We start from the raw sequence: 115,343 nt of genomic DNA on the forward strand, positions 1-115,343 counted from the left end.
GTTGGTTCAAACAGACCAAAATTGGAAAGAAGCGATGCAGTTGAAGCAGCTTGCGTTTATCTTTTCTCGATTAATCACCGAAAGTTTATTTACTTTTTTATTCTAACCATTTAGTTTACAAGCCTGGTATTTAGAAATGGACTTTTAAAATGACTAAACAAGTAACGAATATTGCGATAATTGGCGGTGGAACAGGATTAACTACTGCCTGGGCTTTGGAAAACCAACAAAAATTTCATGTTACTGTATTTGAGGAAAATGATCGCTTGGGCGGGCATATCCACAGCATCAAAATTAATAATGTAATTCTGGAAGGAGGGGCAGAATTCATAGGACCACCCACATTGTATCCCAATGTGCATCGCTTGTTTCAATATCTGGGGGTGGCTTTAGATCAGTTTGAATTAAATATGGATTTTGACGATCTGAAACAAAAGGATCATATTGTTTTACCCCCTTTGTATCATACATCAAGTGGCAGATCCGAGGACACTTCATCAATTCTATATACCTTATCCTGTGGTTTATTTGGCAAGAGAAGGAAACAGAATGAAACCCGTGTTTCAGTGGATACTCTACTCACTGAAATGTACAATTTGCTTGAAATGAACCACTTAATTATGGATGCCAGGAACAAATTACTGCATCCAGATAATTTAATAACATTAGAGCAATTTATAAAAGAGTTTAAAGAGAAATGTGTGCACACACTTTCACCTATAGACAAGTTTGCTGAGGAGTTCTTGTATCCTTTGATTGCATCAGGATGGGGAGTATCAATTGAAACAATAAAAACATTTGGTGCCCATTATGCCATGAACTATCTTGCTGCAGGAATGAATTGGTTTGATGCGCCAGAAGGTTTGAGCAGCTATGTTGATAAAATGGTGGCGCAATGCACCAATACTCAATTTAACGCTAATACAGCTATAAAAAAATTAATACCAATAACAATTGATGGAAAAATAAAATATCAATTATTGAAAAGGGATGGCACATTCATTTGTGATGCCACTGGAAGCCCAATGATTTATGATGATGTAGTCATCTCCACACCGGCTTATGTAACTAGTGAACTGCTGTCTGGTATTGAAAGTAACACGATAAAAGTGTTGCGTGAAAAACTTGCCAATGTCACTTATTATGACACGACAGTAGTATTTCATCAGGACCCTGAATACCTGTCTCCTTATAGGACAGTTGTGCACAGCCGATTTGATGGGATTCAATCAGCAAATACCATGTGCAAACCCTGGAAATTTAATAAAGATGAAATACCCATAATGAAAACCTGGGTTTTGCCCGGGCAAGCAATGCCTAAGAATGTGCTGAGAGAAGTGCATTATAAACACCCGGTGATGGATAAAAATTACTATGAAGCGCAGCAGGCCTTACATGCCGCTCAAGGTGAGGCTGGTTTATGGCCTGGTGGTATTCTTGCTGGATTTAATGATTCGCATGAGAGTGGTATTACGGCAGCACTCCAAGTCGCTGCGCGTTTGAATCACCGTGAACATTGTTTACATAAAAATGAACGTCTTGCGTTATTCCCTAATATACTTGACTCGGTTCTATCTCCTGAATTGTCTGCGGGTAGAGTAGTGGGGGTTGAAGGAGTAGTTTCTTCCTCCATGTCATATACTTAAAGAGTTCACCATATCTATTAAATTAATATCGTTCTCAACGATAAATTGAGGGCGATATTGATGCCAAATGAGTTTGCATCCTTGAACCAATCGCTTATATGTCATTCCAATATAGAATGGTTTGTACTTAATTTTCCTTGTGATTTTGATTGCAAGTGGTTTCCTGGAAGCGTTCAAAATTACCCCTGGCACTATCAAAAAGCAACAAGTCATTGGCTGGAATATAACACATATACTGTAATTATATTTACATTGCAGTATTGATATTTACTGGATTCAATTGATATCGGTTCATTAATACCAGTTGAGTGATACTTAAATAACCCATCAGAAATGGTTGTTGATCCATTACATAATTGACCAGTTTTTTATGAATTAAAGAAACAGTATTGGGTGTTTTATCAAAGGAATAGATTTGAGGTTGATAATTAAAATCATACCTGTCGGGGTGTAATAACATTTGTCCAAGTGGATCTAGCGCTTGTGAGGTTAGGCAAAAAATAATATTCGTTTCTGGATGTATCTTAAAGTAAGATTTGACTCTGGATTGTACTTGATTCGGATCAGTACCTACATCAAGTTCCTCAAAAAAGATTCCTTTATCCTGAAGAATGGTCTTAATTCCATAGGCACGCTTTTCGAGCCCTATATGGCCGGGTTGTGGGTTAAGAACTAGTGCTCTTTTAGGGCTTGGAGTTAATTCCAGAGCTTTTTCACCAAGTTTCTTGCCTGCGAGTAGGTTATCAGAACCTAAAAAGACCAGGTAAGGATTTTTTGTTTTGTCTTTTGGTTTGGTATCAACGGCAATAACAGGAATATTAAGCTTATTTGCTCTTTGGAGGCTTTTGCTAAAAGCGGTGTCTGAAGGAATGGTAGTAGCAATTCCGGAAGGATGGGTAGCCAGCGCACTCTCTATGAATTGAACTTGTTTGGGTACATCATTGGCCCCTGGAGGAGCTAAAATTTGTAAATCGACTTTCAGTTCTTCAGCAGCTTTTTTTGCTCCCTGGAATAAAGATGTCCAATAAGGATCTTGTGAACCATGGGTGATCAAATAATATTTATCTCTCGCGAAGACAGAGGCGCTTATCAGTAGCGAGAAACACAAAAGAGTTGATGCCAATTTTTTCATAGTTTAACCCTTAATGAGCGTGTTAGTTAATTCCATTATTTCTATTGTTCCGCAACTGAGCTTGATCACTTTGTGTGCGGTATTTTGTACATGAGCTAGATTATGAGTTATAAAAACAATTGCAACTCCTGCTTGAGCTATATTTTTTATGATCTGAACCACTTTATCTGCTTGCGCAGGTGAGAGAGCACTGGTTGGTTCGTCAAGAATAAGTAGCTTTGCATTAAAATATTTTGCGCGACAAATGACTAGTATTTGGCGTTCACCACCAGATAATTTTTTGACTGGCAGATCAATATTGGGAGGGCGTATAAGCCCAAAGCTTTGCAGGGACTGACTTGCTATATGTTGCATAAGCCCTATGTTTAAGCATTTGAAAGGACCTATTTTTTTATTTATTTCATTACCTAAAAAGAAATTACGCCATATAGATAATTCATCAATAAGAGCTAATTGTTGATGGACAACTTGTATACCCATGCGTCTCATTTCAAATGGAGCATTATATTGATTGCTATAACATAAGGGTTGCTCCTGCCAATAAATATTTCCTTTATCTGCTTGAATATAACCTGAAATTATTTGTACCAGGGTTGACTTACCTGCTCCATTATCACCGATTAAAGCAGTAATTTCCCCGGGATATAAACAAAAGGATACTTTATTGAGAATACGATGGGAGCCGTAACTTTTTTCAATATTTTCTAACCTGAGTAAAGATTGAGTTTGATGGCTATTTATCATGAGTCAGATTTCCTCAGATAAACATTAATAGTCATCGCAAAGATTAAAATAAGTCCAATAAAAGATCGATACCAATAAGTTGAAACACCAATTTGTACTATGCCGGTATCTACGGTGCTTAATAATAAAGTAGCCAATAGTGTACTTATTATGGATCCTTGACCCCCTTTTAGTGAGGTACCACCGATTACGGTAGCTGCTATGGCATATAATTCATATTGTTCACCCGCAATGGGGGATATACTATTAAGGTGGCTAAATTGAGTTACTCCGGAAAATGCGGCTATTATCCCACAGCACACAAAACAAAAGAATTTAACTCGAATTGTATTTATGCCAGATAGATAAGCGGAATCACAATTGTTACCAGTGGCAATTATATGATTTCCCAGTTTTGTCCAATTAAGAAGATAGATTAGATAAAAACCAATAGCAAACCACCAAATAAAAGAAGACAATAAATTTTGTGATAATTCACCTGCCAATACTTGCATAACACCATTTGCGTCCTCAACAGATACAGGCAAACCTTGGGTGTATAAAAGGATAAGACTACGTAAAATTAACATGCTTCCCAAAGTTACAATAAATGAGGGGATTTTAAAAAAGACGGTGCATGCGGCATTTATTAATCCTATACAGGCTCCTATTGCCAAAGCAATTATTAAAGCTAAAAAACTATTGATTCCTAATAACGTAAGTGAACCGAATAGCAAGCCAGATAAAGCAAAATTCGCTCCAACAGAGAGGTCAAACTCTCCTCCTATAAGCAGAAGAGTAACTCCAAGGACAATGATGCCAATATCAGAGGCGGACGCTAAAATACTTGCCCAAGTAGTAAGGGTTAAAAAGTCAGAAGAGAAAATAGCGAATAGACTAACAAGGCTAATAAATGGAACGAGAACACCAAATAAAAAATAATGGTGTATTTTATACATGAGACTATCCCTGGAAATTTATTGTGGAAAGTGTACACAAAATATTATCGATCTTTAAGCACAATTTTCAGAGAACATTGAGGGCAAGTTCAACCCGGGTACCATTGATTTTTACTCAGATTACTTTATAGTGGATTTCTCTTTAAACGCGTCATGCTTTGAATGGATTTCATTTTATGATTTCGAAAAAAATAACTCAAATTTCATTTTCCCTTGCTCTGGCTCTGATTGTTGGGTTGACAGAAGCGAAGACTACTCGCCCTGCGGATGAACAACAACGTGCTCGCTCTATTTATAAACAATTTATCGAAATACAATCAGGGTTTACTACAGGCTCAACAACGCCGCTAGTTGAGGTGGCAGTAAAGTACTTGAAAAACGCTGGTTTTTCCAATGAGGACATTTTCGTTGGTGGAGCCAGTCCGCAAAAAGCCAATCTGGTTGTGCGTTATCGCGGTACCGGGGACAAGAAACCCTTGTTATTACTTGCGCATACGGACGTTGTTGAAGCCAAGGCTTCCGATTGGAGCATGAATCCCTTCCAACTGACTGAAAAAGAGGGCTATTTTTATGGCAGAGGCACTTTGGATGATAAGGCGCAAGCGGCTATTTGGATAGCCAACTTAATCCAATTTAAACAGGAAGGATTTAAACCCAAACGCGATATTATTGTTGCCTTGACCGCTGATGAAGAAGGCAGTAGTCCATACAACGGAATTAGTTGGCTGATTAAGAATCACAAGAATTTAATCGAAGCAGATTTCGCACTTAATGAAGGTGGGTGGGGTGATTTGGCTAATGGGAAAAAAATATCACAAAATATCCAGGTGAGCGAAAAATACATTGTCAATTACAATCTAGAGGTTCGTAATAAAGGCGGTCATAGTTCACTGCCTACCAATGATAATGCCATTTATCGTCTTGCCGGGGCATTAGAAAGACTGTCGAAATTTAGTTTTCCTTTAAAAACCAATGAGGTCACTGCTGCTTATTTTAAACAGATGGCTGCTATTGAGACAGGACCGCTGAAAACAGAAATGATTGAAGCAAGCAAGGGCTCAAAGCAAGCTATGCAACGTTTAGCTGATAGTTCACCTCAATGGAACGCCATTTTACGAACAACCTGCACCCCTACCTTACTTGAAGGTGGGCATGCGATGAATGCTTTACCCCAATTGGCAGCGGTCACCATAAACTGTCGTGTGCTTCCAGAGGATTCACCTGAAATGGTTGAGCAATCTTTAAAGACAGTTATCAACGACCCAGAGGTTACACTAAAGCGCATTGGCAAATTGTCCAGAGGTCCGAGCTCTCCACTTAGCCCTGAAATATTAAAAACAATTACTCAGCTCACTCAAAGGTATTGGCCTGAAGTTCCTACCATTCCAATTATGGTTACTGGTGCAACGGATGGGCGCTATCTGCGATCAGTTGGAATTCCTACCTATGGGGTGATGGGGCTATTTTTAGATCGCGATGATTTCCGAGCCCATGGTCGTGATGAACGGATTAGTGTCGAATCCTTTTATGAAGCTCATGCATTCCTTTATGATTTGGTGAAACAACTGTCAAGCAATGTAACTTAAGAATGGTTTTTCCAGTCGGGGCTTTGCTAAAGGTAGGATATTGATTTGAGGCCCTTGGGTCAGTTTTGCGCAATTTCCCAATGTGAAAGCTTGTAAAAACAACGAATGTTTATTGAGATATGGAAAACAGGTATATTTTAAAGGGCTTAAAGGTCATTGATCTGAGTTCGGTTCTTGCAGGCCCCTCTGTAGGTACTTTTTTTGCTGAGTTAGGTGCATCAGTTGTTAAAATCGAACATCCCGTACATAAGGATGTGACAAGAACATGGAAACTCCCTGGAGAAGATCCTGATTCTGAGATTTCAGCTTATTTTGCTAGTGTTAATTTTGGAAAGGAATATTTGTTTTTAGATCTCATGAAGCAAGAGGATTATCTCTGTTTCCTTAATCTCATCGCAGAATCTGATATTTTAATCATGAATTTTAAGAAGGGAGATGATGTAAAGCTGCGTATACAAGATGATCATCTACACAGTATTAATTCGCGCCTTATCATTGGAAAAATCAATGGCTACGGTGACGAAAGCGATCGCGTTGCCTATGATCTTGTGCTTCAGGGTGAAAGCGGTTTTATGTCAATCAATGGGACACAGGAGAGCGGCCCGGTAAAAATGCCCGTCGCCTTAATCGATGTCCTTGCAGCCCATCATCTGAAAGAAGCCATCCTTCTGGCTCTCTATCAGCGGGAAAAAAGCGGGAAAGGCAGGGTTGTCTCTGTTTCCCTTTATGATGCTGCTGTTAGCAGTCTTATCAATCAGGCATCGAATTACTTGATGACTGGGCAGGTGCCGCAGCGCATCGGATCACTGCATCCCAATATTGCCCCCTATGGCGAATTGTTCCAAACATCTGATGGGGCGCTTATCATACTGGCAATAGGCTCAGATAGGCATTTTGTAAAACTATGCAATATCCTTGGGCTAAAAGATTTACCAGGAAAAGACGAATTCAGGCACAATCAAAACAGGGTGAGGAATCGGGAGCAACTCGCTGTACTAATTGCTGAACAAACAGAGAAACTCCAGAGCAGTGAGCTTCTCGAAATGTTGCACAGGGAAAATATTCCTGCAGGCAAAATTATGGATCTCAAGGACGTTTTCGATAATGAGCGTGCGAAATCCCTCATTCGCAAGGAAGTTATTGATGATGTTCCCACAGCGCGCGTTACATCCGTTGTTTTTAAACAGACTTTATAACTAAAGGGGAGCCATTGAATTATGCAGATGAATAATATTAGTCCTCATGCATAAGCTGTCTCTTCATTGCTGCGCTGCAAACGTCTCTGCAGCGCACATTAGAAAGCATACGCGCTAAACGGTTTTTGCTGATTTCATTAGTTACAAACAATGTTTATTAGGATTTCTCTTCATACAAAGATTGGCAAAGTAATACCGTAAATCGGATACGAAGATATCCCCTTCATTTTCCATTACGAAAATTCTTTCAGGTTGCAATTCAAGGTAATTGGATGCCATAAGGATGGAGTAATAAACTGATCCGGCATAGGAGAAAATCCATTTGTCGAAAAAGGGTAGAATCATATCAGGATCGTTAGAATAAAATCGTTGATAAATATCGCTAATTAATTCCTTTCTCACGTCAAAATTGCTTTTAAAATAAAAATTGTTCCTATCCTGACGATAAAGCGTGAATGGTGTTTTATCGGGGTTACTTTTTAAACCGGCATTAAGATTCATCGATACAATGATGCCTTTGGCATTTTCAATTTGTAATGTTGTCGTATTGAATAAATTGTATCCATTATATTCTTTCAGATAGGATTTTAAATAATCAACAGCGTTATCTGTCAATGGATCGAAATAACTTTGAATAGAGAAGTTTATCGCGTGCTGTTCCGGATCATTTACATCATAGCCACAGCTGACGTAAGTGTTGTAAGTAAACAGATTAGGGGAGATTTTTTTTGAAAAAACTTGATCTATTTCATTTTCTACATCATCACAGCTCAGTTCCAATCCTGTAAGATTACCGCTGACTCGAACAATTTGAGTTGGAAAATCAATAGTTCTTTGAGCCATTTGACTAAGATTAGGCATTTCCTGTTCATTGCTATAGTGCCTGACTACGGTATTTTTATTCTGCGGCAATGGCGAAAAAATAAGGCCATCTGTGTTGTTATCAGAATTGGCAAAAGCAAGAATGGGAGATAAAAGCAAAGCGCCTAATAAATAACCTGGTTTCATAACAAACTCCTTTTTAAATTGATTCATAACTCCTTCCCAATAATCATCAGATTAGAAAATTGTTAATTAATTGCACTAATCCGATGTGACAGACAGTATATCTTATCTGGTTTGCAGAGCAGATCCTATAACCTCATATGAGCGACAGAAAATAGCAACATTCTTTACTTTAAAAAACTACCGATAACTATTGAGAAGTAGATAGCTTATAAGAAGAAAAGCAATGGTTGGAGCAAAATTAATTTAATATTTATTTAATAATTTACTGTTAGAATTTCGAGCCATGCGAAAACCTGAGGAGAAAATATGATATCCCAAAAAGAAGCGCTTGCTTTACTTAAGAAATATGAAAAACACTTAAATGAGCTGCAAAATATTATTACAACAAGTTATCAAAATCTTTTACGTTGTGATGCGCAAATTATACCCAATGCTCTAGCTGCTTTAAAAGCTATAGCAAACAACAGTCAATTTGTACCAGTTGTAGCTACTTCAGGTATGAGCAGTATAAAAGCATTGAATTCTGATCCACAAATAGCTCTTAAGGAATTGTTAGTGAATGATTTTTTTAAAGATCATTTCCAAAAAATGTGTACTCACTATGCCAAGGATAACCCGGAATTATTAACAAATTTACAAAATTTTCATGCATGCATAAGCCAAGAAAAAATTATTATTTATAAAGCAAAAAATGGGGAACTTGCGCTAAAGTTTCCTACCCAAGAATGGAGAGACAGATTTATTCAAAAAATGGGGGGCGTATCTCATTTTGCATCTTCTGATAAATTCAATGCCAATAAAGCATGTCCGCAAACTTATCCTGAAAATCCCACTACGCTGTATCTCAGTACCTATACAGCAAAAAATGGGGAGTTAGCGGTAGTCTTTCCTAATAAGGAAGTACGTCAACATTTTTTAACCTTACTGAGACACGCCCCTTCAGCAACATGGTCAATTTATGAGGGGCAGGATGCGGTCTATTTTAATGATAAAAAGTTGCATACCCCGGGATATAACTTTGGTATTAATGCACCAGCGTGTATTTCACAATCGTCTAATGCTGCCCATGCGGATGTTCGTTATGCTGCAAGGATTTTGGGCCAAGCCCTTAGAAATCCAAATAACACTTGTTTCTTCAACAAGCTTCCAGGTGAATTAATTAATAAAATCATAAGCTTAAGTACAGATAATGAAGTGCTTGCAGAAGAAGAGGCGATAAATACGGTGGAGTCTTACTTAGGTAAGCCGCAGTTAAAATAATCAGCTATTTTTATTACTTGAACCAATGGAGTCGGGGCTTGAATTTTATGTGCAAAGACAAGGAGTCATTGCAATAAAAAATTCAAGTACTGACTCTTGATTTCCTTGCTCTAACGAATGCGTCAGGAAATCAAGGTTCACAGCTGGTATTAAACCAGGTAATCAATCCTGTCCCATAATTTTTTTAGCCGTTTATTTAATTAAGTTGATCATGCGGTTAAGTATGTTTTTTAAAGGTAACAATTAAATTGGAGTCTTTCATTTTTGTGACCATGGACTTTGGATCATAACCATGGGGCAATTGGAATGATTGCATGTAATTGCTTTGAGAATAGCTGACACTTTTATTGTTAGCTTCTTCACGAGTGATTTTCTGTGTTACATTTGCGCTAATAACTAACTGTCCATTTTTAACAGAAACATCCACTTTGCTATCAGCACCTTGCGGTAGTTTTATCTTATAAATAAGTTCGTCTTTATTCTCTGTAATTTGAATGTTTTTTGCACTGCCAAAGAGATTGTCATTAGGTCCGTTTGCAAGGCTATTTTGCATTTGTGAAAATTGGCTTTTGATAAATTGATCCATAGCTTGTTGCATTTTGTGCATTTGCTGCAGAACATCATCATGTGATTGAAAAAAAGGATCGGTATCAAATGGATCCTGGATTAATTGTTCGTTAGTATTTTGTATTTTATCATTTTGTTTCGCCTGAACGGTCATGGAGTTCGCAGATATCGTAGCGGCAAGAGCGATGATGATTAAATTAGGAAGTAGTTTATTTTTCATGAAAAATCCCCTCACAAGATTTGTTTATAAAAAATTCTATCTCCATTAATATGGATATTCTTACTTCAATCCACTCATTAGATCTCTTGCATAACCTGCCTCTTTGATTGTATTGCTGTGTTGCCAACGTTTCTGCGGTGCTCATTTACTGCATGTAAACTTCGCTCATCAAAACGTTAGCGCCTTGCCCTAAAACAAAAAAATCAGGTTATGCAATAGATCTATTTTAAAGTGGTTGTCTCCCATTGGTGAATATGAAAGCCACATGCAAGATATTGGGTTAAGCCAGATTTTTTCAAGTACAAATTGACGAATATTTGGAGTGTAACAAAGCCATATAACGTATAGTTCAAGAGAGGGCATAGGCAAGGCTTTGTTAAGCCATTCATAAGTCAGGGCTTATCTTATGATTCGGGACTTAAGGTAACAAACGATGATTTAGCCACAGTTTGTCACCCTAAATCTGAAGGAATGAGGATTAACTGTTAATGTTGGTTTTTGCCGCTTTGATGTCGAAGCGATCGGCTGTCATTACCTTAACCCAGGCATTAACAAAATCTTGTATAAATTTCTCTTTTGCATCATCGGTGGCATAGGCTTCTGCGACTGCTCTTAACTCAGAATTTGCGCCGAAGATGAGATCAACCGAAGTCGCTTTCCATTTCAGTTTTCCAGTTTTGCGATCATAACCTTCATAAACCCCCTCTGTCTCACTTGATTTCCTCCATTCTGTTGACATGTTTAGCAGATTGATAAAAAAGTCATTATTTAAAGTTCCAGGTTTGTCAGTGAATACACCATATTGATTTTGTCCGGTGTTCGCGTTAAGTACACGCATACCACCAACTAAAACCGTCATTTCTGGGACACTTAATTTCAACAGACTGGCTTTTTCCACCAACATTTCTGGTGGTGACATGTTGTTGCTTTTATCAAAATAATTTCTAAATCCGTCTGCCGTAGGTTCAAGAACCTCAAAAGACTTCACATCAGTCATCGCTTGCGTAGCATCCGTGCGTCCTGGTGTGAAAGGAACAATGATGTCGTAGCCAGCTTGCTTGGCCGCTTGTTCAATTGCGGCATTACCACCTAAAACTATCAAATCCGCAAGAGATATTTTTTTCCCATCGGCTTGAGCATTATTGAAGTTATTCTGAATGCTCTCCAATGTTTTTAATACTTTTGCTAACTCCTGAGGATCATTAGCCGGCCAGTCTTTCTGGGGAGCCAGGCGAATTCGCGCACCATTTGCCCCGCCACGCATGTCAGTACTACGAAAAGTGGATGCGGAAGCCCAAGCAGTTTTTACCAGCTCGGGTGTGGACAATCCCGAATTGAGGATTTTACCCTTGAGATTAGCAATATCATTGGCATCAACTAATTTGTAGTCGACCGGCGGAACAGGATCTTGCCAAATCATGATTTCTTTAGGCACTAAAGAGCCAAGGTAACGCGAGCGTGGCCCCATGTCTCGGTGAATCAGCTTAAACCAGGCACGAGCAAATGCTTCATCAAACTCTTTAGGGTTATCAAGAAAACGCTTGGCAATTTTACTGTAAACGGGATCAAATTTTAGTGCCAGGTCTGTGGTCAGCATGACCGGTGCATGCCTTTTACTGGGGTCAAAGGCGTCGGGGACCATTGATGAGGCATTCGAATTCTCAGGTACCCACTGGGTTGCTCCCCCCGGGCTTTTGGTTTTAACCCAATTGAAATTGAACAGGTTTTGCAAGTAGTTATGGCTCCATTGGGTAGGGGTTATGGTCCAGGCACCTTCTAAACCACTGGTAATTGTATCTTTCCCTTTGCCGCTGCCGTAACTGTTTTTCCAACCAAAGCCTTGTTGTTCTATGCTCGCCGCTTCTGGTGCTGGCCCCAGATATTTGGTGGGTGCAGCTCCATGTGTTTTCCCGAATGCATGCCCGCCCGCAATTAGGGCAACCGTTTCTTCGTCATTCATGGCCATACGCCCAAAAGTCTCTCGAATTTTTTCAGCCGCAGCAAGAGGATCTGGAACGCCGTTTGGTCCTTCCGGATTCACATAGATTAAGCCCATCACGGTCGCAGCAAGCGGTTTTTCAAGTTTACCGTCTTTACCCTGGCGGTTACTTTCCAGCCATTTTCCTTCAGGACCCCAATTGATATTGATGGCCTCCCATGCGTCTTCACGCCCTCCAGCAAATCCAATGGTCTTGAAGCCCATAGATTCCATCGCAACATTTCCAGCAAGTACCAACAAATCAGCCCAAGAAATCTTGCGCCCATATTTCTGCTTGATTGGCCACAGTAAACGTCTGGCCTTGTCCAGATTGGCATTGTCAGGCCAGCTGTTTTGCGGAGCGAAACGCTGGAAGCCGCCATTTGCTCCACCACGGCCATCATAGATGCGGTAAGTTCCTGCCGCATGCCATGACATGCGTATGAATAATGGACCATAGTTACCATAATCAGCAGGCCACCAGTCTTGTGAGGTAGTCATTAATTTTTTGAGATCCTCTATCACGGCATTCAAGTCTAAGCTATTGAATTCTTCAGCATAGTTGAATTTTTCGCCCATAGGATTCGAAGTGGCATTGGGTTGGCGAAGTGGGCTAAGATCGAGCATTTTAGGCCACCAATATTGATTGGTTTTCGGCTTGTCTTCCTGGGCATGGGCATAATTTGGAAAAACAGAAGGCGAGATGGCCAGAGCGAATGCAGCAAACAGAGGTATTGTTTGTTTGAACATAGAAATGACTCCCTTTTCTATACAGAAAAAACAAAGTATACCCCATGAGACTTTTAAGCAGCAACAACACTTTAAGCAGTTTATTTAATTAAGATAATCTGAAAATATATTTTAATTTCAAAATATTAGGCTTACATTTTTTTTGATAGCTTAGTGATCTGTTCTGCTACCTCTGGTTCATTAATGCCACGGATAATTACTTGATCCTTTGTCTTGATTTTGGCTACTTCAAAGTGAATGTCACCTAAGGTTTTGCTTAAACTTCTCAAGAAATCTGAAGATTTAATTTGGTGTGTTTTTTCAACTGTTTCAAGAGAAATTAGTGCGTCCACACGATGTTGCCCATCTGTGCGCAGGTGCGCTGTCACTTCGGGACCCACTAAAGATTTCAAAATGGAAGCAGTCGAGGTTTCAAGAGCTTTTGGATCATAATTATAGCAATTGGTGCTTATCCTATTCCAAAAATCGGTATCCAATTCTTTATCTGAGTTTTTAAAAATATTAACCCCGAGAGGAAAATAATTGGAAATTCCTTTACTTGTATAGGCTTTGACCAGTTCCTTGTAGCTCTGCGTTTCATTATCCGGGTTATGGACATGGTACCAAAGGTATTGGCTGGCATTTTCATCCTGTTCTTTAATCATTTGTTGGAATATACAATGGCCAAATCCCAAGACTACGACTACTCCTCCATCGTTTGCTTTCACATGCTCTATAGTATTCTTGGTAAGCGTTTGTTCTCTTCTTATGGAATTGAGGCTCGGCTCTTTAAGCTGTTCTGAAACTGGTAAATCAATTCCACCAAGTTTGAATCCTTGTTCCTTCATTGCCTCAAAAAGTTCCAATTTAGCAACAACGCTTCTCAGTTTTTCAACCCCTTGCTCATATTCAGGATGTTCAAGAGGTAGCTCAGATAATTTCTTGACTTGTATCTGGATGAGTATTTTCATCATAGAAATATTTTCCTCCAGTGATGCACCTGGTTCCATTCCATCAACACAAATGGCTGTATATCCGGCTTTCTTCAAATCAGGAAGTTGTTTGATAAGAAAATCGCTCGTTGCCCTATCCGCATGACTCTCGTATAGCACGACTGGAGGAAGGGCATATTTGGTTTTAGGCATACAACTCTCCATTTGAGGTATATTTTTAAGTATAGTTGATGAAATTGAAATGCCCATTTAATGGGCAAAATATTGAGATGAGGCTGTCTGAGTAATGATTTTTCTGATTGAATTGAGATTTGGAGAATAAGGTAGTAAGGACATGAGTTTCTTATTCGTTTTTAATTTAATAAATTTCTTATGTATTGCAGTTATCGGTTGAGTCTATCCTGTTCATTATTGTTATGCTGGAACTCAACCGATTCATGATATTGGAAGGATGAAAATATTAGCGTGTGGCTAAACCCATCCTGTTTTCTTCCGAATCATCAGGCTCTCTAACTACTTCTTCTGATTTTCCTTTTATGGCATCTTGAAATTTTTGTTTGAAGCTCTGAGTGGTTGTGGTTGGTGCCTCAAAAGTATTCGCTGTTTTTGCCCTTTCTTGTTTCACAAGAGCTTGATTCGTATTAAGAAGTAGCAATTCCGTTTGAACTTGTTGGCTGAAATGACTGAATGATGTGGGGGTGGCAATGGTGGTTTGAGATGCCTTTTCTACATTAAATCCATCAGTCCTCATGATATTTTTTAGCTCGTCACTTATGCCTGCTTTGACCACTTGCGTCGCTGAAGTGGAGCAATTAAATTTATAGAAACTATAGGCGGTTGTGCTTTGCGCCAAACTGGCCATTTTGTCAAGAATTCCTTCTGTATCAAGAGCAAAAGTTGGAGCATTGTGGTCAAGTGTTGTAGGCATTCTAATCACTGATGAAGGAGGCTCTCCAACACTGAGATACCGCTCTTCAAAATCCGTTTGACATAACTTGATTTGCTCCGCCACCCTTTTTAGTTCTTTGTTAATCTCATAACCACGAGCGATTTCTGCATCAGTTAAACAGAGATCTTTATTAGGTTGTCTCTGTTCAAGGCCAGCCCTGGCCAATTCCTGTTCATAAATTTTGCGTTTATCAATTAACTGCTGTAATTCGACTTGCAATGCTGCTTCTTCAGTTTTTAATTCCTGATAAGCTGGGTCATTTTCAATTTGAACAGCTGCTTTAATTTCTTGGTGGGAAAGCTCTCTAACTTTCGTAATCGTTTTTTCACTGATTAATATTCCCGTGACATTGGTTTTATTAGCAGCAGGGGTATTCTCACCATATAAATGCTGCTGTATTTCCGGTTTAATTTTGGGAGCTGGTTCATGCCGCCATTCTGATTCCAAATCTTCTCTGTGACTGTTAATGTGATGACCATTGGTATGGCCTGGCCACCAGCTAAAATACACAAAGTAAACAACTTGTTCTTTTGGTTTATAACTGCCGTCTTTCTGTTTTTCCGGAACGATTTCTGTTCGTTTGCTAATTGAAAGACCAGATACATCTTGATATTTTTTTGCTAGTTCATCTCCTTTTGCATCAGCAGGAAAAGTTAATTCAACGGCAGCATGGCCAACATTGCCACCAAATAACATGGACTTAACTGGTTTGGTAAATCCCAACCCTTTGGAGCCACTTTTCCAGGTATAGATTTCAAGACTCATAATAAAATCTCCAGTCAATAGTATGATTTTATTATGCTCTAATTGATTAAAATTTAAATTAAAAGAGACTTATGTGTGCAGGGAATTTCAGCATAGACCATTCCTGACCGGAATGACGGTTAATTTCTAAGGGTTGATAAAGACTTATGCAGTGGGTCAAGAGATAGCAGAAATTGATCTGATACGGCGGAATATTTCTCAGGAAAAAATAAAATGGATTAATTATTCTCAACAATAGTTGTTTGTAATCCAGCAAATGAATTTTATTTATAAACAAGGAGGTCTTTGCTTAGTGGTGCAGTTGTAATAATTTTTTTCAATGAACTTCAATTTTCAGGATTTTAAACTAATATGAAAAGATGAAAGGGATATTTAGCGAGCAGATCATGACCATGATGATTACAACAGGAAACTCGTTTGAAGGGAAAGTGATTAAACAATATTTGGGTATAGTGCGAGGGATAGTGGTACGTTCCCCCACTATCAGCCAGGGGTTAATGGGAGGTTTGAAGTCGATTGTCGGTGGAAAAATTGGTGCTTACTCGCAAATGTGTGAACATGCCAGAGAAGAAGCATTTCAACTGATGATAGAACATGCTCAGGCGCTTAATGCCAATGCCATTATAGCCATGCGTTACGATACGGGTGAGATTGGGCAGGCTGGCACAGAGGTTTTATGTTATGGAACGGCAGTGATTATCTGATGCGTTATTTTTCAAGTGCAAATCATAGAGTATTTCCCGGCTAAGTTAGGAGGGTATAGAGGAAATATGATATTATTCTTAGCTTTATAAGATGAACAACAAGCCCAATGAACATTGTAAGAATATTACTTTCATTTCTTTTTTTATTTTTTAATTGCTTTAGTTTCGCACAAGCCCGGTTACCACAATTATTTCTATTTTTGGGGGGAGACAAGGCAAGCTCCTTTCAGCAAACTCTGCAAAATCCTTGCATCCAGGGAGTACAAATCATTTATTCCTGGAGGCAATTGGAGCCGCAAAAAGGAGTTTACGATTTTTCGAAAATCGAGGAAGATTGGACTTTCCTAAGTAGAATCGATAAAAAACTGTTTATTCAAATCCAAGATCGTTCATTTAGCCCAGATGTATTTCATGTACCTGACTACATTCGCCTGGAAAAAGCATATCACGGTGGTGTGGTACAGCAGTATGACTTCCCGGGAGAAGGAAAACCAATAACTACAGGATGGGTGGCTCGGACCTGGGACCCTGCTGTAAGAAAACGCTTTCAGTTATTATTAAAAAAACTGGCATCAAAATTTGATGGAAAAATTTATGGCATTAATCTTCCAGAAACTTCAATAGATCTTGATCCTGATAATCTCCCCGAAGATTTTAGCTCAGACAAGTATTTCTATTCAGTCCTTGATAATATTGGTTATTTAAAAAAGGCTTTTCAAAAAAGCAGAGTCATTCAATATGTTAATTTTTTCCCGGATGAGTGGAACGATGACCATCACTACATGAGTAGACTGTTTGCATTTGCCAGAAAGCACCATATCGGTTTAGGTGGCCCGGATGTGGTGCCTTATAAAAAATCGCAAATGAAAAACAGTTATCCTTTTTTCCACAAATTCAAAGGCAAGATAGAAACAGCCATAGCGATTCAAGAACCAGATTATACTTATACCAACCCTAAGACAGGCACTTTCTATCGCTTTGATGACTTTTATTCTTTTTCAAAAGATTATTTAGGCGCTTTCATTTTATTTTGGAATACCGAAGAGCCCTTTTTTTCAGAGCAGCTTTTACCTAGATTGAACAGTACTTATTTCAATTGCAATAAAGGCAATAATGAATCGCAGGTTGCTGACACGGCTTAAAAGGGTAGAAAACGTATTATTTTTATTTGAAGCGAATTCCTGATTTACCAAGGTATGTATAGGCTTATATGCTAAAATAAAAAAATAAATCTACCGAACCCATCTAGTTGAGGTGACCAATGCTTGTAGAGTTACTATCACGGATTCAATTTGGTTTTAGCATCGGCTTTCATATCTTATTTCCCACTTTAAATCTTGGACTGGCGGTTTTCCTTGTCATCATGGAAGCCATGTGGTTAAAAACAAAAAATCCCGCATATCTCGAAATATGCAAGTTTTGGACTAAGATTTTTGCTTTGACTTTTGGCATGGGGGTTGTCTCTGGCATTGTTTTGGCTTATCAAATTGGTACCAATTTTGGACCATTCATCACTCAGTTTGGAAACGTCCTGGGAGCCTTGTTTGCTTATGAGACCTTGACCGCTTTTTTCCTGGAAGCTGGTTTTTTAGGAGTAATGCTTTTTGGTTGGAAAAGAGTTCCCCCGGCACTTCATTTTATCGCAACCCTGTTGGTTACCATAGGAACAACCATATCCGCTTTTTGGATCATGTCAGCCAATTCATGGATGCAGGCTCCCAGTGGATATCAATTCATTGATGGGAAGTATGTTGTCGACAGCTGGTGGGCTGTTGTTTTTAATCCTACCTTCATTCCCAGATTTACTCACATGATGTTAGCTTCTTATGTAACCACCTGTTTTGTCATTATGGGGGTATCCGGATTTTATTTGTTACGGAAGAAAGCCCCTGCAATTGCTAAAAAAAGTCTATCTTTTAGTTTATGGGCCTCTTTGATTTTAGTGCCTTTGCAAATAGGAGTGGGTGATGTTGTAGGAATTAATGTGCATCATTACCAACCATTAAAAACAGCTGCTATGGAAGGCATATGGCAGACTCAAAAAGGGGCTCCACTTCTTTTATTCGCTATCCCATCGCAGGATCAACAAAAAAATTTCTATGAAATTGGCATACCAAAACTGGCAAGCTTGATCAATACGCATGAGTGGAATGGCGAAATGATAGGGTTAAGCAGCGTTGGAAATGAAGAGCAGCCTCGTATGGCGCCTGTATTTTTTTCTTTTCGCATTATGGTGGGTATAGGACTCATCATGTTATTTACCGCTATCATTGGCGTTTTCTTGCGTTTAAAAGGAACTCTTTTTGACAGTACCTGGTTTCATCGGTGGAGTATTGTCATGGCGCCACTCGGGTTTATTGCCAGTATCGCTGGATGGCTTACTGCCGAACTTGGGCGGCAACCATGGGTGGTTAATGGTCTTTTAAAGACAAGAGATTCTGTTTCCTCAATTGGAGTTGAAGAAGTTCTCATTTCTTTTATTTTGCTGATTGTGGCCTATGGTGTCGTTTTTGGTTTTTATCTTTATTATCTATTCAAACTAATATCCCATGGGCCTGGTTCACTGGAAGAAGACGAAGTCGAACATCATGCTTTCCAATACATGACCGACTTCCCCAAGGAGGAAAAATAATGTTACCGTTTGTTTTCGCCACACTTCTTGGGTTTATCATTTTGATGTATGTCATTTTAGATGGTTTTGATTTAGGAATTGGCATTTTATTTCCTTTCACGTCAAATGAGAACGAACGCGATAAAATGATGAATTCTATTGCACCAGTTTGGGATGGCAATGAAACCTGGCTGGTTTTTGGAGGAGCCATGCTTTATGGTGCATTTCCGCAGGTTTACGGTTTACTTTTGCCCATCCTGTACATGCCCATCATGCTCATGCTGATTGCTTTGATATTTCGTGGCGTGAGTTTTGAGTTTCGCTTTAAGGCCAAAAAATCAAAAACCTTGTGGAATTGGTCATTTTCAATCAGCTCGGTTGCAGCCACTTTTTTTCAAGGGGTTATTCTTGGCGCTTTTGTGCAGGGGTTTTCTATTAATGAATCCTCTATGACCATCAATGATCCGGATTGGCTTACCCCCTTTAGCCTTTGCACTGGCATTGCTTTGATATGTGGTTATGCACTTTTGGGGGCTACCTGGATGATTATCAAAAGTACGGGAAGGCTTCAACGTAAAATGGTTCATTATGCCAGAGGATTGTTAGTATTGGTCAGCTTTTTCCTGCTTTTCGTTAGTATTTGGACGCCTTTGCATAGTGAGGAGGTTTTTCATCGTTGGTATAGTTTTCCAAATGTGCTACTACTGAGCCCCTTGCCCTTGATAGCCTTAATGGCTATTTACCTCGTATGGCAGAACTTAAATTCCGGAAGTGAATACAAACCGTTTATTTATAGTATCGTTATATTTTTATGCTCGTATATAGGAATTGCAATCAGTGTATACCCCTATTTGATTCCCCATCAATTGACTCTCTGGGAGGCGGCAGCACCTGATTCGACACTTGTTTTTATCTTGATAGGTGTGGCTATCATGCTGCCAATACTTCTTGCCTATACGCTTTACGCCTATCATCTTTTTCGGGGCAAATCAGCAGAAAACTATCACTAGTTCATTTTCTGATATGGAGTTATTTTTAGCCATTTAGGGAAAAACATGGGAGTCACTTTTTGATACTCGAGATAAAGTTTGCCTCTGGATTCAATCGAACCTTGTTCAGTCATGGGGGCTGTAATTCTTGTCATGATTAAATAAAGAGTTAATGGCGAAATGATGGCTACCCATCCATAAGGAGCAGAAAGAGCAAATAAGGTAAAGGAGCACCATACCAGCCATTCATAAAAATAATTTGGATGCCTGCAATAACGCCAAAGTTTTTGATTACAGACTTTTCCTGGATTATTTTTTTTAAAATGTTGTAATTGAGAGTCAGCAGCTGTTTCTAAAATTATTGCCGCCAGAAATATAATCAATGCAAGAATATCCAATAGACTGAGTGTTGGTTGAGTTCCAGAAGAAGAAAAATACCAGGGGATGGAAATAAGGCAAATCAACGCGCCTTGTAACTGAAAATTTAAAAAAAATCCCAAAGGCTTAGCAAGCCTCCAATCATTACTCAATGCAAGATAACGTTTGTCAACTTTTTGAAGACGTATTCGTGTCCACCATAAATATCCCCCAAGTCTAATTCCCCACATAAGCAGTGCCAGGCAAAGAACTATAGAGCGTAATGAAAACTCGTGGCTGTTTAAATAAACAAGGCCAGCCAGTGTTAAACCAGAAGCCCAGCCTACATCAACGACTGAAGGATTATTGGTGTAACGGTACCATAGCCAAATCAAGCACATGTGTAAAAAGATGATGGCGACCACAAGTAAGATTATCATCTTATTCCTTTCCTGTATGTGTAATTAAATAGATATAAACTCAGCGGCAAGAATAGAGACCAGGTTAACCCCAGAGAAAGGTAAAATACCATTCCACTGCTGATAAGGGTTGCTGCTCCAAATTGAACTCCTAGCCAATACGCAAAGATAATGGATGGAAACATGATTAGCCCCCAAAGAAAGTAGTGAGTTAACCAGGAACTGTATAAAAGAACAAGATTAAATCCAAAACTTAGCCACAGAGCGATCATCCAAAGCGGGGGAAAATAGGAGCCAAAAAAATTGGCTTTAAAATAGATCATACCGCTATAAAGCCAGATGGCATCAGTGATTGCACCTAATATGGCCAATCCAATAGAATAATGGAATGCATCACGCCAGTGTAGTTGATTAATTATCTGCAAAATAATCTGTGCTGCCATGATTAATACAGTAATGATTAATCCCAATAAAGGGTAGCCATAAGCGGCAAAGTAGATACAACACATCCAGCATAAATAGTACGAGATAAAGTGGATAATACTCAAAAAGTTAATGTTCATCACTATGACTCATACGACCTGCAAGAGCAATACATCCTTGACCAGCATGTAAACCAATGGCAAGGGATACAGATTCTATGTAAGTGGGTGGTTTATCGAATGCTTGGGTTGTCATTTCAGCGAGATGCAAAGCCTGGTTTTTCTCATCCGCATGAACAATGCAGTAATCCTCTAATATGAGTTGAGACTCGTCTCTCTTTTGCTGCAGGAAGGAAATTAATTTATTGTATGCTCTTGAGGCCGAAAAACACTTGTCTACTATAATACCTTGGCCTTTTGCATCAATTGAGACAATAGGTTTTATATTGACCCACTGGGCAATGCGCCCAGAGATTTTGTTCACTCGACCAGAACGAATCATCGATTCAAATTGATTGACCATGACAAAAATATAGGTGTTATTTATTGCTTCTCTAAGCAAGTTGATAACGGTTTTCAGGTCATTCCCTGAAGCGATTAGCTGCCCTGCATAATGCAATAGTAATCCATGTGCCCCAGAATTGGTTTTGGTATCCAATACGGTGATATTCGTATATTTTTTTGTTGCAGTAAGGAATGAATCATAAATACCACTCATTTGACTGGATAGAGCTAATACAAGGACATTCTCATATTGTGATGCAATTTTTGCCAGTTTTTCCTCTATAAGAGTTGGGTTCAAACAGGAGGTTTTCGGATGAGTTTTGAACGAGTTGAGTTGCTTGTAAAAATAATTAGCATCAAAACAATATTTATCCAGTAAATGATGTTCATCAACATGAATATTTAAAGGAATTTGATAAATTTGATACTCATCAATGAAATTCTGGGGTAAATCGGCACTTGAATCAGTGACCAATGCTATCTTATATTTTTTCCCAAACTGTAGTTCGTGCTGTCTTAGCATGTCATCTACTTTAGGATATTGAATGGTGTAATGCTGATATAAACCCGTGAAGACTTCACGAGGATTATTGGTATGAACATGAAATCTGGTGATGCGCTCATTACCTGTAACAGAGGCACAATCTCCTTGTTCTTTTAAAAAATGTAATAATTTATTTTTATCAATTGATAGAGATTTGAGAACCGCTTCAGCGCAGTAGCGATATTCTGTTGTGGCACATGACAGAGGAAAGTGGTCTGTGGTTGATAAAGGCGAGTCGATATGCACTGTATCTGTGGTATGTGATTGCTGCAAAAATTGAGTAAATCCTTCAACGAAATAATAAAATCCTAATGCGCCAGCATCAACAACATTGGCTTTTTGCAAAATATTTAACAATTGTTTGGTTTGTTCCACTTCACGGGAGAGTAAAGGCAGTAACTCCAACATGGTCTGAGCTAACAGAGAGCTGGATTGGTTTATCTCACAAAGCGAGGCCCATTTTTGAATGAGGGTTATCATGGTGCCAGGTACTGGATTGGTTACGACCGTTGCAATTTTTTTACCAATTTGAACCATAATTTCTGCAAAGTCATTAAAATGGAGTTCTTCTTTTTGTGGTAAATATTTGGATAGTAAGTTAAAAAATTGAGAAAAAATAATTCCGGAGTTTCCGCGTGCACCAATAATACTTGCATCAGCAATTGATTCAAGAGTGACTCTTAATTCAATTTTTGCTGAGGAAAACTCAATGATTGCCATGCATGTGGAAGATAAATTATCCCCTGTGTCTCCATCAGCTACTGGAAAAACATTGATTTCGTTGAGTACTTGTTTATAGCGAATGAGCTTATGGCAGCCTGCTATTATTGCGGCATGAAAGGTTACGCCAGTTAACTTATCCAAAGGCATGGTATGTCCGTATAATGAATATTGAAGTTTCCGAACTAATCCATCATAGTAGGTATTTTTACACTAATGCAAGAAGAATTATATGGCTCGTTACTTGGTCGTTGCTGCAAGCAGTGCTATTGGACAATCCTTGACAACCCTACTTAAAAAGCAAGGTGACACCGTTCTTACCACAGCGCGAAACAATCATAAGATAAGCCCTGATTTTCAACTGGATGCTACTGATTTTGATGCTGTTTTAGAAGTTTTTCTCCAAGCGGGTTCTCTTGATGGCGTCGTGAATTGTGCGGGCTCACTATTTCTGAAAAATGCCCACAGTACCAGTGCGGGTGAATTTCAAGCCGTGATCAATGCGTCACTGACTACTTCTTTTGCTACCATCCGTGCCGCTGGTTTAACTATGAAGCAAGGAGGTTCTGTTGTATTGATATCATCGGCTGCAGCATTAGTGGGTCTTGCCAATCATGAAGCCATTGCGGCGGCCAAAGCCGGTATCATTGGTTTGGCTCAATCTGCCGCAGCCACTTATGCCGCAAATAATTTAAGAGTGAATGTCGTAGCACCTGGAATGGTCGAGAGTCCGCTTACCTCATCATTATTAAACAATCAGTTGGTTTTCAATGCATCAAAGGCGATGCATGCTTTAGGGCGCATTGGTACCCCAGAAGATATTGCCCACGCAATTTTGTTTTTACTTAATCCAGACAACGGCTGGATCACTGGGCAAGTGCTTGCTGTTGATGGAGGGTTGAGCCGAATTCGACCCAAGATGAAAATGTAATCAAGCGATACTATCTAACTTTTATGACTACACTTTGTTTTATATTAGGTGATCAACTCAATGAAACAATCGCCTCACTTGTGGCAATCAATAAAAAGGAGGACATTGTATTTTTATGTGAGGTGGCGGAAGAAACGGGTTATGTTCCGCATCATCCCAAAAAAATCGCTTTCTTATTTTCGGCAATGCGCCATTTCGCGCAACAATTGAAAAACAAAGGTTATCGAGTCCGCTATACAACATTCGATGATCCTCACAATCAAGGCAGTTTTGCCAAGGAGTTGCTTCGTGCCATTGAAGAAGAACAGGCATCAGCAATTTGTCTTATTGAACCTGGAGAGTGGCGTGTTCTGAAAATGTTCCATGACTTAAAAAGCCAATTGGCTATCCCTCTCACTATATATGAAGACAATCGGTTTTTATGCAAAATGAATGAATTCAGAAATTGGGCTAAGGGAAAAAAACAATTACGTATGGAATTTTTTTACCGGATGATGCGCCAAAAATATCGCCTTCTGGTTGATAGTAATGGGAAACCGATTGGTGGCTCATGGAATTATGATATGCAAAATCGCAAGAATGCCAATCACATCAGTTCATTCCCCAAGCGTTTAGAGCATGCAACGGATGGCATCACTGATGAGGTTTTGGGGTTGGTTTCAAGGCATTTTGCTAAGCATTTTGGTCAGTGCTATCCTTTTAATTTGGCGGTGACTCGTGAGCAAGCATTAGGTGAAGCCAATTATTTTATGGAGCATTGTCTTTATAATTTTGGTGAATATCAGGATGCCATGCTTAAAAATGAAATTAGCTTATACCATTCAAAACTGTCCTTTTATCTTAATGCCGGACTCTTACTACCCTTGGAATTGTGTCAAATGGCAGAGCAAGCCTATCACTCAAAGCACATCCCTCTTAATTCTGTAGAAGGATTCATACGCCAAATTTTAGGGTGGCGAGAATACGTAAGAGGTATCTATTGGCTTTATATGCCGGATTACAGCGAGATGAACTATTTCAATGCCGCCAGGCCTTTGCCTTCCTTTTTTTGGGGAAAAGAAACGGGAATGTTTTGTATCAAAGAAGTGGTATGCCATACCTCCATTGAAGCCTATTCTCACCATATTCAGCGATTAATGATAACAGGCAATTTTGCTTTGCTGGTAGGTTTGGATCCCAAACAAGTCTGTGAGTGGTATCTTGCTGTCTATGCGGATGCCTACGAATGGGTCGAATTGCCCAATACCTTGGGTATGGCTCTTTATGCAGATGGGGGACTGATGGCCAGCAAACCTTATGCTGCGAGTGGAAAATACATCCAGCGTATGAGTAATTTCTGCCAATCCTGCTATTATAATCCCAATGATCTTTTGAGTGAAAAAGCCTGTCCATTCAATGCGCTCTATTGGAATTTTCTTCACCAAAATCAAGAAAAATTAAAAGATAACCCTCGCCTTCGTTATGCCTATATGAATTGGCAAAAAATGGGTTTTGATAAACAAAAGAAGATTATCCATAAAGCACAGCGAATATTGGCAGACTTGGATTCTGCCAATCTCTGATGTCTTATTTGATATAACCCGCCACATAGATTGTCGCTACCGAACTCCAGGAGCACAGCACTATACCCCATAGCCAATCAAGGAATGCCATACCGACAGGAAAATTCTTAAAAATAGCGAGGCAGGTAAAATCATAAATTCCATAAATAATACCACCAAGAAGCGCGCCATATAATGCGGCATAAGGTAAAGATGTTTTAGCCAGAGGTATAACAAAGACAACAACACTCAAGGCAAAAAGCAGATAGACTAATAGGGCGGACCACCATATCGGCTTTAATTGCCCCTCTGAAAGACGCAACCACTGTTGATATTGGTCAAAATAGAGATTTCTGGCGATGAACCCAAGCCATATCATATCTGTCGCAATAAAGATAAAAAAGGCAATCGCAAAAACCTTAAGCGTCCATCCATTCATTTTATTCCCTTAATGATGATTTTTATCCTTCTGGTTTTGTATTTTACATTCAATTCGATTCAGGTAATAGAGCTTCATTTCCAAAACCTATCATTTAACAAATAACAAAAAGTTAATTTTATGGCTAGTTGAGATAAATGCTTCTTACTATAAAAGGGTATCGGTAATTACGATACTTGAATATGGTGTTTGATATTTGTGCAACCATTCTTTTAATTAGCTCCATCTTGGGAGCAGCTATTTGGCATGCGAGAGCATGTTTTGGGGCTATTACTTCGCTTTGTGCGTTGCTCTCAATATTTACTTAATTTTCTCTTAATGATGATTTTTTATAATATCAAGTCATTTTTATTCAAATTTGTAAATATGTGAGGTTCTTTATGAAATTGCTTCGGTTTCATGAATTAAAGTCATTGCCAAGCATGGACGAGAAAGCATTGGAATTGTTGATAAAGGTTTTAGGCAACAAAGGCATTAGAAAACTAATAAAATCAGCCGATGGCAAGCCAATCTCACGTGAAATAATGATTCATGAGTTTGGAATAGATTGCCAAATTCTATTTATTACCACCGAGGCATCTCTTAAGCCAATCATCGTTCCCACCGAAAACAAGATTTCAGGAGGTGGTAAATCTTATTGTGAGCAATTTAAAGTTTATGCTTTGGATGATGGAAAAACTTATTTCCTAAAATCCGTTAAGATCGATGCTGAAAGCTTGACAGAGTTTACCAATGAGAAAGATACCTTAAGCAAATTGGGTCGCTTGGTAGGCACTTTTTTTAATGAACAAACTCAGGTGCATTATATTCTTACAACTTTTATAAAAGGGATTGATTTATCCCGGTATAAAAACGCGCTTCCTCTTAATATTAATCTAAAACATTTTTGGGAAGTTCTCGGCATTATGATTTCTGTATGCCATCAGGTGAAACAATTCCATGAATTAGGCTTAATTCACCGCGATCTTAAACCTGGAAATATTATGCTGGATGCGGATATGCAGTGTCATTTAGTTGATTTTGGCAGCAGTTCTTCTGATAAAGAACCTAAACCGGCATCATGGGGAACCGCATGCTATTTAGCCCCAGAACTTAAAGCAAATGAGGATTTCATTGCGTTCTCTCAGGCTAGCGATCTTTTTGCTTTGGCCTATTCCCTCAATGAACTTTTTAATCCATTCAGACAGGTTAAATTTGCGAAGGTGGATATAGGAATTAAAAACAAGCATCTTGCGCTTTTGCACGCTGAAATCGAGGCATGTATTACTGGGCTCATGTCAAATGAAACATTAGTACGAACACTTTATTTTTCTCGTATTCTGCAATTACAAAGAGTCCCGGAGAGTTTCAAATCGAAACCAGAAGCATATACCTACATGATTATGCTGCTCACTCAATGGAAAAGCTGTTATGAAATACCGGAAATGAACAAGGAGTTAGATGAAATCATTGCAGAAATAAAAGTGGCTTATGAAAACCATGAACAGGATGCCGTAAAGATTATAACATTGCTTGAGCAGTTATCTAAAGCGGACGGGCTGCTTAATTCTCATAAAGCCTTGCTCTCTGTTTTGATTAAATCGCTTGCTAATGTCCAGCAACAAGAACTCGGGCACGACGACATCTTGCCGCGTCGCTTTGAATCAGACGTTGTGAGCCACCTGATAAAAACTCCAACAGCTAAAATGATGGCAGCGATTAAACAAGTTTCAGATGCTATCGTAAAAATCCTGGAACAATATGAACATTCCCCTACCGAATCTTTTGAGCATGAGGTTTTACAAGATTTTCTCGAACAAATGGTTCAATCGGACATTCTTTTTGGTGCCCCCAAAGAGAAAATTGAGATTTCCGATGTTATAGCAATACTTAAGGCAAACAGGCCGGAAGATTTCGTACAAATTCAGCATATTTCTTTTAAATTTGCCCAAGTTGCTTTACGCGATCTTGCCTTGCATGACCTGCCAAAACATGAGCCAAAAGGCGCGTTTTTAGAAGTATTGAAAAAATATCAAGCAAAATATGCGCCTGAAGAGACATCACTTTTTGAGCTCTATCATCACATGGCAGGTGTTAGAGATCACAACCCATCGAAAGTAAAAAAAGGGGAGGGATACCGCTTTAGAGCATTCATTTGTGATGAGCTTTTTTATGGAGATGAAATTTTTACTACCGGGGATAATCGTGGCCGCGAAGGCAAGCCTAACCAAAGATTACAAACTAATCAAGTTGGTTTAATGAAGTTCGAACATTCAGCCCACACCAAAGGACTACTGACATTAAATGGTCAATCCTGGTATGCTGATTGTAAGACCCAGCTACCAAACTACGATTCAATTCATTATCTCTCAGCCCTGAAAACTGACTGCCCTTATATTACGGGGCCTTCCGGGATGACTTCATTATTTATGAATATGATGTTTCTTCTGCTTAACCCTAAGGATCAAGAGGTGATTCTCTCTTACAGCCTTGGGGTAATGGCTTATGTAGTTGGTGCTGGCTACCATAGCATTAAGGAAATACTTATTCCAATGGTCAAGTGCGTCGGTATTATGCCTGATTATCCGCAACACAACGGAATAGAGTATCTTACTGCCCCACCTTTATATAACCACTACTTTAAGGCAATAGAGGAATTTGATAAAGAGTTTGCTGGGATTCATGAAAAAATTTGGCAAGAGCACCTTGCATATTTCCGTATGACTTATATGCCCGTTTGTATGCGTAGTCATTGCCTGCCACATCAAGTCCCCTCAATGGAGGATATAAGCTCAGAAGTAAAAGAAATGCTTGAAATTGTGTCTAAGTCTGTGAAAAATTGCTTAGAAGAACATAAAGTTAAGCGTACTGGCGATATGGGTTTGTTTCTTTCAACGCCATGTGGGCAAACAAAGGCGCTTGAGATCTTAAGTCATGTCTGTCAACAACAGGTAGGGCTAACCGCAATTTTCAGGCAGATCCAGGCGTATTTTAAAGGAACTTTTGAGACAGAAGAAGGAATAATAATAAATAGAGAAATGCAACTTAAATTTATTGCTCATTTCTTTGATGTATTGAAGGAAAACCCAACACTGCTTTCAAAATTCAATTTGACCTTAAGGATAGAAAACACGATTGGTGTGCATCAGTGTGAACTAGAAAGTTCTAAGCGAAAAGAGCTCTTCTTGGAGATTAAGAAGACGTCCATCGCAGCAAATGAAGAGCCGATGGTTGCAAATCATGAACCCAGGAAAGAGAACCGCAACGTCATCATTTTGACATATTAACCTCAAGGAAGGCGCTCTATGTTAAGTAAAGAAAAAATTAACCCTTCTCTTAAAAATACAAAACGCCAAGGCAGCGATAACCTTGCTGCCATGTCTGATCCGACATCATTAAAAAACACGGGTGACTACCGATGTTTTAATTCAAAACCAGAGGCTTACACTTATTTTATTCTTTTATTAAATCAATGGCAGACCAATTACATGGGCGACAAAAGAGAAGCGATTGCTAAAGCCATTGATTCAATAAAAATGGCTTATGAAAATCATGAGCAAGATACTTTGGTCGTTCACAAAACGTTACATGGCTTGAGTCACTTGCTTGAGCAGGAGCATGCCGATGAGCTAAATGCAATATGCTTAGTACCCATCAAAGACTGTCAATCTAATGCAAACAATATTCTGCCCCGGAGATTTGAATCAGAGCTGGCTTGTCGCTTGATAGAATCACCGACGAAAAGCATGATGGAAGCAATTTATTTGGTATCTCAAGCTATAAGCAGTGTAATTGAGGAATATAGTAAATTCGACTCGAAATCTCCTGAACGAGCTGCACTCGACTTTTTTTTGCAGGAGTTAGAAGGGGCCGATATAGAGTTTGGGGCTTTTAGAAAAAAGCCAACTCCGGAAGAAGTGATTGCTATTTTAAAGGAAAATAATCCGAAGAATTTTATTCAAATTCAATTTATATCTTTTATGTTTGCTCGCAGTCTAATCGGCCCATTTCCATTACGAAATTTACCACTGTGTAAGCCGACCGGCCTTTTTGCCCAAGTACTCGATAAATATTTGCAGGTTCACCCTGGCTTGAAAGAAGAAGAGGAGGGCTTTTCCTATCAGCTTATGGCAGCTAAAAATGAGGCAGAAGAATTTAGAACTTTCATCACTAAAAAATTATTTTACCAAGATGAACTTTATACCCAAGGAGAAAACAGAGGGCGTCAAGGGCCTCGTAAAACCCATTTAAAAACCAACCAGTTAGGATTGATGAAGCTGGATCATTCAGCGCATAGCGTGGGGTTAACAGTTATTCCTGAACAAATTTGGTGTGCGGATGCTCAAGCACAAGAAGCCAATCAGAATTCGATATATTACAATACAGCACTTACAAATGATTGTCCCTATGTCACTGGCCCTTCTGGCATGACTTCTATCTATATGAACATGATGCTGCTGCTTTTAAATCCTCAAAATATCGAATTAATACAAGCCTACAGCCTCGGAATTATAGCATATATCGTTGGTGCCGGTTTTCACAGTGTCAACGAAATTCTTATTCCCCTGGTGAAATGCATTAATCTTCTGCCTAATTATCCAAGCTACGAGGGACTTGAATATTTAACTCATCCTCCTCTTTATCATGAATACTTTAAGCAAATTGCACAATTTGATTCTGATTTTATTCAGTTAAGAGATCAAGTATGGGCATACTATCTAAATTATTTTAAATCGTGCTATATGCCCTTATGTATGAGAGATTTCTGCGAGGTTGAACAGCTTGCAAATTGTCCTGACGCCGCTCCTGAAGTAAAAATATTATGCGACATTGTGCTTAAATCAATTGAGGATTGCATTAATTTTCATAATCTTAATAGGCATCTGGACAGCAGGTTTTTAGGTACAACTACCGCAGACATCGATGCTCTTAATCAATTGAAGGAAGCTTGCGCGAGTCAATCTTCAATTAGTGGTATTATGCGATTATTGCAAAAATATTTTTCAGGGGAAAATATTACTCGGCCAACAGTGATGCATAAATTTGAAACTCGTTCTTATATCCGTTTTTTTCTTGATGTTTTAAAAGATAACCCGCAAGTCATATCTCATATCAATGAGAAAATGAAATTCGATCCTCCATTAATAATCAGTACAAAGGCTAAAATATTTTCAGATGATTTTCGAATAGAATGCTTTAATTTGCATCGAATTCTAAAAAGAGAGTACGAGGTGAGAGAAGATTGTAAGAATACTAGCCAACTAAAGTTGTAAAGGAAAGTAGTTTAAATATCCCTTAAACTTCATTATAATGAAAAATATATATCCAGGTAGGGTAATTTGTGATATGAAAAATATAGCAACTATCAAGAATCGAATTTTCTTAAACCTAGATAAACCTGTTAAGCGCTTTCTGGCGAGTGATAAAGCAGATACTCCCATGACAGCGGAATTTTATGCCGAAAAGGATTACGAACAACTCTTTTTAGATTTTTTATTAGAAGCGGCAAGTAACTATAATGGGCAAATTAGCGTGCTAACTGCCGAATTAGATGCGGGTGCAGTCCGTGTTGCGCAAAAGCTAATGTTAGCCCTTTACTCGCCATGGCAAAACAATCTATTGCCGAAGGCAATTAAGACCATTGCCAACAACTCTGAAGACTATCCTTTGATGAGCGATTTGCTAATCAAATTTTGTCAGAAACATGTTGGTTCTGTAGATACTGTTGATGATTTTGGTGAGACAGCTCTGATTAAAATCATAAAGAAAGACCAGAAAAGGACTTCCCCTCTTTTATTTTTAGTCAAGCACGGCGCAAAACATTGTCAACTAACTTCTGAGTTACAAGATTCTCTTATTGTTAATAATCCAGATATTTACAGTGTTGCGGAAGATAACACTATGGGTTGGATTTCCAGCTGTCCTCAGCCCTAGTTTTCAGAGGGCAAGACAATGTTGGCTCAAAGATGATTGCTTATGTGGCGGGTTTCCATCCCTAAGCGCATTTTAAATTCCTCAATCCTTACAGCGGTTTCTGAAATGGTTAAAGCCAATTTGTCTTTGGCTTTGGAGGTAATTTGGGTGTGGTTAATTGAGAAGCCATATCATGCCATTGAGATAGGCTGCAAAAAGCAACCAAATGAGATAGGGGAGCAACAATACAGCAAGGCTTTTTTTCTTATTTATTAGGCTAAAAATCAGAAGCCCAGTGAGCCCCGCCATCACAAGAATCCATAAAAAACTAAGACCGGTCCAATGCAGTACAAAAAAAAGCGGTGTCCATGCCCAATTCATCAGCATCTGTACTGAATATAAATAAAATATAGATCTCATCTCAGACTCATTTCGAGAGCGCCATAAAACCCAACCAGTTATCGCAAGAAGAGCATATAAAATCGACCAAACTATTGAAAATACTGGTCCAGGGGGAGTTAAATTGGATTTATTGAGCCCTAAATACCAAGAAGGAATATTCGCTTGAGTCAACATTCCTAAAAAAAATCCAATTGCTTCAAAGGTAATTATCCAGATGAGCAGTCCCATCCAACTTTTTTTGTTCAATATGATCTCCCCAAATTTTAGTTAATCTCTTGTCAATCCATTTCTTTTTTTATTTGTTGATAGTAACTCAATGCCTTCATTCTTGCTTCCTGGTGATCAATGATGGGTTTGGGATACTTTTTTCTTAAAAAAATGGAGATGGTTTCAGCATCTGTCCAGGGTTGATGAATTGATTGATTACTTAATTTGGCAAGTTCGGGGACCCATTGGCGTATGTAAACGCCATCCGGGTCAAATTTTTGGCTTTGTAAAATGGGATTGAAAATTCGAAAATATGGTGCTGCATCGGCACCACATCCTGCTACCCATTGCCAGCTCGCGCTGTTGTTTGCCAAGTCCGCATCGACTAAGGCATCTAAAAACCACTGTGCGCCCAGACGCCAATCAATCAATAAATCTTTGGTAAGAAAGGATGCGACAATCATGCGAACCCGGTTGTGCATGTATCCTGTGGCCCATAGTTCTCTCATTCCCGCGTCAATGATAGGATAGCCGGTCATTCCTTTTTGCCAACGAGCTAATAATTGCTCGTCATTTTGCCAGGGAAATACATCAAATTCATTCCTGAAATTCTCGCAATCCAGCTTGGGGAAGTGGTAGAGCAGATGGACAGAAAATTCTCTCCACCCGAGCTCTGATAAAAAGTGCTCCACGGATGCCAGATCACAGGTAGGTTCCAGTTTAGCCAACTCCAGCGCCCTTAAAATGGCCCAAGGACTGATTTCTCCAAAGTGCAAATGAGGTGAAAGACGTGAGGTCGCATTTTTTGCTGGAAAATCGCGGTTCTTTTTATATCCGCTGAGGTGATGAGCAATAAACTCATTCAGTTTTTTTTGCGCGCCCACTTCTCCCGGGGTCCAAAATTCTGAAAATCGCGCTGCCCAATTAATGCTTGGCAATAACTTCCATTTGCCAATGTCATCACTTGTCATTTCGATTCCCATAGGGCGTTTAGTAAGCATAATAGGCGAGGGAATGTTGAGAATTTGTCGGCACTGTTTCCAGTAAGGGGTAAAAACCTTAAAAAAATCCCCATTTTTATTTTTAATTGTCCATGGCTCATGCAGTAAATTTCCATTGAAACTTTGAACCTTAACTCTTTTTTCTACAAGGTCAGTTTTAATTTTTTTATCACGTTCAATGAATTGTGGTTCATAGCAGCGATTCCAGTAGATTGATTCCACACCATATTGGATAACTAATTCTAAAATGATGTTTAGTGGATTTCCTTTGCGGAGAATGAGGCTTAACCCCTGTTGATTTAACGATTTGTCTAAAGCGATTAAGCTATGGTGAAGCCACCAGGCTTGGGCTTGCCCTAAAACACTGCATTTCTCATCATAAATATAAAGTGGAATTACCATCTCATGATGAGAACATGCCTCGATAAATGCAGGATTATCAGTCAACCTCAAATCCTGACGAAACCACACAAGCGCAATAGTCATACTATTCTTCTATTGATGAAAAAAACATAAAATAACATGCTTATTATTTTTTCTTAACTAGAGGAGTTCCTTTTAATTTCTACTAAACGCACTTTTATTTCAAAAGATGGCTGATAAGGGGGAGAAGAAGTATATTGAAGAGTCCTACTAAAATCATAGCCAAACTGGCAATGGCGCCTTCAGTATTCCCTATTTTATGGGCCTGAGCGGTTCCTGCCGCATGGGCTCCTACCCCTAAAAGGGCACCTCTGGCAAGAGCTGAGTTAAAAGGCAAGCGTGACAGGATGAACTCACCGAGTATAGCTCCCAATATCCCTGTGACAATAACAAAAATCGCAGTCAAATCAGGCGCTGCACCAATTCCCCGCGAGATTTCTATAGCGAACGGTGTGCTGATAGAGCGAGGGAGCAGACTTAGACGTAAATTATCATCAAGGCCAAGAAGGATTGCTAATCCCCAACTGGATACTATGGCAGTGAAACTTCCCACAATCACGCCAATTAAAAGTACTGGCCAATGCTGGCGGATGAGGGCACGTTTATCATAAATAGGAATGGCAAAGGCTACAGTTGCAGGACCGATTAACAAGACTAGCCATTTTGTTCCACGGAAATAGTCCTGGTAGTTGACATGCAGTAAAAGCACTATGCTGGCAACCAGTATTGGTGTTAAAGCAAGCGGCATTAACCACCAAAAGGGCCATCTTCTATATAGTTTTTTGGTAATAAAATACATGCCTATTGTGATGAGTGACCAGAAAAGTGTCTGTGTCATGGATTCAGAGAGAATGCTGCTTGGCATGATGCGTTCTCCAACGGTAGCAATAATCAACAACAAGAGCAGTGACTAGCATCACCGTGATGGTACTGAGCAGAATAATGAAGAGAATTTTAAGACCTAAAAGGCCGATAAATTCCTGATGCTCTAGTATTGCAAGTACGCCTGGAATAAAAAAAAGTAACATATTGGCCAGGAGTAACTCAGCACCTCGTCGTATACGATTTAATTTTAAACGATTTGTCGCCAAAAGCAGTAAAACAATTCCCAAGCCAAGAATTCCTCCGGACAAGGGAAGTTTGACTAGCTTGAGCAATAGCTCGCTAGCTAACCAAAATAAGCCAACCAATACTATTTGAAAAAATGAATTTTGCTGAATTTTTTTTGCCATATATGTAATCATGATGAGTATTATTTCTTCAGTTAAGTTTACACTTTTAATTAAGATGAATAAAATGAATTTATAGACTAATAACCTTTCCAATATGGAATAATTATGGAATTTAAACTGCTTCAGACTTTCATAGAGGTTGTGCGCGAGGGTAGTTTTTCCAAAGCGGCTAAAAATCTTTTTGCTACCCAGTCTACCGTGAGTAAAGCCATAAAACAGCTTGAAGAAGAGTTAGGGTTCACGCTCATTGAACGATTTAAAAAGCGTAACATCCCAACTGCAGCAGGTGAAATTGTTTATCAGCGAGGGACCAAACTGCTTGCTGATCGTGATGATCTGCTTAAAGAATTGGATGAAATCCGAGGTTTGAAACAAGGACGATTACGTTTGGGTATTTCTCCAGTGGGGAGCAGTACCTTATTTGCGCCTCTTTTTGTTCTCTATAGACAACGTTATCCAGGCATTGAAGTAGAACTTGTGGAACATGGGAGCGACAAACTGGCAGAGTGTTTACGAGCGGGAGATATCGATTTCGCCGGAGCCTTGTTACCAATCTCTGAAGAATTTGATTACCAATTAGTACGCTCTGAACCGTTGGTTGCACTTCTGGCATCCAAACATCCATTAGCCACTCAACATTCCATTTCTTTACCGGAACTGAAAGAAATACCATTTATCCTTTTTGGCAGTGGTTTCGCTTTACATCGAATCGTATTGGATGCATGCCGCCAGGCCGGTTTTGAGCCAAAGGTGGTCGCTCAAAGCAGTCAGATTGATTTTATGCTGGAACTTGTTGCAGCAGGTCTTGGAGTTGCTTTTTTGCCACAGATGATTGCCACTCAAAAACCTGAGACACAAATTCGCTCTCTTTTACTTAAGGGAAGTGAGTTTCAGTGGAATATGGCCATGACTTGGCGTAGAGACTCCTATCTCTCGGAGGCGGCAAAGGCGTGGTTATCTCTGGTGCGTGAAGTGCACGTTGATGAATAGTTTTAGATTGGGGAATGCATGAGGTCTATTTACTTATTAATCTAATGAGGTGAATATATTGAAAAGCATAGCTTGTGTAGCGCATACTTTACGTCTAATAAAATAAATTAGCATAACCGTGATGAACAACCAGCAAAAAATCAAATGCCCCATTTGTGGCAAACAAAATACCTGGCGTCCTGATAACCAGTTTAGGCCTTTTTGCTGTGAACGATGCAAGCTAATCGATTTAGGTGAATGGGCAAGCGAGAGTCGGAAAATTCCTGGGAGTCCTATTGATCCTGAGTCTATAGTGATAAACAATGATAAGCAGGATAATTTGGATGAGTAGAAGTTGCCAGACTGAAAAGCTCAAATTTGCAAACTTCGAGCAATCTCAATCATTCACGGACTGCCATCGCCTGTTTTCCCATCCTTTGCTGCTGATGCAATTGCAAGGAGCAGGTCTTTACTTTTTGCATAACGTTCCATCTGCGTATCAACAAGGGTAACATGACCGACCTTGCGATCTGGTCGGGGGGCTTTTCCATAAGCGTGATAATGAACTCCAGGAATGGATAAACAGGGTTCCAGAGGCAGCAGATTGCCAATGCAATTTAGTAAAAAACAACAACCAGGTGCTTCAGTACTTCCCAAGGGTAAATCAAAAAGAGCACGCAGATGATTTTCAAATTGGCTGGTATGTGCTCCCTCGATAGTCCAGTGGCCAGAATTATGAACGCGTGGTGCTATCTCATTCGCAATCAATTGGTTGCCTTGATAAAAAAACTCAATGGTAAGTACACCAACATAATTCAGGGCTTCTAAAATTTTGAATGCATGAGTTTGCGCTTCTTGTTGTAAGGTGTCCTGATGAACAGGGGCTTCCGAGAAATGTAAAATGCCCTTTCTGTGATGATTTTTAATCAATGGATAGAAACTTGTTTCACCACTCGTATTGCGAACAGCAATTAACGAAAATTCGCTTTCAAAGGAGATTAATTGTTCAAGAATGAGAGCTTGGCTGCCTAACAGGCCCCAACTTTTTGAAATATCAGCTTGGGTTCGCAAAACATATTGGCCCTTGCCATCATAGCCAAACCTTCTTGTTTTTAGCACAGCAGGCATTCCTATGACTGAAATAGCCTGCATCAATTCATCTTCTGATTCAACCGGTAAAAATTCTGGTACAGGAATATTCAGAGTTCTGAAAAAATTTTTTTCATACAATCTGTCTTGCGTAATTTTCAAAGCTTGGGTTGATGGATAGAAAGGCCTTATTTGGGCAGCCAATTCGGCGCAAGAAAATGGTATATTTTCGGTTTCTATTGTGACGCAATCCACTTCTGACAAAAATTGTTTTAAAGCCAATTCATCATTAAAATCAGAGACTATCATCCTGGTGAGTTGGCCAGCACAGGCGTCAGGGCTGGGATCCAGGCAGACAGTGTTAATCCCTAAGGGATAGGCTGCTAATGCCAACATTCTTGCAAGTTGGCCACCACCTAGAATACCAAGTTTCATGACTTTTCCTCTTTAGGGTTTGGATTGTCGAGTACTTTTTGTGTTTGTTGTTCTCGATAACGTTTTAAGGCAGCTCGAATGTCAGGATATTTATTAGCAAGAATTGCAGCTGCAAACAGTGCGGAGTTGATGGCACCTGCTTTACCTATCGATAAAGTGCCTACAGGTATCCCCGCGGGCATTTGCACAATGGATAGCAAGGAATCGACGCCATTTAAAGTTTGTGACATGACTGGGACACCTAAAACAGGCAAAGATGTTTTGGCTGCTACCATGCCAGGGAGATGAGCCGCTCCTCCTGCACCAGCAATAATCACTTCCAAACCTCTTGTCTCAGCCTGTTCCGCATACTGGAAAAGTTTGTCGGGTGTCCTATGAGCAGAGACAATTTCTGCCTCATAGCTAATGTTTAGCGCATCCAGTGTTTGGGCGGCATGGATTAATGTTTGCCAATCACTTTGAGAGCCCATAATTAGACCTATTAAAATGGGTTTCATAGTGTGCCTCTCTTGTTTGAATGTTTATAACATACCATGGACTTGATTCTCGCAAACGGTTAAGGATTACAATAAGGACAATACCTTTGGTCAGCAAATTCTAGTCCATCGTCTCGCGCTTGATAAGTCTTAAATTCACATTTTAGACAATTTAAAACTTTTCGCAGGTAAAGTTCTGTTGGTGTTCCACAAGAAATGCAGGCTAAATGACCTTCAGACGAGATTTTTCCAAACCCCGGAGTGTGGCATTGAGGGCAATATTGCTGAATGCGGTGAACCAGTTTCACCGCAAGTTTATTAATTACATTCATCCGCAGCGGATTCATCATCGCTCTCATATCGGTTTCAAGGCGGATAGTTGTACTGTATGTGAACGCTTTTTGAATTGCTGTTTTAAGTTGCTCACGCTCACAGATTCCTTTTTGGATATAATTTCCTTCGCTATTTAAGGCTCGAACAATAATGCCATGACTTGGAAATTTTGCTTTGTTGAGAAAAGCTTCATAGTCATCTGTGGCACTGATATCAATATGACTATAATTTGTCTCTGTAGATAATTCGTGCTCTGCAATAATTAAATCATTGTCCAAATCAACAAAGGCCATCAACTCAGTATCAGCCGGACAAAAATAAAGCTGCGGATGGGGACCGAAGCTTCCCTCACTGGATATAACATAGCGGTACCCAAATTGTTGCGCCGCTGCCTTGGCTTTCTGAATTAATGTTTCATAGGCGGAAGCTTTTCTTGGTATTTCTCCAGTGAAGGTGCCGAACTGATCAGTATCATAATCAACAGGAATATGGATAGTGCAGCCTAATTTCTCCTCAAAAGGAGGCTGAATCGCTTTTTCCTTTTGATGTTTTGAGGCCAGTAAAACACGCTGATTTTGATAGTGCATAGGGGTCACCTCCAAAGTTAAATACTAAGAGAAATAATCGACTCTAGCAACAGAAACATCGGACACAAACATCACACCGGAGTTCTTTTGAAACAGAGTTTTCATCCCAAGGGCAATCTTCGCGATAGCTTCCTCTGGCGCTACGGCAATAAACATGACAAAGGAAGCTTTATCATTAAACAAAATTTTCCCTTCATGAAACCCATGGTGACCTTTTCCGGAGACATTTCTTAATAGCGTAAAACCTGATATGTTTGCTTTTTCCATCATGGCTGCGACCATATTTTCATTGTCGCCGGAAACGATTACTTCAATCTTTTTCATCGGATGCAAAGTGATATTCATCTCCTTTTTTTCTGATACTTTGATTATATTCATCAGAAAACTCCTTTCACTGAATTAAAGTCCATGTATTGGTTTTCTCCAGCCTGTAAAACAAGTGATTTCTGGGATCAATCACCACTAAATGAACCCATTCATTAAAAAACAAGGTTTTTAAGACGTCTTGTTTTTCAATTAATGCACTGACGATTTCGCGAGGCGCATAGGCTATAGTCAACAGGCGTTGTGGCTCATGAAAGGGGGTGTCGTCATTGCTCATTACGGATTGCAGTGGTAATCCATGCATCAAATCACTGCCATTTCCTTGCATGACTCCTATTTTCCCTGTGACATTATGGGTAATTTTGCTGCCACTGCCATAAGCGACGTTATCGATGGTTGAAAATAAATATTGCGTATTAATCCATTGGGCAACTACCATGGGGGCGGTTAAGATGGTTTCAAGCAAGGCACCCTCTTTATCCTGGCTCCAGTCATAAGAATGCAAGAAGCAACGACCTTCCAGATTAATGTTCTTTGTCAATTGACGAGGAGCTATGATGAATGCGGCATTGCGAGCAAGGCCCCATTCCGGCCGAGTTTCTGACCAATCCGCGCTTCGGCGTGCAATATCTTTCTGGGCAGGGGCTGTAGCCTTTAATTGGTTGATCCGTTCCAAATTATTATTGTGCTGAGCTGCCTTTAAGTCCATTCTGAGCTGCTTCAGGATGTCTTGATGTATGAGTTGACTAACATTGGAATAATAAATTTCAACTTCATCAGTTGTTGTGTCATGTTGAGCACCATAAAACACTGTATCTTGAGGGATATTGATTCCGTTTTCGGCTAATGCTCTTCTTACTGCTGTTTTATTAAGAATGGAAGCCAGTAATTGCGCATTTTTCCCGCCTTGATTTCCACCGCAGGCACCGCAATCGAGAGCTGAAGCATAGGGATTATTTTGAGTAGAGCTGCCATGACCACAGAATATAATCAGTTTAGCGAAATTATCAGTAAGCCCCATTAGTCTCAGTGTCATTTCGGCATAGGCAGTTTGTTCTTTAAGTGAGATCCCCACCTCTTGGTCAAATAAATCCAATTCAAATACTGGCTGTGTTTGAATGGGAGGGCATATTAATTCATCAAAGTCTTTGTATAGACGTCTGGCGAAAAGAGGGATACATGATTTGAGGAGCATAGTAATTCCACACCAAATTCCTAAAGATTCCACTAAGGTAAATGGTGTTGAAAAATTATATTTTAATTGTTGATAGACTCGACTTATGTGTTTTTTAAACGCTTTGCCTTTCTTGTGATGCTCTATGCAATGCTCATTTGCAGCAACGGGTTTTTCATAAATACTGAAACGTGGTTTTAACAGGACAGGACAAGAATCTTTTTTCTTCTCATTGTCATAATCGGTGATGCTAACAGGCAAACCAAAGAACCCTGCAAATCCCAAAGTCTCATAATCACCTAGTTTTTCTATAGAACGTCGAAACGGTTCTGAACGGACATCAATACAAAAGACCATTTGCGCATCGGGTCTTTTAGGTTTTAGATGAATTTGGTTTAATTCAGGCAAAAGCTTGTTTAAAAGCAATTGCCTGTACACGTCTTCTTTGTTTTTTATTTTTTCAATAATCTTTTTAGCATCGGGATTATTTTTTTCTTTTTTTTTTTCTTCTTGAGCAGCCTCTGGCCACAATAGGCATGTCAACACAAGTCTTACCGCAAGAAAATCGACAAGACTTACTGGATTTTCTTCTTTACCTGTGCGATTTTTCCACTCGCTTATCCATTTAATATACCCAGCCCATCCAGGCAAGTGAGACAAAGTAGTTTGGAGAAACTTTTCTTGTTCTTTAATTAATATCCCAAGTTTGTCAAGGCAAAGCCGAATTGCTTGTTCAGGCATTTCTGGCAAATTTGCTAACCAGGCTTTTGTTGATTTATTGTTTTGATGCAGTGTGCTGTCAAAGGGGGCTAGCTTTAAAAAGCCAAAATATAAACCCTTATCACGATGAGGCATTTCGATAGTACCTTGTCCAATGTCCAGAAAGCTCCCACACCATTTGATCATGTGCCAATTGACTCTTTCCAGTTTTTCATTGAACGGTACGCCTTTTTTTGCGGTCTGGTTTTGCAGCACCGCCTCTTCAAAGGACAAGGATTCAAAACCATGTAATGGATTGCAGGCTATAAATTTTTCCAGAGGCCATACCGGTGTAATTTGTTTGGCAACATTGTTCACCATGGCCCGTATGGCCACTTCATCATTATCTAGTTTGTAGTTGGAATGCTTCGTCTTAATATCGTTCTTGATCTTCGGGTTTATTGCTGTAAGGTTATTCATGTTGACTCCTTTTCTTAATAGTAGTAAGTGCTGCGATTGGTTGTAATGGTTTTGGAATGGGGAGCACTTGCATTGAACATTTGCACGTAAAACCAATCCCAAATTTTTGTTTCTTGTATTTTTTTGAATACTCCTAGGTTGAATACAATCCAGATAATAAAGAAAATGATCAGCGTTAAGCCTTGTGGTGCATTTAATTGGTAATCAGGAAGGTTCTTGAAAGCAGGTAAAACGGATTCAACAAGATGTATACTTGCGCCGTAAAAAATTCCAATTGTAAAAACCAACATGAGGGTCATAACTACTTTTTTAAGTTGCTGTTCTTGCGCAATCAAGCTTAGGGTGAGCTGAGTTCCAGTGATGAATGCAAACCCTAAAAGAAAGCTAGTAGTCTGCAGGGATAGGATAGGCTTCCCAGTAATTAGGGCAAAACCATAGGCTCCAACAATCCCGCCAACGATGGCAATCACTAAGGCTTTCCATTTTTTAGGGCGCGATATGAGTTGATATTTGTTTTGTTGAATAACAGAACCTGAGTTGAGAAAAAGATAGGATTTAAACAAGCCGTGCCAGCATAGATGGGCGATAGCGGCCGGGAAAAGACCTAGCCCACATTGCATCATCATAAAGCCCATTTGTGCCATGGTGGAACAAGCAAGCATGCTTTTGATATTCCATTGCAATAACTTCCAGACGCTGCCTAAGAATGCGGTTACCGCACCGAAAATAAATAATATGGCTAATAAATTATCGTATGTCACAAACAGGGGAGCGAATTTCACGACCAGAAATCCACCTCCATTGACTAAACCGGCATGCATCAAAGCGGATACTGGCGTTGGCGAATTTAAAGAGCTCATTAACCAGCGGTGAAAGGGCCAGATGGCTGATTGGGCCATCGCTGCCAGGACAATAAATCCAAGCGCAATCGCAACAGCGACAGACGATTCGTTGCTTGCTTTGCTAGTTAATATTTCAATGGACATCGTGTGATTGGTTGAAAACAGTATGCTCAGTGCGGTGAGAAGAAAAAGACTTCCTGGTAGTAATGCTTTCAGAGCCAATAGCCCTGAGTTATAGGCTGCCTTCCACTGTGATTTGTGTACCATCAGATTAATCAAGAGTAGATTACTTGCTGTCCAGGCAAACCAAAACAACAGGATGTTGTCTGCCAAAGCCATTACGACTGTGCTTAACGTAATTGACGATAGATTGAAAAAGTATCGTCTGTAGTTCCTGTCCCCATGCATGTAGCGCATGGAAAAACGGTGAATAATAAAACTGATAAACAGTATCAATGTGGTCAACAACAAGCTCAGCGTGTTAACATTAAATAAAAAAAAGCTGTTTTGGTTTGCAGCGCGTGAAGAAAGAATTAGTGCTAAAAGGCTCAAAACAAAGCCAATACCTATAAATGCGGTGCTGTAGTATGTTGCCAGGATGTTCCTTTTCTTTCCTAACAAGATATACAGAAATATTGCTAACAGGGGCGATAGCATGATGGAAATCGATAGCCCATTTAAAAATTGTTCCACAGTAACTCTCCATTAGAAATTCTGTTCTTATTGTGGAAATATATTAGATATGTTAATATAAGTAAAATTAAAAATATTGATTTGAATTATTAGAAAAACTTATGTCAATTGATACTATAACCTTACAATGCTTTCTGGCAGTAGCTGAAACTCAAAGCTTTACCAAGGCAGCACAGCGGGTTGGTCGCACCCAATCGGCCATCAGCCAACAAATTGCCAAATTGGAAAATCTGATTGAAAAACCTTTAATTAATCGTGGACGTGAACTATCTCTGACTACGGATGGTGAAATTTTTTTAGGCTATGCCAAACGCATTTATGAGCTGCATCGAGAATCTCTCGATCGTTTTAAAGCGCCCGAGTTACAAGGTGAAATCCGCTTCGGTTTACCTGAAGACTTTGCCAGTATTATTTTATCGGATGTCCTTGTTGAATTTTCAAGATTACATCCTCGTGTACTGTTGAATGTGGAATGTGATTTAACTTTGAATCTCATTGAGCGTTTTAATGAAGGCAAATTTGACTTAATTCTCATTAAAACGACTCAGCAGCAGGTTGGTGCTGAGTGTGTCCATGTTTGTACGGAACCCGTTGAGTGGATAGGAAAAAAAGAATTATTACCTCTTGTAGACAAACCAGGTCCAATCCCCTTAGTGCTTTCACCAACACCTTGTGTTTACCGGGGCAATGTGATTGATGCTCTGGATAAAAACCATATTGATTGGCGCCTGGTTTACAGTAGCGCAAGTTATGCGGGAAAAATGGCCGCTGTTCGCGCTGGGTTGGGGATCACTGCTATTCAGCGCAGCATGATCCCTAACTATCTTGAACGGCTTGATTACGATATTCTTCCAGTTTTGAATGATGTGCATGTTTCTTTATTAAAAAAGAGTGAAAGCAATAAAGTGATTGAATCGCTTGAATTTTTTATATTGCAAAAATTAAAGCACTAATAATGCAACAATAACCTAGGGTAAAAGGGATGTTTAGGGAATGAGTGCAAAACCAATTAATTCAATTTTTGATGTATTAGATCGTCAAACAATCTCATCCATCGCGATGATTAGTGTTATTATTAGCTTACTGTCATTGAGCATCCCTATTGCTGCTCAAACACTTGTGAATTTAATCGCTTTTGGCAAGCTATTACAGCCTGTCATTACTTTAAGTTTTATGGTATTGATTTTGATGCTGGCTTTAGGAGCCCTCCATATATGGCAAATTGTAATTATTGAGGTAATCCAGCAAAAACTGATGGTTAAAGTCAGCTTACATTTGACACGACACTTTACTCATTTATCACTAGATAATTTTTCAACACACCATGGACCAGAATTGGTCAATCGCTTTTTTGAAATCGTGACCATCAAAAAATCATTGGCGAGTTTATTGTTATATGGCATAAATTTGGGCTTACAACTTCTTTTTGGACTATTACTGATACTAATTTATCATCCTCTTTTCCTTTTGTTTGATATTTTTATCATTTTTGGCATTGTACTTATCATTTTCATCCCCTACAAAAAAGCATTAGACAGCGCCAAAAAGGAATGCGCTGAAAAGCACGTCGTGGGCGCCTGGCTAGAGGAAATTTTGATTAACCGGTATCTGTTCCGTTTTAATTTATATCACCGCTATGTGACCCAACAAACGGATAAAAAGCTGGTTGCTTTTTTAAAAGCAAGAAATACCCATTTTAAACAGCTTATCAAACATCAAATCGGTTTTTACACACTCTCTGCCTTGGCGAGCAGTCTTTTATTGGGGCTAGGGGGATATCTTGTTATTAATAATCAGTTAAGTTTGGGGCAGTTGGTTGCGGCAGAAATTGTTTTAGGCGCTCTGATATACTCGTTTAAACGTTTCGGTGCCCTTTTAGAAAATTATTATGATTTGGTTGCCTCAGAAAATAAAATCGATGCAGTGCTTAACCTGTCACTTGAACAGGTGAAAGAGGATGAGCACGGTGAGTTATTTTCTCCAATTAATAGTATCCAGTTAGAGATGGACAGCAAGAATAAGGCATTGATAACTGTTGATAAGCCTTTATTGGTGTTTTCGGAAAAATCGGATTTATGCCGATCTTTTATTGAACAATTGTTAGGATTTCGAGATCCTGTTACCCTTCAGGTTCTTATTAATGGGATTCCTTGTGCCAAGAGAAACCTCATTTCTCTGCGTCGTTTTAGTTTATTGATTGCAGAGCCCCAGTGGTTTACTGGGAGCATTTATGACAATTTGGCACTCAATCATCGCAATATGTCTGGCAAAGTCATTATTGAGCAATTAAAAAATGTTGGACTCGCTGATAAAGTGATACAACTGCCGGAAGGTATACACACTATTCTTTATGAGTGGCAGGATGTATTTACTTCAGTTGAAATTACCAAATTGATGCTTGTCAGGGCTATTCTGTTGCAACCTGAATTAATCGTTATTGATCGCGCTTTTGACATTTTTAACTACCAGGAAGTCAATGATATGGTGGGATTGTTATTGACATTAAAAAATACGCTGATAGTAATCGTGAGCCAACATTCTGATTTTAACCATTTAAACAACCGTCTGGTGATTCCCTCATGAAACTGCATGCTTATACAATGATAAGTAAACTGCCTAATCCTCAAAAAATAGGGAAAATAATTTTCACCGTCTTTGTTATCATTATTCTTTTTTTGAGTTTTACTCCATGGCAACAATTTGCATTGGGTAATGGCAAAGTCATTGCCTTTTCACCAACAGAGAGACAACACACCGTTAATTCTCCTATTACTGGACGAATAAAGAAGTGGTATGTCGATGAAGGCATGCGTATCAACCCAGGGGATCCAATAGTCGATATTACTGATAATGACCCGGAACTTTTGTCACGTCTTGAAGTAGAGAAAAAAGCAATTTTGCTTCGCATAGAGGCAGCCAAACAAGCGATTGTTGCAGGCAAAGCTAATGTTGACAGACAAAAAAAATTGTATGAACAGGGAATTAATTCGAAAAGACAATATGAATTGGCCCAAATTGAATACGCAAAATACCAAAATGAGCTGGCGCAGGCGAACATTGATAAAGTGAATGTTGATGTTCGTATCTCCCGTCAAAAAACGCAAATTATTAAAGCTCATGTTGCCGGGATTATTTTTAGGCGTTTGACTGGTCAAGAAAGTGTCGTTGTGAATGCTGGCGACGTATTGGCGCAAATTCTCCCGGAAACGGAATCTCGTGCTGTTGAGCTATGGATTGATGGGAATGATATTCCTTTCGTGCGTCTCAATCAAAAAGCACGGTTACAATTTGAAGGATGGCCTGCTATTCAATTTCGCGGATGGCCAGAAATTGCAGTGGGAACATTTGGGGGAACAGTCTCCTTTATAGACCCCACAGATAATGGATTTGGCTTATTTCGGGTCGTTATTGTTCCTAACGAACCTTGGCCTAGTACGCGTTTTTTAAGGCAAGGAGTACGAGTTCATGGGTGGGTCCAATTGGGTCAAGTTCCTTTATGGTATGAGCTTTGGCGTCAGTATAATGGGTTTCCCCCCGAAAGCGATCGTGAGAATAAAGCATCATGATTTTTTTTTCTTCGGGCAAAAACAGATTGATTGTATTATGCTTGTTCTTCATATTGTCATTCAATTGTTTTCCAAAACCAAGTAAACCTTTGCTACTTGATGCCGTACTTAAAAGCGTTGATCGTAGTTACCCACAGATATTGATAGCGTGCCTTGAAATTAGAAAAGCTGAAGGCGATTATGTGAATGCTTTGGGAAAATTTGACCCGTCTATAGATGTGAATACCCGCTCCCAGCCTGAGGGAGGATATATTAATAATTACGCAGATAATCTTTTTAATGTGCCAACTCTCTATAATGGGCTTAAATTGTTTGGAGGCTATCGTATTGGTAGAGGCGATTGGCCCATTTACTACCAAAACTATTTGACTAACTCCGGTGGTGAATATCGAGCAGGACTCTCTTTACCTCTATTGCGTGATAGGCGAATTGATAAAGAGCGTACCGAGCTTTTTACAAGAGAAGAAACAATTCGCATGAAACAGCAGGATGCTGCCGCCACAAAAATTAAAATTTATCAGGAAACCATTAAAGCCTATTGGCAATGGGTTGAGGCGGGTTTCCAGTTAAGAACTTTCAGGCATCTGTTAAATTTAGCGAAAGAGCGGCAAAACGCGATTATTCAACAAGCTCAACAAGGTGATTTGCCTAAACTGGCTATAGCAGAAAATTTACAACTTATTGTTCAACGTGAGCAACTAGTCAATCAAGGGGAAATGTTATTGGCACAAGCGGGCATCAATCTTTCACTATACTACCGTGATGCAAATGGCAAACCGCAAAAGCCGAAAGAAAGTCAATTGCCAGCATCATTCTCCAAGCAATCAATTCGGCCATCCAATAGTATTTCCCAGTTACAACAACATCCTGTTTTGCGTAAACTGGAGAATTACTCAAAAATTGTTAAATTAAAACAAAATTTAGCAAGAAATGAGCTTCTTCCCAATCTTGATGCGACAGCCTATACCTTTAAGCAATATGGAACAGGAGGTTACCCTTTGTTGATCCCTCAGGCAGCGATGATAGGTGTGAACTTTAAATTCCCTATTTTTCAACGTGAAGCAAAGGGAAAACTTATCAGTACAACTAGTGAACTTCAGCAAGTGAAAACAGAAATGAAGTTTACCTATGAGCAGTTAAATAACCAGCTTGCCAATCTCTTGGTTGCAATAAAAATATATCAACAGCAAGTTGTGTTGCTTAATAAAGAGTTAAATCTCGCAAGGCAAGTGGAGAGGGGTGAAACGAAGAAGTTTTATGAAGGCGATAGTACGCTCTTTCTGGTTAATCAACGTGAACAAACAACAGCGCAAGTCAAGTTAAATTGGATTAACGCTGAAGTCAATCTACAAGAGGCCAGGGCTTTAGCGAGATTTTTTTCTTCCACACAATAATAACGAATATCAATTTGAGACGTAAGTGATAAATAACTTGTTTACCCACTGGCGAGGCAAAAGATAATTGGTAACAACTTGAACTCCCCCATGGTATGTGTTACATAATGTTTACTTAATGTTCATATTTTATAATGCTTGACTGAAACATTAAATCATTAATCCTAAAAGGGAGTATACAGATGTCATATTCAATAGATAATCCTGGTGGTGGGGATTGTGGATTTTATGCTCTTGCTATTGGTTTAATAAACATCATACAAAATGAATTCAAACTTCACGGAAAAAGTAAAACTTATGATCGATGGAAACAAGTGGAAGGTATTTATGGCATACGACTGCAAGATATCCTTAATGTCGATTTAAAAAAACTGCATGATTCACCCTACACCTATAAAAGTGAATTATTGTTTCTATTGCAGATGTCTTTACGGAATATTGCCGTGATTGTGAATAAAGAGGATTTGGTCAAGAGAATAATGGAAGAAGGGCGAAGTAAAGATCAAACCAAAATTGAAGGATCAAATGCTTATTGCAAATTCATGGAATTGGTACAACTTTATCTGTATCGAAGAGGCTCTCTGGAAAGGATAAGCCAATTCAATGAACTAGCGCTCTCCCCGGAAATCGTTCAAACAGCTCAGGATATTGCCAGAATACTGAAGCCTATCCTCAGGAATCAACCTTTTCATCAGGTGCAGAAAATAGAAAATGCTTTTGTTAAGGAAGTCTTACTAAACGATGTTCTATCAGGCAATACAATCAACTCAAATTCAATTATTTTAAAGAGCCTTGAAAAAATTAAAGAACAAGGTAGATGGGCAACGCATGATGATTTGAAAGAAATTGCCGAACTACTTAAAATAAATCTCAACGTTGTTGGCCAACTGAATGGCAAACCTATTCGGGAATATCCTACTGTCACTCTGATGAATCTGGGTAATACACATTGGATAACGCAAGTAGAATCTCTCCAGGGACCCATGCAATACAGCGCACCCCGTAAGCGAGCGTTTGGTTATGAAACCGTATCTGACAGAGCCATATCTTTCAAAGAAGAACAAATTCTTGACAGGACCTTCAGAACTCAAACTCAATCAGATCGAGCAAAACGTTACCACCAACACTATGAAACACTGTTTGATACTTTATCACCTTACGGTTTATTTGCACATGTTCCGAATAAAAGGAACACTCACGGTTATGGTAAAGCGCAAACTGGTTTGGAGTCTGATGAGTCTTTGGCAGCTCAATTACAGGAAGCAGAACTGAGACGGCTCATATTCTGATACAATGTTGTTATTGTAAATAAATTTTGAACCCACCCATATGAATCAAGCCTAACTTGTCATAAAACAGTCAAGTTAAGCCTGATTCATTTTATCCATAAGAGATATTGTCATTTGAATTTTAAATGACTAATTCTCTATGACTGACTCTCTAAGTATTGTTGCCCTCCAGAGTTCTAAACTGGCAATTCTGTTATATTGCCAATCATTTCGTCTTTATGATGGGATAGCACTAAAGCTTGGGACATATAAAGCATTAAAATGCTATAAGGCAAGAAGCAAATTAAATCGAAAGGGAATTTCAATAAACCAATGCCACCAAAAGATCCTAAATAGGAAATAATAGAAAATGATCCCATGTATATTATAAACCATGCCAGAGGTGAGCCATTTCTCAAAGAAATATTGCGATGATAAAAAAAGTAAATACCAAGCCCCAAAAGTAATGCGGTATCCAGTTTCCAAATAATAGAAAAACCACACCAGTACAGCATGAGATTACATATATAAAAGGCGATATGAGACAAGAAAACACTGTTGGCCAGTTTAAAAGGTCTATCCATATTGGGATGCATCTTACGCATGGCCAAGAGGCAAATCGGTCCTATTCCATATGATAAAATACTTGCTGATGAAAGGAATGCCACTAATTTTTGCCATCCTGGAAAGGGTAAGAACGCAAAAGAACCAACCAAAAGATTCGCATAGAGCGTTACATAGGGTATGTTGTGGCGGTTAACCTTTAAAAAAAACTTGGGCAAATGTTGGTTTAATGCCATGCCATACAAAATACGGGATGTTGCCGCAGTGTAGACTAAAGTCGTGCCAAAAGGAGAAAAAGCGGCGTCAAACAATAAGAGTGTCGCAACAATGCCAAGCCCTAACAAAAGGGTTAACCCAACCAACGGACCTTCATCCCCTGGATAACTCAATGCGTGCCAACCTTGAGCCAAATACTTTTGTGGCACTGCTGCTATAAAACTAAACTGCAACATAAAATAAAGAATAAATCCAACCAATACCGCTCCAAGTATAGCAATAGGAATATTACGTTGTGGGTTTTTAACTTCTCCAGCCAGGATTAAACCATTTTGAAACCCTGTAAAAGCAAAGGCGACGCCGCTTGCAGAAAGAGCGGTAAATATCTCTACCCAATGTTCCTTGCTTGACAGATTAATATTAATATTTGCAAGAGATGGTGATTGCTTTAACAGCGAGATAATAGCGATACTCGGCAAAACAAATTTAATGACGCTGGCATATTTGTTACACTCGGCTAAAAATTTAATTCCATAAGAATTCAAAATAACCACGAAAAACATAATCCCAATGGCAGCAAGGTAACCATAAGTGGAAAGTGTGAGTGATTCGGTGTGATTATCAATTAATATGGGAAAAAAATGACTCGAATATTGAAGAATGGCCTGTATTTCAATAGGCGTCATAACGACATAAGATAACCAGGATGTCCATGCGAATAAAAAACCAACTTCTCGGCCATGGGTATAAGTAGGATAATTAGACATGCCTCCGGAAACTGGGAACATCGTTCCCAGTTCACAAAGCGGCAGGGCAATAAATAGCATAAATACTGCAGCAATAATCCAGCTTATCAGGGAATTACTACCTGCCATTTGGGCACTAATAAATGGACTAAATAGCCAACCTGAACCAATCATTCCGCCTGCTGATGCAACTAATATATTCAGGGTAGAAATATCCCGTTTTAACATCTGTTATCGTTCCATTTGTATATCAAAACAACGTTATTTATTGGATGTTGTTCAAATTTATATAAAAGTGGGTAAGGATTATATATAAAGTAATAAACCATTGTAAATCATAATAGTTAGGCCACAATAATATTCTGACGATGGGCTTTAACGAGGAGCATTTGATATCTGATTCGTCATCGGATTTAAGAAATCCATCAGTAGTTTTAGAATTAATCCAAGTGCAAGCAGACTGACGCTGATAGCCGCAAGTGAGCCAGTGGGTAGTTTCGGGTGATAAGTGTGCATATCACATAAGTCATCGTAGATATTGGTCATGGATTCATAGATGCCTTTGCATTGCTCAAGAATCTCTTGATACTCATCACCAGTCAGAACAATGTTATCGACTTGTTTCATCATATCCTGATAAAGAGCGAGCGGTGAATGCTTTCCTGAGGATAAAAAGGAGATGGCAGAAGAAAAATCATATTGATCTGCTGCTATTTGGTAAGTGGTCAAACGATTACTTGGTTCAATGTATTTCGAGCGAATAATATTCCCGCCATGCATAAACCCGGCAATATGCAATAAAAAATGGGCCAAGAGAATTTTGGGTGTAAATTTTCCTATGTTTTCAAGGTAATGTTCGGTTGATTTTGTTATCTCATCCTTATGAATTTCATCAGGATTAAGGTTTAGTTGCCGTAAATCATTTTCTATACCAGGAGTACGCCATAAGTGCTCAAGATAAGATAAAGCAAAAAATGCGCTGATTTCTGACTGTTCTGTTTTGGACAAACTTTGTAATTTTGTTTCTATGGCTTTAATAATCAAAAAATGCTGAATCAAGCGTGAGGCATATAAATCTTTAGAGATTTTGGCATTTTTAAACAGATATTCTGTCTTAAAGCGGTGATGCTCCGCTTTTTCATGTTCTTCTGTAAGTTGGCCGGGTTTTCCATTTTTATAGGTTGCAGTGATCAGGGCTTTGCTAAACATTCGAGATAATTCCTTGATAGAGCATGAGGAGAAGTCATGATGCCTAATGATGGCACAGTATACATTAATGCAAACTGGCTTGCCATTAAAAATCACGGAATTCCTGAAGTTGGATGCCGGGCGATTTTTACTCAAAATCCACATAAATCAATCATTTTGTGCAATCAGCAAAATAGAAAATCCATGGGCTGTTGATAAGTTAAATCAATAGATTACTTCGGAGAATAAGAGCACCTTATTCCGGCCTTTGTTTTTGGCATGGTATAAAGCCTTGTCAGCCGCTTCAATCAGCTCAGCAGGTGATTTGGCATCGTCGGGATAGATGGATATTCCGATTGAGGCCGTTATCTGGCCAACAGGTTGTGCTCCGTATTTAACCTGTAAATTGGAAATGGCTGAACGCAAATTTTCGGCTTTCATTTTAGCGGCTTGAGCATCAATGTCATAGAGTAGCAGGACAAATTCTTCTCCCCCATACCGAGCTGCAATATCACCCAGGCGAATATCACTATTTAAAATTTGCCCTATCTCTTTTAATACAAGATCTCCTGCGTCATGACCAAAAGTGTCGTTGATCTTTTTAAAATGATCCAAATCCAGCATTAAAATGGCAAATGAAGCTTTTGTTCGTTCAGCCTGATGTAATTGTTTGAATAGAAAATCTTCCAGATAACGGCGATTGTATAATCCAGTGAGTGGATCACGGATAGATTGATATCGTAAATTCTCTCTCAGGCGGACATTTGCCAAAGCCAAGGCGGTAAGCTCTGCGAAAGCGGTGATTAGTAATCGTTGGCTCTCATCAAGCTTTAGGTTAATTTCAAGGCATAACAAGCCGTAAATGTCATTTTGAGCCATTAAAGGTACACAAAGCAGCGACAAGTCTGGTTGCTCGACAAACGCTATATGACTACACATCAACTCGATACGAGATGAACCTGCATAATGAATTCGACCAAGCCGGATAGCCCAACATTGCTCTGGGGTAAAGGTGGGATCGTGGGGGTGAGGATTACCCCAACTGGCCGCTTTTTCCAAATAGTTTTTGGAAGGATGCATAATAAACAGATACCCGCTTGAAAATTGCAGCAGTCGTTGGGAGTATTTAGCCATCACCTCACTTAGTTCTTCCTGAGAACTGCAAGCCAGCATAATGTCACTCATTTCAACCAGCAGGGTGATTTGTTCATTTTTCTCTTGCAGTTCTTTCATTCCATTAGCCAGTTTTTCATACGATTCTTGTAGTTCGGTATGTTCTTGTACCCGTTTGGTAATGTTGCGAACGCTGTGCACCACTCCTTTAATTTCATTGTCACCATTTTGAATGAGTCTGGAGGTCATTTCATAAATAGTCTTTTCGTGTTCGGTATTCAATTCGATATTTTTAGTTTCTTCATCCCTTTGCAGAGACTCTTTCCAGGATTGCACCAATTTCTTTTTGCTTTCAGGGACATCAGCGAACGCTTCCTCCAGAGACATGTTGATGCTTATGGATTTATCAAAAAGACGTTTAAACTCACGCTGATAAGCCTCATTGAAAGTGATAAATCGCTGCTCTCTATCAAAAGCGGCTATCATATCACTGGCACTTTCTATAATTTTCTTTAAACGAATTTGCGTGTTCTGATTCTGCAGTTCAGTTTTTCTGCGCGTCGATAATTCCATATTTGCCATAATAAAAGCTATAGTTAAAAATAATACACTTGCAATACCTCCAGATATTAAAATGAAGCTGCTGGTATCAGCCCAGCGAACGGCACGGGTATTTCTTTCTGATAGCAATACCAATTCAACGGATTTGATTTCTTGTCCGAGACTTTTAACCTGATGAGACATGTCTTGACTTTGATTAAGTAAATCGTAGCCTTCCTGAGTGTCGAGTTTGCTGCTGGTCTTTAACTGGATGAGTTGATTTAACAAATTTAATCTTTGTTCCACCAAATCAATAAAACGATGGGTTCGTTTGTTTTGTTCAGGATTATCTTTGGTTAATTGTTCAAGTTTATCTAAATTCAGTTGCAATGTTGCTTTCATATCATCTACTTCTGCAAGAAGCTGAGGATCTGATCTCCGAATCAGATAAAACCTTTGACGAGATTCAATATCTACTACGTCATAAAGACAAGCATTTATAGTTTGGATGACTTCATGAGTATGTGAAACCCAGTTATTGGCTAAGATTAAATTCTTAACCTGGTTATAAGAGATAATGTTGATGATTAAAAGCAGAGAAAGGGCAATAATAAATAGTACGTTAAGTATCGTCCTGCTCAATCGCAAATGACTTAAAATGGAGTGGCGTCCAGTGGCGGCTTGATGCCAAGCGTTATTCATGGCATTGAATCATCCTAATTTTATTGCTTGATGCTTTGTATTGCCTTGTTATGAGTATAGTCCAAAAAACAGTTATAAACGAAAGGATAACCATCGTAACAATTGCCTTGAATTAGAAAATCAAGGCAATTGCAGTACTACTTGCTCAACAGATGCCGCACCCCAATTTTTGTTGAGTGACATCAGGTCTACAAGAAGAAGGATATTCTTTAGGCGTAAACAAATTGATTACTTTGGGATTGACTTGTTTTGGCTCTGTTGCAATAGCTAAATTTTCTTGAGGCTGAGAGCGATGCCCTAAAGCATGCAAGACTTTTGAGGTTGTATTGGCAGTGGGCTCGACCTCTACAGTATTATTGGCATTGGATGATGTTGAGGACACAATTTCTTGTTGCTTGAAAAGGTATAAGTTCGTCAAAACAATAGTGGATTCAAGCACCATCAATGCGACACCCAGCACAGGATTTAGTGCAAAACCCAATGCCACAAACAACCCCGCTGCCACAAGCGTAATTATTGAGTTATACGTTAGGCTCACGAACAGGTTTTGGAAAATATTTTGTTTGGTCTTTTTAGCTACATCAAATGCGGTCGCAATAGGGAATAATAATCCTTGTTGTACCACAATGCCTGCATGCTGTTCAGTGATGGAGTCGCCGATACTTGATTTAACAGCAATGCCTATATCGGAATAGGCAATTGCGGTAGCGTCATTGGCGGCATCACCAACCATAGCTACTTTAAAACCTCGTTGCTTTAGCTGTTGAATATAGCTGGTTTTGGATACTTCACCCGTTTTCGTGACGGCTCCCACAGTATTTGCACAGATATTGTCCTTGGGAATCCCTAATAATGCTGCGTATTTTTCTGCAGAGGCTTGATCAGCTCCCGTACAAATGTGTACGCTTTTACCAAGACGTTTTAATTGTTTCACTGTGGCAATGGCATCTTCACGCAATGGATCAGTTAAGGCAATTTGTCCAATCACCGTTGTCCCACGTACAATATAAACCGAACCGTTTTCAGGGTTATCATAGGGTTTGTCGAAGGAGGTAATTCCATTGGCTGAGAGCATGTCTTTATTCCCTATCATAAATGTCTCGCCATTAATAATCCCTTTTATGCCAGAGTGATGACTCTTGTCAATGGTGATTATTTCTAATGGTTCAGTTGGAATGGCGTCTTGATCTTCTATGTAAGATTTAATAATTTTCGCTACCGGATGATCCGATTGGCTTTCTAACAACGCAATATGGCGCAAAAACTTTTTATCGCTAATATGCAACGATTTCACCACCATTTTGCCTTGAGTTAAAGTACCATTTAAATCAAAAACAATGGCGTCGATGTCGGCTGCTGCTTGTAACGCTTTGCCGTTGTTAAAATGAATGCCTTTTTCAGAGGCTTTTTTCATACCGATTTTAACTGCCATGGGAGTAATCAAACTTAAAGCGCACGGGCAGGCACTGACCAGAACAGACACCACACATTGAATAGCCAGTGCCGGGTTAAACAAGGAGCCTATGACAATTCCTGATACGAGTGCTACTGCAATCAAACCAGGAATGAAATATTTCAATACCTTGTCTGCAAACATTTCAATGGGCGCTTTCTCATCATTCGCTTTATTAATGTTTTCGGCAATCAATGACAAATAAGAGTTTTGATAAGTTTTGGTAACCTGCATTTCCAGAGAAGGAATATGATCGGCCAATTGCATGCCGGCTTTTACAACATCCCCAGGGTGAAATTCTTTGAGTTTGGGCGAGCCATCAATTCTTGTGGTATAAAGGAGCGCTTTTTGCGTTAAGACACCATCAACAGGAATGACCTGTCCTTTTTTAACGATAATCATGTCGTTAGGAATTAATGTCTTGACTGAAATCTCTTTATCCGGATTACCTTTTAACAGGACTAATGGTGGTACACAATCCCGGACATCCAATTTTTTATTGATTTTGCCGACCAGAGTATGTTCAATTCCTTCACCTAAATGCCAAAAGCCTAAAACCAGAGGGGCTGCCTCAAACATCATGGGTAGGCCAGGGACAAAAACGCTCGCAATAGAAACAGCAAGAATAGTTAGAGTGCTAATTGAGTATAAAGTAGTGGTGTCCCATTTTTTTTCTTTCAATGCTTGCCAGGCTGATTGATAAACTGTATGACCCAAATATAAAGTCATCAAAGAGGTAAGTCCTGTAATGACATAGTAAGCAACCAGGGGAATATTAAAAGTCCCAATAGAAAGAACAAGTAATCCAATTCCCCAAATCAAACCTAATACTGCTTTGATCCAATGATTTTCATGATGATGTCCATGGTGGTGCCCATGCCCATGAGAATGGTCATGTTTTGCTTTTTTTTGGTGCTTTTTAATGGGATGAAGATGTGTGTTCTTAGACTTATGAGTAGGATGGCGATGCTCTATTTTTTCAATATCCTGGAGTACTTCCACTTCCATCATGTCTATTACAGAAAGACCCTGCTCCTTTAAAATCTGGGTCACTTTGGTTTTTATGACATGATTCTCTTTGGATGCGCTCAATAAGCTGATGCTTTTATTTGAACTAGTCAAATCGACAGCTACTCTTATTAACTCCAACTCTTTAGTTTTAGCTAAAATCTGCTCAATTGCTTCTCTGGATTCTTCCGGGTTGAGAAGTTGGGCATCTTTTGCAAGGTAGAATCGATAATTACTATACAGCATAGCTTTCCTCTATTAAAAAGGGTTATCTGGTTGCTATAGAGAAAGGTTCATTTTCTGCAAATGCCTTATTTTGAAAATGGATCTGCGAAATAGATCCAGCTGTTTGTCCCTAATAAGTTTTCTTCCTAAGCCAGGCTTTACAATGACTTACTGCCTCTCTCAAAAATGTTATATTGTAACATTTAATTGTCAGATAACAAGAACAATTAAATAATTTTTAGACAGTAAATGATTTTTATGGAATAATTATTGCCAGTTGTTTGATCATTTTCCTTGAAAAATGGGGATGTGATAGAATAGTGTCCTCTAACTATTGGCTTTTTAAAGAAGATTCATGAAACATAATTTGTTGGACAAGGCTTTGAAGCATTGTATAGACCATGGCTATCGATTTACTGAGCCAAGGGAGCGCGTCCTCAAAATACTGGTCGATGAGAGAAAGCCTCTAGGTGCTTATGATATCCTGCAAAGATTATCAATGGAAGTTGAAAATCCTAAACCGCCCACAGTCTATCGGGCTATTCAGTTTTGGCATCAAGAGGGATTTATTCATTGCATTGACAGTCTGAAATCCTATGTGGCCTGTTTGCATGGGCATCATGTGGGACAGGCGCAATTTCTTATATGCAACCAGTGTGATTTTGTCAAAGAATTGGAATGTGTAGTTGATTTTACTTCGGTAACAGAAGCGGCGAATTCCATTCAATTTTCAATTATTAATTGTACTGTAGAAATCAAAGGCTTGTGCTCTGATTGCAATCTGAATAACCTGAGAAATTAATTCCCGGCAATAATTTTCCTATGAGTTGTAAAATAAAAATTTTTAAATAATGAGACTGATTTTAAGCTTTACATTTTTAGATAATGTAAAAACCAATGTCTGGCTTTCGAAATGTTTTATTGATGATATAGGGTAATAAATGTTGGGCCTTGGAATGCAAAGCTACTCTTGAGAACAGTCTCTACTTCTTCTTTTGATTTAATGGTCTTCACCTGTGCCCCGAAAGATAAGGCAATTTGTTGAACATCAATTGGTGGATGATTCAAATCCAGGCGAAAAAAATCTTCTTCTGTGAAAGATCTATTTTGAGACATATCTGTTTTTAATACTCTGTATTCTCGATTAACAAAACAAATGAAAATGACAGGAATCTTATATTTGGCAGCTGACCATATTGAATGAATCGCATACATGCTGCCCCCATCTCCTACAAAACAAATTGAATGGTGTCTGGTCGCTAGAGAAATACCTATTGCTAATGGCATAGCCCAGCCAAGTCCACCCCCTCTTGGTGAAAAATTCACATTTAAAAAACCTAGTGTTGTTGCAATGTCCTGCACAACAGCATCTTCCGATGATCCTTCTGTTATTAAATGAACAGAGCGATTTACTTGATTCAGGAGGGTAACAATCAACGAATGCAGAGGATGTTGCTTATATTTTTTTTCCAAATTTTTAATGTTGGCGGCTGGTTTAAGCGGCACATTTAGCCCATTAATTTTTAAATGCTTGCTAATAGCAGTTAAGGTCGCCTCAAGATTGCCAAGAATTGCCAGATCGCAAGGATAGTCAAAGGCCAGATGCTCCGATGCGGCACTGATTTGTATGAATCGTATACCCTGTGGAATAGAAGATTGACCAGTATACAAATACCCTTTCACTTTTTCGCCTAAAAGTACCACAGTTTCATATTGCAGCAGCAGATTGTGCACTTCTCCAGATTTATCAGACAATCTACCTTTGTAATTTACACTTAAGGGATTAATTACTTCACGCACATGATAGGGGGCAGCATAAATATCGGCATTTAGCCGATCGGCAATGGTATGTAAAAGGCGAATACTATTCGATGCACCTACCTCATAATCCGCTATAAATGCCAATTTTCCTTTGGGGGTATTTGTTAAAACCTCACAAATTTGCTCTATTTCAGCGTTGATGCAAGCATGTAAAAATCTTGTCTTCTTTATCGTGGTTTCTTGAGTTTCTTCTTGCCAAATGTCCATAGGGATTGATAGAAAAACCGGACCTGGCCCAGGCAAAATTGCCTGAGCATAACCACGCTGTAAAGCAACGGCCAGATCGCTGGCGGAATTCACCTCATAGGCATATTTTACTGCAGTTTGAGCTAAAGAGGTCAATTCTCCGGACATGACTGGGCTATGAATTAAATAAGGACGTGAATGTTGGCCAGCAATTATTAGCAGGGGGATTCCTGAAGTAAATGCATTGTACATATTACAGACAGCATTCGCTAATCCAACATAATTATGTAAATTAATAAGAGCTGGTTTCCTGGTGATCATGGCATAGCCTGCGGCTATACCTACGGTACTCGATTCTTGTAGTGTGAGAAAATAGGTAGCATTATCACACTGCTCAATCGCTTCCAGAAATTTCAATTCTGTAGTGCCGGGGTTGCCAAAAATATAATTAATTTCAAAGGTAGTTATAAATTCTTTGAGAACATCACTTCCTGTTTTCTTCACAGATAAGCATCCTTAGAAATAGTAACGCTTTCCATATTTATATTCCTAGCACAAGAGAGTTATTTGTTCAATTTCTCTCACTCATAAAAAATAGGGCAAAAATACGGTTTTTAGGAGCTAATGCTGTGGTAAATGTTGTGATGGGGCATTGCGAGCAAAAATAAATTAGATGGCAGCGATTAGATATATCCTTGCATTTTAAATCTGGCAAGAGGTGATAATTATAATCTTATTTTCCGTAATCATCTAAAATCTCCCACGGGGTAGCCCATTATGGGCTACCCCGTGGGAGATAAAGAATTACAATCTTAAGAGAGTTCCTTGTTTTTCCTCAACAGTTTTTATTATTTCAGTTTGGGGCGATTGCTTGCCAAACTCGTTTAATAGCTCATCAATAGACTGTAATCGTTGCTCGATTTTACTCATAAATGTTGTACTGTGGTTTAGATGAGTTAACAGTTTATGCAATTTCTGAGCGCTCTCTTTAGATATCCCTATGGCTTCTTCCAATTCTGACGGGTTTTTCTCAGCCAGGTTACTGATCAGTTCCTGCAAATCATACTCGTCATTATTTAAATCTTCCTTGAATTTAGCCAATTCTTTCTCTTTATTGGCAAGAGTTACCCGCTCATCTGTAGTTAAACCAACCCAATCAGTCAACCATTGTACTTTCCATCGCCCATTGGTAATTTCTTGCGCCCTTGTTTTTCTTGTTTTAGCCATTTGAGCTTGATGAGCTTCACATAATTCACGTAAATGGATAATTAATGCTTCACTCCTGAATTGCAGCTGTACCATTGCTGGATAGGCTTTTCGCTTCTCGATAAGCAATTGGTTTAATTTTTCGAGTTCTTCTTTTTGTTTCTGTACAGCATTAGAACTTTCCAATTTATTGATCAGTTCGTCTAATTGCTTCAAATTTTGTTGTGCTTCTTTTTCCTGGGCATCAAAAGTTTTTACTTCCATTTGATTCAGTGAAACCCTGATATTAGTTCCCATCGCCTTCACTAAAAATTGATTAATTTTTTGTAGTTCTTCCTTTAATTTATCAATATCAGACATATCAATCGGATCTTTTGATTCACCGTGTTCTTTTATCTTTTCCTGGCGCAATTGTTCTATATCAGCTGACATAGCATAGAAATTGGAAACCATCCTTTTCACGTCGGCCAGGTTTTTCGGTTTTTCTTTAACCAGTGCTGAAATTTCTTTGGTTAATTCAACCAAATAGGCGTCATATAATTTAGTATGGATTTTTTGTAGTTGCGCCTCTAATTGTGCGATATCTGAAAAATCGATTTTTTCAGAGCCAGTGTGCATGCGAATTTTTTCATTACGCAGCAACTTTAATTCTTCTTGCAGGTGATTAAAACGAGAGACCACTTTTTTAACCTTGGCAAGATCAGCGAGTTCTGCTTTTTCAAGATCGGCGATCTGTTGAGGTATGCTTGCTATCAGCTTTTCATAACGCACTTTCACTTTTTCTTGATCGCTTACCAATTTAGCAGTCATGGCGCGTTGAAGTGGTTCCAGAGTTTCAGTCAAATCTTGCTTGGTACGCTGGATTTGTCCTCTCAAACCACCACTAATTGACAGCATGGTTTGCATTTCTTTTTCAGAAGGGATGTTTCTAAGTGCTTGTAATGCACCTGCGATATTTTGTTTCTCCAAAGCATTTTGGCATTGAGCCAAGGCAGGGAGAATTTTACCTTCGAGAACTGCTTTCTTTTCAACCATTTGCTTAATGGCATCCATCTGTATTTTCATTTGCCTTGCTTCAACTGAATTAAAGGCAGACCATTGCCCGTCTGAAGGGAATGCTGATAATACTTTGCCTAGAATGATTACATTATTGTCCAAGAGGCCATTGAGGCTTTGTTCCAACACCGGCGCCACCTTTTCATTCAGAAAGGTTTTATATCCTGATTCAGTGGAGAATAATCTGGCTTGTCTCGCCACTCTCGATTGTAAATTGAATACCCTCTCCAAATCAGGTTCTTCTCTTGCTTGCTCAACTGTCTTTTGAATTTCTGCTAATTTTGGTGTTTGCATTTTCAAAAGAGGTTCAACAGCATAACCACTTTCATGTTTTGGCGTGAAATCGGGGCTTTTTACCGCAACTAAAGTAAAAATATGTCGGTCTTTGCCTTTACCTGTTTTTCCATCAAAGCTTACTTTGATTGGAACCAAGGCAACATCTTCTGGCAAATAAATGGAATATTCACTTTCTGACCCTGATACATGGGTGCCAACTTGTTTGGGGTGTAATAAACCATCAGGATCAAGTATTTCAAAGATGGTATTGGAGCCAAAGATTGTCCTGGGAACTTCAATGTTAGTGGAAGTACTGGCACAAGTTCTAGCAGAAACCTGGCTAAAGTCATTTAATTTGATTTGTTTAAAGGCTTCTGTCGACAGATCAGTAAAGAGATGTTCTGTCGTATTGGCAATTATGGTTTCAGCCTGGTTAATTAATTTATTTTTAAACTCTTCTGACAGATCTAAGCCACGGAATAGCGTTTTTGGGGCTGGGGAACGTGATGTATCTATCAATGATCTGTTAGTCAATGGTGTCATTAAAGCGGTAATCAACACTTCTTTGAATGTTGAATCTTTATCCCGGTTTTGTGCAATCGCATTGACTCGAGTATGGTACCAGGCATCATTTTGCATGAGGAAAATTAAATCATGTTTTATCTGGGTAACACCGCCACCTGATCTGATGGTTTTTTCCCATGTTTCTCCCAGTTTCACTGGTTTTGCTTTGGCATCTGTTGAGTGAAATTCTGTGTTTCTCTCATGTTGCATTAACGTATCGATATTTCTAATGTCTGTGTCGTTTAATAGCGACCCTACAATAGCCATGTCACATTTCGCCAACAAATTACGGAAAAATTCTTCTTCCAGTTTTTGACCATTGAGCAGCACATGATCGTCATGGATGCAATCAGGATTGGCCATGATTTGCTGAATAATACGGGCAGCAGCAATTTCATCCATATTGGGTTGTCTTCGTGCTTTCTCGGAACTCGATTGAACTGCTCTTTTTATTGGAGTAATTTTGGTTTGATGATGAGCTGTTTGTAGTTGTCCCAAACAAAAGTCGACGTCGTTTTCACACCGTGCTCTGTTTATTGAGTTCAAGCGCTGTAAATATTGATATTCTTTCAGTCCAGGCAGTCCCCCATCGAGTTTTTTACCAGCGCCAGGGAATCGCTTTTGGACCTCATCAAGTTTTAAATATTCATCAACGCGCATGTAACGTTGGTTTTCCTCAAGTTTCTTTTTTTGTGAGAAAAATTTTAATTCACCTGATTCTTCCTCGTCTTCGTCATCAGATTCTTCTCGTATTGGATTGCCATCTTGTCCAATCACATAGCGTCCTAAACCATCAACCACCAGATGAGGTTCTTTGTTTTCGCTATCAAAGCCGGCAACTGCTTCATAGGTGGCATGGAAAAATTGTCTCTGTGTCGCAAAAACAGCTTCGGCAGCTGTTGAACCTATCCAGGGTTGAAGTTGTGAAAAATAATACTCCAGGTAAGATTCAGGGGGTTGCTTGACTCTGACCAAATCAACCATATGGCCCTGATTGACCAGAACATGCGCCGGTGAATCTGCCCATTTATGATCTTTATCTTCAATCACATCAGCATAAAATTTGACATCTTTTTCATCTTTGAAGACATCGGGAATTAAAGTGGATTTATTCTCTTCGACATACTTCAAAAAAGCATCTCGGCTTTGTTCGTGATATTTTTCATAATTCTTGGAGGATTCTTCATCATCTCTTCCGGTGACAAAGAAGGCCTGGGCGATCATGATTTTTCTCAATTCTTCCGGCGTGACATCAGCCAGAGTACGTCCATCATCAAATTTTTTTAATGATTCACCCCTTAATTTTGCCTTGCGCGCTTCTTCAACAATCACTTCCGCATAGGCCATGGTACGTAAAGTATGGGCAAGACCATGGTGTTGCCTGTATACCATTTGCCCACCAAAATTGACAGGTGTAGCTTCTACTGTACCGGTATAAGGTTTTCCCAAGTAATTATCATACGCGTATCTGGCTGCATTTCTCACGATTTCATCAGTATATAAGGAAAAACCATTCCAGGTGGGAACGGATGCTTCTTGAAGAGCAGTAGGATTTATCGAAATTTCTTTAGGTGATGTTCCAGTTAAAACAGGCTGAAATTCATCAATAGGTAAATTCTTTTCTGTAGCACGTCTTAAGGCTGTGGCATCAGGTTGTACGTCTCCCTCGGGAAACTCGTTACCAACGGCACGTAACCATTGTGTAATTTTTGTGCTTCCATCTTGTGTCAGTTCATCTCGCATTTCCTGGGTAATGGTTTGACCCAGATTTATTAAAGAGGGGGGAATAGGTTGTGTTAATGCCGCATGAGCTCTTAAACCAATAGAGGCAACCCAATACCCGCATAATCCCATATTTAATCCAGCATTATTAGGAATAACTGAAAGTGTGGCGCCAGGTAGTTTTTTAGCTAAAATATTTTGGTAATATTTTCCCGAGCTTTCTCCCAGCGGGTCAAAGAGGAAATATTGATTGCCTTGACCTTTAATTAACATAATCCAATGTCCCGAGTCTTGCCTTGGGCTGACCCCGGTCAATACTGGCATAAAGCCTTGCCTGTCAAGAGCACCTTTATCAATTGTAGGCTCTCCGTTGTAGATAGTACCGCTGGTAATATTTGGATGTCCCATTCGCTCAAAAATAGCATGCATTCCTTCTTGGGTTAATTCTATCCCTTCAACGTACTTAGGCATTACACAACTCCTGGATAAATACTTTAAAATTAATATTCGTGACTTAAAAATTAGCACAGTGTCTAAATATTATAGCCGTCAAACTTTAAGAGAATATTAAGAGATAAAAAAACATCCTGCTTAAGATCTGATCCCAATGTCCTTTGGTTTTTATCGTGGATATAAAAGACAAAAATTATTTGACAGGACTTACGAAAAACCCCAAGGTTAAGGCAAAAAATGTTTTTAGTGAGGGAGTTTAGATAAACTAAATGACCGAATTAAAAACATTTTTTAACATAGAGATTGGGGTTTTTCGTAAGTCCTGTTTGAATTAGTTTTGGCAAAACGGTGTTTTGTCGGATTGAAAAAATATGAGAGCCAGATCAATGAAGTGTGCAGAATATTTTGGAAAGATAAAGGCATAGGATACGATTTATCAGTTGGCATTAGGCAACTCAAATAATTCTCCTGAACCAAACTGTTCTTTAGGAGCATCCTTAAATTTTGGCAGGTGATCATCGAAATCAACAATACGACAGGCATACCATATGTGCCTTATCGGTTTAAATGAATCTGGGATGTTCGTATCAAAGTGAAAATTATTTGCATTGATCCCAATACTACCCTGTTGCGCAGGATCAACTGAAATACCATAAACAAGGCTGTTACAATTTGAACAAAGAAATAATTTTGCCTTTTCTTTAATGATTTCTTCAAAATCATTCTCCTCAGACACGATCCTGAAGTCTCTGGTCAAATAAGCTGCAGTGAGCGAGTAACCTGATTTATCCTGTTTCTTTTGAGATAAAGAAGCAATTTCCCGACATTTATTGCAATGACAGTATTGAGTAAAGACAGGCTCACCTGTACACATAAATTGAATTTTTCCACAAGCGCATTGCCCATAATAAGTTGCCATTATTCTAAATGTCCCCTTCAATTGGCAGTAATAGAAAAGTATGTTTTAAAGAAAGTCCACAAACTGTGGTTATTTTATCCTTTGTAGCTATTAATTAAAACGTAAAATTCCATGATGAGTTATTAATTGGTTCTGAGGGCGGCATGTGGATATCTTTGATATTATGAATAATATCGTCTCGTTTACACCAGCGCTCTTCAGACCAATGAAGAAAATCGAAGACCTGGTACCCCATATTTTTCAGCTGAGTTATGCCGATTTTTTGCAGTTTGCTTTTTTCCTCTTCAAATAGCTCTGCTACGCGTAGCACATAAAAAGGGTTTCCCGGAACAGCTTCCATAGCCATTTTATAATGCTGATTAATGTCTGGGGCATTGATATCAAAGAAGCATTGAACATCAGCAAGGAGATAATGTGCTTTACCGAGTTGCAAGCGCAAGGTTTTATCTTGAGTTCCTTCCAATAGGGAGATTAACTCTCTCAATGTTTTAATTAAAATTGCGATGTCTTGCTGATGCTGTATTTTATGTTTTCTGATGGAGTCAAAATCAGAAGAGTAATAATTAAAAGCAATTTTTTCACGCAAGGTATCCACGCGACGCATAAGCCCAGTTGCAAGGGCACGCTTGTGATGTTCTTGCTCTTCCTTATTGCTCGAGTGACATTCCCTGAGGAGTGTTATTGCTTTTTGGATACTGGCGATATCACTTTCCTCTGCTTTGTTCAGGTCTATGTCTGCGTCGATTAATAGCAAGGCATATAAGCGTTTGTGAGCATATAAATCTTCGAGGTATTCGTCAGATGGATCCAAATGATAGGCTGCCTTTTTTTGCTCCAGGCTTTGCAGATAATATTGTTTTGCTTTTTCCCAATTTTTATTTCCTCGGTAAGTTTTCCCGGCTACATAGGCTGATTCTGCTTCACTAAAAAATATTTTGGCAAGCGATTTACGCTCAGGCATTGAAAATAGGTCAGGGGAATTGTATTTCGTAAAAATATCATAAGCCTTTTCATAATTTTGCTCTTGAATTTCAATTGCAAATGCTGCATTAGGGCTAATTTCTTCAATATTGGTGTAAAATTGTGTTGCCAGGAGATATTGTTTTTTTTCAATATAATATTTCGCCATGATGGCGGCGATTGCGGTGTCTTTTTGAATTAAAGTATGACGTTCTGTTTCTGGAATCGCTAACAAAAATTTTAAAACCAGATTGGAGTCGTTCAATATGCCCAATAGATTAAACGCATTGTCATATTCTTTTTGCGCAAGATGATATTCAATGAATTTCTGGGCATCCCGCTTGGCTATTTCAGGATCGTAAGCAAGGGCCAAAGCGAGATAGCGAGGGCGCGGGTCGGTCCAAAGCAAGCGGAAAAAAAATGAAGGGACAATGGTATTTTTAGCCTTATCACAATAGTACTGAGCAGCAGCTTTGGCGTATTTGCTATGTTGCAAAAAGAACACGTCTTTTGCTGAAATCTGATTCTTATCCAGGGTGCGGATTACCTCCGCGATCAAGCTGTCATCTTGAGGGTCTAATTGCGGAATCAGTCCCCACTCGTGTGCGTGCATCCAGCTTTCACCAAAGCGATGATTGGGGTTTAGTTTCTGGTAGGAATAATCAATTCCAAGATGGGGCTCCACTTTAAAATAATTATTCACAAATTTATTTTGTAGTTGGGCTGTCGTTAAATCATCTCTGCTTTTGACAACCAGGGCAGAAATTTCAGGAGAGATTGAGAAATTTGTTATTGATGAAAAATCAGGCTGAAGAAATTGTTTTGTGTATCCATAATACGAGAGTTTGTCTAAAACGTATGAAATTTTCTCCGGCTGACAATGATTATCAAAGCCAAGCCAGCCTTTAACCGTTTGAAAGGCATACATTAACCAATGGGTAGGTCTTATCACAAATCCGTTAGTATACAGGTATTTTGCGGAAGATAACTCATGCCATAAATGGGTATACTGTATTTGATTCAATTGAAACAGAAGCACATCCGGGTAGTATTCCATAACCCCTTTAAGATGCTGAGGGATTCTCTTTAATAATTCAAAATTAACATAACGCATTTATTTTCATCTAAAATAGATAGGAAGGCGATGAAGCGATGAGTATATTAAACCTTAATCAAGAAATTATTAAGAGGAATTGATTTCTGCATCAATTATCTTGATGGTAATTGAGCAGTCATATTTTATAAAAACTAACAATTATGGCGCCAGGAGCTTATCAAACACGTTTGTTGACAAATGACTTAATTCATCGAAACAATAGATAATTGAGGCGAAAAGTCATTGAATGAAGCGTTGCGTTTGTTCGTCAAAAAAATCAATTAAGGAGTTTTTGCGACATGGCCACACTCAAGATTCATGGTGTTGATATTTATTATGAGCTCTATGGGCAAGGTAAACCACTGGTTTTAATTGCAGGCTATTGCTGTGATCACACCTTTTGGAACGCCATGCTCCATGAGTTGGCTGAAGAATTCCAGATATTGATATTTGACAATCGCGGGATAGGGCAAACGAGAGACGATGGAGGTTCTTTTACATTAGAAGCTCAGGCGGATGACATCATGGCTTTCTTGGAGCAATTAGGTTTTAGAAACCCCTCTATTCTGGGGCAATCAATGGGTGGTGCTATTGCTCAACTGCTTGCAAGAAAGCATGGTAAAAAAATCAGTAAATTAGTTATTTTAAATTCGGTTGCAAAATTCAATACGAGAGCAAACCAGGCTATGGAAAGCCTTTTGAATTTGCGAAAGGAGAATATTTCATTCGATTTATTAATAGAGGCTGGAATACCATGGTTTTTTTCAAGCGAATATTTGGCTGAGCCTAAAAATATCGCTGCTTTTAAAGAGAATTTGAAAAATAATCCTTATCCGCAATCCTTACAAGATCAAGCGCGACAGTTTAGAAGCATACCACCATTTGATTCACGCGGGTGGCTACATGAAATTAAAGTGCCGACACTAGTTATAGCAGCAGAGGACGATATACTGACCTTGCCTGCAGAAAGTCAACAACTGGCACAAGGGATCCCTAATGCTCAATTCATTACCATTCCAGGAGGGCATTCTAGTCCCATAGAACAACCCACGATAGTCAATGAAGTCATACTAAAATTTTTAACCTCTTCCTAAAAAAGGTGCTGAATAAATGGAAATTTACGAAATGTACATTGATGGAAAATTTACTTTAGCCAAAAGCGGGGCTACTCGGGACATTTTTGATCCGGCTAATGGCGAATTGATTGCAAAAGTGCCGGAAAGTACCAAAGAAGATGCCATACGTGCTATCAAAGCAGCGAGAAAAGCCTTCGATGAAGGAGAGTGGAGAAAATCACTGGCGCTTGATCGAGGCAAATTGTTATTCAAGCTTGCTGATTTGATTCGTGCCAATGCTAAAATGTTGGCAGAGCTGGAAACTAGAAATTGTGGAAAACCGTTACCCGAAGCGGAGTTTGATGTCACTGATGCTGCCAATTGCTTTGAATTTTACGGTGGGCTTGCGACTAAAATTCATGGTGAAACGATGTCTGTTCCTGCGAATTCATTTAGTTACGTAGTACGTGAACCCATAGGCGTGTGTGGGCAAATCATTCCATGGAATTTTCCACTGCTTATGGTGGCCTGGAAGCTTGCTCCCGCACTTGCCGCAGGCAATACCGTGGTATTAAAACCATCAGAATTGACCCCGATAACGGCACTTGAGCTATTCAAGTTGATTGATCAATGCGGATTTCCAGCGGGTGTGGTTAATCTTGTTACTGGACCGGGTATAGGAGTTGGAGAGGAGTTGGCAAGTAATGCTATGGTAGATAAGGTTGCTTTCACCGGAGGATCGGCAACAGGCAGAAAAATCATGCAGGCAGCTACTGGCAATTTGAAAAAAATCTCGTTAGAGCTTGGCGGAAAAAATCCAAATATTGTCTTTGCCGATTGCGATCTTGAAATGGCAATCGACGGTGCCCTTTTTGGTGCTTTTGCAAATCAAGGGGAAGTCTGTTCTGCGGGTTCCCGCTTGCTAGTAGAGCGCTCTATTCACAAAAAAATAGTAGAGGGAATGTTGAAAAAAATTCCAAATATCAAGCTTGGCCATGGTTTGGACGCCGGGGTAAAAATGGGGCCTTTGGTTTCAAGTGCACATCGTGAAAAAGTGGAAAGCTATGTCAAGCTTGGAATGGAAGAAGGAGCCAAATTACTTTGCGGCGGTAAACGCCCGACAGGCAGTGAATTTGCAAAGGGACATTTTTTCGAGCCAACCATTTTTGATGAAGTGAAATCCACGATGCGCATTGCTCGTGAAGAAATTTTTGGTCCAGTACTTGTGGTCATCCCCTTTGATACAGAAGAAGAAGCCATTCGCATTGCGAACGATACTGATTATGGTTTATCCGGGGCTGTATGGACGAAGAGCGTTACTCGTGCCCATCGAGTCACATCTCAAATCCGTGCCGGGATTCTTTGGGTGAATCATTACCATCCAACCTATAATGAAATGCCTTGGGGCGGATACAAACAAAGTGGAGCGGGTCGTGAGTTAGGCTTGTATGGCATTGAGAGTTATCTTGAGGTCAAGCAAGTGAATATTAACCTGGATGAAACACCAATTGGTTGGTACTAAACTAATGAAAAAAATTCATATCAAAACGCCAATACCCGGACCCAAATCGCAACAGTTGATGGAATTGCGACGTCAGCATGTTGCAAGAGGGCCATTTCATGCTACTCCTATCTTTGTGAAGCAGGCCAAAGGTTCTTTTGTGGAGGATGTTGATGGAAATGTATTTTTGGACTTTTCATCAGGGTTTGGGGTGGTCAATACAGGGCACTGTCCTGATTCGGTGGTCAATGCCATCAAGCTCCAGGCCGAAAAATTTATACACACCGGCTTCAATATTATTCCCTATGAATCTTATATCAAGGTGTGTGAAAAATTAAATGATCACACCCCGGGACATTTCAAAAAAAAATCGCTCCTTTTGAATTCTGGTGCGGAAGCAGTTGAAAATGCCATTAAAATTGCTCGTGCTTATACAGGCAAACAAGCAGTGATTTGTTTTGATCATGCTTTTCATGGACGCACGTACATGGCAATGACACTCACTTCGAAAAACAAACCCTATAAGCATGGATTCGGCCCTTTTCCTTCTGAAATCCATCGTGCTCCTTTTCCTTATGAGTATCGTTGGAAGGGAGCCAATTGTGTAGAAGAATGTTTCAATGAGTTTACCGATCTTGCCAATTTCCGTGTCGGTGTTGAAAACATTGCTGCAGTCATTATAGAGCCGGTATTGGGTGAAGGTGGATTTATTCAATCCCCTGCCTTATTTTTGCAAAAACTTCGTGAGTTTTGTACGACAAACGATATCGTTTTTATTGCCGATGAAATCCAATCCGGTTTTGGCCGCACAGGAAATCTGTTTGCGATGAATACGTTGGGAGTACCCCCCGATCTCACCATATCAGCAAAAGGCCTTGGCGGTGGGGTAGTGCTTGCCGGTGTAACAGGTAAAGCTGAAATCATGGATGCGGCTATGGAAGGTGGGTTGGGTGGAACTTTTGGTGGAAATCCTCTTAGTTGTGCTGCTGCTCTTGAAGTGTTCCATATTTTTGAAGAAGGAAGCCTGCTGCAAAATGTTATCCATCTTGCAAAGGCACTGCAGTCCAGACTTTTTGGATTTAAGGAAAAATACAAAGTGGTAGGCGATGTTCGTGGTTTAGGTGTCATGCAGGCGATCGAATTGGTAAAGGATAAAAACACGAAGGAACCCAATAAGGAAGCCGCGGTACAATTAGCTCAATTCTGTTTAGAACATGGCTTGGTCATTTTGACCTGTGGAACATATGGGAACATCATTCGCCTTCACATGCCACTTTCTACTAGCGTAAAAGATTTGGAAATCGGTCTTTCAATTATTGAAGAAGGGCTTAAGAGACTATCAATCTAGATACAGAGTTTGAAATGAAAGAGATCACTTAATATTCACTTAATTGGGTTTTGATATACTTTGCTCCAATTAATTACAGGTGAATAGTATGTGGTATGTCAATATAATGCGCAACTTACTTGATAAACTCCCGGAAGCAAGTAGAAAAGATGGGGAATCTTTTTTAGACAAATTATTTTTGGCTGTTAAAAGGGTAGACAAAATGCCTGAAATGGAATTCTTTTTAGGCCTTATTGAAAAATCTTTTTTAAAGTTTGAAAATGAAAAATCCGGCTCAGTCACCTTAGTCAAATTCTCCAGGCATATTTTGGGGCTCACCCTTCTTCATATTAAATCGAGTAATGACCGTGCTATCTGGAATTCAGATTTTATTCCAGTACTTGAAGAGATGAAGAGATTCCTTGATACAGAAAAAGAGGTCAAACCTTTTTATAAGTTTCTCAATCAACTTGAAGTCGAAGTTTTTGTCAGTTTAAATCACCAGCTTGCCATTGACTTCAAGCATTTCAGCTCCATTCTAAAAGGAAATAGCGAGTTGCAAACCATTCAATCTTTTACTGAAGCTTGTAAAGGATTAGGTCAAGATAGTTCGGAAGAGTTTAGCCAAGTGATGAAGGATGCAGAGGCGCACATGATAAATTTGCAGTTTGCCAATGATTTCAATTCAGGTTTTAATCTTGAGGGTATTGATGAAAATCTGGAAAATACTACGTTACAGAAATCTTCTAATGCCAATTCCATGTCCATCAGTGTAAACAAATGGCATCGACTGAGTGTCTTTAAATCACTTGCAACTTCTGGGGAGTTAAACGACCAAACCAGTTTGTTTATCAATCAAAATAATGGACTAATATAGTGTCCCTCATCATTTTGTTTCCTGAAGTCTTCAGGGAACAAAAAAGTTCGGTAGCCAGAGTAGGAAGGGATTTCTGCTTGTGCAGGAAAGACTTGTTTGCTTAATGTAGTAGACCTCTTTCCAAACCTCAATTTTTGCACTTGTAGTTATAAATACCAGCATTCAAAGTAAATCTCAATCCGAGTCATTTTCTCCTGTTTCGGATGTGACTTTGGATTAATATAAACAAACAATGAGACAATAGACCCTTTGCTTAACATGTCTCTTTCATTTTATTGCTGCGTTGCAAACTTTTCTGCGGTGCTCATTTACTGCATGTAAACTTAGCTCCTCAAAACGTTAGCGCCTTGCCCTAAAACAAAATAATCAGCTTTTGCAAGAGGTCTAATGAACCCAATGAATATCTTAATTATTGCTCATGGAGTTCTTATTTTGTCCTCAATAAAAACCCATCTTATGATTGATACAATGGTTGAACTATCCGGCTTTCCAATGGGGTTACGATGGAATAAACACCTTAATTGTATTTGAAAAAAACAGTATGATTATTTATAATGCATTCTTGTGTTGCATAAAGGAAAAGCCATGCTAGATAAATTTGAGTTGTTTGATGAATTACCCTTTGATATAAGGGCCGAAGTCACTCGTTTTTTATCTACTAAAGATTTCATAAACCTTTCTATGACCTCAAAATCCAATTCTCCGTTCTTTAGTACAAACCAACACCTAAAGCCAATATATGAGGCCAGAAAGTTTCTTCATCATGTTGTTTGCGGGAACCATGAAGTGGTAGCAAAAATGCTTAACAAGACCCCCCATTTAATGTGTATCAGAGGGCAAGTGAGGGATTTATCAGGCCGAACGTTTACCAATATTAGTGGTTTTGAGTATTGTATGTGGGCTTTAGATAAGCATATGTGGACGAAGATGCTTGCTTCTTTACATAAAACAAAGGAAGAGGAAGAAATAAAGGCTGTATTATGGACACAATATCAAAAGATAAAGGAGCACGGTGTGACCTATACACTTCACGGTGCAACGAAACACTATATGCCTGAAACGATAAACAAGACAGAAAAGCATTTTGATTTTGAAGGTACTATCATTAAGGAACTTCAAGAATATGTTGATAATCGCGATGATAATCAATGGCAAAAAGGTGTTGGCGGTGCCCAACGCTTATTACCTGCTCATGTTGTTGATGAATACTGTAGTGATACGGGCTTGTGTGGTAGATCTTTGTGGGGGCTCCCTGATTTTAAAGAACAACACAAATCGTCAAAAGAATTTTATAGTTGGAAGAGTAACAGGCTAGAGCCGTGGTTCGGGCCTGTTTCGACATTAGGAGAGGATTTCGCAATATATAACGGCGGCGGGACCACGAGAGCGGCCGTCTCGGTGACCTTTCCGAGGGGGGGGACGCTGGAAGATTTAGATGCTATAAAGGTGTTATATGAAGTCAGAACAAATGATTTTCTAGCGCTAGAAAATGATCTCAAGCCATGTAAATTGGCTGAAAATCAGTACAAGTATTGATTTTCATTGGGCGCAGAGTATGTTGGTGTAACAATTCAGCGGCATATCCTGCCGCGTTCTTATCCCCCAAACGTTCAAAAACCATAATAGCAAGTCTTGGTATAGCCAACTTGCTCTTGTTCTAACCCCTTGATGTTTCCATTGGATTGACGATAATCTGTTCAAGCATCAAGGTGAGTTTCGGATCATGATAATGTGCTTTAATATCCTGTATTAATTGTTGATATGAAAGGGATTGATAAAAGGATTTTATATCCGCTCTTATAAGCAATTTAGGCTTCATTTCTTCAAGAATTTTTTTACCCGCTGTGTCGCCAGTTTTACCCCACTTGGACCATGAAGATGGTAAAAGAAAAGCTATCCAAAGGAGGCGGAGGCCCAAAACTGAAAATAGAAGTCATTTTGCTGATGACATTGGAGTATTTGCGAGAGTATTGCACATATTTTCACATAAGCAAAAGTTATGGTATCTATGAAAGCTATGCTTATAAACTAATTCGCTGGACTGAAGATACCCTAATCAAAAGTAAAATATTTAGCTTGCCTGGTCGTAAGACATTAGTAAAAAGTGATGTTGAATACGAAGTAATACCGATTGATGCCACTGAAACACCAATAGAACAGCTTTAAAAAACAAAAACACTTTTATTCAGGAAAAAAGAAAAAGCATACGCTGAAAATACAACTTATAGTGGATAAAAATTAAAAAGAGATTGTTTGCATGAGTTTTTCTAATGGTAAACGGCATGATTTTAGGTTATTTAAGCAGTCTGGTGTCCATATTCATCCAGAAACCAAAAGCCTAACCGACTCAGGTTATCAAGGAATACAAAAGTTGCATCAGAACTCAGCCTTGCCAAAGAAAAAATAAAAAAGAATCCATTGACTAAGGATGATAAGAAGAAAAACCATGAGCTCTCTAGTGAGTGCGTTTTAAACGAGAATGAAATTGGAATGCTTAAGCGCTTTAAAATCATTGCTGACCTGTATAGAAACAGAAGAAAACGATTCGGATTGGGATTTAATTTGATTGCTGGTATTTATAACTACGAGTGCAACAATTGAGGTTTGGAAAGAGGTCTATTAAACCAAGGCCATCAATGTTTTCTCAATACTGTTTACTTGAACTAAGCTTTCATCTTTCACATTCATTAACAGTAATCTTTAAAATAAAATATTTGTCTTGATGTGCTAAATTTACCATAATAGCCACTTTTTTAATCCAATAGTACTATGCCATCAAAATTGCTTACCATCCAATTGTTAGAAGAGCTCGTGCACACTGCCGAATTAAATCAAGAAGGCAAAACTGCAGACTATATTCCCGAACTGGCGAATGTTAATCAGGAATTGACAGCAATTGCGGTCCAACCCTTGGGTGAGAGCCCCTTGGCTTATAACAATAATCCTCTTCATCCAGTGACTTTGCAAAGCACAGGTAAGATGATCCCTTTGATTGGATTACTTGAAGAGTTTGGTGCCGATCAATTATTTGAATGGGTCAAGGTGGAGCCCTCAGGTGATGATTTCGCTTCCATCACTCGCTTGGAACAGTTTGGTCCTAAACCGTCAAATCCCATGTTGAATGCAGGTGCCATTGCTTTATGCTCACGCATTCCAGGCATAGGTGAACAGCAATTTAGGTGGTTAGAGCATTGGGTACAAAAATTATTTAATCAACGCCTCAGCATTAATCCTCTGGTCTTTGCCTCTGAAAAACGAACCGGTAATCGCAATCGCTCCCTCGCTTATTTGCTGAAAAGTAGAAATAATCTTGGAACAGATGTTCATGAAACACTCGATTTGTATTTCGCGCTATGTTCCTATGAAGCAATGTTGGATCAGATGCTGTACTTACCTACTTTGTTAGCGAATAGAGGGCAAGATCCGGACACGGGTGAACAAATACTGTCTATGGAAACCTGTAAAATTACTTTAGCTATTATGGCGACTTGCGGATTGTATGATGAAACAGGTACTCACATGGTTAAAACAGGGATGCCAGCTAAAAGTGGTGTGTCTGGTTATACCATCGCGGTTGTTCCAGGTAAAGCGGGCATTGTGGTGTTAAGTCCAAGAGTGAATGCGAAAGGAAATAGCATCCGCGGTGAAATCATGCTGGAAGGCTTGTCCAAAGCGATGAATTGGCATTTCGCATTACCTTGATTTTTAAGAAAAGAGTACTATGGGATGGAAAGCTATGGCTTTTATTGAAGTGAAATTACGATAACAATTGACTTATAAAATCTGAGAAGAACAACTTCAATTAAACTTGGATTAAAGGATTAAAAATGAAAATTGCCGTTATTGAACCTATAGGGATTGCGATTCAGGAAATTCGTTCTGAATTACCAGAGCACATGATTATCGAATGTGACAGCCGTCAATGGGCTGATGAGCAATTAATTGATTTTGTGAAGGATGTAGATATCATTGCACTGACGAATCGACGTTTATCGGCTGCAGTCATTAACTCGGCGATGCGATTACAATTGATTGCTGTTGCATTTGCTGGAATTGACCATATTGATAGGGATGCTGCGAATAAAAGAAATATTCTGATAAAAAATGCAGCGGGCTATGCCAATACAGCGGTATCTGAATTAGTATTTGGACTCATGATTTCTCTTGCGCGTCATATTCCAGATAATAATCAGAAAATAAGAGAGCAAGGTATAACCAATACCGGCATTGAATTAAAAAATAAAGTGCTGGGTATTGTCGGTTATGGCGCAATCGGAGCAGAAGTTGCACGACTTGCTAACGCATTTCAAATGACAGCTCTAATTTATGACAGGAAATCTCAAGTAACACTAGACGATTTGTTTTCCCAATCTGATTTCGTCACTTTACATGTGCCACTTACAAATGAAACCAAAGGCATGGTTAACTTAAGACTTTTATCTCAAATGAAAAAATCAGCTTATTTGATTAATTGTGCCAGAGGGCCCATTGTGGTTAGCAGTGATTTAAAAAAAGCATTGGAACAGGGCGTGATAGCAGGTGCCGCATTGGATGTATTTGATGTTGAACCACCATTAACTGCAAATTATAGCCTTTGGGAGGCACCTAATCTTATCGCAACACCACACATAGGATTTAATACAAGGGAGGCACTTGTAGCCAAAGGGCAATTGACTATCAAAAACATCAAAGAGTTTCTTTCGTCCCGGCTATAAATCCGTGTAAAAACATAAAGAAACATAAGACGTTGATTGCAAAATATCTTATAGTACTTCAGGTGTAATCTAAACCAGGGCAAAATCATGCTTTAACGTGAGTTATGGATAAGGATTATATAAAAACCAGGGAATATCCAGGATCCGTTTGGGCTGGGGAGGCATTTCTCCCCAGCCCAAACGGCCCGAGATTACGACAGATCTTATCCATAACTCACGTTACTTTACCTGCAATAATATCCAAAACACCCCTTGCTGTTTTTAAAAATAATTCCCGTGTTATCCCACGCAATAGACTTGACCAGTTTGAGCACCCTCAATACTCTTGCTGTAGGCAAGTGCTGCACGTGCAGCAGATACAGGTTCATAGCCTCTGAAATAGGGGCCGTAGTTTTCCATGGCTTCAGTAATAACTGTAGGACTTACGCCATTGATTCGGATCCCTCTTGGCATTTCCAGAGCAGCACTTTTAATAAAACCGTCCAATGCGCCATTGACCATGGCAGCAGAACTTCCATAGAGAATGGGGTCGCGATTTAATATTCCGCTTGTTAAGGTAAATGAGCCATTGTCATTAATATAGTCTAATCCAGCTAACACTACGTTAACTTGTCCCATTAATTTATTGGTCAAACCAATTTTATACTCTTCTTCTCCCATGTCTTTTAGGGCGCCAAAGTGTACTTTGCCGGTAGCCAACACGACCGCATCAATATTATTTAATTTTTTATACATCGCATCGATTGATTGTTTATTGGTGATATCCACTTGAATATCGCTGTTTTTATAACTTGCTGAAATAATTTCATGTCTTGGGCTTAATTCAGCAATGATTGCTTTTCCAATTATCCCGGTAGCACCAACCACCACTATTTTCATAATTTACTCCCTCTTTAATCCAATAAAAAGCAAGCTTTCCATGAAGAATATTACAGTATCAACAATGAATTTAGCAAAAAAGAAGTATATCAGCTGTCTGTGATTACTGCCGATAAACAGGAGCATTGAAGAGGTGAATAGCAGTATAATGTCTCAATTAAGCTCTTGCTTTGCAACATGTAAAATGGTGAGTACGGCTTATATCAGCTCAAATTATTTGTGCAAACCACAGATTGATTCCTTCCACTAGAGTAGGGTGGGCGAACATCATATCGCGCAATTTTTTATAAGGCACACCCAACTCCATTGCTAATTGGATGACCCCTAATATTTCACCGGCTTCCGCACAGAAAATAGAAACGCCCAAAATCAAATCGGTTTCAGTGTCAATGACTGCTTTTAAAACGCCAATGGTTTCCCCTTGGGTTTTGGCCCGAGGAATTGCTGCTGCTGGAATTTTAGCTATTTTAATTGGACGGCCTTGGGATCTCGCCTGAACTTCAGTAAGCCCGATGCGTGCTAATTCCGGGTCGAGAAACACTGTATAGGGAATAAGCCTGTTCTGGGAAGAAAGTTTTTCCTGAGGGTTTTGTAAATTATGTTTCACTAAGCGATAGTCATCGAGAGATAGATGGGTAAACTGTGCTCCTCCCTTGACATCTCCCAATGCCCAAATCCCTGCTGCAGTCGTTTCCAGATATTCATTGACTTTGATGAATCCACGCTCATCAAGTTCAACACCTGTTTTGTCCAAATGCAATCCTGCTGTATTGGCGATACGCCCTACTGCAACCAGGATAGCGGTGCCACGGATAATCTCTGACGGACCTTGTCGATTAGCCTCGACAATCACTTCTGTTTGTTCTTGACGAATGGCATTAATTTTTGTGTCGATAGCAAATTGAATACCTTCATTGGATAAGGTCTGAAAAACCTGTTCAGCAATGTCTTTGTCTTCCCGGCCAAGGAATTCACGGCTGGCTTCAATTACTGTGACCTCGGAGCCAAAACGGCGAAACATTTGCGCAAACTCCAAGCCAATATAACCACCGCCAATGATCAATAAATGTCGGGGTACCGAGTCGGTGTTCATTAAACTATCATTGGTGAAATAATTTACCTTATCGAGCCCTGTAATTGGGGGAATGTATGGTAGAGCACCTGTATTAATAATAATTTTATCAGCCGTGATGTGCAGTGTTTTTTGATTGTCACGTGGTGAGGATAGAATAACTTCAATCATTTTTGGTCCAATAAAATGACCATGCCCTAACATGAGATCCATCCCTGAATCTAAAAACTGTTTTAAATTCGCTTCACGCATTCCTTTTACCACAGCTTCTTTACGTGCTCGAATCGCTTTAAAATCAATGGTCTCCAATTTGGTGTTTAAACCATAGTCTTTTGCTTTACGGCAGAAATGTGCCACTTTAGCTGCTTGCACAAGCGTTTTCGTAGGTATGCATGCTACATTAATACAGGTTCCACCAATCTGATTGTTTTCAACCATCGCAACTTTCTGCCCGCTTTTGGCCAAATCCATTGCAAGAGTCTTTCCGCCTTTGCCTCCACCTAAAATGATGGTATCAAACTGTAAGACCATTCTCTTTCTCCTGATAGCGGTAATAATTGATTCAACTAGTAGCTACTCCTGCTCACAATACATGAATTAATGAGGAAAGTTCGCGCAAGGCGATAAAAAATATGGTGTAATCGATGTTTTCACCACCCAATAACATTTCTAACAATTTTTCCCAGCGTTTTTGAATAGAGTAGTTTTGTTCCAGCCATGAGTGTATTAATTTTTCAGAAGTGCGTTCTTTGGTGTTAGTGGTTAAAACCGCAATAGTCAAACGTCTTTGAAGATTATCCAATTCATCACGCAAAGACAGCCGTGCCATAGTATTCCAATGCCCTTCACGTGAATCACTGGCTATTTGGTCGCGAAACCAAACGAGATTAAATTGACTGCCAACTTTAAAGTAGGTTTCTGCAGTGAGTGATAACTCAAATTGATTTTGAGAGGCCACTTCAATGATATTTAATGAAGTATAAAGAGCCCGGGTTATAGCAATTTTTTGAGCCATATCTTTTTCAATGCCAATACTGACGAATTGACTAATGAGTTTCTCAAGGTATTCTTTAGTGACACCACCCATGAGCTTGGGAATTAACTGTTCGAGTTTGTTGACTGACTTGCCATAATTTTTAATATTTTCTTCAATACCACCGGCCAGTCGATTATTATGCAAAAACCAGCGTGTTGCCAAGTTGAGTAATTGGCGAATATGATGTAATAATTCATATTGCGTTGATAAAGATATTTTGTCTTGAAATGAATCAATCAGATTTTGTAAGACATGCGTTTGGAAAATACAGGCTGAAACAGTATAAGCGCAGGCAATATCAGCAATCGACATACCGGTTTCCATCAGCATTCGGTACATGAAGGTAATTCCCATGTTGTTAACCAGCTTATTGCTCAATTGTGTTGCTATGATTTCACGAGATAAAGGGTGTTTTGGCAATGCTTTTGAATAAGGTTTTCTCAGTGAGGGGGGAAAGCCTGTTTCCAAAAAAGTTGTAAAGTATGGGTCATCTGGTAAATTCGATTTTAATAATTCGTTAGCAATATGAATTTTGGTATGCGCCATTAAAACAGCAAGCTCTGGTCTTGTCAGCCCTGCACCTGTGGCTTTGCGTTCCAGGAGTTTTTTTTCATCAGGAAGAAATTCGACACTTCTGTCCAGGTTAACCCACCTTTCCAGCTCTTTGATGTAATCTTGATACAAGCCACTGTAATGAGATGAATGAGCTGCTGATATACTTAAAATCAGAGCTTGATTGTAATTGTCTTGCAAAACAAGGTCGGCGACTTCGGCTGTCATTTTGCTTAGCAATTGATTGCGTTTTTTTTCTGTGAGTTTCTTTTCTCTAATCTCCTTATCTAAAAGAATTTTGATATTGACTTCATGGTCAGAGCAGTTAACTCCGGCAGAATTATCAATTGCATCTGTATTAATAAGGCCACCTTTTAATGCAAATTCGACGCGTCCAAGTTGAGTAAAACCCAGATTTCCTCCTTCTCCCACTACCTTGCAGTGTAGTTCTGCACCATTAATACGGCAGAATTCATTGGTCTTGTCGCCAACATCCGCATGTGATTCCGTGGTTGCTTTGACATAGGTTCCAATACCGCCATTAAACAGTAAATCCACTGGTGCTTTTAACAGTGCTCGAATAAGCTCGTTGGGTGTCAGGGCATTTGCTTCTATGGCCAGTGCTTTTTTTACTTGCGGGCTAATGGGGATAGATTTGCTTGAACGTTTGTAAACGCCACCACCTTTTGAAATAAGTTGAGTATTGTAATCTTCCCAGGATGAAGTAGGTAAATTAAACAGGCGAAGTCTTTCTTCATACGATTTTAAAGGGTCGGGATTCGGGTCGAGAAAAATGTGGCGATGATCAAAAGCAGCTAGCAGCCGTATATGTTTTGAATAAAGCATGCCATTGCCAAATACATCGCCACTCATATCACCAATACCTACTACTGTAAAATCTTGTTGCTGAATATTGATGTCAAGTTCACGAAAATGTCTTTTGACAGATTCCCACGCACCACGTGCCGTAATCCCCATTTTTTTATGATCGTACCCGGCAGAGCCTCCAGAGGCAAACGCATCGCCTAACCAAAATCCATGCTCCTTGGCAATACTATTGGCAATATCGGAAAAGGTAGCTGTTCCCTTGTCAGCAGCAACAACCAGATAAGGGTCAGGATCGTCGTAACATACAATATTCTTTGGAGAGATTATTTGATCATTGATTAAATTATCGGTGAGATCCAGTAAACCATTGATGAAGGATTTATAACAGGAGATGACTTCCTGTTGGATTTGTTCGCGTCTAGCTGAATGAAGCGGCTTTTTCAAGACAAAACCGCCCTTGGCGCCAGAAGGAACAATGACGGCATTTTTTACCTTTTGTGCTTTCATAAGCCCTAAAATTTCAGTTCGAAAATCTTCTGGCCGATCGGACCAGCGAATACCACCTCGGGCTACTTTAGTACTGCGCAGATGAATTCCTTCAAAACGTGTTGAGTACACAAAAATTTCATAAAGTGGTTGACCTGGTGGTAAATCAGGAATTTCGGAAGACTTTAATTTAAACGAGAGGTAATCTTTGGGCTGCCCCTCGCTGTTCATCTGAAAGTAATTAGTACGAAGAGTTGCTTTCATCAAAGCCCAAAAGTAACGCATAATTCTATCTTCATCAAGGCTGCTAATCTCATCAATGCTTGTTTGAATTTTCTGTTCAAATGCGGACATTTCTTTTTGAAAAGAAGATTTCTTTTTAAGGCCAAATTTCAAATAAAAAAAGTGAATCAGATCACGCGCAATAGCTGCATGCATTTCGATGGTTTTTTCAATATAGGATTGGCTGTAACGAATGCCAATCTGATGCAGATATTTTGCATAGGCTCGCAAAATAGTAATTTCTCTCCAGGAGAGTCTTGCACATAACACCAATTTATTAAAACCATCGTTTTCACAAAGACCAAGATTGATATTAATCAATGCCTCGGCAAAAATATCCTTGACCTGTGTAATATTGAGTGACTCGGTTTGAGAATAGGTTACGTTAAAATCACTAATCCAGAATAATTGTCCTTCTCGTGTTTTGATTTTATAAGGGCGTTCGGTATAAGTGCGCAGCCCCATGTTTTCAAGCATAGGCAAGATGTCAGATAGGGGGATTGGGGTCTCATACCGATAAAGTTTAATGTGCAAAGGATATTGCGAGTGAGTGGTTTCATAAAAATCGATAACCAGCGGATTATCTTGGGACAGTTTCTCTATTTGTAAAATGTCCTGGACTGCCTCTTCTGGAGAATGCTGCTCGCAATAACTCATTGATAGTGTTTCGGTGTATTTATCAATGAGTTGTTTCCCTTTTTGGGAACCATATTGCTGAGTTAATTGCTTTTGCAATTTATCTTTCCATGAGTTTGTCATCATTCTTAAAATTCCATGCCAGATATGTTGTTATCGTTACTCAAAAGTATAGGCTATTTCAAAGGGAAAAATAAAAATTTGCTAACTTACTGTTATACAAAGTGTAATATCTGTTTTCAGGAAATTTTTAAGTAAGCGTTAATAAAATATTAAGGTCATAAAAATATAATAAAGCCTTTTTTCGATTTGATAAAAAGAGTTCATAAAGATAAATTTGAAGAAATGGAAGACGAAAATCTAAGTCGTTTATCCATTTAATTTAAATTAGTTAGAAACTTATGCTGTTTTTGCGGGAAGCTGTAATGGATAGTGTTTATTTTTCTCAACTACTTGCCACTTCACAGGCCGCGTTATATCGTTTATGAAGGATATCATTGGTTCCTGCCTATATTTTTGATGTGCTGACTTAATAATGAGTTATTGAGTTGGCATCTAAAGCAAGACAAAACATAATGATGGATTAAATAAAATTATTAAAGGATTGAGAGCGTGCATGTATTTTATGGCTTATTAGGTTTCATGATATTTAATTTGGTGGCTTGTGAAAAAGTTGCCTTAATGACCACACCACCTAAAAAACAGCAATTATCTAATAGTCCGCTGGCTACTCGGGCAGAGCGATATTTTTGGCAGACACTTCATCAGGGGCGATACCAGGACATTTCCAAGGCGGACTATTTGCTGATGGCAGCTTACCTCGAGAATCCGTATGATTCGAAATTAGCAGCTCATCTCGGCTTTATTCATATTTGGAAAATTACGGAGAGAGAAAGAGCAAAAAATAACTCTCCCTTGCTTCCCAATGAAATTATTCTGTCTAAAAAATACTTTGCCGATGCCTTGCAACTGGATCCGGAAAACCCAATTTATCAAGGATTTTATGGCGATACCCAATTAGTAGAAGGGCAGATTTTTAAAGACAAACAAGAAGAAGTCAGGGGATATTTCACTTTAAAGGAAGCGATAAGCAATTGGCCTGAATTTAATTATTTTACAGCTGGATATCCAATGAGTAGTTTAAGTGCTGACTCGGATCATTTTAAAAAGGGTTTGGATTGGCAATGGAAAACATTGGATGTCTGTGCCGGTGAGAAGATTAGTAGACAAAATCCTGATTTTACCCCTTATATGAATAGGGAAACGACACTAGGCACACAACGGGCCTGTTGGAACTCAGAAATTGCGCCTCATAATTTTGAAGGTTTTTTTATGAATATGGGTGATATGCTAGTTAAATCCGGAGATCCCGAAACGGGCATAAAAATCTACAATAATGCCAAATTGACTAAAAGTTACAATAAATGGCCGTATAAGGACATGTTGGAGAAACGTATTCTTAATGCGAAAGCCAATGTACAGAATTTTAATCAAAAATCTAATTCCCCAGATCAGTCGATTATGTTTAATTCGGGATATGGATGCGTGGTTTGCCATCAACGGTAAATACCATCTGATTATTCTATATTAGGCGACTTCATAGATTAGACCTCTTGCATAACCTGCCTCTTTGATTTTATTGCTGCGTTGCAAATGTTTCTGCGGTGCTCATTAATTGCATGTAAACTTCGCTCCTCAAAACGTTTGCCCTTGCCCTAAAACAAAATAATCAGATTATGCAAGAGGTCTATTATTATGAAAGTGAAGTCTCAGCTTAAAACTCTTGCTTGTGTTTTTGCAAAACAGGCAGGATAAAAGCGCAAGAAGGTGTTATAGTTTTTAACTCATTTCGGCAAAGAAATTAAAAAATATGGAAAAAATTACTATTTATCATAATCCTCGGTGCTCCAAATCAAGGCAGGCATTGAAAATACTGCGGAACAAAGGTTTTGAGCCAATGATTATTGAATACCTTAAAACTCCTCTTGATCTGGAACAATTGAAAATATTACGGACTCACCTGGCTCTTGAAGACTTGGTTCGCACGAATGAAAATGTGTTTAAAGAATTGGGCCTGTCTCTGGATAATGAGGCACAAGTTTTAGACGCTATGGTAAAAGAACCTATATTAATACAACGCCCAATTGTCACATTTAAAGGTAAGTCTGTTATTGGGCGTCCTCCTGAGAAAATTCTGGAGCTCTTTGATTAATATCTATTGTGCGATAAAAATAAATTCAGCCCATACCATGACTACTCATTAGCATTGTAAAAATAAAAGCATTTGCAACGTTTTAAAGAGAATAGCTTTTTAATTGCGATGCAAATTGCCTTAGCACAGCTAGTCCTGATTCTTCTGCCTGGGTACACCATTTTTGTATTAGGTTAAGAAGATCCTTATTGGATAGGGAGGTTTTTACCCATATCTGCTGTAATAATTCGCGATAATTATGCACAGCTTGCAAGCTATCATCCTGGTTTAGCAATGTTTTCAATCGTAATTGGTCAGATTGAGATAGCTGCTCGTTCTGTTTTTTAAGTAAATGGCACACACTCTTTAAATCTCGATTTTTTATGCGGCATTGCATATCACGCAAAGTGGGAGATATAACCAGTTTGTAATAATCAGATATGATTTGAAAGCGATTGCCAAGAATGGCTTTTACCGAATCAACATCTATTTGAGATTTATTTTTGTCAATAATCAATTTTGGGGGTAGTTTTTTTACTTTGGCAAGTTTTAAAAAAGATAAACAACGTATATAAAACCAACCTAAATCAAACTCCCACCACTTAATGGAAAATTTAGCTGAAGAGGCATAGGTATGGTGATTATTATGTAATTCTTCACCGGCAATCAATAAACCCCAGGGAAAAACATTAGTTGAAGAATCTGAAGATTCATAATTACGATAACCCCAATAATGCCCAACTCCATTGACTACACCAGCAACAAGAGGTATCCACATCATTTGGATTGCCCAAAGGGTAATTCCAGGAACTCCAAACAAAAATAGGTCAAGAAAGAGCATTAAAAATATGCCTTTGTTCGCATGGCGAGAATATAATTTGCGCTCAATCCAGTCATTGGGAGTGCCATAGGAGTATTTTTTAATCATGTCCTTATCTTTAGACGCCTCTCGATATAATTCTGGAACCTGCCAAAATACTTTTTTTAAATTAAATACCTGAGGGCTATGCGGATCCCCTTCCATGTCAGTATTGGCATGATGTTTCCGATGAATGGCTACCCATTCTGCTGTGCTCATCCCGGTCGTTAACCAAAGCCAGAAACGGAAAAAATGACTAACAATCGGATGTAGAGTAAGTGCACGGTGTGTTTGATAACGATGCAGGTAAATAGTAACAGCCGTAGTGGTAATGTGAGTCAGGACAAGCCCAGTCAAAAGATATCCCCATAAGGTCATATTTAAAAAACCAAACATCATTTCTCCTTTTATGCGCCAATAATTGTGTAATTGGTAAAGCGATATGTAAGAATATCTTTTATACGTTAAAATACGCCAAGTATAAACTATTTATTTTTATCTTAATGGCATTTAAAAATTAAAAACTCATTATTTCAGCTCTTTTATTAAAAGCTGCCCCGGATTTTTTTCTTGCATTATTCTGATACCCTGATTTTGGCGGTACATACTTTTGTATTTTGGCTGAGATTAAATCTGAAAAACCTTGCAAGAATTCAAAATCCTTAATTTTAATGCGTTCCAGTTTTTGATTGATTAATTTTTCTATAGACAGCAACTGCTTGATTTCATCAGTGCTGACCAAAGATACAGCCAATCCAAAAGCACCGGCCCGCCCTGTTCGCCCAATCCGATGTACGTAGTCCTCAGGCACATTAGGTAGGTCAAAATTCACTACACAGCCAAGTTTCTCAATGTCTATGCCACGCGCTGCGATGTCTGTTGCAATTAATGTTTGCACTTTGCCGGATTTAAAATCCTCCAAGGCTTTTGTTCTTTGGGCTTGTGATTTGTTGCCATGAATAGCGACTGAATATATTTGGAATTCTGCCAGTTGTTTAACCAGTTTATTTGCTCCATGTTTTGTGCGTGAAAAAACCAAAGTTTGCCCCCAGTTATTCTTATGAAGTAAATGGCTGAGAAGGGCTAACTTATGATTTCTATCTACTGGATAAACCGTTTGTTTTATGGTTTTTACCGTAGTATTTCTCGGTGCAATATCAATTTCAACCGCTTTATTCAGTATGCCTCTGGCTAAAGTACGTACTTCAGGGGTAAAGGTTGCTGAAAAAAGCAAATTTTGCCTTTTTAAAGGTAATAGCTTAATAATTTTTTTAATATCATGAATAAAACCCATGTCTAGCATTCTATCCGCTTCATCCAGTACCAAGGTATCAATCTCATCAAACTTAACAGCATTTTGCTGATACAAATCTAACAATCTTCCTGGTGTCGCAACTAATATTTCAAGGCCTGAGCCTAATTGTTTAATTTGGCTATGGCTTTTCACTCCCCCATAAATCACAGCTGAGCGCAGGGTTAAGTATTTGCCATATTGGATTATGCTCTCGTGGACTTGAATGGCTAATTCTCGTGTGGGGGTTAAAATGAGTACTTTAGCCCGGTTACGGCTGGTTCGGTTTTGCTGAATGACTTTTTGCAAGATAGGTAAAACAAAGCTTGCTGTTTTTCCTGTTCCTGTTTGCGCGGAACCTAGTAAGTCATGTCCACTTAAAATGAGGGGGATAGCTTTTAATTGAATGCAGGTAGGGGTAGTATAGCCTAATTCACTAACTGCCCTGTGTATGGGCTCTATCAGTGCTAATTTTTTAAAACTCATTGTTTTCCTTATTGATATCTATTGGTGTTGCCGGCTCTGCGGTTAATCATTCATTATTTTTGTGATGAAAATGAGGGATTAATTAGAGGAGAAAAGTAGGATCCTTGGAGTATTTTTTGAAAAAAATCTTAGGAATATAAAACATCATTATAACAGCTATTCATAAATGTGTCTTGTTTATTTTGCACAGGCTCAGATTGTTAATTAACAGGTAACATGCTAAGCTCCGCAGTAGATTTAATTCTACGCACAATACTCTTTTATGATCGTTTGATTTTTTACTCTTCTTGCTTTCCTCTAGATCATTGTTCGTTAATACTTTCAGGAGCAATGATGAAACAAAAAAAAATATATGTTGGTAATTTGCCATTTGGAACAACTGAAGAAGGGCTAACCATAAAATTTTCTCAGTATGGAAAAATCGAGGAGATGTTCTTAATCAAAGATAGATTAACAGGACAAATGAAAGGATTTGGATTTATAACTTTTTCTTCACAGCATGAAGCGGAGTCTGCCTTAGAAATGAATGGTCAGCCATTTGATGGGCGTTCATTAAAAGTATGCATGGCACAAAAAAAAACCAATTCTGTTTCTCGTAGCCGATGGTAAAATAGGATAGTTACTTAATACTGATCTTATCGTATGTAAATTCAAAACTAAAACTAAATCCTTAATCTGCGTTGGCTCAACTTTTTTAATCCTGAGTGAGCCATTTATTTTCTTGTCTTTTATCTATTCCATATGCAAAAATAACGACCAAAGCATTGGGCGATAATAGTCAGCATGAAAGCGAAAGGTTTTTTCAATGAGCAAGCTTCACTGAAGGGAAGCAAAATCACACAGAATTCAGTGTGGATGCTATCGTTTGGTCATATTTTTCTAATAACGCTCAGCAATGTTCTGGTTCAATATCCATTTGACATGATGGGACTTCACACGACCTGGGGGGCGTTCACTTATCCGGCAATTTTTATTTTAACTGATCTGACAACGCGGATAGCAACAGCGAATAAAGCGCGGAAAATTATTATGCTGAGTATGGTTCCTGGGTTGATATTATCCTATCTCGTTGCAAGCGCTATTGAGGCAGGCAATAATTTCAATTGGGGCAGTTTATCAGTGTTACACCTCATGCCATTCCGTATCGCTCTGGCTTGTTTTATAGCTTACGTTATTGGACAATTGTTAGATGTGGCAGTTTTCCAACGCTATAGAGATCAGCCCGCCTGGTGGCTGGCCCCGACTCTGTCAGCCGTTGCAGGTAATTTTATAGATACAGTATTATTTTTTACTATCGCGTTTTATCACTGCTCCAATCCATTTTTAAGTCAAAATTGGCCTGAAATTGCGATGGTTGATGTCTTTTTTAAAATCATCATTAGTTTAATTGCTTTTGTTCCGGTGTATGGTCTGGTTTTAAGTATTCTTGGTGTCAAAAATGCCAACAAATGAATGGTATAAAGCGAATTTGAGACCATTTTAAAATAAGGATTAATTATGCTGACTGGTTTGAAGTTATTTACAAAAGACCTCAAGATTTTAAATGGCAAATATATCCAGTTAGAACCTGTTGCCAACCAGCACCGTGAGGAGTTGCGAAAAGCAGCTAATCATGAACAAATTTGGCAATACATGCCGCAAAAAGCAACTGACAGTTTGTTTAATCCCTGGTTCGATGATTGTCTTGAGAAAATGTCTACAAGGGGCCAAATTACTTATGCCGTGCGTTGTAAAAAAGAGGGGGATCTTAAAGGGGCTACTGCATTTTACGATATTCAACCAGAAAACAAACGGCTGACTTTAGGCTACAGTTGGTATATTCCTGAGGTATGGGGAACAGCGATAAATCCGGAATCAAAGTTGCTCATGTTGCATCAGGCTTTTGAAATTTGGGGGATTAATCGAGTAGAAATGGGTACAGATTCCCGTAATATTCATTCCTATCGTGCTATCAAAAAACTGGGCGCAACGGAAGAAGGAGTATTACGTCAGCATATGATCCTTCATAATCAGGTGATAACGGATACTATTGTTTTTAGTATTCTTTTCTCCGAGTGGCCAATAGTAAAAGAGCGATTAATGCAGAGATTGAACTATGCTGCAAGCGATAAAGATGACTTGATTATCCCAGTATAGTACTCTTTTATTCTCCAGATTAAATGATTCATCACAAAAACTATAAGGACGTACAGCCTTATTGTTTTTTAATATTAATAGAATGAAAAAGTGTTTGTATTTTTCTTTAATTGAGTGAATATTTGTTTCTACCTGCGAGAATGGAGTGCTCAATGTACAACAAAATGTTTAAACCTCTGGATATTGATCCGATTTTATATTTCAAAATGTACAGTAATCATACCGAGGGAAGAGTTGATGATTGTTGTGCATTTATTTTAATGCCAAGTGGGTTACAACGGCATTGGGTCTCTTTGCAATCGATTCAATTTGCTTTTAATAAGTGCGGTGATATCCTTGGGATTAGCATTATTTTTTCCGGGAATGAGTGGGATATCCACAAAAAGGTTCGAGAAACGATGGAAGGGATGTTGAAACTGAAGCTTCAGCATGAGAGAGGGGAAGAACTTTTCGTTTTTGATGAAGAAAAGAGAACACTTCATCTTGGAATAGTACCTTGTAAGGATTCACGGACGTATATAGAGGGCATTATCGCTTTGATTAAGGATAGCTATCGCTTGAAAGCCGATTTTGCTGAAGACATCAAATCTCAGCTTCTGAACAAGGACTATCTGGCACAGGAATTTACTCGTTTGCGCTGGAGGCCTCCGGAGAAGGAATCCCTTTGTCTGGTAATGTAGTTTTAGAATCATTCACATTATAAAAATAGAAAAATTAAAATTTCCAGTGGATAATTTCCTCCAATTTTCTATATTAATCAATTTCTCCTGTATGCTTGGTTTTGTACCATTGTCTCTTGACAACTCCAAGGTTGAAAGCTCAATATTCTTTATTTAATTTAAACCAAGGATGAGGAATTTTATTGTTCAGGAAGAGATGGCTCATTTTGTTGTGTGTTCTGTTGAATAATGGCTGTTTCCTGCTTGGACCAGAATACAGGAAACCACCTGTCAACGTACCGCAAAAATGGCCGCATAACTATTCAATTCAAACTAAGCAAACTGCTTATTTACCGGACCTGTATTGGTGGGAACAATTCAATAGCCAGGAGCTCAATGCCTTTATCCAAAAGGCATTACAAAATAATCACCAGATTCACCTTGCTATGGCCAATATTGAATCCGCACAGAGTCAATTGCAGCAAATCCAATTAAATTGGTTGCCTAATCTCACAGCCCTTGCAGGTTACTCTCAGTTCCCCGTTTTGGGTAATCCGGGTACGACGGTAATTGCCTATCCAGCCTACATCATTAATATTTTTCAGCAATATAAGCAACAAAAAAGCGCGCAAGCCATGCTTGAAGCCAGTATTTACGCGCAATATTCTGCCAGACTGGTTGTGATAGCCCAGACTTCAGCCAGCTTTTTTACCTTACTTGCTCAGAATGAAGCTTTACATTTATACAATACACTACTTGAGGACTATCGAACCTATCTCAAACTGACTCAAAGCCAATACCGCTCAGGTTTAATTTCGCTTGACAATATCACTCAAATCAAAAGTCATATCCAACGAATTGAGGCACAAATCAAGGTAGTTCAGCATAACATTTTGGTGAGTAAAAATGCCTTGCATTTTTTATTCAATGAAAATCCTGGAGATGTTCAGATTAAAACACTATTTGGAAATATCGATAGCAATCAATTGATACCAGGAAATTTACCGGCCAGCGTTCTCAGTATGAGACCTGATATTCATGAAGCAGAAGCGATGTTAAAAGCAGCGCATGCTGACGTTGGCGCGATAACCGCGAATCTTTTGCCAGGGATTAATTTAGGAGCCTTCCTTGGTGAGGGATCCAATGTCGATGGTGCCATTAAATTAGGGCAAGCCTACTTAAATGGACCGATAATTGATTTGCCGCTGTTTGCTCAGGTTGATGTGAGTAAAGCTCGATACAAGACAATCTATATCAAATATATTACCACTATCCGTGAAGCTTTACGGGATGTTGCTAATGACTTGTCTGCCTATTCAACTTTCAGCCAACAATTAAATAATAATAAATCCGCTTTAAGCGATGAAAAACAGCGATGCCATTTGACAGAGGTTCGTTATCGTCATGGAATTGATGATTATTTAAATTTAATAAAATGCCAGCTCCTGTTAGACGAATTTAAGCTGATGATAAACCAGAACAAGCTGGAAAAACTGCTATCGATGGTCACTTTATACCAGGATTTAGGAGGTGGCTACCATGGGCATTGATCAGCAAAAAACAATCCGCACATTGCGATTATCCCTGACGTGTATTTTTCTTTTTATAATTACCTGGTATTACCAGGTACCAGAAAGCGCATGGACTTTAGTGACCATATGGTTTGTCATGTATGAATATTCCACTGTTGGTGGCGTGCTGACAAAAAGTTTTTTGCGCTTTGCAGGTACGGTTTTAAGTGCTATCTATGGAATGATAGTTGTTTATTTTTGTGCCAATAACCCGTTGATCAACATCATGGCTTTAGTCCCTGGTTTGTTTCTTTACGCCTATTTTTTCATGGGGGGAGATAAGACATACATTGGTACCATTGGGGCTGTAACACTTACTATTGTATTGCTGAATTACAATGACATAGATACGGCTGTATTGCGGGTGTTCAATGTCATTATCGGCGTTATTGGCTCCATGTTCATGATCCGGTTTTTTTATCCCCAATACGCAAGAGATAAAGTTTTAGAGATTCAATTGAACTTTATTACTCAACTGGCGAATCTTTTAGAAAGCTACCTGAATCCAGCCCGGTCATTGGCAGCTATCCAGAAAGAGTATTTGGAGTATGAACGCAAGATGCTCGATGGTTTTACTTTATATAACCGTTATATTGGCGAAGCCAAAATAGAAACAAAGAAAGCTCCGTTTTTCATTCCCCATTCCATGGCTGCCATGCAACATTTCAGGCGTCTGTTTCGTTTGTTCAGTGTGTTTATTTATTATTTATCCACTGAGGAAATTCGATCAGACCCATGGGTATGTGATCAGTTAGGTAAACTTCTGAGTAATTTACAGGCTCTGCAACGGCAATTGCTGAAACAGGAAGAGGAACCTGAGACTACAGAAGTTGCTGTTGAAGAGCTAGAAGAAGAAATCGTTATAGAAACACCCAATATTGAAAATAAAATAGCAACAGAAGCCATTGTAAATAATATGCAGAAAGAAATTGCTTTGCTTGATGCTGAAATTAAGGAAATAATATTAATTTACGATGTTTATGATATCAGGTTGAATGAGATGTAAAGATTCATCCCAATATCATGGGAAGGGTTAAATGGAAATAAGGATGAAAGAGACACATGAGTGACAAACCCAGAGCAGGATTTCCTGTAATTATTTTATTGTGTGTGTTTCTATTCATTCTGATTTATCATTACTCGTATTTATTTCCCTTTACGAACAATGCATTTGTTGTCGCGAATGTCCGCCCAGTTGCCGCCAATGTAAAAGGTTATATCACCAATATCTATGTTAAGAATGAGCAAGAAGTAAAAAAAGGCCAACCATTATTTACCGTATTCAAAGCACCCTACGAACTGGCCTACCAGAAGGCTGTCAGCGATGTTCAAGAGGCGAAAGCCCAATTATTGGTATTCAATAAACAAGTTGAGAAAACGAAATACCTGCTGCAAGCACAAAAAGAACTTTATGAAAAATTTCGCTTTGATTATGAACATAATCATTCTGCCTTGCGCGATCACGCAGTTTCTAAACTGACTGTCAACACGATGTTAAAAGAAAAAAATGCTGCACTAAGCAAATTACATGCATTGCAAAAAGAGTTAGAGGTCAACCAGCAACAAATCATTGTGCAAAAAAAGAAAATTGATTCTTTAATTGCAGTGATGAAAAATGCCAAAATCGATTTAGATGAAACCACAGTCTACGCCAAACAAAATGGGGCAGTTCAGGATATGTTTGTCGCATTGGGAACCCCCATCAAGATCAGAAAGCCAGTCTTTGCTATAGCAGATACCGATACCTTGTTTATCCAGGCCAATTTCAACGAGACGGACTTACGAAGAGTTCAGCCAGGGGATAAAGTCTCTATTTTTCCGAGAATGTATTTTGGATCTAAAATTTATCATGGAGTGATTCTTTCCAGAAACTGGGCTGCCAGCCGCCTGGAAACCCATCGGGCAACGCAAATACAAATTGTTCGCAATAGCGAAAGCAACTGGTTTTTATTGCCTCAGCGTTTGCCGGTACAAATTCAAATAACAGATTATGATCCGGTGCATTACCCATTAAGCATAGGCGCTAGTGCCTATGTGTATATCCATACGCATTGAGATCACGGAAGGAATTAGAATAAAGAGTTCAATACACAAGTCCTGTTCGATTTCCAGTGTTAATTTTTGTTGGCAATTTGACGAACGTCATTTTTTAGACTAAGTTTATTTTAATAAATTGGGCAAAAATTGATCAAAATGTGAATTTCATAGTTGCATGACAAGGAGGTCATATGAAAATTCCATTTGAAGGAAAATGGCGTGCGACCGTTACCAAACGTGAGGCTGGTTTTAGTCAACGTGTCGTGGTTGGAGGCGCCATAAGCGGGAATGGCAGTTACAATGGTGTGGTTGGCAACAGCTTCGTTTTTGAAGACGGTTGGGTTGAGCTCCAGTGGAATAACAATGCTGGTTCAGGATGGCAGGAGAGTGCCGTCATCAGTTCCGTAGGAATGACGAGCCCATTGGTTGTTGTAAAATTTGTTTCAGCGGATGACAATTTTCCAAACCAACGAGATGGCGATTACGATGATTTGCAAGTCCGTTTTGAGCATCTTGACGCTCCTTTTGAAGTAACACAAAGACCTTATGCCCTTGATAGAGGCTCCCTTGCTATGTTTCCTGACGGCATTTTTGATGCTAGCCAGGGGATACAATACATGGGAGTGCGAATTAAAAATACCTGGTTTTTTGATTGGCAAAGTAGTTTTCCAGCTACTGGGATGAAAATTGGTATTGCACCTGCGAGTCGTTCGGCATTGTCTGCTGCGGGCATTATAGTAATTGATAGTTGGACACCACAGGAACAAGAAAGTTTGGGACAAATCATGGATGGTGGTTTTGTGAGAGTCCCTGATCTAAAAATCAATGAGGAAATAACAATTTACTTCAAGTTGGATGTCAGTAATGCCAATCCATCCAAACCTGACATTGGTTTTGTGGCTCAGCGTGATGCTTATGATCCACGCTATGATGAGCCAACACGAATAGTTAATAAAAAAATTTTCATTAGTCGCTCCAGTTATGATCCTGTAACCAAGGAATTGATAACCGCGATTCCCGAAGGTACTTTACACCTGAAACTTAACAAAATTGCCATTGACCGCAAAGGAGCTACAAAAGCAGCTCAGGAATTGAAGAAATGTCTTAAACAGCATGGAGGAGGCATAAAAGGGATGTCGAAATGGCTGAATAAGGTAAGCCGTGGTTTTTGGCAAAACAGTAAAGACAAGGAACGTTGGTGCAAGGAGCAAGGTAATGATTTATTACGTAAGCTTTTAAAACAGCTATTAGATGGAAAAGACATCGATATTTGTCATCTTAAGGCGATTTTGGATCAATGTTGTGAACACCCAACTGGTGATTGTGAGTGTTGTCCTTGTAGTGATGGCGATGGCAGGCCGGGAGGTTGGGATGATGGGACTGGTGTTGATGGCTGGTGCCGAGTGAAACCTGTATTCTGGTTACCGCTGGATTTTGAATATAAGGTAGTCCCTAACCCGGCTTACATTGGTCAGTTTGGTCCTCTTGCTTTCGAAGATCCCTGGTGGAAAGTAGTCTTGATCATCTTGGCGATTATACTGGCTATCGCTTCAGTCATTTATGATTATGTTTATGCTTCAGAAGATAACCAATACATCATTGGGCAGGTTGTCCGCAATGGGGATGCTCCAACCAATCTGGTTGATGCGGCAGTAAGCAATCTCAATGGCTCACGAGGGGTTGATCTGGGACAACTGGATGCTCAGAGCAATGATATTAACAACGGCAGCCCAATCACCACATTAGACAGTATTATTCAGCTTGATCGCACAGTAGCAGGGAGTTATTTTGGCACGCTTGACCCTGTTTTGGGTAACGTCGTCTGGAAATCAGGGGCTACCAGTGCCACAACCAGAGGATTTGTCAGTACTCTAGGAACGTCCGTCAGCATACCCTATGATGAGCATGATACGCTTTCAGGTACCGTTACTTACACTAACGAAGTAGTTATCAGTGAGCTTGCTGCGGTTCCACAAACACTCTCCGATCCTGGTGATTCGGGATCGGTATGGGTTGATCTGGCAACAGCGCGTCCAGTCGCCTTAAATTACGGCAGCCCAACAGACTCCAGTGATAATCGGGCTTTCGCTAATCCGATACGCTCTGTGATTGACGTGCTTAACTTACGATTTTAATGACAAGGAAGTACGAAAATGAAAAGGGAATTTTTTCAAAAACTCGACAAGATTCTTGATATTGCTTCCGAACATAAACAAATGTTGTTGCAATATCCTGATGTGGTCATGGTTGGTGTAGGACCCGAGCGTCGCAAAGGCAAAATTACAGGGGAGCCTGCAATTATTGTTACGGTACGTAAAAAGCGCTCATCCAATGAATTAAAGAAACGGGGAGAGAAGCCCTTGCCTCAAACTATAAAGGGTATTCCTGTTGATGTGATTGAGCTTGGCAAAGCCGTGGAAGCTCCCGAAATTATCGCGGCTCAGGAAAAAGCAAAAAAAACGATTAGCAGAATTCGGGGAAAATGGTTACAAACTCCTAACATTACAGCGATAGGCTATGGCTACAAAGAGCAAGGGGGGGAACTCGATTTTAACACCATTGCCATTCAGTTTTTTGTCGAAAAGAAACTTCCTATGGCTGAGCTGCAAAACCAGCAAATAACCCCCATTCCTGAAAAAATTAATGGGGTGAGTACTGACGTTATTCAGTTATCTCCCATCCGCCCGGCTGCAGCTTCCGGTTCTAGAGGGGATAGTCATGATCCACTCAAAGGAGGTATTGCGATTGGAGTAGGAAGCAAGCCATTTCATTACGGCACTTATGGCGCCACAGTATTTGATCGAACCACTGGTGAACGCCTCTTTCTTAGCAATCAACATGTTCTTGATGCCTCTCCTGGTACGGATACTATACAGCCTTCGCCAGTATTATTGGACGATTCAGTGGAAGTAGGGTTTCAATTGGATGTTTGCTTACCTATCCATTTTATCAGGCTGGATACCCCAAATACTACTGTTGGCACTGTGTTGGCTGGGGCTGCTGTAGCAGCAGCTGTTGCCGCTGCTTTAAGCGATGAAATTGATCCGACAAGGCGAGGCCAGGAAGCGACAATGTCCCCTACAGGTTCTAAAACATTATTTGAAACTCAAAAAGTTAAAATGGATTATCCTGAATTACCTATTCCAGGAACGCCGTTTAAAGTAAAGACATCATGGGATTATGAGCGCCATACGGATGTGGGTATTAAAACATTCAGTGTCAGTGAAGAAAAAAAGAATCCTCATGTTTTGCGCGATAAATTATTAATTACGGACAAAAAAATTTATCACCCTGGAGATACTATTCGTATTTTTGGATTAATATTGCCGGACGAGTGTGCTCCTGCATCACAGGCCAGGGACGATCGCCAACCCATTACCCCTAGGGAATTGGACGATATAACTCATTATCCTAATGTGGCTTCAAGTATCAATCTTGACCTGGTAGCCACAATGGACTCTAACAATGCCTCCTCGCCAGCGCGTCGTACGAATACGATGGCTGCTGTAATTAACCCAAAGCGATGCCGTTGTGATCGTTATCACCCTGTTGCCATTCTTACACCAACGACGGAGGATCGTGCTTTTCCAGTTGTTCTGCATGAGCCAGTGTTTGCGCAAAAAAATCAGATTTTCCAGGATTTGCTGACCATAGTGAAACAACGTGACGATGAGAAATTGTTGGAGCGGGTGTTTATTCTGCTTCGTTATGGTTGTATATATAGCGGCACATTAGGTGTAAACAATATTCCCACTGGCCCATGGAAACATTTTTTCTATGTTCAAACAGTGAACACCGCAACAAGTGATATGAAGCCGCTGCTGGCCGCGCAAATTATTGGTGGATTACCTGTTTCGCAAAATGCCAAAGCGGACTTGGATATAGCGTGTGGCCCACTAACCTGGGAAGACGGTGAGTTTGATATTGAGTTGATATAGTGTGTACAGCAGGGCTTATTCATATTGGCCAATAGCCGTGGAATAATGTGAGTTGTATTGATAAGTAATACCTTAAAATCAAATTATTTTCATCAGCTATAAAATAGTGCTATGCTTTTGCGGCCAAAATGGTACGAAGACTATTAAGTCACATTAGATACGTTTTATTTTGAAAGGAATACTCTATGTTTGGTTTTTTTAGTGATTACAAACAATACATCACTCTGAGAAATTTTGCTGTCGTTTATAACGGGCTTACAGGCTTGGCAGTATTGTATAGCTTGTGGAGTAATCCTGAGGCTGATCCCTCTGAATACGTTATTGATATCTCTATTCACGCACTGACTGCTATTACTTTAATGTGTAAACAAGCGCCTGAATCTGTAAAGGCAGTTGCTATGGCGTTAAATACGTATAGGGGATTTGATGCTTTGTTTAAGGCTGTCACTTCGCTTCCTTCTACAATCCCAGGTATCGCCAATGCTGTTGATGTCCTTAATCATCGTTTTAATTTTAAGGAGCTTGAAAAACTTGGCAATGAAGAAACTGCAGAAACCAGAACAGCAGTTCAGCATGCCATGTAAAGTCTGGATCGTGTTTTCTGGTAGAAGATGGTGATTTATCAGCCATTTTCTATCGGGTTCTCTTATATCAATCTCCTGTTAAACAGTATTTTTGCATCTAAGCAAAATGAGTAAACAGTTTATTGCTTGTAATCCACCAGAAATTTTTTCACAGCTAACAAATCAATATAGGCTTTTTTCTTATCCGATGGGTTGCGTAAAAGATAGGCGGGGTGATAGCTTACGATAAAAGGAGTATTGTCATAGTAGTGAATACAATTACGCAGCTGCTTCAGGGGCAGTGGTTTATCCAGTAAAAATTGTCCGGCGAAACGCCCTAACGCAAGGATTAAGTGTGGTTTAATGAGTTTAATTTGGCGGGTCAGGAATGAACTGCATTGAGAAATTTCCTCAAGAGCTGGATCACGATTATTAGGGGGCCGGCATTTCAAAACATTGGCAATGTAGATGTCATTCTCTGTCATTTCAATGCTACGTATCATCTTGTTTAATAAAAAGCCAGCCTTTCCTACAAAAGGTTGTCCTTTCTGGTCCTCATAAAAACCAGGCGCTTCACCGATAATCATTAGTTTTGCTTTTGGATTTCCACGAGAAAAAACAGTTTGGGTACGTGTGTTATGCAGAGAACAACGTACACAGGATGCCACCTCATCCGCTAAATCTGCTAGATGCTTTTCACAAGAAGGAGTTGATTTACGCATCACCCAGACTTCAATTCCCATAGTCTGTAGGTAGTAATTGTTCAATACATCTGACATAAAAAACTCATGATATTAATAAAATCCGGATTATAGATTAGACTTACCTTTTGTAACTCAGGACTTACGCCCCCCTCCAATTTCTTTGTTAAAAACATTATTTGTCTCGGTCTTGGAGTTTTGCTTAAGTCCTATAACTAATCTATTGTATCAGTCCTATTTTAAAGAAAGAAACTTAAAAAAACATCATAAACTCACTACCTAAGAAATAGACGATTGGAGTTATGAAGAATATTGAACGGAGATTGGGAAGAATATGAGCGGCCAAAAGGATTTGAAACCAAGAGATGTTAAGCAAGTGATTGCCTGGGCATTCTACGATTTTGCGAATTCCTCCTATTTTGTGGTGATATTTACATTTGTCTTTGCAACCTATTTCACAAGTCACATTGCCCCTAATCCTATCCTGGGAACAGAATTGTGGGGTTATACGATTTCGCTGTCTGCTTTGCTCATTGCTCTGGTGAGTCCTATCGTTGGCGCAATAGCTGATTTTAGTGGGCATCATAAATCCTGGCTATTCTTTTTTACTTATTTGGGGGTTATTTCAACAGCTTGTTTGTGGTTTGCCTATCCTGACAGTCATTCCATTCCTTTGGTTTTAACTTGTATTCTGATTAGCAATTTTGCCTTGGAAGTAGGGACTGTATTTTATAATTCCTTTTTGGCAAATTTAGCTCCAGAAAACTATCTGGGACGGATTTCTGGATGGGCTTGGGGTTGTGGTTATCTCGGAGGATTGCTGTGTCTGATTATATCCTTATTTGTTTTTGTGAAAATTGAACTTGGTGGACTGTGGTTTGGGACAGAGAATTTTGCCAATATTCGTGCTGTCACTGTATTTGTAGCTTTGTGGATTAGCTTGTTTAGCTTGCCTTTGTTTTTAATGGTGCAAGAGAAAACAGGGGAGCATTTGGCAGTGGGGACTGCGATTAGGAAAGGTCTGCAAGAATTGTGGTTAACAATAAAAAGTCTGCCTAAACAACGTGATCTGTTCTTATTTTTAATAGCCAGAATTTTTTATATCGATGGGTTGAACTCCATATTGGCACTAGGCGGTATTTATGCGGCTGGTAACTTTCACTTGAGTATCAGAGATATTATGGTGTTTGGGATCATTTTAAATATTACTGCAGGTCTTGGCGCGGGATTATTCGCCTGGTTTGATGATTGGATAGGCTCTAAAAAAACTATACTGATTGCTTTAACGTGCCTGACACTTACTTTTTGTTTTCTGTTAACCATCCACTCAAATGCGTTATTTTGGTTTTTTGCACCGGTGTTTGGTATTTTTGTTGGTCCTGTCCAGGCTGCCAGTCGTACTTTTTTGGCACGTTTGGCAAAACCCGAAGAGATGACGCGGATGTATGGTTTTTACTCTTTTTCTGGTAAAGCAACCAGTTTTTTAGGGCCTTTCCTGGTTAGTACAATCACTGCATTAACTGACAGTCAGCGTTTGGGTATGGTTATTCTTATTCCTTTTTTTCTCATTGGAGGTGGACTGTTATTGTTGGTTCATGAGAATGAATAAGAAAAATTCTGATAAGGCAGATTTTCTCTGTTTTGAAGTTCATTATGAGCTTGAAAGGCAGGGGGAAAAATTTGCCTCTTTGTTTTTACAAGTTATTTCTTATGATAAACTTTGTTCTAATATGAAAATTATTATATCTCTATTATTTGCGGTCATTAGTGCTTCTGGGCATGCGTTTTCTTGCCATGATCCACAGGCCATCATTCAAAAGCCCATCCAGTTTGATAAAAAACGGATTGTCTTAACTCGGGAATATCAGCTTACTCATTATGGTATTGATTCCGAGTCGATAGAAATTGAGCCTAAAATGATTGTATTGCATTGGACTTGTATACCAAGCCTCGATACTACTTTCCGCATATTTGATCCCCCCGCTTTACCCACCAGTTCGCCAAGACGAAATGAATTGCCCGGGGATTTAAATGTATCAAGCCATTTTTTAGTCGATAGGGATGGAACTATTTATCAACTGATGCCAGAAACATGGATGGCAAGGCATGTGATTGGCTTGAATTATTATGCTATTGGTATTGAGAATATTGGCGGTGTTGATAGTAAAGACGATTTGACTGAGGACCAAGCCAAGGCAAATGCCTTTCTTGTGTGCTATCTTAAGAACAAATACCCGCAAATAAAACATGTTATTGGTCATAATGAATATTTACGGTTCAAGGGAACGGCTTTGTGGTTGGAGAAAGATCCAAATTATCAAACTGATAAAACGGATCCTGGACCAACTTTCGTTAAAAAAGTAAAACAATTAATTGCTGCGTCATAAGTAAGGGCATAGATCTCTATGCGAGCAATGTATGTTGGAGCTTATATTTAGCCTTTAATTTTTACTTTTAGATTGCCCTATTGTTTTTAAATAAAAATCTGGTTTTGGATAATGTTGATATTCAAACGTTGTAAACATTCCTGCATTTAAATGATACAAATTATGGCAGTGGTTAGCCCAGAGGCCGGGGTTTAGCGCATCAAACTGTACTTTCACTGTTGAATGCGGTTGGACTAACACAGTGTCACGCATAGCTCCATTTAGTGGCTGGCCATCAATTTCCGTCACTTGAAAGACATGCCCATGGAAATGCATGGGGTGCGACATGGAGGATTTATTTTCATAGATCATTTCAACACGATCACCGAAATGGATTACTTTGGGCGAGACATCAGGCCAGCTTTCATTATTCATGGTCCAAATATAACCATTCATTTGACCATCAAGCACATAGTACAAACGAGCATTTATTTTTTTACTGGCTAAAGTGTTTTTTCCTTTTAATTTTTTTTCCAATTCATAGTAATTGACACGCCCCATTTTATTATTGGTATTGGGCGATAGTGGTGGCTCAGGTGTATTGGCTGTTTTTAGTATTAAGCCAGTTTGTTTATTCGTTCCTTCTGCCAGGGCTTTGATAGGGAATGCTCCTCCTGTTGACGGAATTTCAACAATCAAATCCATACGATTACCAACGCCAATAGGAAAAGAATTATCTACAATAGGCTCAATGTTTTCACCATCAACAGCAATCAAAGTGGCTGATAGTTTCCCGGTATCAATTTTAAAATTGGTGGAGGAAGACGCATTGATGATTCGTAATCTTACTTTTTTTAAGGGCTGAACTGAAATCACATCAGGTGCTGCCAATGTTCTTTTGTTGGTGAGGAATGCATCGTAGGTCACGTCATTCAAGTCGCTACCAGAATCCATTTTCTTCATGTCCATTTTAGCATTTCTTAACTGGTCAAATAGTAATTGGGGATCCTTGTAAGTAAAATCCTCTAAAAACAGGATGACTTCTTGTAAGTCTTTATACGGATCATCCTTATCATAAATAATCAGGGGGGCAGAAAGTTGCTTTTGCTCTTGAAATTTTTGATGGGAGTGCATCCAATAGGTTCCGGCTTGCAATAACCTGTAGTTAAATAATTTATTTTGTCCCGGTTGAATCAGGATTTGGCTCACGTTCGGTACCCCATCCTGATCGCTTGGGACAATCAATCCATGCCAATGAAGCGTTATTGGTGATGCACTTTTATTTTCAACTAAAACATGAAACATATCTCCTTTATTGGCAAAGTAACCTTTGTTGTCCTTTGTGCCGTCCGGATGGGTAAAAGTCAGTTTAAATTCCTTTGTTTTTTCTCCTTTACCATCGACCTGGAATTCTTCCTCACTGACGGTTATGACCGTTGGTTTACGTTTGCTATCTGTTGCATAAGAGGGATTAAAAGGAGTTATCATAATAGTTACAATCATGATAAAAAAAGATATTTTACTCAAAGTTCGCACTGCAATTTTATTGATTAGAATTCTTTTCCAACGGGCTTCGGCTAGAGGAGTAAGTGGATAAAGGTCTGTTGTATTGGTCATTTTGAAGGTCTTTCCATGTACATGATAGTTGTATTATTTTTATCAGTTAATAACGCAGTAAGCAAATCGCTGATTTTAGGGATTATCAGGAATTAATTTTGAGAATCAGTCGCGCAATTGCAAATAATTCTCGTTTGTATTATTGTTCTCATTTACTTGAATTACACCATGCTTTCAAGTTGAAATAATTCATGAAGGACAAGTGATTTGGTGTTTTTTTACAAGGGAAAATGATGAAAAGAATTTTTTTAACATCGGTGATTGGGATAGTTTTAAATTCTGCATACGCTTTTGAGCAAATTGGAGCATGTGGAGCTCATACCTGGCATGAAGTGACATCGAAATCGGGTTCGTGGAAAATCACTTTAAAAATGATAAGTCAGAATGGCCAATTTGTTGAGCCTTCGTGTGCAGAAATTACTGAATCAGGATTGACTCAGGATAATCCTTTGCATTATGGCCTTAAATTCAGCAAAGACGCCGATTTTAACCTGGCTTACACTTTAACGGCTGTTAGTGAAGAACAGGGTTTTCAATCAAAAGCCTGTGTGTTTGTTATCACCGCTAATGGACCTGCGCAACCGGATATTCAGGCGCTTAGCTATCATGGCGCTGAATGTGTGTGGCGGGTAGTCAAAGGGGTGGGGGAAAATTTTAGTGTCGGGTAGTTCTCTGAAACGACCTAAAACCACTTCTTTTTTCTGAAAATTAAAAACAATCCCAGAGCGCACACCAAGATCAATCCAAGTGCCCAAAAGTAGCCATATTTCCAACCTAATTCAGGTATCCAATAGAAATTCATCCCATAAATTCCGGTAATTAAACTTAAAGGTAAAAAAATGGCAGCGAAGGCGGTTAATACTTTCATGGTTTCATTCATGTTTTGCATCAACTGATTATCGATTTGTCCTAATAAGCCATTTAGCATATCGCGAAGAGAATCGACTTCATTGACAATAAGGTGGCAGTGATTCGATAAATTATATAAAGAGGTTCGACACTGCTCTGAGATGACTAAAATATTTCGGCTTGTGAGACGCATTAATATTTCTCTTATCGCTATGGTATAACGCTTAATTTTCATCACACCATGCTTTAATTCCAAAACTTGCGAATAGGTGTTTTTATTAGTGGTACGAACTTGCGCGTCGAATTGATCGGCCAATTCTTCATAAGCCAAATGAATCTTGGCATAATCATTAATTACTCCTTCTAGAAGCAAAAATAATAAAAAACAAGATGTTTTAGCATAGGGTAAGGATTTTGGGCAGCTTTTTAACAGGTCAAACAAGACAGAAGACAGTGTTTTAGAAGCGGTAAAACAATAATTGGATGTGAGATGAATAATCAAACTGTCAAAATCAGCATCACAATTGTCATTCAACTTCATTGAACACAAGCCTTGAATTTGCAATGTGAGTGCTTCATCGATCTCTATGGTTGTGGATCTATTGTCTTTTTCTCCACACAATTGAGTCACTTGTTCGGGTAATCGTAATTTCTCTCGCAATTTTTTAAAGATATTTTTTTGGTTTAAATTGCTATGTACCCAATAAATTTTATCTTTATCCTGATAATCGATGTTTAAATCCTCAATCGCAATTTTTTGCATAGTATGATTTTTTAAATCAAATTCAATGGCGATTGACTCAAACGAATGCATTTCAATGCTCATCCTTATTCGATTAATTTCCTCACATAGTTTAAGAATAGGAGACTTAAATGATATTGACAAACTATTTTTAAATAGTCCGGGTTTTCCAATAGACTGTGAGTGTCTCGTGGAGAACTAATCTCCTACTTGGCTTTTGTCTTGTTTTAATTCTATCCCTATATATAATTCAGATTTTGCTTTGGGCAAAGAAAAGTGAATTTAGGCCAAAAGGAACTTAAATGAGTATAAAATCAAAATCCATTAATATAGGTTATTTTTGAGCGCTTAATGAATCAAGACATGGAAAAAATTGAAAAGATGTATCAACTGATTATGGAAATAAATAAGTTGAAGCTTGTGTTTCGCAATACCATAACCAATCCTCAACGAAAAGAAAGCACAGCAGAGCATTCCTGGTCAGCCTCTATGATAACCCTTATTCTCATGAATGAATTAAAAAGAGAATTTATAGACGTCGATGAATTAAAAACTATGAAGTTGGTTCTTATCCATGATGTCGTTGAAATTTATGCTGGAGATGTTTTGGCTTTTGATGTAAAAGCAAGGAAGGATAAGGAAAAAGTAGAATTGGAAGCGCTTGAAAAACTAAGTGCTGTCTATCCTTCATTTGGGATAGAATTGGATAGTTTATGGCATGAGTTTGAGGAAAGAAAAAGTCTTGAGGCAAAAATAGCCAAAGCAGCCGATGCGATTTGCCCAATTTTCCAACGTCTCCAGGCAAAACAATCTTATATCCCTTTTAATATTTCAATGGCTCAACTTGAGAAAACAAAATACCCTTATTTTCAATTTAGTGAAACGTTCAGTAACTTGTTTGAAAAATTAAAAGCGGATTTACTCAAAGAGCAACTTATTTTTTTATAGCGCCATTTGCATTTGCTTTCAACACATCCTGCCCGATGTCATGTTAAAGCTCCTTCAAGACAGATTAAAAGTTGGTGAATCAAAACGAATCCTCTATACTTTTAAAAACTCTTATTATCAAGAAGATAAGCATTATGTATGATGATCTATGGAAGCCTTATGCATCTATTGAACTACCCTCTTTAAAATTGGGCGGGATTGTCTTAAATGGTCAGTTACTCTCTGAAACGCCTATTCACTTAGTGTTAAAGGCTTTTAATCGACATGGTTTAATTGCAGGTGCTACCGGAACGGGTAAAACGAAAACCATGCAGGTATTAGCTGAGCAATTATCCCTAAATGGAGTGCCCAGTTTAGTGATGGACATCAAGGGGGATGTTTCTGGCTTGGCTATGCCAGGTGAAACTTCTACTAAATTAGTGGAGAGAGGCCAGCAGTTACATATCGATTTTACTCCCCGAGGTTTCCCGGTAGAGTTATTGACGCTTACTCCGGAAGACCTGGGGGTTCCATTACGTGCGAGAATTGATGATTTTGGTCCCCTGCTTTTTTCGCTGATGCTGGATCTGAATGATACTCAAGCAGGAGTCGTGACTGTATTATTTGAGTATGCCAAGGCGAATCAACTGAATTTGGTTAATTTGGATGATTTTAAATCTTTGCTCCAATTTGCCCAAACGGAAAGAGGCAACCAGCTGATTGCTGCCCAATATGGCGGAATAGCTTCTACATCTATTGGCACTATTGTTCGTAAAATCATCGAGCTTGAGTCTCAGGGAGGCAAGCAGTTTTTTGGTGAGCCTTCCTTTGTCATTCAGGACTTGCTGAGAAAGGATACGAATGGCCATGGTGTTATTTCCATACTAAGATTATTAAACATGCAGGATAAACCTAAATTATTTTCCAGTTTTATGCTGAAATTGCTGTCTGATGTTTATCGCCAAATGCCGGAATTAGGTGATCCGGACAAACCACGGCTGGTTCTCTTTATCGACGAGGCGCATTTAATTTTTAATTATTCCAGTAAAGCATTGCTTAATTTAATAGAAACGATAGTTAAGTTAATCCGATCTAAAGGAATTGGTTTGATATTTTGTACTCAAACGCCTAACGATATCCCAGAGGTTGTTTTAAGCCAATTGGGGTTAAAAATCCAACACTCATTGCGTGCTTTTACTGCAAAAGATCGAAAGGCTTTAAAATTGGTATCGCAGAATTTTCCAGTATCCAATTACTATAATACTGAGCAACTCCTCACTACTTTAAGTATAGGGGAAGCTTTAGTGAGTGCTTTGGATGCCAAGGGTCAACCAACGCCTTTAGTTCATGCGATGATTAGAGCACCTGAATCGCGTATGGGGCCTTTAAACAACGATGAGTTAAAGGTTTTACTGAATCAGTCGTCCCTTTTTGCTAAATATTCTCAAATGATAGATGCGCCCTCTGCGAAGGAGAAATTGGCGGAACTAATCTCTGAGCGACAAGGTTCAAAACAACAAACCAGTCAGCAAGAAAACAATCCCTCCGTGTTGAATAATTTAAGCAAAAACACCTTATTCAGACAAGTGGTACGTCAAGTTTTTAGGGAACTCACCAGAGCGATTTTGTCTTTATTTAAGAGTAAAAGGAACTAGATGTGGGGTACCTTCCAATATTAAATTGTTTAACTTATACCAAGCATAGTCAAAGTAAATGCAATTCAATCGACAAGGATATACATGATAAACATCACAGGAACCTACACTGATCAATATCAATTGGCTATGGCTCAAGTTTATTTTTTAAAAGGGCATCATGAGCATATAGCGACATTTGATTATTTTTTTCGTGCTCTTCCTTTTAAAGGAGGCTATGCGATTTTCGCGGGTCTGGAGGATTTACTGGATGTTCTGGAACAACTGCGCTTTGAACAACAAGATATTGAGTTTTTACAACATCAGAACATGCATCCTGATTTTATTAACTATTTGAAGCAGTTTAAGTTCAATGGCGCGGTGTATGCGTCGCTTGAAGGGGATGTTGTGTTTCCTGCTCGGCCAGTGGTTAGTATCGAAGCCAATTTGATTGAAGCGCAAATCATAGAAACGTTATTGTTGAATATTCTTAATTTTCAGACACTTATTGCAACAAAAGCCAGGCGTATCAGGCAGGTTGCCGGTGAACGTATTTTAATTGATTTTGGATTAAGGAGAGCACAGGGTGCTGGAGGTTATTTTGCAAGTCGTGCTGCCATAATTGGAGGATTTGATGCGACAAGCAATGTCAGAGCCGGGCGTGATTATTCAATTCCTGTATCGGGTACTATGGCTCATTCTTTTATCCAAAGTTACGATAGCGAGATACACGCTTTTTCTGATTATGCCGAAGCATGGCCAGAGAATTGCATCTTGCTAGTAGATACTTATAATACCTTGCAAAGTGGTGTTCCCAATGCAATCAAAATAGCTAAGGAAATGGAGAAGAGAGGGCATAGACTTAAAGGCATTCGCTTGGATAGTGGGGATTTGGCATGGTTAGCCAAAAGAGCTCGCCACATGTTGGATGAGGCTGGTTTAAACTATGTAGCTATTACCGCTTCCAATCAACTCGATGAGTATGTTATTAAAAATTTGTTAGAGCAGGATGCACCTATTGATGCTTTTGGTGTGGGAACCAATCTTGCGATTGGCGCTCCGGATGCGGCTCTTGATGGGGTTTATAAATTGGCATTTGTTAATGGTCAACCTAGTATTAAATTATCAGATACCCCTGCAAAGATTACTATTCCTTATCAAAAGCAAGTATACAGGGTACTCGAAAAAGATGGGACTTATCGAGGTGCGGATGTTGTCTGTCTCAAAACGGAAAAAAAAATTGATATGATGCATCATCCTTTTGAAATTCTAAAATCGCTTTCGATAAAGCACAATAAGCAAGAGGCATTACTGCATAAAGTGATGGAAAACGGCAAACGCTTGCTACCTAAAAAATCACTTGGAGAAATAGCCAGGTTTAGCCAGCAAAGCTTTGCTAGATTGCCTTTGGAATATAAGCGTTTTATTAATCCTCATATCTATAAAGTAGGTTTAAGTACCGAGCTTAAAATGAAGAGAGATCAGCTGATAGCAGAACACTCAAGGTGATTTTATGAAGACTTTGATCATTCTCGACGTTCAAAATGATTTCATGCCAGGTGGCTCACTGGGAGTACCGAATGGTGATGCTATTGTTCCTGTCATTAACAGCATTTTGCACTATTTTGATCTGATTGTTGCATCACAAGATTGGCATCCCCCTAATCATATCAGTTTCGCCTCCAATCATCCTGGTAAGAAACCTTTTGAAAAAATCAAGCTTGGTGATATGGAACAAACTTTATGGCCTGACCATTGTGTCCAGGGCAGTATTGGTGCTCAATTTCATCCGCAATTGCATACTAATCCTATTGAAGCCATTTTTCGAAAAGGAACTGACCCCAATATAGATAGCTACAGTGGTTTTTATGATAATTTGCACCAGAAAACTACCGGACTGGCCGGTTATCTGCGCGAAAAAGGCGCTAAAGAACTTTATTTTTGTGGTTTGTGTGCTGACATTTGTGTTTATTTTACAATTAAAGATGCCCTCAGTGGGGGATTTCACTGTAGTTTAATTGAGGATGCAACTCAAGCGCTTGTGAAGGATGATTTCATAAAAATAAAAAACGAATTTATCAAGCAAGGTATTAACCTAATTGATAGTTCAAATTTGCAATTTGATGTCGAATGAAATCCCCCGGCGTATTTTAAGATCCGCTGCCATAAGGTTTCGTAATGATTTCAAGAAGGTGCCCATTGGGGTCTTCAAAATATAATCCTCGCCCCCCATCATTATAATTTATCTGACCTAATCGGGTTTGTCCCGGGTCAGCCCAATAGTCTACTTTAAGTTCACTAATTCTCTTAAAAATGTCATCAAATTCAGTTTCTGTTACTAAAAAGGCATAATGTTGAGGGGTAATTTCTTTATTTGTTTTACAGAAATCAAGGCTTACCTGGTTACTCATCTCAACCACAAGAAATGGGCCATATGGAATTGCTTCAGGCAAGCCTAAAATCTCTGTAAGGAAGTGAGCCGATTTATCACGATCTTTTACCCACACTATAGTATGATTCAATTGTATACTCATCATGATTCCTTGTTCCTGTCGATAGTAGAAATTATTTCATTACTTTTTATGAAAGAAAAGAATAATCCCATCATTAAAATGCATAGAATAATGTAAATTGCTGGCAATAAATATTGTGACATTGGCAGTAAGCTTGATCCCAGGATAACCACTGTAACCAATCCCATATTGATGAAGTTCATTACCGCAGAGCCATGGGCTTTATCGGAAGTGTGGTTCATGGCAAATGTCGAAGCATTTGCAAAAATAAAGGATAGTCCCAAATATAAGAATATCATAGGAAGAAATAGCTTGATAAGCGCTGAATAATGAGTCAATGCGGCCATCATCATAGTCAGTGCTGCAAAGCCTGAGATTGAAATGCCTAATTGGATTCCTGCACGTTGCGAGTATTTTTTTGCAAATTGAGCAGATAGGACTGAGCCCAGGGTAAGACCTAAGGAGGGTAAAATATTGGCAAGGCCATACTCTGCTGTACTCATTCCTAGCAAATTGATTGCAATAAACGGTGCCGTCGCTGCAAAAAGGTAGACAAAACAAGAAGCGCCACCCATTAGTGCTCCTCCAGAAATTAATGACTTGTTTTTAAATTGACTTACATATCCATGAAGAAGATGCTTAATTTGAAAGGCATCGAGTTGAAGACTTTTTTGTGTTTCAGGAAGCTGTCTGACCATCACAAGCAGGATGAACCCATAAACAATACCTGCATAAAAGCAACTTTCCCAACCATAATGGGAGTTTAAAATGCCTCCAAGCGCAACACTCAAACCGGGTGCTATTGCAAAAGCCAGCATTAGATAGGAGGTTTTTTGTGCGGCTAATTTGGGCGCATAGGATTCATTAACTAAAGTGAAAGTCATTTTCAGTCCTACGCCGGAACCTAGGGCCAATAGAAACCGTCCTAAAACAAGTAGTGAATACATGGCAAACATTCCGGCCAATACACATAAAATACTGCTTATAATTTGCAAGCTAATACCGACATACAATGTTCTTTTTCTTCCATAGCGATTCGCCATAGGGCCATAAATAAGTTGCCCTAAGGCGTAACCAATCAAAAAACTGGTAATAGTCTGCTGTGCCGCATGTTCTGTGATCCCAAAAAATACAGTGATGTTGGGCAATGCCGGTGTAAATAAGACCGCATTCACGGAAGCAAAAGAAATTAACAACAATAAAGTAATAAAAGAAAGTTTGGTTTTTGGATACATGATAAAAATATGTTTAATGATTAACTGTTAAGAGCAGTATAATTATTGACAAAATAATTAACAATATCATAATTAGTTAATATTTGTTAACTATATTGCAATAATTAAATTGAAATCATGAGTAAATTTGATCGAATTACTTACTTTATCGCTGTTGTTGAAGAACATGGTTTTGCAGCAGCCGCAAGAAAGATTGGGGTATCTACAGCCGCTGTTAGCAGGCAGATTGCTCGTCTTGAAGCCGAGCTCAAAGCTGAGCTGTTGGTGAGAACAACGAGAAAATTATCATTAACTGACATTGGAGCTCGCTATTATCAGCAGTGCAAAAAGGCTCTTTTGGAATTAAATGAGGCAGACATAGCGATTGCTAATAGCCATAATGAAGCGGTGGGCATATTAAATGTCACCAGTAGTCGTTATTTTGCTATGAGATATCTCCTCCCTTATTTGCCTGAGTTTATGGATTTAAATCCAAAATTGCAGATTAAAATTGAATTGGCAGAAAGATTTCCTGATTTAGCCCAGGAAAGCGTTGATGTGCTTTTTGGTGTTTCTATGGAGGGTCCACCAGAGTTGGTGCGTAAGCGAGTTTCTACAACACGATATGTGCTTTGTGCATCACCAGATTATCTGGCAAACAATGGTATTCCGAAAATACCCTCCGATCTTGCGAAGCATCGCTATATCACTCATAGCATGCGAAATCCTGATAATTTGCTTACCTTTAAAGGTGACGAGCAGATTTATGTTGAACCTGTATTATGGCTCAATGACAGTCGTGCCTTGAGTGAGTGTGCCATGCTAGGGATGGGAATTATCAAATTACATGAATACATAGTGGCTGAAGCGTTACAAGATGGACGCCTCATTGAGATTTTGCCTGAATTTCGGGAGTCCAATTTATCGGTGTACCTCTATTATCAGGCAAGCCGATATTTGCAGCCTAAGATACGAAGATTTATTGATTTTTTTGCAAAGTAACAATAAACGCAAGTATTTTATGTCATTATAGCAGGTCTGAGTTCAAATCAAAAAAGTTCAGGAGCACATGTGTTTTTAGAGAGAGATGTCCGGTTATGAAAGACCTCGTCATGTCGCAAATTAGGCATATCTGTTAATAAATTCTTCATGTTACTTTGTTAGAATACTCAGAAAAATCATTAACTAGAGGATCTTGCAATGTTTTTTAAACTTGAAAAACACAATCCCATACTTTGCATAGCAATTTTAGAACAATATGGTAATAACCCTAAAGGTCTATTTTTCTGATTGTGTAATTGTCATAAAACATGATAAAATGCGCACAATTTTTACTATTTGTTTGCTTATTTCTATCAAGCCGATAGGATTGCAATGAATAGTGCCACTTTGGTTTATTTAATTTTTAGAAGTTAATATGCATAAAAAATACAATTACTACAGTCTTGAAAAAGAAAAAAGAACATTCTGGCAACATATACTGGATATTCTGAAAGCCCCATTTAGACTACCTGGTTGGATCGTTTCTTTTTTTCTGGCACGAAATATTACTCATGTGGCATTAAATCCTAATAATGTTCCACAACAACGTTTAATACATCTTACTAAAACAAGCAATCGTCCAGAGGATGATATTGTTGTCATTAATTTCAAAAAACGTCCCCCTCACAAATGGTTTAATGACACCCTGATTAAAATAGCCAATACCATTGCGGCTCTTCCTTTTGTAACACCAAGATTACGTACAAGATTACATTACGATAATGAGAATGATATCAGTCATGTGAACAATTTGCTTGCTGAGATTGATGCGCTTGTCCAAGGCAAATCAAACCAAAAATATTGCGAAGGCAGAGCATTCGATTGGTCGAAAATTCATCTCAAAGGGTTGGAGTTCCTTGATCCTAAAATGAGAGGCTATGTTTATGAACAACTGCATGAAAAATACGGTCATGTTTCATATACAACAAAACGCAAACCTAATATTGAATTTTTCACCTTAAAAACTCCTGATGGAAGTGAATTGGATTCAGTACAAGTCACCGGTGAAGAGGAAGAACAAAAATCTATGGGAGAGCGCAAATTTATTATTACTTGTATTGCGCGAGATCAAAATTTCATTAATTGGATAAAGGATTTAAACTATACAGCAAAAAATCTAGGTGCCACCGCCATCAGTTTTAATTACAGAGGCGTGGACTACAGTCGCGGTCTTGTGTGGACGGAAAATAATCTTGTCGACGATATTCTGGCTCAGGTTCAAAGATTAATTAGCCTTGGCGCTAACCCTAAGAACATCTGCCTTGATGGTATGTGTATAGGTGGGGCGGTAGCAACAATAGCTGCCGCAAAACTTCATGAGAAGGGCATGAACGTCAAGTTGAATAATGAGCGCTCTTTTACCTCACTTTCCGCTTTAGTATTTGGTTTTATTGTCCCTGAATTGCAAACAGCAAATTGGTGGAATCCATTAACTTACGGTCGTTTTGTACTGGCTGGTGTAGTTTATGCTTTACTCACTCCTTTAATTTGGCTGGCAGGATGGCCAGTTGATGTTGCCAAAGCCTGGAATAGAATACCTGCCCAGGATAAAATGTATTCTGTTGTTCGGGATAAAGACAATGGCTTGTATGATGGCGTCGTTCACGATCGCTTCTGTTCCATTGCGTCGTTGGTTGACTCTCAAATTAATTCTATTTTATACAAATTATCCACTGATCAGCCACTGACTGAGGAAGAAAAACAAATTCTGTGTGATGATCAGTTTTCTCACCATTTCAAGCCAAGTCAAAGTGTTTTAAAAAATCCAAAGTACAAAGGCCCGCATTTTATTTCCCGACAAGATTTGGTTGCAGAGCTTGGGCATAGAGAGGAATATACCAATCACGATTATTTCCTTGACCGCTTGCGGGAAAAATTTCAATTGGATCGTACCGCCCGACCAGTTGCTTTGGCAAAAGAGATGGGGAAGGATTTAGATGGGGTTACACCGCAACCATCTAAAGACAAAGTGCGTCCCTTAATTATTGCCAGCAGTGGAGGAACAGGTCATATCTCCGCCACTCATGGCATCATTAATGACTTACAAAGTAAATCAGATAATATTGTAATTACACAGCATCAGGCAGAACTCTACAAAAACAAATCCTTCTCAATTACATCTGTTCTGGTTCGTATTGGTGTTTGGTTTTCCTCTCTTCCTATTCTGGAGGACATACTGAAAGGAGTTATGAGGTTTATAGGATATCCCGTTTTACCAAGTTCCACCATATTTTGGGATCAAATGTCCAAAATACAGCAGAGCGAAACTAAAAAAGAAAATGGAATTGAAACAGGCAGAACTCGTCCCTATGTGGACATGCTGTTGGATATTTATCCTGAAGGATACGAATACACAGCATTCAATAATGCCACTCACTTGACTTCCAGTATTGAAGACATTCAAACGATGATAAGCTTCAAGGGGCATGTTGAAGAGGATAACAGGAATATAGTTTATCAAAATATATTACAACGCCTTATGCGTGCGGCGAAACAGAATACCCCTTACACAAGATTAATTTCCACACAGGCGCTTTCTTTGGGAGCTATTTGTGATGCCGTTAAATACTACAATACGGTATTTTTGCCTGTATACAATGCTGAAAGAGGAACCGCCTATCAGCCTATTACTATTGATCAGTATATGACCGATTTACCTTCATTGGGTTGTATTCATTTTATGAATAATTTGGAGGAACTCACAACAGAGCAAAGGCAATTGATGGAGATACATGCAGTTAATATGAGCGAACCATTTAAAGAGGCGCATTTTGGTAAAGAACAAGGCTTTAAAGCGGTTCATAATATTGATCCACGTAATAACCCAATGATTCGCAATGCCTTTAAAGACCCTTCATTGACAAAATATCTGGATAAGAGCCAAGCATTTGATTTGCACTTTAATGTTTATAAAAAGGAAAAACAAAATGCACTGCCAGTACTGGATGGTAAAGAAACAATTACAATCAAACCGCATGCTAAAATTGCTTCCATCATGATAGGTTCTCTGGCAGCAAATGCTTCCGCTGATTATGCGAAGTATTTATTGAATCAAGGGTATGATCATATTTTTCTTTTCGGTGGGCTTAATGATTCCATTGCCAAACGCATCGATCAGATCATCAACTCGTACCCAGCCTCAAGGCGTGATGAGATACGTAGGAAAATTATTCTTCTCGGGAATCAATCTGATGTTGAAATGGCACCGATAATGACCAGGAGTAATTGTGTGGTTATCCGCGGAGGAGGTTTAAGTGTCATGGAACAAATGGCAATGCCCATTATGGATGATAAAATTGTGTTATTACATCATGAAGATAATGAAGATGGTCCGTTAACATCCGGCCTCAGTTGGGAGGATGGTAATGCCGATAAATTAATTGAGTACCTATCCGAAAAAGGGGCTTATG

The 115,343-nt window shown here is 39.0% G+C and carries 90 protein-coding genes and 1 pseudogene (1 of these 91 cut by a window edge); 51 read left to right on the top strand and 40 right to left on the bottom strand.

Annotated elements, in window-relative coordinates; genetic code table 11:
• Window positions 1-149: 149 nt before the first annotated feature.
• Window positions 150-1,646 (top strand): FAD-dependent oxidoreductase, encoded by a 1,497-nt coding sequence (locus EL201_RS01030; RefSeq protein ID WP_027223299.1) that lies wholly within the window; start codon window positions 150-152, stop codon window positions 1,644-1,646.
• Window positions 1,647-1,893: 247 nt separating this feature from the next.
• On the opposite strand, the gene EL201_RS01035 is transcribed toward EL201_RS01030, so the two are convergent.
• The 3 genes from EL201_RS01035 to EL201_RS01045 are packed head-to-tail and all read right to left on the bottom strand — an operon-like array spanning window position 1,894 to window position 4,460.
• Window positions 1,894-2,778: a sugar ABC transporter substrate-binding protein gene (locus EL201_RS01035; RefSeq protein ID WP_027223301.1), complete on the bottom strand. Its 885-nt coding sequence runs from the start codon at window positions 2,776-2,778 to the stop codon at window positions 1,894-1,896.
• Window positions 2,779-2,781: 3 nt separating this feature from the next.
• Entirely contained in the window at window positions 2,782-3,522 is a 741-nt protein-coding gene (locus EL201_RS01040; protein ID WP_027223302.1) for an ATP-binding cassette domain-containing protein, read from the bottom strand.
• Window positions 3,519-4,460 carry an ABC transporter permease gene (locus EL201_RS01045; protein WP_027223303.1) on the bottom strand — a complete coding sequence of 314 codons (942 nt, stop codon included), beginning with the start codon at window positions 4,458-4,460 and terminating at the stop codon, window positions 3,519-3,521. Before EL201_RS01045 ends, EL201_RS01040 begins: the two co-directional genes overlap by 4 nt.
• A 176-nt stretch (window positions 4,461-4,636) precedes the next feature.
• Here EL201_RS01045 and EL201_RS01050 point away from each other — a divergent pair, with 176 nt between their 5' ends.
• Both EL201_RS01050 and EL201_RS01055 read left to right on the top strand, forming a co-directional pair.
• Window positions 4,637-6,046, top strand: a complete 1,410-nt coding sequence (locus EL201_RS01050) for a M20/M25/M40 family metallo-hydrolase (RefSeq protein WP_027223304.1) — start codon at window positions 4,637-4,639, stop codon at window positions 6,044-6,046.
• Window positions 6,047-6,180: 134 nt separating this feature from the next.
• Window positions 6,181-7,242: a CaiB/BaiF CoA transferase family protein gene (locus EL201_RS01055; RefSeq protein ID WP_025862451.1), complete on the top strand. Its 1,062-nt coding sequence runs from the start codon at window positions 6,181-6,183 to the stop codon at window positions 7,240-7,242.
• A 141-nt stretch (window positions 7,243-7,383) separates the two neighbouring features.
• Here the strand turns inward: EL201_RS01055 and EL201_RS01060 are convergent, their stop codons facing one another.
• Window positions 7,384-8,250, bottom strand: a complete 867-nt coding sequence (locus EL201_RS01060) for an Lpg0189 family type II secretion system effector (RefSeq protein ID WP_010945950.1) — start codon at window positions 8,248-8,250, stop codon at window positions 7,384-7,386.
• Window positions 8,251-8,556: 306 nt separating this feature from the next.
• Here EL201_RS01060 and EL201_RS01065 point away from each other — a divergent pair, with 306 nt between their 5' ends.
• Entirely contained in the window at window positions 8,557-9,510 is a 954-nt protein-coding gene (locus EL201_RS01065; protein ID WP_027223305.1) for a hypothetical protein, read from the top strand.
• Between the two features lie 217 nt (window positions 9,511-9,727).
• On the opposite strand, the gene EL201_RS01070 is transcribed toward EL201_RS01065, so the two are convergent.
• The 4 genes from EL201_RS01070 to EL201_RS01085 all read right to left on the bottom strand — a co-directional run bounded on the left by EL201_RS01070 (window position 9,728) and on the right by EL201_RS01085 (window position 15,671).
• Window positions 9,728-10,297, bottom strand: coding sequence for an Hsp20/alpha crystallin family protein (locus EL201_RS01070; protein WP_027223306.1), 570 nt, complete (start codon window positions 10,295-10,297; stop codon window positions 9,728-9,730).
• A 478-nt stretch (window positions 10,298-10,775) separates the two neighbouring features.
• A complete protein-coding gene (gene katG / locus EL201_RS01075; RefSeq protein ID WP_027223307.1) occupies window positions 10,776-13,025 on the bottom strand; it encodes a catalase/peroxidase HPI in 2,250 nt (749 codons plus the stop codon).
• A gap of 131 nt (window positions 13,026-13,156) precedes the next feature.
• The gene (locus EL201_RS01080; protein ID WP_080273272.1) at window positions 13,157-14,161 is read right to left on the bottom strand and encodes a TraB/GumN family protein; all 1,005 of its coding nucleotides are present in this window, start codon (window positions 14,159-14,161) and stop codon (window positions 13,157-13,159) included.
• A 256-nt stretch (window positions 14,162-14,417) separates the two neighbouring features.
• Entirely contained in the window at window positions 14,418-15,671 is a 1,254-nt protein-coding gene (locus tag EL201_RS01085) for a hypothetical protein (RefSeq protein ID WP_027223309.1), read from the bottom strand.
• A gap of 386 nt (window positions 15,672-16,057) precedes the next feature.
• Here EL201_RS01085 and EL201_RS01090 point away from each other — a divergent pair, with 386 nt between their 5' ends.
• The 4 genes from EL201_RS01090 to cydB all read left to right on the top strand — a co-directional run bounded on the left by EL201_RS01090 (window position 16,058) and on the right by cydB (window position 19,996).
• Window positions 16,058-16,375 (top strand): YbjQ family protein, encoded by a 318-nt coding sequence (locus EL201_RS01090; RefSeq protein WP_027223310.1) that lies wholly within the window; start codon window positions 16,058-16,060, stop codon window positions 16,373-16,375.
• Window positions 16,376-16,482: 107 nt separating this feature from the next.
• Window positions 16,483-17,517, top strand: a complete 1,035-nt coding sequence (locus EL201_RS01095; RefSeq protein ID WP_027223311.1) for a hypothetical protein — start codon at window positions 16,483-16,485, stop codon at window positions 17,515-17,517.
• 119 nt (window positions 17,518-17,636) lie between these two features.
• Window positions 17,637-19,007, top strand: coding sequence for a cytochrome ubiquinol oxidase subunit I (locus EL201_RS01100; protein WP_027223312.1), 1,371 nt, complete (start codon window positions 17,637-17,639; stop codon window positions 19,005-19,007).
• Window positions 19,007-19,996, top strand: coding sequence for a cytochrome d ubiquinol oxidase subunit II (gene cydB / locus EL201_RS01105; RefSeq protein WP_027223313.1), 990 nt, complete (start codon window positions 19,007-19,009; stop codon window positions 19,994-19,996). Before EL201_RS01100 ends, cydB begins: the two co-directional genes overlap by 1 nt.
• On the opposite strand, the gene EL201_RS01110 is transcribed toward cydB, so the two are convergent.
• The 3 genes from EL201_RS01110 to EL201_RS01120 are packed head-to-tail and all read right to left on the bottom strand — an operon-like array spanning window position 19,993 to window position 23,091.
• Complete coding sequence (locus EL201_RS01110; RefSeq protein ID WP_027223314.1) at window positions 19,993-20,772, bottom strand: DUF1295 domain-containing protein; 780 nt, start codon at window positions 20,770-20,772, stop codon at window positions 19,993-19,995. The two genes, cydB and EL201_RS01110, sit on opposite strands and share 4 nt — an antisense overlap.
• Window positions 20,769-21,314, bottom strand: coding sequence for a DUF2878 domain-containing protein (locus EL201_RS01115; RefSeq protein WP_027223315.1), 546 nt, complete (start codon window positions 21,312-21,314; stop codon window positions 20,769-20,771). Before EL201_RS01115 ends, EL201_RS01110 begins: the two co-directional genes overlap by 4 nt.
• Entirely contained in the window at window positions 21,304-23,091 is a 1,788-nt protein-coding gene (locus tag EL201_RS01120) for a DegV family protein (protein ID WP_027223316.1), read from the bottom strand. The genes EL201_RS01115 and EL201_RS01120 overlap by 11 nt, the downstream gene beginning before the upstream one ends.
• Before the next feature lie 82 nt (window positions 23,092-23,173).
• Between EL201_RS01120 and EL201_RS01125 the strand changes: the two genes are divergently transcribed.
• Window positions 23,174-23,872: an SDR family NAD(P)-dependent oxidoreductase gene (locus tag EL201_RS01125; protein WP_027223317.1), complete on the top strand. Its 699-nt coding sequence runs from the start codon at window positions 23,174-23,176 to the stop codon at window positions 23,870-23,872.
• 23 nt (window positions 23,873-23,895) lie between these two features.
• Window positions 23,896-25,434 carry a cryptochrome/photolyase family protein gene (locus tag EL201_RS01130; protein WP_027223318.1) on the top strand — a complete coding sequence of 513 codons (1,539 nt, stop codon included), beginning with the start codon at window positions 23,896-23,898 and terminating at the stop codon, window positions 25,432-25,434.
• 4 nt (window positions 25,435-25,438) lie between these two features.
• Here EL201_RS01130 and EL201_RS01135 read toward each other — a convergent pair whose 3' ends face one another.
• Window positions 25,439-25,852, bottom strand: a complete 414-nt coding sequence (locus tag EL201_RS01135; RefSeq protein WP_027223319.1) for a DUF2177 family protein — start codon at window positions 25,850-25,852, stop codon at window positions 25,439-25,441.
• 380 nt (window positions 25,853-26,232) lie between these two features.
• Between EL201_RS01135 and legK4 the strand changes: the two genes are divergently transcribed.
• Genes legK4 through EL201_RS01155 form a run of 3 tightly spaced genes read left to right on the top strand, consistent with a single transcriptional unit; the run spans window position 26,233 to window position 31,765 of the window.
• Complete coding sequence (gene legK4 / locus EL201_RS01145; RefSeq protein ID WP_027223320.1) at window positions 26,233-29,118, top strand: Dot/Icm T4SS effector kinase LegK4; 2,886 nt, start codon at window positions 26,233-26,235, stop codon at window positions 29,116-29,118.
• 18 nt (window positions 29,119-29,136) lie between these two features.
• A complete protein-coding gene (locus EL201_RS01150) occupies window positions 29,137-31,104 on the top strand; it encodes a hypothetical protein (RefSeq protein WP_027223321.1) in 1,968 nt (655 codons plus the stop codon).
• A 37-nt stretch (window positions 31,105-31,141) separates the two neighbouring features.
• The gene (locus EL201_RS01155; RefSeq protein ID WP_080273235.1) at window positions 31,142-31,765 is read left to right on the top strand and encodes a hypothetical protein; all 624 of its coding nucleotides are present in this window, start codon (window positions 31,142-31,144) and stop codon (window positions 31,763-31,765) included.
• A gap of 153 nt (window positions 31,766-31,918) precedes the next feature.
• On the opposite strand, the gene EL201_RS01160 is transcribed toward EL201_RS01155, so the two are convergent.
• The 4 genes from EL201_RS01160 to EL201_RS01175 form a co-directional block, all read right to left on the bottom strand.
• Complete coding sequence (locus EL201_RS01160; RefSeq protein ID WP_027223323.1) at window positions 31,919-32,392, bottom strand: TspO/MBR family protein; 474 nt, start codon at window positions 32,390-32,392, stop codon at window positions 31,919-31,921.
• Window positions 32,393-32,424: 32 nt separating this feature from the next.
• A complete protein-coding gene (locus EL201_RS01165; RefSeq protein ID WP_027223324.1) occupies window positions 32,425-33,840 on the bottom strand; it encodes a cryptochrome/photolyase family protein in 1,416 nt (471 codons plus the stop codon).
• A gap of 94 nt (window positions 33,841-33,934) precedes the next feature.
• Window positions 33,935-34,642, bottom strand: a complete 708-nt coding sequence (locus EL201_RS01170; RefSeq protein ID WP_027223325.1) for an LrgB family protein — start codon at window positions 34,640-34,642, stop codon at window positions 33,935-33,937.
• The gene (locus tag EL201_RS01175) at window positions 34,620-35,009 is read right to left on the bottom strand and encodes a CidA/LrgA family protein (RefSeq protein ID WP_027223326.1); all 390 of its coding nucleotides are present in this window, start codon (window positions 35,007-35,009) and stop codon (window positions 34,620-34,622) included. Before EL201_RS01175 ends, EL201_RS01170 begins: the two co-directional genes overlap by 23 nt.
• Before the next feature lie 105 nt (window positions 35,010-35,114).
• On the opposite strand from EL201_RS01175, the gene EL201_RS01180 reads away from it, so the two are divergent.
• Together EL201_RS01180 and yacG are read left to right on the top strand one after the other, a co-directional pair.
• The gene (locus EL201_RS01180) at window positions 35,115-35,999 is read left to right on the top strand and encodes a LysR family transcriptional regulator (RefSeq protein WP_027223327.1); all 885 of its coding nucleotides are present in this window, start codon (window positions 35,115-35,117) and stop codon (window positions 35,997-35,999) included.
• A gap of 121 nt (window positions 36,000-36,120) precedes the next feature.
• Entirely contained in the window at window positions 36,121-36,330 is a 210-nt protein-coding gene (gene yacG, locus EL201_RS01185; RefSeq protein ID WP_027223328.1) for a DNA gyrase inhibitor YacG, read from the top strand.
• Window positions 36,331-36,383: 53 nt separating this feature from the next.
• Here yacG and EL201_RS01190 read toward each other — a convergent pair whose 3' ends face one another.
• Genes EL201_RS01190 through EL201_RS01215 form a run of 6 tightly spaced genes read right to left on the bottom strand, consistent with a single transcriptional unit; the run spans window position 36,384 to window position 43,110 of the window.
• Entirely contained in the window at window positions 36,384-37,502 is a 1,119-nt protein-coding gene (locus tag EL201_RS01190) for a 5-(carboxyamino)imidazole ribonucleotide synthase (RefSeq protein WP_027223329.1), read from the bottom strand.
• Window positions 37,499-37,999, bottom strand: a complete 501-nt coding sequence (gene purE, locus EL201_RS01195; RefSeq protein ID WP_027223330.1) for a 5-(carboxyamino)imidazole ribonucleotide mutase — start codon at window positions 37,997-37,999, stop codon at window positions 37,499-37,501. Before purE ends, EL201_RS01190 begins: the two co-directional genes overlap by 4 nt.
• 59 nt (window positions 38,000-38,058) lie before the next feature.
• Entirely contained in the window at window positions 38,059-38,898 is an 840-nt protein-coding gene (locus tag EL201_RS01200; RefSeq protein ID WP_027223331.1) for a DUF6671 family protein, read from the bottom strand.
• Between the two features lie 24 nt (window positions 38,899-38,922).
• On the bottom strand, window positions 38,923-39,276 hold the full coding sequence (locus EL201_RS01205) for a P-II family nitrogen regulator (RefSeq protein ID WP_027223332.1): 354 nt from the start codon (window positions 39,274-39,276) through the stop codon (window positions 38,923-38,925).
• Between the two features lie 13 nt (window positions 39,277-39,289).
• Entirely contained in the window at window positions 39,290-41,575 is a 2,286-nt protein-coding gene (locus tag EL201_RS01210) for a DUF2309 domain-containing protein (RefSeq protein ID WP_032828958.1), read from the bottom strand.
• A 14-nt stretch (window positions 41,576-41,589) separates the two neighbouring features.
• Entirely contained in the window at window positions 41,590-43,110 is a 1,521-nt protein-coding gene (locus tag EL201_RS01215) for a proton-conducting transporter transmembrane domain-containing protein (RefSeq protein ID WP_027223334.1), read from the bottom strand.
• Window positions 43,111-43,211: 101 nt separating this feature from the next.
• Between EL201_RS01215 and EL201_RS01220 the strand changes: the two genes are divergently transcribed.
• The 5 genes from EL201_RS01220 (at window position 43,212) to EL201_RS01240 (ending at window position 49,359) form a co-directional block, all read left to right on the top strand.
• Window positions 43,212-44,063: a LysR substrate-binding domain-containing protein gene (locus tag EL201_RS01220; RefSeq protein WP_027223335.1), complete on the top strand. Its 852-nt coding sequence runs from the start codon at window positions 43,212-43,214 to the stop codon at window positions 44,061-44,063.
• A gap of 40 nt (window positions 44,064-44,103) precedes the next feature.
• Complete coding sequence (locus EL201_RS01225; protein ID WP_027223336.1) at window positions 44,104-45,693, top strand: ABC transporter transmembrane domain-containing protein; 1,590 nt, start codon at window positions 44,104-44,106, stop codon at window positions 45,691-45,693.
• Entirely contained in the window at window positions 45,690-46,676 is a 987-nt protein-coding gene (locus EL201_RS01230; protein ID WP_027223337.1) for an efflux RND transporter periplasmic adaptor subunit, read from the top strand. Before EL201_RS01225 ends, EL201_RS01230 begins: the two co-directional genes overlap by 4 nt.
• Window positions 46,673-48,070 (top strand): TolC family protein, encoded by a 1,398-nt coding sequence (locus EL201_RS01235; RefSeq protein ID WP_027223338.1) that lies wholly within the window; start codon window positions 46,673-46,675, stop codon window positions 48,068-48,070. Before EL201_RS01230 ends, EL201_RS01235 begins: the two co-directional genes overlap by 4 nt.
• A 182-nt stretch (window positions 48,071-48,252) precedes the next feature.
• On the top strand, window positions 48,253-49,359 hold the full coding sequence (locus EL201_RS01240) for a hypothetical protein (RefSeq protein WP_027223339.1): 1,107 nt from the start codon (window positions 48,253-48,255) through the stop codon (window positions 49,357-49,359).
• Between the two features lie 176 nt (window positions 49,360-49,535).
• On the opposite strand, the gene EL201_RS01245 is transcribed toward EL201_RS01240, so the two are convergent.
• Entirely contained in the window at window positions 49,536-51,092 is a 1,557-nt protein-coding gene (locus EL201_RS01245) for an APC family permease (RefSeq protein ID WP_027223340.1), read from the bottom strand.
• A 147-nt stretch (window positions 51,093-51,239) separates the two neighbouring features.
• Window positions 51,240-52,073, bottom strand: coding sequence for a biliverdin-producing heme oxygenase (locus tag EL201_RS01250; RefSeq protein WP_027223341.1), 834 nt, complete (start codon window positions 52,071-52,073; stop codon window positions 51,240-51,242).
• Between the two features lie 36 nt (window positions 52,074-52,109).
• On the opposite strand from EL201_RS01250, the gene EL201_RS15610 reads away from it, so the two are divergent.
• Window positions 52,110-52,268, top strand: coding sequence for a hypothetical protein (locus tag EL201_RS15610; protein WP_158272778.1), 159 nt, complete (start codon window positions 52,110-52,112; stop codon window positions 52,266-52,268).
• 9 nt (window positions 52,269-52,277) lie between these two features.
• Here the strand turns inward: EL201_RS15610 and EL201_RS01255 are convergent, their stop codons facing one another.
• Window positions 52,278-54,407 carry a diguanylate cyclase gene (locus EL201_RS01255; RefSeq protein WP_027223342.1) on the bottom strand — a complete coding sequence of 710 codons (2,130 nt, stop codon included), beginning with the start codon at window positions 54,405-54,407 and terminating at the stop codon, window positions 52,278-52,280.
• A gap of 145 nt (window positions 54,408-54,552) precedes the next feature.
• Complete coding sequence (locus EL201_RS01260) at window positions 54,553-57,114, bottom strand: heavy metal translocating P-type ATPase (protein WP_027223343.1); 2,562 nt, start codon at window positions 57,112-57,114, stop codon at window positions 54,553-54,555.
• A gap of 334 nt (window positions 57,115-57,448) precedes the next feature.
• Here EL201_RS01260 and EL201_RS01265 point away from each other — a divergent pair, with 334 nt between their 5' ends.
• Window positions 57,449-57,895, top strand: coding sequence for a Fur family transcriptional regulator (locus EL201_RS01265; protein ID WP_027223344.1), 447 nt, complete (start codon window positions 57,449-57,451; stop codon window positions 57,893-57,895).
• Between the two features lie 116 nt (window positions 57,896-58,011).
• Here EL201_RS01265 and EL201_RS01270 read toward each other — a convergent pair whose 3' ends face one another.
• The 4 genes from EL201_RS01270 to EL201_RS01285 form a co-directional block, all read right to left on the bottom strand.
• Window positions 58,012-59,604: a thiamine pyrophosphate-binding protein gene (locus tag EL201_RS01270; RefSeq protein ID WP_027223345.1), complete on the bottom strand. Its 1,593-nt coding sequence runs from the start codon at window positions 59,602-59,604 to the stop codon at window positions 58,012-58,014.
• A 300-nt stretch (window positions 59,605-59,904) separates the two neighbouring features.
• Window positions 59,905-64,395, bottom strand: a complete 4,491-nt coding sequence (gene sidE, locus EL201_RS01275) for a T4SS effector NAD-dependent ubiquitin ligase SidE (RefSeq protein WP_027223346.1) — start codon at window positions 64,393-64,395, stop codon at window positions 59,905-59,907.
• Between the two features lie 418 nt (window positions 64,396-64,813).
• Window positions 64,814-65,296, bottom strand: a complete 483-nt coding sequence (locus EL201_RS01280; protein WP_027223347.1) for a GFA family protein — start codon at window positions 65,294-65,296, stop codon at window positions 64,814-64,816.
• Window positions 65,297-65,390: 94 nt separating this feature from the next.
• Window positions 65,391-67,370, bottom strand: coding sequence for a hypothetical protein (locus EL201_RS01285; protein ID WP_027223348.1), 1,980 nt, complete (start codon window positions 67,368-67,370; stop codon window positions 65,391-65,393).
• 281 nt (window positions 67,371-67,651) lie between these two features.
• Between EL201_RS01285 and EL201_RS01290 the strand changes: the two genes are divergently transcribed.
• The 8 genes and pseudogenes from EL201_RS01290 (at window position 67,652) to EL201_RS01330 (ending at window position 76,827) form a co-directional block, all read left to right on the top strand.
• Complete coding sequence (locus EL201_RS01290; protein ID WP_027223349.1) at window positions 67,652-68,446, top strand: alpha/beta fold hydrolase; 795 nt, start codon at window positions 67,652-67,654, stop codon at window positions 68,444-68,446.
• Window positions 68,447-68,462: 16 nt separating this feature from the next.
• On the top strand, window positions 68,463-69,929 hold the full coding sequence (locus EL201_RS01295) for an aldehyde dehydrogenase family protein (RefSeq protein WP_027223350.1): 1,467 nt from the start codon (window positions 68,463-68,465) through the stop codon (window positions 69,927-69,929).
• A 4-nt stretch (window positions 69,930-69,933) separates the two neighbouring features.
• A complete protein-coding gene (gene gabT / locus EL201_RS01300) occupies window positions 69,934-71,256 on the top strand; it encodes a 4-aminobutyrate--2-oxoglutarate transaminase (protein ID WP_162492799.1) in 1,323 nt (440 codons plus the stop codon).
• Between the two features lie 88 nt (window positions 71,257-71,344).
• Window positions 71,345-72,112 (top strand): hypothetical protein, encoded by a 768-nt coding sequence (locus EL201_RS01305; protein WP_027223352.1) that lies wholly within the window; start codon window positions 71,345-71,347, stop codon window positions 72,110-72,112.
• A 585-nt stretch (window positions 72,113-72,697) separates the two neighbouring features.
• A complete protein-coding gene (locus tag EL201_RS01310) occupies window positions 72,698-73,648 on the top strand; it encodes an F-box protein (protein WP_027223353.1) in 951 nt (316 codons plus the stop codon).
• A gap of 348 nt (window positions 73,649-73,996) precedes the next feature.
• A pseudogene (locus tag EL201_RS15780) lies at window positions 73,997-74,713 on the top strand (IS5 family transposase); the annotation flags it as partial.
• 168 nt (window positions 74,714-74,881) lie between these two features.
• Window positions 74,882-75,814 (top strand): glutaminase A, encoded by a 933-nt coding sequence (gene glsA / locus EL201_RS01325; RefSeq protein ID WP_027223354.1) that lies wholly within the window; start codon window positions 74,882-74,884, stop codon window positions 75,812-75,814.
• A 125-nt stretch (window positions 75,815-75,939) separates the two neighbouring features.
• Window positions 75,940-76,827 (top strand): NAD(P)-dependent oxidoreductase, encoded by an 888-nt coding sequence (locus tag EL201_RS01330; protein ID WP_027223355.1) that lies wholly within the window; start codon window positions 75,940-75,942, stop codon window positions 76,825-76,827.
• Window positions 76,828-77,106: 279 nt separating this feature from the next.
• Here the strand turns inward: EL201_RS01330 and EL201_RS01335 are convergent, their stop codons facing one another.
• From EL201_RS01335 to EL201_RS01345, 3 genes are all read right to left on the bottom strand, one after another.
• Entirely contained in the window at window positions 77,107-77,706 is a 600-nt protein-coding gene (locus EL201_RS01335) for a short chain dehydrogenase (protein WP_027223356.1), read from the bottom strand.
• 208 nt (window positions 77,707-77,914) lie between these two features.
• Entirely contained in the window at window positions 77,915-79,309 is a 1,395-nt protein-coding gene (locus tag EL201_RS01340; RefSeq protein WP_027223357.1) for a mercuric reductase, read from the bottom strand.
• 52 nt (window positions 79,310-79,361) lie between these two features.
• A complete protein-coding gene (locus EL201_RS01345; protein WP_027223358.1) occupies window positions 79,362-82,724 on the bottom strand; it encodes an NAD-glutamate dehydrogenase in 3,363 nt (1,120 codons plus the stop codon).
• A gap of 486 nt (window positions 82,725-83,210) precedes the next feature.
• Between EL201_RS01345 and EL201_RS01350 the strand changes: the two genes are divergently transcribed.
• Both EL201_RS01350 and arsC read left to right on the top strand, forming a co-directional pair.
• On the top strand, window positions 83,211-84,164 hold the full coding sequence (locus EL201_RS01350) for a hypothetical protein (protein WP_027223359.1): 954 nt from the start codon (window positions 83,211-83,213) through the stop codon (window positions 84,162-84,164).
• A gap of 304 nt (window positions 84,165-84,468) precedes the next feature.
• On the top strand, window positions 84,469-84,810 hold the full coding sequence (arsC, locus tag EL201_RS01355) for an arsenate reductase (glutaredoxin) (protein ID WP_027223360.1): 342 nt from the start codon (window positions 84,469-84,471) through the stop codon (window positions 84,808-84,810).
• 82 nt (window positions 84,811-84,892) lie between these two features.
• Here arsC and EL201_RS01360 read toward each other — a convergent pair whose 3' ends face one another.
• Both EL201_RS01360 and EL201_RS01365 read right to left on the bottom strand, forming a co-directional pair.
• A complete protein-coding gene (locus EL201_RS01360; RefSeq protein WP_027223361.1) occupies window positions 84,893-86,047 on the bottom strand; it encodes a DesA family fatty acid desaturase in 1,155 nt (384 codons plus the stop codon).
• 118 nt (window positions 86,048-86,165) lie between these two features.
• Window positions 86,166-87,425, bottom strand: a complete 1,260-nt coding sequence (locus EL201_RS01365) for a DEAD/DEAH box helicase (protein ID WP_027223362.1) — start codon at window positions 87,423-87,425, stop codon at window positions 86,166-86,168.
• Window positions 87,426-87,758: 333 nt separating this feature from the next.
• Between EL201_RS01365 and EL201_RS01370 the strand changes: the two genes are divergently transcribed.
• The 10 genes from EL201_RS01370 (at window position 87,759) to EL201_RS01415 (ending at window position 98,350) form a co-directional block, all read left to right on the top strand.
• On the top strand, window positions 87,759-88,034 hold the full coding sequence (locus EL201_RS01370; protein WP_027223363.1) for an RNA recognition motif domain-containing protein: 276 nt from the start codon (window positions 87,759-87,761) through the stop codon (window positions 88,032-88,034).
• A gap of 174 nt (window positions 88,035-88,208) precedes the next feature.
• Complete coding sequence (locus EL201_RS01375; RefSeq protein WP_027223364.1) at window positions 88,209-88,877, top strand: 7-cyano-7-deazaguanine/7-aminomethyl-7-deazaguanine transporter; 669 nt, start codon at window positions 88,209-88,211, stop codon at window positions 88,875-88,877.
• Window positions 88,878-88,922: 45 nt separating this feature from the next.
• On the top strand, window positions 88,923-89,561 hold the full coding sequence (locus EL201_RS01380; RefSeq protein ID WP_027223365.1) for a GNAT family N-acetyltransferase: 639 nt from the start codon (window positions 88,923-88,925) through the stop codon (window positions 89,559-89,561).
• 152 nt (window positions 89,562-89,713) lie between these two features.
• Window positions 89,714-90,241, top strand: a complete 528-nt coding sequence (locus EL201_RS01385) for a host-prenylated T4SS effector PelA (protein ID WP_027223366.1) — start codon at window positions 89,714-89,716, stop codon at window positions 90,239-90,241.
• 182 nt (window positions 90,242-90,423) lie between these two features.
• Window positions 90,424-91,770 (top strand): efflux transporter outer membrane subunit, encoded by a 1,347-nt coding sequence (locus tag EL201_RS01390; RefSeq protein ID WP_027223367.1) that lies wholly within the window; start codon window positions 90,424-90,426, stop codon window positions 91,768-91,770.
• A complete protein-coding gene (locus tag EL201_RS01395; protein ID WP_027223368.1) occupies window positions 91,760-92,797 on the top strand; it encodes an FUSC family protein in 1,038 nt (345 codons plus the stop codon). Before EL201_RS01390 ends, EL201_RS01395 begins: the two co-directional genes overlap by 11 nt.
• Window positions 92,798-92,853: 56 nt before the next feature.
• On the top strand, window positions 92,854-93,846 hold the full coding sequence (locus EL201_RS01400; protein ID WP_027223369.1) for an Lpg0257 family Dot/Icm type IV secretion system effector: 993 nt from the start codon (window positions 92,854-92,856) through the stop codon (window positions 93,844-93,846).
• Between the two features lie 173 nt (window positions 93,847-94,019).
• The gene (locus EL201_RS01405; protein ID WP_027223370.1) at window positions 94,020-95,963 is read left to right on the top strand and encodes a chymotrypsin family serine protease; all 1,944 of its coding nucleotides are present in this window, start codon (window positions 94,020-94,022) and stop codon (window positions 95,961-95,963) included.
• Between the two features lie 18 nt (window positions 95,964-95,981).
• Entirely contained in the window at window positions 95,982-97,766 is a 1,785-nt protein-coding gene (locus EL201_RS01410; RefSeq protein ID WP_027223371.1) for a hypothetical protein, read from the top strand.
• Window positions 97,767-97,951: 185 nt separating this feature from the next.
• Window positions 97,952-98,350 carry a lpg0260 family Dot/Icm T4SS effector gene (locus EL201_RS01415; RefSeq protein ID WP_027223372.1) on the top strand — a complete coding sequence of 133 codons (399 nt, stop codon included), beginning with the start codon at window positions 97,952-97,954 and terminating at the stop codon, window positions 98,348-98,350.
• Window positions 98,351-98,469: 119 nt separating this feature from the next.
• Here the strand turns inward: EL201_RS01415 and EL201_RS01420 are convergent, their stop codons facing one another.
• Window positions 98,470-99,108, bottom strand: a complete 639-nt coding sequence (locus EL201_RS01420; protein ID WP_027223373.1) for a uracil-DNA glycosylase — start codon at window positions 99,106-99,108, stop codon at window positions 98,470-98,472.
• 256 nt (window positions 99,109-99,364) lie between these two features.
• On the opposite strand from EL201_RS01420, the gene EL201_RS01425 reads away from it, so the two are divergent.
• Window positions 99,365-100,639 (top strand): MFS transporter, encoded by a 1,275-nt coding sequence (locus EL201_RS01425; protein WP_027223374.1) that lies wholly within the window; start codon window positions 99,365-99,367, stop codon window positions 100,637-100,639.
• A 121-nt stretch (window positions 100,640-100,760) separates the two neighbouring features.
• On the top strand, window positions 100,761-101,417 hold the full coding sequence (locus EL201_RS01430) for a peptidoglycan recognition protein family protein (RefSeq protein ID WP_027223375.1): 657 nt from the start codon (window positions 100,761-100,763) through the stop codon (window positions 101,415-101,417).
• A gap of 54 nt (window positions 101,418-101,471) precedes the next feature.
• Here EL201_RS01430 and EL201_RS01435 read toward each other — a convergent pair whose 3' ends face one another.
• On the bottom strand, window positions 101,472-103,013 hold the full coding sequence (locus EL201_RS01435) for a multicopper oxidase family protein (RefSeq protein ID WP_027223376.1): 1,542 nt from the start codon (window positions 103,011-103,013) through the stop codon (window positions 101,472-101,474).
• Between the two features lie 233 nt (window positions 103,014-103,246).
• Between EL201_RS01435 and EL201_RS01440 the strand changes: the two genes are divergently transcribed.
• The gene (locus EL201_RS01440; RefSeq protein ID WP_027223377.1) at window positions 103,247-103,681 is read left to right on the top strand and encodes a hypothetical protein; all 435 of its coding nucleotides are present in this window, start codon (window positions 103,247-103,249) and stop codon (window positions 103,679-103,681) included.
• 14 nt (window positions 103,682-103,695) lie between these two features.
• Here EL201_RS01440 and EL201_RS01445 read toward each other — a convergent pair whose 3' ends face one another.
• Window positions 103,696-104,676 carry a magnesium transporter CorA family protein gene (locus tag EL201_RS01445; RefSeq protein WP_027223378.1) on the bottom strand — a complete coding sequence of 327 codons (981 nt, stop codon included), beginning with the start codon at window positions 104,674-104,676 and terminating at the stop codon, window positions 103,696-103,698.
• A 279-nt stretch (window positions 104,677-104,955) separates the two neighbouring features.
• Here EL201_RS01445 and EL201_RS01450 point away from each other — a divergent pair, with 279 nt between their 5' ends.
• From EL201_RS01450 to pncA, 4 genes are all read left to right on the top strand, one after another.
• On the top strand, window positions 104,956-105,552 hold the full coding sequence (locus EL201_RS01450; RefSeq protein ID WP_027223379.1) for an HD domain-containing protein: 597 nt from the start codon (window positions 104,956-104,958) through the stop codon (window positions 105,550-105,552).
• A gap of 134 nt (window positions 105,553-105,686) precedes the next feature.
• Window positions 105,687-107,186, top strand: coding sequence for a helicase HerA-like domain-containing protein (locus EL201_RS01455; protein WP_027223380.1), 1,500 nt, complete (start codon window positions 105,687-105,689; stop codon window positions 107,184-107,186).
• Between the two features lie 84 nt (window positions 107,187-107,270).
• A complete protein-coding gene (locus tag EL201_RS01460; protein WP_027223381.1) occupies window positions 107,271-108,674 on the top strand; it encodes a nicotinate phosphoribosyltransferase in 1,404 nt (467 codons plus the stop codon).
• Window positions 108,675-108,678: 4 nt separating this feature from the next.
• Window positions 108,679-109,299 (top strand): bifunctional nicotinamidase/pyrazinamidase, encoded by a 621-nt coding sequence (gene pncA, locus EL201_RS01465; protein WP_027223382.1) that lies wholly within the window; start codon window positions 108,679-108,681, stop codon window positions 109,297-109,299.
• Between the two features lie 16 nt (window positions 109,300-109,315).
• Here pncA and EL201_RS01470 read toward each other — a convergent pair whose 3' ends face one another.
• Both EL201_RS01470 and EL201_RS01475 read right to left on the bottom strand, forming a co-directional pair.
• Window positions 109,316-109,699, bottom strand: a complete 384-nt coding sequence (locus EL201_RS01470) for a VOC family protein (RefSeq protein WP_027223383.1) — start codon at window positions 109,697-109,699, stop codon at window positions 109,316-109,318.
• Window positions 109,699-110,913, bottom strand: a complete 1,215-nt coding sequence (locus EL201_RS01475; protein ID WP_027223384.1) for an MFS transporter — start codon at window positions 110,911-110,913, stop codon at window positions 109,699-109,701. The genes EL201_RS01470 and EL201_RS01475 overlap by 1 nt, the downstream gene beginning before the upstream one ends.
• A 117-nt stretch (window positions 110,914-111,030) precedes the next feature.
• On the opposite strand from EL201_RS01475, the gene EL201_RS01480 reads away from it, so the two are divergent.
• Both EL201_RS01480 and sdbA read left to right on the top strand, forming a co-directional pair.
• Window positions 111,031-111,894, top strand: a complete 864-nt coding sequence (locus EL201_RS01480; protein ID WP_027223385.1) for a LysR family transcriptional regulator — start codon at window positions 111,031-111,033, stop codon at window positions 111,892-111,894.
• Between the two features lie 415 nt (window positions 111,895-112,309).
• Window positions 112,310-115,343 carry the 5' portion of a Dot/Icm T4SS effector SdbA gene (gene sdbA, locus EL201_RS01485; RefSeq protein ID WP_027223386.1) on the top strand. It continues 317 nt past the right edge of the window, so 3,034 of the gene's 3,351 nt are visible here — the first part of the coding sequence; the start codon lies at window positions 112,310-112,312; the stop codon falls past the right edge of the window.

Source organism: Legionella pneumophila subsp. pascullei (assembly GCF_900637585.1).
Classification (GTDB): Bacteria; Pseudomonadota; Gammaproteobacteria; order Legionellales; family Legionellaceae; genus Legionella; species Legionella pascullei.

Excerpts from the sequence above, each read along its gene's own strand:
- EL201_RS01125 (WP_027223317.1), top strand. The coding sequence starts at position 23,174 with ATGGCTCGTTACTTGGTCGTTGCTGCAAGCAGTGCTATTGGACAATCC.
- EL201_RS01400 (WP_027223369.1), top strand. The coding sequence starts at position 92,854 with ATGAGTGACAAACCCAGAGCAGGATTTCCTGTAATTATTTTATTGTGT.
- EL201_RS01210 (WP_032828958.1), bottom strand. The coding sequence starts at position 41,575 with ATGAATAACCTTACAGCAATAAACCCGAAGATCAAGAACGATATTAAG.
- EL201_RS01445 (WP_027223378.1), bottom strand. The coding sequence starts at position 104,676 with ATGCATTCGTTTGAGTCAATCGCCATTGAATTTGATTTAAAAAATCAT.
- sidE (WP_027223346.1), bottom strand. The coding sequence starts at position 64,395 with ATGCCTAAGTACGTTGAAGGGATAGAATTAACCCAAGAAGGAATGCAT.
- EL201_RS01455 (WP_027223380.1), top strand. The coding sequence starts at position 105,687 with ATGTATGATGATCTATGGAAGCCTTATGCATCTATTGAACTACCCTCT.
- EL201_RS01265 (WP_027223344.1), top strand. The coding sequence starts at position 57,449 with ATGAAACATAATTTGTTGGACAAGGCTTTGAAGCATTGTATAGACCAT.
- EL201_RS01340 (WP_027223357.1), bottom strand. The coding sequence starts at position 79,309 with ATGGTCTTACAGTTTGATACCATCATTTTAGGTGGAGGCAAAGGCGGA.
- EL201_RS01380 (WP_027223365.1), top strand. The coding sequence starts at position 88,923 with ATGCTGACTGGTTTGAAGTTATTTACAAAAGACCTCAAGATTTTAAAT.
- EL201_RS01135 (WP_027223319.1), bottom strand. The coding sequence starts at position 25,852 with ATGAATGGATGGACGCTTAAGGTTTTTGCGATTGCCTTTTTTATCTTT.
- EL201_RS01280 (WP_027223347.1), bottom strand. The coding sequence starts at position 65,296 with ATGGCAACTTATTATGGGCAATGCGCTTGTGGAAAAATTCAATTTATG.
- EL201_RS01420 (WP_027223373.1), bottom strand. The coding sequence starts at position 99,108 with ATGTCAGATGTATTGAACAATTACTACCTACAGACTATGGGAATTGAA.
- EL201_RS01070 (WP_027223306.1), bottom strand. The coding sequence starts at position 10,297 with ATGAAAAATAAACTACTTCCTAATTTAATCATCATCGCTCTTGCCGCT.
- glsA (WP_027223354.1), top strand. The coding sequence starts at position 74,882 with ATGCCATCAAAATTGCTTACCATCCAATTGTTAGAAGAGCTCGTGCAC.
- EL201_RS01190 (WP_027223329.1), bottom strand. The coding sequence starts at position 37,502 with ATGAAACTTGGTATTCTAGGTGGTGGCCAACTTGCAAGAATGTTGGCA.
- EL201_RS01225 (WP_027223336.1), top strand. The coding sequence starts at position 44,104 with ATGAGTGCAAAACCAATTAATTCAATTTTTGATGTATTAGATCGTCAA.
- EL201_RS01045 (WP_027223303.1), bottom strand. The coding sequence starts at position 4,460 with ATGTATAAAATACACCATTATTTTTTATTTGGTGTTCTCGTTCCATTT.
- EL201_RS01290 (WP_027223349.1), top strand. The coding sequence starts at position 67,652 with ATGGCCACACTCAAGATTCATGGTGTTGATATTTATTATGAGCTCTAT.
- EL201_RS01130 (WP_027223318.1), top strand. The coding sequence starts at position 23,896 with ATGACTACACTTTGTTTTATATTAGGTGATCAACTCAATGAAACAATC.
- EL201_RS01095 (WP_027223311.1), top strand. The coding sequence starts at position 16,483 with ATGAACATTGTAAGAATATTACTTTCATTTCTTTTTTTATTTTTTAAT.
- EL201_RS01295 (WP_027223350.1), top strand. The coding sequence starts at position 68,463 with ATGGAAATTTACGAAATGTACATTGATGGAAAATTTACTTTAGCCAAA.
- arsC (WP_027223360.1), top strand. The coding sequence starts at position 84,469 with ATGGAAAAAATTACTATTTATCATAATCCTCGGTGCTCCAAATCAAGG.
- EL201_RS01370 (WP_027223363.1), top strand. The coding sequence starts at position 87,759 with ATGAAACAAAAAAAAATATATGTTGGTAATTTGCCATTTGGAACAACT.
- EL201_RS01475 (WP_027223384.1), bottom strand. The coding sequence starts at position 110,913 with ATGTATCCAAAAACCAAACTTTCTTTTATTACTTTATTGTTGTTAATT.
- EL201_RS01035 (WP_027223301.1), bottom strand. The coding sequence starts at position 2,778 with ATGAAAAAATTGGCATCAACTCTTTTGTGTTTCTCGCTACTGATAAGC.
- EL201_RS01115 (WP_027223315.1), bottom strand. The coding sequence starts at position 21,314 with ATGAACATTAACTTTTTGAGTATTATCCACTTTATCTCGTACTATTTA.
- EL201_RS01235 (WP_027223338.1), top strand. The coding sequence starts at position 46,673 with ATGATTTTTTTTTCTTCGGGCAAAAACAGATTGATTGTATTATGCTTG.
- EL201_RS01480 (WP_027223385.1), top strand. The coding sequence starts at position 111,031 with ATGAGTAAATTTGATCGAATTACTTACTTTATCGCTGTTGTTGAAGAA.
- EL201_RS01100 (WP_027223312.1), top strand. The coding sequence starts at position 17,637 with ATGCTTGTAGAGTTACTATCACGGATTCAATTTGGTTTTAGCATCGGC.
- EL201_RS01430 (WP_027223375.1), top strand. The coding sequence starts at position 100,761 with ATGAAAATTATTATATCTCTATTATTTGCGGTCATTAGTGCTTCTGGG.
- EL201_RS01345 (WP_027223358.1), bottom strand. The coding sequence starts at position 82,724 with ATGATGACAAACTCATGGAAAGATAAATTGCAAAAGCAATTAACTCAG.
- EL201_RS01030 (WP_027223299.1), top strand. The coding sequence starts at position 150 with ATGACTAAACAAGTAACGAATATTGCGATAATTGGCGGTGGAACAGGA.
- EL201_RS01250 (WP_027223341.1), bottom strand. The coding sequence starts at position 52,073 with ATGTTTAGCAAAGCCCTGATCACTGCAACCTATAAAAATGGAAAACCC.
- EL201_RS01220 (WP_027223335.1), top strand. The coding sequence starts at position 43,212 with ATGTCAATTGATACTATAACCTTACAATGCTTTCTGGCAGTAGCTGAA.
- EL201_RS01175 (WP_027223326.1), bottom strand. The coding sequence starts at position 35,009 with ATGGCAAAAAAAATTCAGCAAAATTCATTTTTTCAAATAGTATTGGTT.
- EL201_RS01180 (WP_027223327.1), top strand. The coding sequence starts at position 35,115 with ATGGAATTTAAACTGCTTCAGACTTTCATAGAGGTTGTGCGCGAGGGT.
- EL201_RS01255 (WP_027223342.1), bottom strand. The coding sequence starts at position 54,407 with ATGAATAACGCTTGGCATCAAGCCGCCACTGGACGCCACTCCATTTTA.
- EL201_RS01200 (WP_027223331.1), bottom strand. The coding sequence starts at position 38,898 with ATGCACTATCAAAATCAGCGTGTTTTACTGGCCTCAAAACATCAAAAG.
- EL201_RS01385 (WP_027223366.1), top strand. The coding sequence starts at position 89,714 with ATGTACAACAAAATGTTTAAACCTCTGGATATTGATCCGATTTTATAT.
- gabT (WP_162492799.1), top strand. The coding sequence starts at position 69,934 with ATGAAAAAAATTCATATCAAAACGCCAATACCCGGACCCAAATCGCAA.
- EL201_RS01205 (WP_027223332.1), bottom strand. The coding sequence starts at position 39,276 with ATGAATATAATCAAAGTATCAGAAAAAAAGGAGATGAATATCACTTTG.
- EL201_RS01440 (WP_027223377.1), top strand. The coding sequence starts at position 103,247 with ATGAAAAGAATTTTTTTAACATCGGTGATTGGGATAGTTTTAAATTCT.
- purE (WP_027223330.1), bottom strand. The coding sequence starts at position 37,999 with ATGAAACCCATTTTAATAGGTCTAATTATGGGCTCTCAAAGTGATTGG.
- EL201_RS01260 (WP_027223343.1), bottom strand. The coding sequence starts at position 57,114 with ATGCTGTATAGTAATTATCGATTCTACCTTGCAAAAGATGCCCAACTT.
- EL201_RS01085 (WP_027223309.1), bottom strand. The coding sequence starts at position 15,671 with ATGAGTCTTGAAATCTATACCTGGAAAAGTGGCTCCAAAGGGTTGGGA.
- EL201_RS01410 (WP_027223371.1), top strand. The coding sequence starts at position 95,982 with ATGAAAAGGGAATTTTTTCAAAAACTCGACAAGATTCTTGATATTGCT.
- pncA (WP_027223382.1), top strand. The coding sequence starts at position 108,679 with ATGAAGACTTTGATCATTCTCGACGTTCAAAATGATTTCATGCCAGGT.
- EL201_RS01170 (WP_027223325.1), bottom strand. The coding sequence starts at position 34,642 with ATGCCAAGCAGCATTCTCTCTGAATCCATGACACAGACACTTTTCTGG.
- yacG (WP_027223328.1), top strand. The coding sequence starts at position 36,121 with ATGAACAACCAGCAAAAAATCAAATGCCCCATTTGTGGCAAACAAAAT.
- EL201_RS01415 (WP_027223372.1), top strand. The coding sequence starts at position 97,952 with ATGTTTGGTTTTTTTAGTGATTACAAACAATACATCACTCTGAGAAAT.
- EL201_RS01120 (WP_027223316.1), bottom strand. The coding sequence starts at position 23,091 with ATGCCTTTGGATAAGTTAACTGGCGTAACCTTTCATGCCGCAATAATA.
- cydB (WP_027223313.1), top strand. The coding sequence starts at position 19,007 with ATGTTACCGTTTGTTTTCGCCACACTTCTTGGGTTTATCATTTTGATG.
- EL201_RS01285 (WP_027223348.1), bottom strand. The coding sequence starts at position 67,370 with ATGCGTTATGTTAATTTTGAATTATTAAAGAGAATCCCTCAGCATCTT.
- EL201_RS01395 (WP_027223368.1), top strand. The coding sequence starts at position 91,760 with ATGGGCATTGATCAGCAAAAAACAATCCGCACATTGCGATTATCCCTG.
- EL201_RS01040 (WP_027223302.1), bottom strand. The coding sequence starts at position 3,522 with ATGATAAATAGCCATCAAACTCAATCTTTACTCAGGTTAGAAAATATT.
- EL201_RS01065 (WP_027223305.1), top strand. The coding sequence starts at position 8,557 with ATGATATCCCAAAAAGAAGCGCTTGCTTTACTTAAGAAATATGAAAAA.
- EL201_RS01470 (WP_027223383.1), bottom strand. The coding sequence starts at position 109,699 with ATGAGTATACAATTGAATCATACTATAGTGTGGGTAAAAGATCGTGAT.
- EL201_RS01435 (WP_027223376.1), bottom strand. The coding sequence starts at position 103,013 with ATGACCAATACAACAGACCTTTATCCACTTACTCCTCTAGCCGAAGCC.
- EL201_RS01230 (WP_027223337.1), top strand. The coding sequence starts at position 45,690 with ATGAAACTGCATGCTTATACAATGATAAGTAAACTGCCTAATCCTCAA.
- EL201_RS01450 (WP_027223379.1), top strand. The coding sequence starts at position 104,956 with ATGAATCAAGACATGGAAAAAATTGAAAAGATGTATCAACTGATTATG.
- katG (WP_027223307.1), bottom strand. The coding sequence starts at position 13,025 with ATGTTCAAACAAACAATACCTCTGTTTGCTGCATTCGCTCTGGCCATC.
- EL201_RS15610 (WP_158272778.1), top strand. The coding sequence starts at position 52,110 with ATGATGCCTAATGATGGCACAGTATACATTAATGCAAACTGGCTTGCC.
- EL201_RS01365 (WP_027223362.1), bottom strand. The coding sequence starts at position 87,425 with ATGAGTTTTAAAAAATTAGCACTGATAGAGCCCATACACAGGGCAGTT.
- EL201_RS01460 (WP_027223381.1), top strand. The coding sequence starts at position 107,271 with ATGATAAACATCACAGGAACCTACACTGATCAATATCAATTGGCTATG.
- EL201_RS01080 (WP_080273272.1), bottom strand. The coding sequence starts at position 14,161 with ATGGAGAGTTGTATGCCTAAAACCAAATATGCCCTTCCTCCAGTCGTG.
- EL201_RS01335 (WP_027223356.1), bottom strand. The coding sequence starts at position 77,706 with ATGAAAATAGTGGTGGTTGGTGCTACCGGGATAATTGGAAAAGCAATC.
- EL201_RS01375 (WP_027223364.1), top strand. The coding sequence starts at position 88,209 with ATGAAAGCGAAAGGTTTTTTCAATGAGCAAGCTTCACTGAAGGGAAGC.
- EL201_RS01425 (WP_027223374.1), top strand. The coding sequence starts at position 99,365 with ATGAGCGGCCAAAAGGATTTGAAACCAAGAGATGTTAAGCAAGTGATT.
- EL201_RS01165 (WP_027223324.1), bottom strand. The coding sequence starts at position 33,840 with ATGACTATTGCGCTTGTGTGGTTTCGTCAGGATTTGAGGTTGACTGAT.
- EL201_RS01360 (WP_027223361.1), bottom strand. The coding sequence starts at position 86,047 with ATGATGTTTGGTTTTTTAAATATGACCTTATGGGGATATCTTTTGACT.
- EL201_RS01330 (WP_027223355.1), top strand. The coding sequence starts at position 75,940 with ATGAAAATTGCCGTTATTGAACCTATAGGGATTGCGATTCAGGAAATT.
- EL201_RS01050 (WP_027223304.1), top strand. The coding sequence starts at position 4,637 with ATGATTTCGAAAAAAATAACTCAAATTTCATTTTCCCTTGCTCTGGCT.
- EL201_RS01405 (WP_027223370.1), top strand. The coding sequence starts at position 94,020 with ATGAAAATTCCATTTGAAGGAAAATGGCGTGCGACCGTTACCAAACGT.
- EL201_RS01110 (WP_027223314.1), bottom strand. The coding sequence starts at position 20,772 with ATGATAATCTTACTTGTGGTCGCCATCATCTTTTTACACATGTGCTTG.
- EL201_RS01150 (WP_027223321.1), top strand. The coding sequence starts at position 29,137 with ATGTTAAGTAAAGAAAAAATTAACCCTTCTCTTAAAAATACAAAACGC.
- EL201_RS01060 (WP_010945950.1), bottom strand. The coding sequence starts at position 8,250 with ATGAAACCAGGTTATTTATTAGGCGCTTTGCTTTTATCTCCCATTCTT.
- EL201_RS01245 (WP_027223340.1), bottom strand. The coding sequence starts at position 51,092 with ATGTTAAAACGGGATATTTCTACCCTGAATATATTAGTTGCATCAGCA.
- EL201_RS01240 (WP_027223339.1), top strand. The coding sequence starts at position 48,253 with ATGTCATATTCAATAGATAATCCTGGTGGTGGGGATTGTGGATTTTAT.
- EL201_RS01310 (WP_027223353.1), top strand. The coding sequence starts at position 72,698 with ATGCTAGATAAATTTGAGTTGTTTGATGAATTACCCTTTGATATAAGG.
- EL201_RS01090 (WP_027223310.1), top strand. The coding sequence starts at position 16,058 with ATGACCATGATGATTACAACAGGAAACTCGTTTGAAGGGAAAGTGATT.
- legK4 (WP_027223320.1), top strand. The coding sequence starts at position 26,233 with ATGAAATTGCTTCGGTTTCATGAATTAAAGTCATTGCCAAGCATGGAC.
- EL201_RS01305 (WP_027223352.1), top strand. The coding sequence starts at position 71,345 with ATGTGGTATGTCAATATAATGCGCAACTTACTTGATAAACTCCCGGAA.
- EL201_RS01155 (WP_080273235.1), top strand. The coding sequence starts at position 31,142 with ATGAAAAATATATATCCAGGTAGGGTAATTTGTGATATGAAAAATATA.